General features: G+C 59.8%; 110 protein-coding genes, 2 tRNA genes and 1 pseudogene. 63 read left to right on the top strand and 50 right to left on the bottom strand.

Going from position 1 to position 107,918, the window contains the following annotated elements; translation table 11 throughout:
* Positions 1-121: 121 nt before the first annotated feature.
* The 8 genes from SNL23_RS28785 to SNL23_RS28750 form a co-directional block, all read right to left on the bottom strand.
* Positions 122-451, bottom strand: coding sequence for a GlpM family protein (locus tag SNL23_RS28785; protein ID WP_167663942.1), 330 nt, complete (start codon positions 449-451; stop codon positions 122-124).
* A gap of 18 nt (positions 452-469) precedes the next feature.
* Entirely contained in the window at positions 470-1,810 is a 1,341-nt protein-coding gene (locus tag SNL23_RS28780; protein WP_167663505.1) for a sigma-54-dependent transcriptional regulator, read from the bottom strand.
* The gene (locus tag SNL23_RS28775) at positions 1,807-3,708 is read right to left on the bottom strand and encodes a sensor histidine kinase (RefSeq protein ID WP_076015430.1); all 1,902 of its coding nucleotides are present in this window, start codon (positions 3,706-3,708) and stop codon (positions 1,807-1,809) included. The genes SNL23_RS28780 and SNL23_RS28775 overlap by 4 nt, the downstream gene beginning before the upstream one ends.
* Positions 3,709-3,869: 161 nt before the next feature.
* Positions 3,870-4,604: an amino acid ABC transporter ATP-binding protein gene (locus tag SNL23_RS28770; protein ID WP_003208734.1), complete on the bottom strand. Its 735-nt coding sequence runs from the start codon at positions 4,602-4,604 to the stop codon at positions 3,870-3,872.
* A complete protein-coding gene (locus SNL23_RS28765) occupies positions 4,601-5,272 on the bottom strand; it encodes an amino acid ABC transporter permease (RefSeq protein WP_076015429.1) in 672 nt (223 codons plus the stop codon). The genes SNL23_RS28770 and SNL23_RS28765 overlap by 4 nt, the downstream gene beginning before the upstream one ends.
* Entirely contained in the window at positions 5,272-6,018 is a 747-nt protein-coding gene (locus SNL23_RS28760; protein WP_076015428.1) for an amino acid ABC transporter permease, read from the bottom strand. Before SNL23_RS28760 ends, SNL23_RS28765 begins: the two co-directional genes overlap by 1 nt.
* 195 nt (positions 6,019-6,213) lie before the next feature.
* On the bottom strand, positions 6,214-7,140 hold the full coding sequence (locus tag SNL23_RS28755; protein ID WP_076015427.1) for a glutamate/aspartate ABC transporter substrate-binding protein: 927 nt from the start codon (positions 7,138-7,140) through the stop codon (positions 6,214-6,216).
* Positions 7,141-7,480: 340 nt separating this feature from the next.
* Entirely contained in the window at positions 7,481-9,805 is a 2,325-nt protein-coding gene (locus SNL23_RS28750; RefSeq protein ID WP_318304413.1) for a TonB-dependent receptor, read from the bottom strand.
* Positions 9,806-9,930: 125 nt separating this feature from the next.
* Here SNL23_RS28750 and SNL23_RS28745 point away from each other — a divergent pair, with 125 nt between their 5' ends.
* Positions 9,931-10,653: a tetratricopeptide repeat protein gene (locus tag SNL23_RS28745; RefSeq protein ID WP_318304411.1), complete on the top strand. Its 723-nt coding sequence runs from the start codon at positions 9,931-9,933 to the stop codon at positions 10,651-10,653.
* Between the two features lie 48 nt (positions 10,654-10,701).
* Here the strand turns inward: SNL23_RS28745 and glpD are convergent, their stop codons facing one another.
* From glpD to SNL23_RS28725, 4 genes are all read right to left on the bottom strand, one after another.
* Positions 10,702-12,240, bottom strand: a complete 1,539-nt coding sequence (gene glpD, locus SNL23_RS28740; protein ID WP_318304409.1) for a glycerol-3-phosphate dehydrogenase — start codon at positions 12,238-12,240, stop codon at positions 10,702-10,704.
* Positions 12,241-12,413: 173 nt separating this feature from the next.
* On the bottom strand, positions 12,414-13,169 hold the full coding sequence (locus SNL23_RS28735; protein WP_076015423.1) for a DeoR/GlpR family transcriptional regulator: 756 nt from the start codon (positions 13,167-13,169) through the stop codon (positions 12,414-12,416).
* Between the two features lie 94 nt (positions 13,170-13,263).
* Positions 13,264-14,769, bottom strand: a complete 1,506-nt coding sequence (gene glpK, locus SNL23_RS28730) for a glycerol kinase GlpK (RefSeq protein WP_063027424.1) — start codon at positions 14,767-14,769, stop codon at positions 13,264-13,266.
* 81 nt (positions 14,770-14,850) lie between these two features.
* Positions 14,851-15,705, bottom strand: coding sequence for an MIP/aquaporin family protein (locus SNL23_RS28725; protein ID WP_076015422.1), 855 nt, complete (start codon positions 15,703-15,705; stop codon positions 14,851-14,853).
* 360 nt (positions 15,706-16,065) lie between these two features.
* Between SNL23_RS28725 and ybaK the strand changes: the two genes are divergently transcribed.
* A complete protein-coding gene (gene ybaK / locus SNL23_RS28720) occupies positions 16,066-16,536 on the top strand; it encodes a Cys-tRNA(Pro) deacylase (protein WP_010170166.1) in 471 nt (156 codons plus the stop codon).
* Between the two features lie 10 nt (positions 16,537-16,546).
* On the opposite strand, the gene SNL23_RS28715 is transcribed toward ybaK, so the two are convergent.
* On the bottom strand, positions 16,547-17,656 hold the full coding sequence (locus tag SNL23_RS28715; RefSeq protein ID WP_318304406.1) for an ABC transporter ATP-binding protein: 1,110 nt from the start codon (positions 17,654-17,656) through the stop codon (positions 16,547-16,549).
* Positions 17,653-18,573 carry an ornithine carbamoyltransferase gene (gene argF, locus SNL23_RS28710; RefSeq protein WP_318304404.1) on the bottom strand — a complete coding sequence of 307 codons (921 nt, stop codon included), beginning with the start codon at positions 18,571-18,573 and terminating at the stop codon, positions 17,653-17,655. Before argF ends, SNL23_RS28715 begins: the two co-directional genes overlap by 4 nt.
* Before the next feature lie 444 nt (positions 18,574-19,017).
* On the opposite strand from argF, the gene SNL23_RS28705 reads away from it, so the two are divergent.
* Positions 19,018-21,114, top strand: a complete 2,097-nt coding sequence (locus tag SNL23_RS28705; RefSeq protein ID WP_318304403.1) for a molybdopterin oxidoreductase family protein — start codon at positions 19,018-19,020, stop codon at positions 21,112-21,114.
* A 99-nt stretch (positions 21,115-21,213) separates the two neighbouring features.
* Positions 21,214-21,552, top strand: a complete 339-nt coding sequence (gene grxD / locus SNL23_RS28700) for a Grx4 family monothiol glutaredoxin (protein ID WP_034118308.1) — start codon at positions 21,214-21,216, stop codon at positions 21,550-21,552.
* Between the two features lie 77 nt (positions 21,553-21,629).
* Here the strand turns inward: grxD and bfr are convergent, their stop codons facing one another.
* Entirely contained in the window at positions 21,630-22,100 is a 471-nt protein-coding gene (gene bfr, locus SNL23_RS28695) for a bacterioferritin (RefSeq protein ID WP_076015418.1), read from the bottom strand.
* Positions 22,101-22,300: 200 nt separating this feature from the next.
* Positions 22,301-22,519 carry a bacterioferritin-associated ferredoxin gene (locus SNL23_RS28690; RefSeq protein ID WP_003208706.1) on the bottom strand — a complete coding sequence of 73 codons (219 nt, stop codon included), beginning with the start codon at positions 22,517-22,519 and terminating at the stop codon, positions 22,301-22,303.
* 243 nt (positions 22,520-22,762) lie between these two features.
* Here SNL23_RS28690 and SNL23_RS28685 point away from each other — a divergent pair, with 243 nt between their 5' ends.
* Positions 22,763-23,365 carry a peroxiredoxin gene (locus SNL23_RS28685; RefSeq protein ID WP_003172097.1) on the top strand — a complete coding sequence of 201 codons (603 nt, stop codon included), beginning with the start codon at positions 22,763-22,765 and terminating at the stop codon, positions 23,363-23,365.
* A gap of 65 nt (positions 23,366-23,430) precedes the next feature.
* Here SNL23_RS28685 and rnt read toward each other — a convergent pair whose 3' ends face one another.
* Positions 23,431-24,108, bottom strand: coding sequence for a ribonuclease T (gene rnt, locus SNL23_RS28680; RefSeq protein ID WP_076015417.1), 678 nt, complete (start codon positions 24,106-24,108; stop codon positions 23,431-23,433).
* Positions 24,105-25,151, bottom strand: coding sequence for a dihydroorotase (gene pyrC / locus SNL23_RS28675; RefSeq protein ID WP_076015416.1), 1,047 nt, complete (start codon positions 25,149-25,151; stop codon positions 24,105-24,107). Before pyrC ends, rnt begins: the two co-directional genes overlap by 4 nt.
* Positions 25,152-25,307: 156 nt before the next feature.
* Between pyrC and SNL23_RS28670 the strand changes: the two genes are divergently transcribed.
* The 3 genes from SNL23_RS28670 (at position 25,308) to SNL23_RS28660 (ending at position 28,842) form a co-directional block, all read left to right on the top strand.
* Positions 25,308-26,216, top strand: coding sequence for a flagellar protein MotY (locus SNL23_RS28670; protein ID WP_318304401.1), 909 nt, complete (start codon positions 25,308-25,310; stop codon positions 26,214-26,216).
* Positions 26,217-26,345: 129 nt separating this feature from the next.
* Positions 26,346-27,563, top strand: a complete 1,218-nt coding sequence (locus tag SNL23_RS28665; protein WP_048720141.1) for an argininosuccinate synthase — start codon at positions 26,346-26,348, stop codon at positions 27,561-27,563.
* A gap of 646 nt (positions 27,564-28,209) precedes the next feature.
* Positions 28,210-28,842: a response regulator transcription factor gene (locus SNL23_RS28660; protein WP_003208698.1), complete on the top strand. Its 633-nt coding sequence runs from the start codon at positions 28,210-28,212 to the stop codon at positions 28,840-28,842.
* Positions 28,843-28,913: 71 nt separating this feature from the next.
* Here SNL23_RS28660 and SNL23_RS28655 read toward each other — a convergent pair whose 3' ends face one another.
* The 4 genes and pseudogenes from SNL23_RS28655 to metG form a co-directional block, all read right to left on the bottom strand.
* Positions 28,914-29,099 carry a PA3496 family putative envelope integrity protein gene (locus tag SNL23_RS28655; protein ID WP_003208696.1) on the bottom strand — a complete coding sequence of 62 codons (186 nt, stop codon included), beginning with the start codon at positions 29,097-29,099 and terminating at the stop codon, positions 28,914-28,916.
* Positions 29,100-29,206: 107 nt separating this feature from the next.
* A complete protein-coding gene (gene nth / locus SNL23_RS28650; protein WP_010170146.1) occupies positions 29,207-29,845 on the bottom strand; it encodes an endonuclease III in 639 nt (212 codons plus the stop codon).
* 141 nt (positions 29,846-29,986) lie between these two features.
* Positions 29,987-30,814: pseudogene (gene rsxB / locus SNL23_RS28645) on the bottom strand (electron transport complex subunit RsxB); the annotation flags it as partial.
* Between the two features lie 124 nt (positions 30,815-30,938).
* The gene (gene metG, locus SNL23_RS28640) at positions 30,939-32,990 is read right to left on the bottom strand and encodes a methionine--tRNA ligase (RefSeq protein ID WP_076015413.1); all 2,052 of its coding nucleotides are present in this window, start codon (positions 32,988-32,990) and stop codon (positions 30,939-30,941) included.
* A 171-nt stretch (positions 32,991-33,161) separates the two neighbouring features.
* Here metG and apbC point away from each other — a divergent pair, with 171 nt between their 5' ends.
* Complete coding sequence (apbC, locus tag SNL23_RS28635; RefSeq protein WP_076015412.1) at positions 33,162-34,256, top strand: iron-sulfur cluster carrier protein ApbC; 1,095 nt, start codon at positions 33,162-33,164, stop codon at positions 34,254-34,256.
* Between the two features lie 496 nt (positions 34,257-34,752).
* Here apbC and fdxA read toward each other — a convergent pair whose 3' ends face one another.
* Positions 34,753-35,076: a ferredoxin FdxA gene (gene fdxA / locus SNL23_RS28630; protein ID WP_003208688.1), complete on the bottom strand. Its 324-nt coding sequence runs from the start codon at positions 35,074-35,076 to the stop codon at positions 34,753-34,755.
* A 142-nt stretch (positions 35,077-35,218) separates the two neighbouring features.
* Entirely contained in the window at positions 35,219-37,810 is a 2,592-nt protein-coding gene (mutS, locus tag SNL23_RS28625) for a DNA mismatch repair protein MutS (RefSeq protein ID WP_076015411.1), read from the bottom strand.
* A gap of 198 nt (positions 37,811-38,008) precedes the next feature.
* Between mutS and SNL23_RS28620 the strand changes: the two genes are divergently transcribed.
* From SNL23_RS28620 to recX, 38 genes are all read left to right on the top strand, one after another.
* Complete coding sequence (locus tag SNL23_RS28620; protein WP_076015410.1) at positions 38,009-38,743, top strand: LexA family transcriptional regulator; 735 nt, start codon at positions 38,009-38,011, stop codon at positions 38,741-38,743.
* 594 nt (positions 38,744-39,337) lie between these two features.
* Positions 39,338-39,676: a phage holin family protein gene (locus SNL23_RS28615; protein ID WP_017480135.1), complete on the top strand. Its 339-nt coding sequence runs from the start codon at positions 39,338-39,340 to the stop codon at positions 39,674-39,676.
* 22 nt (positions 39,677-39,698) lie between these two features.
* On the top strand, positions 39,699-40,214 hold the full coding sequence (locus SNL23_RS28610; RefSeq protein ID WP_318304399.1) for a hypothetical protein: 516 nt from the start codon (positions 39,699-39,701) through the stop codon (positions 40,212-40,214).
* Between the two features lie 3 nt (positions 40,215-40,217).
* The gene (locus SNL23_RS28605; RefSeq protein ID WP_318304398.1) at positions 40,218-40,826 is read left to right on the top strand and encodes a phage baseplate assembly protein V; all 609 of its coding nucleotides are present in this window, start codon (positions 40,218-40,220) and stop codon (positions 40,824-40,826) included.
* A 12-nt stretch (positions 40,827-40,838) separates the two neighbouring features.
* A complete protein-coding gene (locus tag SNL23_RS28600) occupies positions 40,839-41,171 on the top strand; it encodes a phage baseplate protein (RefSeq protein ID WP_010170122.1) in 333 nt (110 codons plus the stop codon).
* Positions 41,168-42,163, top strand: coding sequence for a baseplate J/gp47 family protein (locus SNL23_RS28595; RefSeq protein ID WP_017480139.1), 996 nt, complete (start codon positions 41,168-41,170; stop codon positions 42,161-42,163). The genes SNL23_RS28600 and SNL23_RS28595 overlap by 4 nt, the downstream gene beginning before the upstream one ends.
* Positions 42,160-42,888, top strand: a complete 729-nt coding sequence (locus SNL23_RS28590) for a phage tail protein I (RefSeq protein WP_076015406.1) — start codon at positions 42,160-42,162, stop codon at positions 42,886-42,888. The genes SNL23_RS28595 and SNL23_RS28590 overlap by 4 nt, the downstream gene beginning before the upstream one ends.
* A complete protein-coding gene (locus SNL23_RS28585) occupies positions 42,885-43,415 on the top strand; it encodes a phage tail protein (protein WP_076015405.1) in 531 nt (176 codons plus the stop codon). The genes SNL23_RS28590 and SNL23_RS28585 overlap by 4 nt, the downstream gene beginning before the upstream one ends.
* Positions 43,416-43,462: 47 nt before the next feature.
* Positions 43,463-44,248, top strand: a complete 786-nt coding sequence (locus SNL23_RS28580; RefSeq protein ID WP_318304396.1) for a phage tail protein — start codon at positions 43,463-43,465, stop codon at positions 44,246-44,248.
* Complete coding sequence (locus SNL23_RS28575) at positions 44,249-44,551, top strand: hypothetical protein (protein ID WP_318304394.1); 303 nt, start codon at positions 44,249-44,251, stop codon at positions 44,549-44,551.
* 86 nt (positions 44,552-44,637) lie between these two features.
* On the top strand, positions 44,638-44,811 hold the full coding sequence (locus SNL23_RS28570) for a hypothetical protein (RefSeq protein ID WP_318304393.1): 174 nt from the start codon (positions 44,638-44,640) through the stop codon (positions 44,809-44,811).
* A gap of 2 nt (positions 44,812-44,813) precedes the next feature.
* Complete coding sequence (locus tag SNL23_RS28565) at positions 44,814-45,980, top strand: phage tail protein (RefSeq protein ID WP_318304392.1); 1,167 nt, start codon at positions 44,814-44,816, stop codon at positions 45,978-45,980.
* Positions 45,980-46,486, top strand: coding sequence for a phage major tail tube protein (locus SNL23_RS28560; RefSeq protein ID WP_017480145.1), 507 nt, complete (start codon positions 45,980-45,982; stop codon positions 46,484-46,486). Before SNL23_RS28565 ends, SNL23_RS28560 begins: the two co-directional genes overlap by 1 nt.
* A gap of 51 nt (positions 46,487-46,537) precedes the next feature.
* Positions 46,538-47,119: a phage tail assembly protein gene (locus SNL23_RS28555; protein ID WP_076015402.1), complete on the top strand. Its 582-nt coding sequence runs from the start codon at positions 46,538-46,540 to the stop codon at positions 47,117-47,119.
* A 128-nt stretch (positions 47,120-47,247) separates the two neighbouring features.
* Positions 47,248-48,675 (top strand): tail tape measure protein, encoded by a 1,428-nt coding sequence (locus tag SNL23_RS28550; protein ID WP_076015401.1) that lies wholly within the window; start codon positions 47,248-47,250, stop codon positions 48,673-48,675.
* Complete coding sequence (locus SNL23_RS28545; RefSeq protein ID WP_017480149.1) at positions 48,675-49,058, top strand: phage tail protein; 384 nt, start codon at positions 48,675-48,677, stop codon at positions 49,056-49,058. Before SNL23_RS28550 ends, SNL23_RS28545 begins: the two co-directional genes overlap by 1 nt.
* Positions 49,051-49,263 carry a tail protein X gene (locus tag SNL23_RS28540; protein WP_017480150.1) on the top strand — a complete coding sequence of 71 codons (213 nt, stop codon included), beginning with the start codon at positions 49,051-49,053 and terminating at the stop codon, positions 49,261-49,263. The genes SNL23_RS28545 and SNL23_RS28540 overlap by 8 nt, the downstream gene beginning before the upstream one ends.
* Positions 49,264-49,272: 9 nt before the next feature.
* Positions 49,273-50,283 (top strand): contractile injection system protein, VgrG/Pvc8 family, encoded by a 1,011-nt coding sequence (locus SNL23_RS28535; protein ID WP_076015399.1) that lies wholly within the window; start codon positions 49,273-49,275, stop codon positions 50,281-50,283.
* Positions 50,284-50,342: 59 nt separating this feature from the next.
* Complete coding sequence (locus SNL23_RS28530; RefSeq protein ID WP_318304389.1) at positions 50,343-50,927, top strand: phage tail terminator protein; 585 nt, start codon at positions 50,343-50,345, stop codon at positions 50,925-50,927.
* Positions 50,924-51,106, top strand: coding sequence for a DUF2635 domain-containing protein (locus SNL23_RS28525; protein ID WP_010170093.1), 183 nt, complete (start codon positions 50,924-50,926; stop codon positions 51,104-51,106). Before SNL23_RS28530 ends, SNL23_RS28525 begins: the two co-directional genes overlap by 4 nt.
* On the top strand, positions 51,106-52,602 hold the full coding sequence (locus SNL23_RS28520) for a phage tail sheath subtilisin-like domain-containing protein (RefSeq protein ID WP_318304388.1): 1,497 nt from the start codon (positions 51,106-51,108) through the stop codon (positions 52,600-52,602). The genes SNL23_RS28525 and SNL23_RS28520 overlap by 1 nt, the downstream gene beginning before the upstream one ends.
* A 63-nt stretch (positions 52,603-52,665) precedes the next feature.
* A complete protein-coding gene (locus SNL23_RS28515; RefSeq protein WP_010170089.1) occupies positions 52,666-53,013 on the top strand; it encodes a phage tail tube protein in 348 nt (115 codons plus the stop codon).
* Complete coding sequence (locus SNL23_RS28510; protein WP_017480155.1) at positions 53,010-53,306, top strand: phage tail assembly protein; 297 nt, start codon at positions 53,010-53,012, stop codon at positions 53,304-53,306. The genes SNL23_RS28515 and SNL23_RS28510 overlap by 4 nt, the downstream gene beginning before the upstream one ends.
* Positions 53,307-53,311: 5 nt before the next feature.
* The gene (locus SNL23_RS28505; RefSeq protein WP_010170085.1) at positions 53,312-53,437 is read left to right on the top strand and encodes a hypothetical protein; all 126 of its coding nucleotides are present in this window, start codon (positions 53,312-53,314) and stop codon (positions 53,435-53,437) included.
* A complete protein-coding gene (locus SNL23_RS28500) occupies positions 53,437-55,053 on the top strand; it encodes a hypothetical protein (RefSeq protein WP_318304386.1) in 1,617 nt (538 codons plus the stop codon). Before SNL23_RS28505 ends, SNL23_RS28500 begins: the two co-directional genes overlap by 1 nt.
* Positions 55,040-56,278: a DNA circularization protein gene (locus SNL23_RS28495; protein ID WP_076015395.1), complete on the top strand. Its 1,239-nt coding sequence runs from the start codon at positions 55,040-55,042 to the stop codon at positions 56,276-56,278. Before SNL23_RS28500 ends, SNL23_RS28495 begins: the two co-directional genes overlap by 14 nt.
* 3 nt (positions 56,279-56,281) lie before the next feature.
* Positions 56,282-57,319 carry a phage baseplate assembly protein gene (locus SNL23_RS28490; RefSeq protein WP_076015394.1) on the top strand — a complete coding sequence of 346 codons (1,038 nt, stop codon included), beginning with the start codon at positions 56,282-56,284 and terminating at the stop codon, positions 57,317-57,319.
* 16 nt (positions 57,320-57,335) lie between these two features.
* Positions 57,336-57,845, top strand: coding sequence for a phage baseplate assembly protein V (locus tag SNL23_RS28485; RefSeq protein WP_318304385.1), 510 nt, complete (start codon positions 57,336-57,338; stop codon positions 57,843-57,845).
* Entirely contained in the window at positions 57,845-58,243 is a 399-nt protein-coding gene (locus SNL23_RS28480; RefSeq protein WP_093205561.1) for a phage GP46 family protein, read from the top strand. Before SNL23_RS28485 ends, SNL23_RS28480 begins: the two co-directional genes overlap by 1 nt.
* On the top strand, positions 58,233-59,273 hold the full coding sequence (locus SNL23_RS28475; RefSeq protein WP_318304384.1) for a baseplate J/gp47 family protein: 1,041 nt from the start codon (positions 58,233-58,235) through the stop codon (positions 59,271-59,273). Before SNL23_RS28480 ends, SNL23_RS28475 begins: the two co-directional genes overlap by 11 nt.
* Positions 59,261-59,860 (top strand): YmfQ family protein, encoded by a 600-nt coding sequence (locus tag SNL23_RS28470; protein WP_318304382.1) that lies wholly within the window; start codon positions 59,261-59,263, stop codon positions 59,858-59,860. Before SNL23_RS28475 ends, SNL23_RS28470 begins: the two co-directional genes overlap by 13 nt.
* An 11-nt stretch (positions 59,861-59,871) precedes the next feature.
* Complete coding sequence (locus tag SNL23_RS28465; protein WP_318304381.1) at positions 59,872-61,086, top strand: carbohydrate-binding protein CenC; 1,215 nt, start codon at positions 59,872-59,874, stop codon at positions 61,084-61,086.
* Positions 61,087-61,094: 8 nt separating this feature from the next.
* Complete coding sequence (locus SNL23_RS28460; RefSeq protein WP_318304380.1) at positions 61,095-61,472, top strand: phage tail assembly chaperone; 378 nt, start codon at positions 61,095-61,097, stop codon at positions 61,470-61,472.
* Positions 61,473-61,489: 17 nt separating this feature from the next.
* Positions 61,490-62,041, top strand: a complete 552-nt coding sequence (locus SNL23_RS28455; RefSeq protein ID WP_318304378.1) for a glycoside hydrolase family 19 protein — start codon at positions 61,490-61,492, stop codon at positions 62,039-62,041.
* Positions 62,029-62,541, top strand: a complete 513-nt coding sequence (locus SNL23_RS28450; protein ID WP_318304377.1) for a lysis system i-spanin subunit Rz — start codon at positions 62,029-62,031, stop codon at positions 62,539-62,541. Before SNL23_RS28455 ends, SNL23_RS28450 begins: the two co-directional genes overlap by 13 nt.
* A gap of 71 nt (positions 62,542-62,612) precedes the next feature.
* Positions 62,613-63,113: a CinA family protein gene (locus tag SNL23_RS28445; RefSeq protein WP_167663478.1), complete on the top strand. Its 501-nt coding sequence runs from the start codon at positions 62,613-62,615 to the stop codon at positions 63,111-63,113.
* Positions 63,114-63,196: 83 nt separating this feature from the next.
* The gene (gene recA / locus SNL23_RS28440) at positions 63,197-64,249 is read left to right on the top strand and encodes a recombinase RecA (RefSeq protein WP_076015387.1); all 1,053 of its coding nucleotides are present in this window, start codon (positions 63,197-63,199) and stop codon (positions 64,247-64,249) included.
* Between the two features lie 8 nt (positions 64,250-64,257).
* Positions 64,258-64,725, top strand: a complete 468-nt coding sequence (recX, locus tag SNL23_RS28435) for a recombination regulator RecX (protein WP_318304376.1) — start codon at positions 64,258-64,260, stop codon at positions 64,723-64,725.
* 106 nt (positions 64,726-64,831) lie between these two features.
* Here the strand turns inward: recX and SNL23_RS28430 are convergent, their stop codons facing one another.
* Both SNL23_RS28430 and SNL23_RS28425 read right to left on the bottom strand, forming a co-directional pair.
* A complete protein-coding gene (locus SNL23_RS28430; protein WP_076015385.1) occupies positions 64,832-65,941 on the bottom strand; it encodes a TIGR00730 family Rossman fold protein in 1,110 nt (369 codons plus the stop codon).
* Positions 65,942-66,316: 375 nt separating this feature from the next.
* Entirely contained in the window at positions 66,317-66,757 is a 441-nt protein-coding gene (locus tag SNL23_RS28425; RefSeq protein WP_318304374.1) for a PA3611 family quorum-sensing-regulated virulence factor, read from the bottom strand.
* A gap of 209 nt (positions 66,758-66,966) precedes the next feature.
* Here SNL23_RS28425 and SNL23_RS28420 point away from each other — a divergent pair, with 209 nt between their 5' ends.
* From SNL23_RS28420 to SNL23_RS28410, 3 genes are all read left to right on the top strand, one after another.
* Positions 66,967-67,677, top strand: a complete 711-nt coding sequence (locus tag SNL23_RS28420) for a tRNA-uridine aminocarboxypropyltransferase (RefSeq protein WP_076015383.1) — start codon at positions 66,967-66,969, stop codon at positions 67,675-67,677.
* 254 nt (positions 67,678-67,931) lie between these two features.
* The gene (erdR, locus tag SNL23_RS28415; RefSeq protein ID WP_003208636.1) at positions 67,932-68,582 is read left to right on the top strand and encodes a response regulator transcription factor ErdR; all 651 of its coding nucleotides are present in this window, start codon (positions 67,932-67,934) and stop codon (positions 68,580-68,582) included.
* 75 nt (positions 68,583-68,657) lie between these two features.
* Entirely contained in the window at positions 68,658-69,020 is a 363-nt protein-coding gene (locus tag SNL23_RS28410; RefSeq protein ID WP_003208635.1) for a diacylglycerol kinase, read from the top strand.
* On the opposite strand, the gene SNL23_RS28405 is transcribed toward SNL23_RS28410, so the two are convergent.
* A complete protein-coding gene (locus SNL23_RS28405) occupies positions 69,017-69,943 on the bottom strand; it encodes a LysR family transcriptional regulator (protein ID WP_003208633.1) in 927 nt (308 codons plus the stop codon). The two genes, SNL23_RS28410 and SNL23_RS28405, sit on opposite strands and share 4 nt — an antisense overlap.
* Before the next feature lie 124 nt (positions 69,944-70,067).
* Between SNL23_RS28405 and fpr the strand changes: the two genes are divergently transcribed.
* Positions 70,068-70,847, top strand: a complete 780-nt coding sequence (fpr, locus tag SNL23_RS28400; RefSeq protein ID WP_003189055.1) for a ferredoxin-NADP reductase — start codon at positions 70,068-70,070, stop codon at positions 70,845-70,847.
* Between the two features lie 182 nt (positions 70,848-71,029).
* Here fpr and tsaA read toward each other — a convergent pair whose 3' ends face one another.
* The 5 genes from tsaA to rimO form a co-directional block, all read right to left on the bottom strand.
* Positions 71,030-71,725: a tRNA (N6-threonylcarbamoyladenosine(37)-N6)-methyltransferase TrmO gene (gene tsaA / locus SNL23_RS28395; protein ID WP_167663476.1), complete on the bottom strand. Its 696-nt coding sequence runs from the start codon at positions 71,723-71,725 to the stop codon at positions 71,030-71,032.
* Positions 71,722-72,189 carry a DUF1456 family protein gene (locus tag SNL23_RS28390; protein ID WP_076015381.1) on the bottom strand — a complete coding sequence of 156 codons (468 nt, stop codon included), beginning with the start codon at positions 72,187-72,189 and terminating at the stop codon, positions 71,722-71,724. The genes tsaA and SNL23_RS28390 overlap by 4 nt, the downstream gene beginning before the upstream one ends.
* 77 nt (positions 72,190-72,266) lie before the next feature.
* Positions 72,267-72,977 (bottom strand): rRNA pseudouridine synthase, encoded by a 711-nt coding sequence (locus tag SNL23_RS28385; protein WP_076015380.1) that lies wholly within the window; start codon positions 72,975-72,977, stop codon positions 72,267-72,269.
* Positions 72,978-73,048: 71 nt separating this feature from the next.
* The gene (locus tag SNL23_RS28380; RefSeq protein ID WP_318304369.1) at positions 73,049-73,522 is read right to left on the bottom strand and encodes a GNAT family N-acetyltransferase; all 474 of its coding nucleotides are present in this window, start codon (positions 73,520-73,522) and stop codon (positions 73,049-73,051) included.
* A gap of 103 nt (positions 73,523-73,625) precedes the next feature.
* Positions 73,626-74,966, bottom strand: a complete 1,341-nt coding sequence (gene rimO, locus SNL23_RS28375; protein WP_076015378.1) for a 30S ribosomal protein S12 methylthiotransferase RimO — start codon at positions 74,964-74,966, stop codon at positions 73,626-73,628.
* 301 nt (positions 74,967-75,267) lie between these two features.
* Here rimO and SNL23_RS28370 point away from each other — a divergent pair, with 301 nt between their 5' ends.
* Positions 75,268-77,169 (top strand): potassium transporter Kup, encoded by a 1,902-nt coding sequence (locus SNL23_RS28370; RefSeq protein WP_076015377.1) that lies wholly within the window; start codon positions 75,268-75,270, stop codon positions 77,167-77,169.
* Positions 77,170-77,223: 54 nt separating this feature from the next.
* Here the strand turns inward: SNL23_RS28370 and SNL23_RS28365 are convergent, their stop codons facing one another.
* The 4 genes from SNL23_RS28365 to SNL23_RS28350 form a co-directional block, all read right to left on the bottom strand.
* Entirely contained in the window at positions 77,224-78,510 is a 1,287-nt protein-coding gene (locus tag SNL23_RS28365) for a virulence factor family protein (RefSeq protein WP_318304367.1), read from the bottom strand.
* The gene (gene mprF / locus SNL23_RS28360; protein ID WP_318304364.1) at positions 78,510-81,152 is read right to left on the bottom strand and encodes a bifunctional lysylphosphatidylglycerol flippase/synthetase MprF; all 2,643 of its coding nucleotides are present in this window, start codon (positions 81,150-81,152) and stop codon (positions 78,510-78,512) included. The genes SNL23_RS28365 and mprF overlap by 1 nt, the downstream gene beginning before the upstream one ends.
* 280 nt (positions 81,153-81,432) lie before the next feature.
* Positions 81,433-81,509: transfer RNA gene (locus SNL23_RS28355), tRNA-Met, on the bottom strand.
* A 207-nt stretch (positions 81,510-81,716) separates the two neighbouring features.
* Positions 81,717-81,793: transfer RNA gene (locus tag SNL23_RS28350), tRNA-Met, on the bottom strand.
* 291 nt (positions 81,794-82,084) lie between these two features.
* Between SNL23_RS28350 and dinB the strand changes: the two genes are divergently transcribed.
* Positions 82,085-83,143, top strand: a complete 1,059-nt coding sequence (gene dinB / locus SNL23_RS28345; RefSeq protein ID WP_076015374.1) for a DNA polymerase IV — start codon at positions 82,085-82,087, stop codon at positions 83,141-83,143.
* Between the two features lie 115 nt (positions 83,144-83,258).
* On the opposite strand, the gene SNL23_RS28340 is transcribed toward dinB, so the two are convergent.
* From SNL23_RS28340 to SNL23_RS28325, 4 genes are all read right to left on the bottom strand, one after another.
* Positions 83,259-84,212, bottom strand: a complete 954-nt coding sequence (locus tag SNL23_RS28340) for a hypothetical protein (protein ID WP_318304362.1) — start codon at positions 84,210-84,212, stop codon at positions 83,259-83,261.
* 20 nt (positions 84,213-84,232) lie between these two features.
* Entirely contained in the window at positions 84,233-85,948 is a 1,716-nt protein-coding gene (locus SNL23_RS28335) for a proline--tRNA ligase (protein ID WP_076015372.1), read from the bottom strand.
* Between the two features lie 187 nt (positions 85,949-86,135).
* The gene (locus tag SNL23_RS28330) at positions 86,136-87,677 is read right to left on the bottom strand and encodes an AmpG family muropeptide MFS transporter (RefSeq protein WP_076015371.1); all 1,542 of its coding nucleotides are present in this window, start codon (positions 87,675-87,677) and stop codon (positions 86,136-86,138) included.
* Between the two features lie 43 nt (positions 87,678-87,720).
* A complete protein-coding gene (locus SNL23_RS28325) occupies positions 87,721-88,035 on the bottom strand; it encodes an MGMT family protein (RefSeq protein ID WP_256576911.1) in 315 nt (104 codons plus the stop codon).
* A gap of 202 nt (positions 88,036-88,237) precedes the next feature.
* Between SNL23_RS28325 and SNL23_RS28320 the strand changes: the two genes are divergently transcribed.
* On the top strand, positions 88,238-89,245 hold the full coding sequence (locus SNL23_RS28320; RefSeq protein ID WP_076015369.1) for a DUF481 domain-containing protein: 1,008 nt from the start codon (positions 88,238-88,240) through the stop codon (positions 89,243-89,245).
* 30 nt (positions 89,246-89,275) lie between these two features.
* Here SNL23_RS28320 and SNL23_RS28315 read toward each other — a convergent pair whose 3' ends face one another.
* A complete protein-coding gene (locus tag SNL23_RS28315; protein WP_167663473.1) occupies positions 89,276-90,034 on the bottom strand; it encodes an SDR family oxidoreductase in 759 nt (252 codons plus the stop codon).
* Between the two features lie 75 nt (positions 90,035-90,109).
* Between SNL23_RS28315 and SNL23_RS28310 the strand changes: the two genes are divergently transcribed.
* From SNL23_RS28310 to groL, 4 genes are all read left to right on the top strand, one after another.
* On the top strand, positions 90,110-90,841 hold the full coding sequence (locus tag SNL23_RS28310) for a HugZ family pyridoxamine 5'-phosphate oxidase (protein ID WP_318304361.1): 732 nt from the start codon (positions 90,110-90,112) through the stop codon (positions 90,839-90,841).
* A gap of 66 nt (positions 90,842-90,907) precedes the next feature.
* A complete protein-coding gene (locus tag SNL23_RS28305) occupies positions 90,908-91,384 on the top strand; it encodes an FxsA family protein (protein ID WP_008433587.1) in 477 nt (158 codons plus the stop codon).
* Positions 91,385-91,631: 247 nt separating this feature from the next.
* Positions 91,632-91,928, top strand: a complete 297-nt coding sequence (locus tag SNL23_RS28300; RefSeq protein ID WP_003208599.1) for a co-chaperone GroES — start codon at positions 91,632-91,634, stop codon at positions 91,926-91,928.
* 50 nt (positions 91,929-91,978) lie between these two features.
* Positions 91,979-93,622, top strand: coding sequence for a chaperonin GroEL (gene groL, locus SNL23_RS28295; protein WP_076015366.1), 1,644 nt, complete (start codon positions 91,979-91,981; stop codon positions 93,620-93,622).
* A gap of 114 nt (positions 93,623-93,736) precedes the next feature.
* On the opposite strand, the gene SNL23_RS28290 is transcribed toward groL, so the two are convergent.
* The 5 genes from SNL23_RS28290 to SNL23_RS28270 all read right to left on the bottom strand — a co-directional run bounded on the left by SNL23_RS28290 (position 93,737) and on the right by SNL23_RS28270 (position 100,055).
* Positions 93,737-95,164, bottom strand: a complete 1,428-nt coding sequence (locus SNL23_RS28290) for a glycosyl hydrolase family 8 (protein WP_318304360.1) — start codon at positions 95,162-95,164, stop codon at positions 93,737-93,739.
* Positions 95,165-95,249: 85 nt separating this feature from the next.
* Complete coding sequence (locus SNL23_RS28285; RefSeq protein WP_318304359.1) at positions 95,250-96,545, bottom strand: sensor histidine kinase; 1,296 nt, start codon at positions 96,543-96,545, stop codon at positions 95,250-95,252.
* Positions 96,535-97,233, bottom strand: a complete 699-nt coding sequence (locus tag SNL23_RS28280; RefSeq protein ID WP_167663470.1) for a response regulator transcription factor — start codon at positions 97,231-97,233, stop codon at positions 96,535-96,537. The genes SNL23_RS28285 and SNL23_RS28280 overlap by 11 nt, the downstream gene beginning before the upstream one ends.
* A gap of 74 nt (positions 97,234-97,307) precedes the next feature.
* Positions 97,308-98,051, bottom strand: a complete 744-nt coding sequence (locus SNL23_RS28275) for a phosphatase PAP2 family protein (protein ID WP_318304358.1) — start codon at positions 98,049-98,051, stop codon at positions 97,308-97,310.
* A gap of 54 nt (positions 98,052-98,105) precedes the next feature.
* The gene (locus SNL23_RS28270; RefSeq protein ID WP_318304357.1) at positions 98,106-100,055 is read right to left on the bottom strand and encodes an LTA synthase family protein; all 1,950 of its coding nucleotides are present in this window, start codon (positions 100,053-100,055) and stop codon (positions 98,106-98,108) included.
* 201 nt (positions 100,056-100,256) lie between these two features.
* On the opposite strand from SNL23_RS28270, the gene colR reads away from it, so the two are divergent.
* The 5 genes from colR (at position 100,257) to SNL23_RS28245 (ending at position 104,030) form a co-directional block, all read left to right on the top strand.
* Positions 100,257-100,940, top strand: coding sequence for a two-component system response regulator ColR (colR, locus tag SNL23_RS28265; protein ID WP_003208587.1), 684 nt, complete (start codon positions 100,257-100,259; stop codon positions 100,938-100,940).
* Positions 100,930-102,210 carry a sensor histidine kinase gene (locus tag SNL23_RS28260; protein ID WP_076015360.1) on the top strand — a complete coding sequence of 427 codons (1,281 nt, stop codon included), beginning with the start codon at positions 100,930-100,932 and terminating at the stop codon, positions 102,208-102,210. Before colR ends, SNL23_RS28260 begins: the two co-directional genes overlap by 11 nt.
* A 188-nt stretch (positions 102,211-102,398) precedes the next feature.
* A complete protein-coding gene (locus SNL23_RS28255; protein WP_076015359.1) occupies positions 102,399-103,079 on the top strand; it encodes a class I SAM-dependent methyltransferase in 681 nt (226 codons plus the stop codon).
* A 4-nt stretch (positions 103,080-103,083) separates the two neighbouring features.
* Complete coding sequence (locus SNL23_RS28250; protein ID WP_076015358.1) at positions 103,084-103,800, top strand: lipopolysaccharide kinase InaA family protein; 717 nt, start codon at positions 103,084-103,086, stop codon at positions 103,798-103,800.
* The gene (locus SNL23_RS28245) at positions 103,800-104,030 is read left to right on the top strand and encodes a hypothetical protein (protein ID WP_008433604.1); all 231 of its coding nucleotides are present in this window, start codon (positions 103,800-103,802) and stop codon (positions 104,028-104,030) included. The genes SNL23_RS28250 and SNL23_RS28245 overlap by 1 nt, the downstream gene beginning before the upstream one ends.
* 115 nt (positions 104,031-104,145) lie before the next feature.
* On the opposite strand, the gene SNL23_RS28240 is transcribed toward SNL23_RS28245, so the two are convergent.
* From SNL23_RS28240 to SNL23_RS28225, 4 genes are all read right to left on the bottom strand, one after another.
* Positions 104,146-104,634, bottom strand: coding sequence for an RDD family protein (locus tag SNL23_RS28240; RefSeq protein WP_167663467.1), 489 nt, complete (start codon positions 104,632-104,634; stop codon positions 104,146-104,148).
* A gap of 95 nt (positions 104,635-104,729) precedes the next feature.
* Positions 104,730-104,942: a cold-shock protein gene (locus SNL23_RS28235; protein ID WP_003316897.1), complete on the bottom strand. Its 213-nt coding sequence runs from the start codon at positions 104,940-104,942 to the stop codon at positions 104,730-104,732.
* 389 nt (positions 104,943-105,331) lie between these two features.
* The gene (gene gcvT, locus SNL23_RS28230; RefSeq protein ID WP_076015356.1) at positions 105,332-106,456 is read right to left on the bottom strand and encodes a glycine cleavage system aminomethyltransferase GcvT; all 1,125 of its coding nucleotides are present in this window, start codon (positions 106,454-106,456) and stop codon (positions 105,332-105,334) included.
* Between the two features lie 39 nt (positions 106,457-106,495).
* Positions 106,496-107,872 carry an L-serine ammonia-lyase gene (locus SNL23_RS28225; protein WP_076015355.1) on the bottom strand — a complete coding sequence of 459 codons (1,377 nt, stop codon included), beginning with the start codon at positions 107,870-107,872 and terminating at the stop codon, positions 106,496-106,498.
* Positions 107,873-107,918: the final 46 nt, after the last annotated feature.

Raw genomic sequence — 107,918 nt, 5'->3', positions numbered from 1 at the left:
TTTTGGTTACTTTTGGGCTCTTTTCAAAAGTGACCCGCTGTAAGAGCGGAACCAATACAAGCCATCACCTAAATAACGGATATACACACCCACCCAGCTCCACATTTTTGATAGGCGTATGTCAGGCGTGCAGGCGAACCCACACGCTGACCAACACCGTAGCCGCCATCAACCACGCCACCGCCGCCACCGCCAGCGAGGCCTCCAGGCGCATTCGGTCAACCATCACATACAACGTCGCCAGGTACACAAAGTACGGAATAATCGACCACATCCCGAACACGATGGTGGTCTTCAAATCCTCCACCGACCGCCCCTTGCCGACGATGTAATGCGCGATCAACGCAAACGTCGGAAACAGCGGCACCAACCCGGCGATGTAGTAATTCCTGGTCTTGGCCAGCGCCGCCAGAATCAGCACCACCCCCGCGCCCAATGCCGCCTTCAACAATAAATCCACAATGCGCTCCTAGTGGCTCAGCCCGTATTTCTTGACCTTGTCGAACAACGTGGTCTTGGCCATCCCCAGTTCCTGGCTGGCCTGGGTCAGGTTGCCGCCGCTGCGCTGCAACGCGTCATTGAGCAGGTTGCGCTCGAACGCTTCCACCGCTTCGGTAAAGGCCAAACCGTGGTTGCCGCTGCTGGCGCCGCTCTTTTTAAACGCCGGCAAACCCAGGGCAAACCGCTCGGCTACGTTGCGCAATTCCCGCACGTTGCCCGGCCAGTCGTGGCTCATCAGGTTGGACAGGGTCTGGTTGTCGAGGTCCGGCGCGGTACGGTCGAAACGCAACGACGACTGCTGCAGGAAGTGTTCGAACAATTGCAGGATATCTTCCCGGCGTTCCCGCAGCGGCGGCAGTTCCAGGGTTACCACGTTGAGGCGGTAATACAGGTCGCTGCGAAACTGGTTGGCGCGGCTCAGGTCGTCGAGGTCGGACTTGGTGGCGGCGATCACCCGGCAATCCACCGCCACGCTCTGGTTCGAGCCCAGGCGTTCCAGGGTGCGTTCCTGCAATACCCGCAGCAGCTTGATCTGCAGGTTCATCGGCATGCTTTCCACTTCGTCGAGGAACAGCGTGCCTTCGTGGGCATGTTCGATCTTGCCGATGCGGCGCTTGCCGGCGCCGGTAAATGCGTTGGCTTCATGGCCGAAGATTTCGCTTTCGAACAGGTTCTCCGGCAGGCCACCGCAGTTCAAGGCAACGAACTGGTGGGAATGACGCCGGCTGAAATCATGCAGGCAACGGGCGACCAGTTCCTTGCCGGTGCCGGTCTCGCCTTCGATCAACACGTTGGCTGAGGTGTCGGCGACGTTGGCGATCAACTCCCGCAGGTTTTGCATGGCGGGGGAGCGGCCGATGATCCGGCCTTCCAGCGAGTCGCGCTCGGCCAGTTGCCGACGCAGCGACCAGACTTCCCTGGCCAGCCCGCGTTGCTCCAGGGCGCGACGGGCAACGTCCACCAAGCGCTCGGGGGAGAAGGGTTTTTCCATGAAGTCATAGGCGCCATTGCGCATCGCGCCCACGGCCATGGAGATGTCTCCGTGGCCGGTGATCAGCACCACCGGCAGGCTTTTATCCAGGGCCTTGAGGCGGGTCAGCAGTTCCAGGCCGTCGATGCCCGGCAGGCGAATATCGCTGATGACGATGCCGGCGAAGTTTTCGCCAACCCGGGTCAGGGCTTCCTCGGCACTGCCCACGCCCACGCTGGGAATGTCTTCCAGGGCCAGGGCTTGCTGGCAGCCGAGCAATACATGGGGGTCGTCTTCGACGATCAGGACGGTCAGGTCGGTGTTTTTTTCTGCGTTCATTTCGACTCGACTTGTTGAGGGCTCGCCAGCGGCAAACTCAGGACAAAGGCAGTACCACCGCTGGCCGGGTGCTCGACGGCGAGGTTGCCGCCGGTGGCGGCCGCGAGGCTGGCCGACAGCGTCAGGCCCAGGCCCAGGCCTTGTTCGCCGGGTTTGGTAGTAAAGAACGGTTCGAACAAATGCTTGCGGGTCTCGGGATCAATCCCGTGGCCGTTGTCGCGTACCCGCAGGCGGTATTTGCCGTCGACGATGTCGCCTTCCAGCCACAGTTCGGGGGCCGGTTGCGCTTGCATTGCGTCCAGGGCGTTGCCGATCAGGTTGACCAGGATCTGCTCCAGGCGCGTCTGGTCGATCTGCAATTGCGCGCTGGTGAAGTGACGGTGAACCGTTAGCGGCAAGGTTTCCAGGCGGCTGCCGAGGATCTGGAACGTGGCGTCCACCGCCTTGCCCAGATTGGCCTCGCCCTGGTCATCACCGCGCCGGGCGAAGGAGCGCAGGCTGGCGGTGATGCGGCCCATGCGGTCGATCAGTTCGTTGATGGTCTTGAGGTTGGCACTGGCGGTGTCCAGCGCCCCACGCTCCAGGAAGCGTACGGTGTTGCCCGACAGCGTGCGCAAGGCGGCCAGTGGCTGGTTCAATTCGTGGGCGATGCTGGTGGACATCTGGCCGATGGCGGCAAGTTTGCCGGCCTGCACCAGTTCGTCCTGGGCCCGGCGCAAGGTTTCCTCGGCCTGGCGCCGCTCGCGAATCTGGCTCTTGAGCCGTTCGTTGCTGGCCCGCAGGTCGGTGGTGCGTTCGGCAATCCGTCGCTCCAGCTGATTGTTGGCTTCCTGCAGGGCTTCCCGGGCGGCGAGGCGGGTGGCGATCACCTTGCGGCGCTCGTTCCAGGCGATCAACAGGAACGCCACCAACGCGAAGGCCACGGCCACCAGGATGCCCTGGTTGATGGCGGCCTGGCGCAGGTCGTTCAGCGGGGTGAGCAGGGTGAAGTTCCATGGGGTGTCGTTCAACGGGCGGGTCTGGGCCAGGTAGCTGACCTCATGCTCGTCGGCCACCACTTCGCTGTTGGCCGGGAAGGTTAATTTCTCGGTGCCTTCATTGAGACGCTCACGGGCCAGTGGTTCAAGCTCGTTGAGCGTCGCCCAGTAATATTGCAGGCTGTGGGCGAGGCGGTCCTTGGTGTCATCGCTCAGTGGTCGCACGGACTTGAGGCGACGGGCCGGGTCGCTGGAGAGAATGATGATGCCATTCTCGTCACTGACAAAGGCCTCCAGGCGCGCCCGCTGCCAGCGCTCTTCCAGCGCTTCCAGGCGGACCTTGACCACGGCGACGCCGATGATCTTGCCGTGTTCTTCCAGGCCATGGGCCAGGTAATAGCCGGGTTCGCCGTTGGTGCTGCCGATGCCGTAGAAACGGCCGGGCTGGCCGCGCACGGCATTCTGGAAATAGGCACGGAAGGACAGGTCTTCACCCTGGTAACTGTCGGCGTCGCGCCAGTTACTGGTCGCCAGCACACGGCCGGTGGTATCCATCACGTAAATCGCCCGGCTGCGACTGCGCCGGTTCAGGCCTTCGAGGTAGTCGTTGACGGTTTTGCGGGTTTCCTGATTCGGGTCGGCCAATAACCTGGAGACGCTGGATTCCAGCTCCAGGAGACTGGGCAGGTAGGTGTATTTGCTGAGTTCGCTCTCGACGGTGCGGGCGTGCAATTCCAGCTGGCGTTCGCCGGTATCGCTGAGGGTGCGGATCCCATAGAACTCACTGATCCAGAAGCCGACGTAACCCAGTCCGATCATCAGCGCGATGATCAGCGGCGGCAGGAACAATTGGCGAATCAGACGAGGCTTCACGGCAAGTGATGGCGGCGCGGCGCGAAAGAGGTTGGGGTCGCATTTCATCACAGATGCCTTGGGTCAGCTATCGCTCACTTGCCAACTGTAGGAGCGAGCTTGCTCGTGAAAAACTCAAGGGCACCGCGCTCATCCAGGATGATCGCGTTATCGTTGACGTCTTTCGCGAGCAAGCTCGCTCCTCCAGAAGAGCAGCGAGCTGCGGCTTTTTAGTGCTGCAGGATTTTCTCAAGGAAGTGCTGCGCGCGCTCGGAGCGGGCGCTGATGTCGCCGAAGAATTCCTCTTTCGGGCAGTCTTCGATGATCTTGCCGGCGTCCATGAAGATCACCCGGTCGGCGACCTTGCGGGCGAAACCCATTTCGTGGGTCACGCACATCATGGTCATGCCTTCCTGGGCCAACTGCACCATCACGTCGAGTACTTCGTTGACCATTTCCGGGTCGAGGGCCGAGGTTGGTTCGTCGAACAGCATGACGATCGGGTCCATCGCCAGCGCACGGGCAATCGCCACACGCTGTTGCTGGCCGCCGGAAAGCTGGCCCGGGTGCTTGTGGGCGTGAGCCGACAGACCGACGCGCTCCAGCAGTTGCAGGCCCTTCTTGGTGGCTTCTTCCTTGCTGCGACCCAATACCTTGATCTGCGCGATGGTCAGGTTTTCGGTGATGGTCAGGTGTGGAAACAGCTCGAAGTGCTGGAACACCATGCCGACGCGCGAGCGCAGTTTTGGCAGGTTGGTCTTCGGGTCGGCGATGGAGGTGCCGTCCACGACCACGTCGCCTTTCTGGAACGGTTCCAGGGCGTTGACGCACTTGATCAGGGTGGATTTGCCGGAGCCGGACGGCCCGCACACCACGATCACTTCGCCTTTTTTAACCTCGGTGCTGCAATCGGTCAGCACCTGGAAGTCGCCATACCACTTGTTGATATTCTTGATAGAGATCATACGGCAAACCTTTTTTGCAGACGCTTGACCAGCAGCGAGGCGGAAAAGCTGATGATGAAGTAGACGACACCGGCGAAGATCAGGAACTCATTGGAGCGGCCGATGATGTCGCCGTTGGAGCGGGCGGAGTTGAGGAAGTCCACCAGGCCCACGGTGTAGACCAGCGAGGTGTCCTGGAACAGGATGATCGACTGTTGCAGCAGCAACGGGGTCATCTTGCGGAACGCCTGGGGCAGGATGATCAGGCGCATGGTCTGGCCGTAGGTCATGCCCATGGCCTGCGCGGCGGCCATCTGGCCCTTGGGGATCGACTGCACGCCGGCCCGCACGATTTCGCAGAAGTACGCCGCCTCGAACATCATGAAGGCCACGACGCAGGAGGTGAACGCACCGATCGGGGTGTCTTCGCCGGTGATCCAGCGCAGCACGAACGGCACCGCCAGGTAGAACCAGGTGATCACCAACAGCAGCGGGATCGAGCGGAAGTAGTTCACGTAGGCGCCGGCCAGGCGCGACATCAGCTTGTTGGACGACAAGCGCATCAGCGCCAGGATGGTGCCGATGATGATGCCACCGACCACGCCCATGACCATCAACTGCAAGGTCATGACCATGCCGTTCCACAGGCCCGGGATGGCGGGGATGATGCCACTGAAATCGAATTCCATTATTTACCCCCCACGGAGATCAGGCCGGGCACGGCAACTTTCTTCTCGACCACGCGCATCAGCAGCATCAGGCTCATGTTCAGGGTGAAGTAAATCAGCGTGGCCAGGGTGAAGGCCTCAAACAGGTTGGCCGAGAACTCGGCGGTCTGTTTGGTTTGCGCCAGCAGTTCCATCAAGCCGATCAGGGACGCCACGGAGGAGTTCTTGAAGACGTTGAGGAATTCCGAGGTAAGCGGCGGAATGATGATCCGGTAGGCCTGGGGCAGCAGCACGTTCCAGTAGATCTGTGGCAGCTTGAAGCCCATGGCGCGTGCGGCGGATTCCTGGCCGCGTGGCAACGCCTGGATGCCGGTGCGCACTTGTTCGCACACACGTGCGGCAGTGAACAGGCCCAGGCAAACGACAACACTCAGGTAAGCCGAAGTGGTCGGGTTGAGGTCTTGTTTGTACCAGTCCTGCAGGTTCTGCGGCAGCATGTCAGGTATGAGGAAGTACCAGATAAACAGCTGAACCAGCAGCGGCACGTTACGAAACAGTTCCACGTAGCAGGTCGCAATGCCCGATACGATGCGGTTTGGCACGGTGCGCATGACGCCGAGTACGGAGCCCAGCAGCAAGGCGATAATCCAGGCCACGATGGCGATGGCGATGGTCCAGCCCAGTCCGGAGATGTACCAGTCGAGATAAGTCTCGCTGCCAACGCCGGTGGACTTGAAGAATACGCCCCAGTCCCAGTTGTAGTTCATTAGGGTCTCCCCTCGAGATCGATCGATGTACAAGCACCCGCTTGGGGAAGATCCTTTCCCGCCCGACGGTGAACGCCAGGCACACACGATCGGCTCGGAAACCGCCAGGTCGAGTGTTCCAAAATTAAAGCCAGCAGGTAGTAACAGACGCCTGAGGGAGGGTTGGCTCCCTCAGGAGATAAGCTTAGTCAGGTATCAGATTTTTACGTCAGGCGCTGGTTTGTCGCTTGGGTTTGCGATCAGCTCCTTCACCTTTTCGCTCATCGGGAAGTTCAGGTTCAGGCCTTTTGGTGGGATCGGGCTTTCGAACCACTTGCTGTAGATCTTGTTGATTTCGCCGGATTTGAACAGGGCAACGATGGCGTCATCGACAGCCTTCTTGAAGGCCGGGTCGTCTTTACGAACCATGCAGGCGTAGGCTTCGAAGGACTGCGGAGTACCGGTGATGACCCAGTCATCCGGCTTCTTGGCCTTGGCTTCTTCACCTGCCAGCAGGGCGTCGTCCATCATGAAGGCTACGGCGCGGCCGCTTTCCAGCATCTGGAAGGATTCGCCGTGGTCTTTGGCGGAGATGACGTTCATGCCCATCTGCTTGTCGGCGTTCATCGCTTTGATGATGCGCTCGGACGTGGTGCCAGCGGTGGTCACGACGTTCTTGCCTTTCAGGTCAGCGAAATCGCTATAGGACGGCTTGCCATCCTTGTCTTTCTTGACCAGCAAACGGGTGCCGATTTCGAAGATGTTGACGGTGAAGTCGACTTGCTGGGCGCGTTCGGCGTTGTTGGTGGTGGAGCCGCACTCGAGGTCCGCGGTGCCGTTCTGGATCAACGGGATACGGGTTTGCGAGGTGACCAGGTTGTACTTGGCCTTCAGATCGGGTTTGTTCAGGTCTTTTTTCAGTTGCTCGACGACGGCCAACTGAATGTCGTGGGAGTAGCCCACTGGCTTGCCCGAACCATCCGCGATATAGGAAAACGGAATGGAGCTGTCGCGGTGAGCGAGAGTGATCGTGCCGGAGTCGTTGATTTTCTTCAGTGTGCCGGTGAGTTCGGCGGCGAAAACTGGAGTGCTGATCAGAGCAGCAGCGATAGCTGCGCCCAAAATATGGGGAACGATACGCATCAATACTTCCTCGACATTTGTTTTTTTTATGAGACCGGTTGGTACGGCCACGTTTTTATATAAACAGTACTGCGAATGCCCATGACGGCTCCTGAGGCGCCTCAGGCAATCGCCTACGAGTGTAGAGCATGAGTCGTGCCATACCAGTGGTAAAAGGATAAGACCATGATTTATATAGAGATTAACTTTGTGTGACGAACGTTTGTCGCAAGGTTGATCCGGCAAACCGAATAGGCTGGGGTATAGCGTTCGGAAATCCGAATGCCTGGATACGTTTATATCGCCCATGAAAAAGCCCCGGGGCCGTGGCTCTGCGGGGCGTCTTAGTGTGGATTTTTCGTCAGAACGTGTAGTCGGCCGAGACAACCGCTGCGCGACCATCGCCGGGTACCGCCCAACCGTTGTTACGGATGCGGGTGAGGTAGTCCTTGTCGAACAGGTTGTTGACGTTCAGTTGCAGGTTCAGCTGTTTGTTGACCTTGTAGCCGAGCATCGCTCGCTGCACCGCGTAGCCAGGCGAAGTCGGTGCTCCTGCGGCGCTGGCCAGGTACTGCTTGGTTTGCGCCGTGATGCCATAGCCCACCTGGAAGTCGTGGGGCAGGTCGTACACCGTCCAGAGGCTGGCCGCATGTTTGGGGGTGAAGGTCAGCGGCTCACCTTTCTGCACGTCGAGGCCGGTGGTCGCCAGGGTGTAATCGCTGGCGCTGCGCAGCACGCGGGTGTTCAGGTAGGTGTAGTTGGCGAAGACCTTCCAGCGGTCAGTAAGCTGGCCGCTCAAGCCCAGGGCCACACCATCGGCACGCGCCTTGCCGTCGAGGGTTTGCGTGCCGCTGAGGTTGCTCGGGTCGTTATCGGCGACTTTGTAGTTGGTGCGGTCATTGCGGAAGATCGCGCCCGTCAGCGACAGGGCATTGTCGAGCAGGTCCCACTTGGTGCCGATCTCATAGCTGACGGCGGTTTCAGGGTCTACGTTGCAGTTGTTGGTGGCCACGCTGGAGCTTTTGGCCGGGGTGTAGCAACTCCCATTGACGCTGGCTTGGGAAGGCGTCTTGCTGTTGCCGTAGGCGATATAGAAGCTGCCGTTTTCCGCCGGTTTGTAGACCAGGGCCAGGCGATAGGACGTCAGGTCATCCGCTTGGCCGTAGCGCACGCCGGGCGTTTCCACTCCGCTGGTGGAATAGGCGTTGGTCACCGAACTGCCCGCGTTGTGCTCGTAGCGCAGGCCGCCATTGATTTCCCATTGAGGGTTGAGTTTGAGCGTGTCGAAGGCATAGGCGGCGCGGTTGTTCAGCGCGCCATCGACGTGGGCCGCCCGGGTGAAATTGACCGGGCCGGTCCATTCGGAGTTCGGATCGCTGTAGCTGACCGGTGGCGGCACTATCGTGCTGCCGTTGCTGTTAGTCAGCCACTTTCCGGTATCCGCCTCGTATTCCTCGCGGCTGATGGCGATACCGGTCACCAGCGTGTGGTCGATGAAACCGGTACTGAAGTGGCTGGTGACGTCGGTCTGGTTAGTGAACATTTTGTTCTGGGTGTTGCGCTCGTTACCCAGTGAGCCACCGCTTGGCTGGAAATAACCCGGCTTGAGGCCCGCGGCGCAAGGCGCGCCCGTGATCTGGGCGCCGCTGGCGAGGCAGCCGGCCTGCGCACCTTCGGGGCCCGAGGCGCGCAGGTCCTGGCGAACGCGCTCGACGCGGGTGAAGTTACGCACGGACACCGCGTCGTTGAAATCATGCTCAAGCTTCAGGCTGAACGCGTCCGAGGTGGTTTGTTGCTCATTGATGTTGTGGTAACCGTAGAAATCGCTCCAGCCCACGCCTGGCATCGGTTTGCCGTTGTAGATCGGAATCCCGTATTGCGGCGTGTTGTTGTCTTTCTGATGCTCGTAACTGACCGTGACGCGCGTCGGAGTGCCCAGGCCAAACGCGATAGAGGGTGCGATGCCCCAGCGTTCGTAATCTTCATAATCGCGCCCCGGCACATCGTTACCATGGGCCATCAGGTTCAGGCGGAACGCCGTGGTGTCGTTGAGCATCTGATTGGTGTCGAGGGTGGTGCGCTTGTAGTTATCGGTGCCGATGCCTGCACTGATAGTGGTTTTGTCGCGCAACTCTGGCTGTTTACTCACCAGATTGATGGTGCCGCCGACCGCACCTGAACCGGAATACACCGAACTCGCGCCGCTGACGACTTCGACCTGTTCGAGGTTGAAGGGGTCGGTGCGGCTGTATTGCGCGCTGTCGCGCACACCGTCCACGTAGATGTCGCCGCTGGCGGAAAACCCGCGCAGGTTGATGCTGTCGCCATACCCACTGCCGCCCTCACCGGCACCGAAGGTGATGCCTGGCACGGTGCTCAGCACATCGCGCAAGGTCAGCAGGTTTTGGTCATGGATGACTTCCTTGGGCACCACCGTGATGGTCTGCGGCGTGTCGCGCAATGGCTCGGTGTACTTGGGGGAAGAAGGAGCCACAGGGTTGTAGACGCTCTGGCTTGGGGCCTGACCTTCGATGCTGGTCGCGCCGAGTTGGATGACCCCTGTGTTGTCTTCTGGTGCGGGCTCCGCCGCGTAACTGAATCCTCCTTGCGCAGCCACTGCCAGGCCCACTGCCGACGCGAGCAAATGCCGCGATGAGAGGGGGGCAGAACTGATGCCGGTAGCCATTGAGTAATCTCTTGTTAGTGTTAGTGAGATGCGATCGTAATTGATAAGCGATCTCAAATGTAATACTTTGTAACCAAATAAATCATGAAACTTTTTGCGGTCCTTGATCGCTACTCGGGGCAGGAATGCAGAGCGCACAGCCAGGCAGCGAGCCGTCCGACATCGGTGATAACCCGCGCGCCTATGTGCGGTGGGTGATGCATGCCGCTCAACTGGGTGATGCCGACGCACAGGCGACGTTGGCCCAGCTGCTGCTTGACGGCCGGGGCGTGAAAAAAGATCAGGCCCTGGGGTTGAGCTGGTTTCGCATCGCCGCACGGCAGCGCCACCCCATGGCGATCAACATGATCGGGCGCTGCCTGGAGAATGGCTGGGGCTGCGAGATTGACTTGGCTGATGCCGCGCAGCATTACCGCAAGGCTGCCGATCTGGGATTGGATTGGGGTTTGTATAACTACGGCCAATTACTGACCCGCGGCCGTGGTGTGGCGCATGACCTTACTGCCGCGTATGAGCTGTTCCGCCTGGCTGCGGCCAAGGGACACGCCAAATCGATGAACCTGTTGGGGCGGTTCCACCATGAAGGCGTGGTGGTGCCCAAGGATGTTCAACTGGCGCGCCAGTGGTATCAGCGCTCAGCCGAGGCCGGGGATTTCCGCGGGCAATACAACCATGCTGCGGAGCTGGCTCACGACGGCGACGAAGTGCAGGCCTGCCTATGGTTGGAGCGGGCCCTCGCGACGGCCACGCCGGGCTTTTTGCAGGCGGCTTATCCCGTGTTGCTGGGCTCAGCCTTCAGCGGGATTCGTGAAATTGGCCTGCGCTATCAGCGTCATCTGCAGGCATGAAAAAGCCCCTGGACCTTTCGGTGCAGGGGCTTTTTTACGTCGGGTCGATCAGGCTGCTTCGATCTTGCCGCGATTGTGCTCGACCTTGGACAGGTAGCGCTGCACCTTTTCCTGTTCTTCCGGCGTGGTGAACAGGCCCAGCTTGCTGCGGCGCCACAGGATGTCCTGGGGCTGTGTGGCCCATTCTTCAGCGCACAGGTAGTCGACTTCGCGGGTGTAAAGGCCGCCACCGAGGTGGTCGCCCATGTCTGCCAGCGACTGCACGCCTTCCAGCAGGCGCCAGGTGCGGCTGCCATAAGTGGTGGACCAGCGACGGGCAATCTCGCTCGGCACCCAGTCGTACTTGCTGCGAATCGCATCGGCCAGGGCTTCTGGCGTGCTCATGTTTTCGCCGCCGGGCAGGGTGGCCGTGGCCGTCCAGCTTGGGCGCATCTGCGTGAAGTACGGCGCCAGTTGCGCCATCGCCGATTCGGCCAGCTTGCGGTAGGTGGTCAGCTTCCCGCCGAACACCGACAGCAACGGCGCCTCGCCCGAGGTGCCGGACAGCGCCAGGGTGTAGTCGCGGGTCACGGCCGACGGGTTGTCGGATTCGTCATTGCACAGCGGGCGCACGCCGGAATAGGTGTGCACGATGTCATCGCGGCTCAGCTGTTTCTTGAAGTGCGCGTTGACCACGTTGAGCATGTAGTCGGTTTCACCTTCGGTAATCGCCACTTTCGCCGGGTCGCCGGTGTATTCGCGGTCGGTGGTGCCGATGATGGTCAGGTGATTCAAATACGGAATGGTGAAGACGATGCGCTGGTCTTCGTTCTGCAGGATGTGCGCGTGGGCGCCTTCATACAGCTTCGGCACGATCAGGTGGCTGCCCTGGATCAGGCGAATGCCGTACGGCGAATCCAGCTTCAAGTCATCCTTGATGAACTTGGCGACCCACGGGCCGGCTGCGTTCACCAATGCCCGTGCGCGGATCGAGAACAGGCTACCGTCGGCGCGTTCCATGTTCATTTCCCACAGGCCTTTGCTGCGGTGCGCGCTGACGCAACGGGTCTGGGTGTGAATATGCGCACCCTTTTCCCGCGCAGTCATGGCGTTGAGTACTACAAGGCGGGCGTCATCGACCCAGCAATCGGAGTATTCGAAACCTTTGGTGATTTCGCTTTTCAGCGGGCTGTCGGGGCCGAACTTGAGGCTCTTGGAGCCTTCGAGTTTTTCCCGCTTGCCCAGGTGGTCATACAGGAACAGGCCGGCACGAATCATCCACGCCGGGCGCAGGTGCGGGCGGTGTGGCAACACAAAGCGCATCTGCTTGACGATGTGCGGGGCCTTGGCCAACAGCACTTCACGTTCAGCCAGGGCTTCGCGCACCAGGCGGAATTCGTAATGTTCGAGGTAACGCAGGCCGCCGTGGATCAGCTTGCTGCTGGCGGAGGAGGTGTGGCTGGCCAGGTCGTCCTTTTCGCAAAGGAATACCGACAAACCGCGACCGGCTGCGTCTGCTGCAATCCCGACGCCATTGATCCCGCCACCGATAACGGCGACGTCATAGACTTCGGCAAGCGGTGGGGCAGGCAAGGTAGAAGGGTTCATCGGCTGGCCTCGCAATCTTTTTCGTATTGGAATTCGAACATAAATGTTCATTTGCGAAAATGGTAGCTCATAAACGCGGGCACAGCCAGTCCGCTTCGATTGAAAATACTGATCGAAGGGCGAAGAAAGGAAAATTTGTGAACATCAGGGGGCAGGACACCCCCTGTTTTGGGTTACACGACTTCCAGCCGAATCTTGTGCTGATTCAACAGTTGCACCAGCGCCGGGACTGGCTGCTGATCGGTGACCAGGCAATCAATCAAACTGATGGGTCCCAGGCGAATCATGGCGTTACGCCCGAATTTGCTGGAGTCCGCCGCCAGGATCACCTTGCGCGCATTGGCAATGATCGCCTGGGAAACCCGCACTTCCTGGTAATCGAAGTCCAACAGGCTGCCGTCTTCATCGATACCGCTGATGCCCACCAAGGCAAAATCGACCTTGAACTGGTTGATAAAGTCGACGCTGGCCTGGCCCACCACGCCGCCGTCTCGGCGCACGTTGCCGCCGGTCAGGAGTACGTCGAAGTCGTCTTTGGCACTCAGCATCATGGCGACGTTGAGGTTATTGGTGATGATTTTCAGATGGCTGTGGTTAAGCAGCGCGCGGGCAATCGATTCGGTGGTGGTACCGATGTTGATAAACAGCGAGGCGTGATCGGGGATTTGCGCGGCGATGGCTTCGGCGATGCGCTGTTTCTCGTCGCGCATCTGGTCGGCCCGCATGGCGTAGGCGGTGTTTTCAACGCTGGAGTCATAGGCTGCGCCGCCGTGGTAGCGGCGCAACAGATTGGCTTCCGCCAGTTGATTGATATCACGGCGGATGGTTTGCGGGGTGACAACGAAGAGCTGCGCCATTTCCTCGATACTCACATAGCCGCGTTCGCGAACCAGTTCGAGGATTTGTTGCTGGCGGGGAGGCAGATTCATGGTGCGTCCTTTGGGCTGCCGTAAAAAGTGGCCCATGATGACGCAGGAATCTGCTCCCTGCCAGTTACAACCCTAAGTGGGTCCGGCGCTTGGCTTATTCGGCGCCTTCGTGGGGTTCCCAGTCGCGGGTGCGGCTGACCGCTTTCTGCCAGCCGGCGTAGAGTTTCTCCTTCGCCGCTTCTTCCAGTTGCGGTTCGAATTGGCGCTCGATCACGGCCTTGCCACGCAATTCGTCCAGGCTGCCCCAAAAGCCGCACGCCAGGCCAGCCAGGTAGGCGGCGCCCAACGCGGTGGTTTCGCGCATTTGCGGGCGTTCAACCTGGGTGCCGAGGATGTCGGCCTGGAATTGCATCAGGAAGTTGTTGGCGACTGCGCCACCGTCTACCCGCAGGGATTTGAGGCGTTCGCCGGAATCCTGCTGCATCGCGTCGAGTACGTCGCGGGTCTGGTAGGCAATCGACTCCAGGGCGGCACGAATGATGTGGTCCACGCGTACGCCGCGGGTCAGGCCGAACAGCGCGCCACGGGCATACGGGTCCCAGTAGGGAGCGCCCAGGCCGGTGAAGGCCGGTACCAGGTACACGCCGTTGCTGTCCTTGACCTTGCCGGCGAAGTATTCGGTGTCGGTGGCATCGGCGATGATCTTCAGCTCGTCACGCAGCCATTGCACGGTGGAACCGCCGTTGAACACGGCGCCTTCCAGGGCGTAGGCCACTTCGCCACGGGGGCCGCACGCGATGGTGGTGAGCATGCCGTGCTTGGATTTCACCGCTTTGTCGCCGGTGTTCATCAGCAGGAAGCAGCCGGTGCCGTAGGTGTTTTTCGCCTGGCCCGGTTCTACACACATTTGGCCAAACAGCGCCGCCTGCTGGTCACCGGCGATACCGCCGATGGCGATGCCGCTTTTGGTGCGACCGTAGATTTCCGAGGAGGACTTCACTTCCGGCAGCATTTCGCGCGGCACGTCGAGAATCTCCAGCATCTTCGAATCCCACTCCAGCGTGTGGATGTTGAAGAGCATGGTGCGCGAGGCGTTGGTGTAGTCGGTGACGTGGGTCTTGCCGCCGGTAAATTTCCAGATCAGCCAGCTGTCGATGGTGCCGAACAGCAGCTCGCCGTTACGCGCACGTTCGCGGCTGCCTTCGACGTTGTCGAGGATCCACTTGAGCTTGGTGCCGGAGAAGTACGGGTCGGTGACCAGGCCGGTGGTGTCGTTGATGTATTGTTCGTGGCCGTCGCGCTTGAGCTGCTGGCAGATCTCGGTGCTGCGGCGGCATTGCCACACGATGGCGTTATAGATCGGGCGGCCGGTGATTTTGTCCCAGACCACGGTGGTTTCACGCTGGTTGGTGATACCGATGGCGGCGACCTGGTCGTGGTGCAGGCCGGCTTGTGCCAGGGCCTCGACCATCACCGCGCTCTGGGTGGCGAAAATTTCCATCGGGTCATGTTCGACCCAGCCGGCTTGCGGGTAATGCTGTGTGAATTCACGCTGGGCGGTGCAGACCACGTTGGCGTCACGGTCAAAGATGATCGCCCGGGAACTGGTGGTGCCCTGATCGAGGGCAATGATGTAGTTCTTATTCTGAATGTCGGTCATGTCGATTGCCTTGGACGGAGAATAGGGGAGTCAAGTAAACAGACTGGGCCGCAAAAGGGCAGTGCGGCCCAGGCTATCGCATCAGGAAGTACGGGTTTTGCCGCTGGCGGCCGCTTCGGTTGCATCAGTTGTAGCAGGTGCGGCGCTGGGCAGGTGGCGGGCAATCAGCCCGCGATACGCGGCAGCACCGAGGCAGGCACCGACAATCGGTGCAAAAATCGGAATCAGGAAGTAAGGAATGTCGCGCCCGCCGGTGAAGGCCATTTCACCCCAACCGGCGAAAAAGGTCATCAGCTTGGGACCGAAGTCACGGGCCGGGTTCATCGCAAAGCCGGTCAGCGGGCCCATGGCACTGCCGATCACGGCGATCAGCAAACCAATCAGCAGCGGTGCCAACGGGCCACGGGGCAGGCCGTTGTTGTCGTCGGTCAGGGCCATGATCACGCCCATCAGGATCGCGGTAATGACCATTTCCACCAGGAACGCCTGGGCCGTGCCCAGCAGCGGATGCGGGTAGGTGGAGAACACCGAGGCCAATTCCAGGCTGGCCTGGGTGCCGCGAATCATATGGTGGGTTTGTTCGTAATCGAAAAACAGGTTGCTGTAGAGCGTGTAAACCAACGCAGCCGAGCAGAAGGCGCCGGCGACTTGGGCGATGATGTAGAACGGCAGTTTGCGCTTGTCGAAATCGGCAAAAATGCACAGGGCGATACTGACCGCCGGATTGAGGTGAGCCCCGGAAATACCGGCGCTCAGGTAGATCGCCATGCTGACGCCGATCCCCCAGATGATACTGATTTCCCACAAGCCAAAGCTGGCACCCGCGACCTTGAGCGCAGCAACACATCCGGTACCGAAGAAGATCAGCAACGCAGTGCCCAGGAACTCGGCCATGCATTGACTTGAGAGTGAAGGCTGTTGAAGAGCAGTTGTCATGGAAAACCTCTGTTTTTGTTGTTGTCTGGCGTTTTGCCGCAACGGGCAATCGGCGATTTTCACCGTGGCGAGGATCCCCATCCTCTTCGCGGCTTACTGCTGTGAATCCGCAGGTCTATTCCTACAGTATTCGTAAACGAAAAAATATAGACAAGAATGACGGCTGTCAAAGGTCGAAAGTGAACGATTGGTCATTTTGTAATTATTGGTGCGGTGAATGATCGTGGCGTGAGCGCCGGGAGTTGCAGAAAAGGAGTGCGCGAGGTCGTGGCAGAGGGCTTGGGACTAGAGCCTTTTGCCACGTGTTGGCCTAGAATTGGCTGTCTGCTTTTTCACCGTTTTGCCAAGCCTGGAGCCCGCATGACGCCCGCATTGGACCTGTTGAAAAAAGTTCGCGCCGAACATCGAATCCACAGTTACGAACATGACCCCAAGGCGGCGTCCTATGGTCTGGAGGCCGCAGAGAAATTGGGGCTTGATCCGGCGCAGGTGTTCAAGACCCTGCTGGCCAGCAGTGAAAAAGCTGAACTGCTGGTGGCCGTTGTGCCGGTCGTCGGAAGTTTGGATTTAAAAGCCTTGGCGCAGGCTGCGGGGGTGAAAAAAGTCGAGATGGCGGACCCGGCTGCGGCGCAACGGGCCACCGGTTACCTGCTGGGCGGCATCAGCCCGTTGGGACAGAAGAAGCGCCTGCGCACCTTTGTCGATGTGACGGCACAGTCGTTTCCGACAATTTTTATCAGTGCGGGAAGAAGGGGGCTTGAGGTGGAGTTGGCAGCAGCGGTGCTGGCCGAGCACACCCAGGCCAAGTTCGCGGAAATTGGCCGGGCGTGATGCTCTGAGGTCAGGTGGCGGTGCTGTAGCGGCGAACGCCTGACTCGACGTGGGGAATGTGCGCCGCTGTGCTGCCTGATGCCTGGAACAACACCAGGTGTTCTGCTGCCACGCGAATGCCCACATCGGCACCGACCAGATGATCGGCGTGGCTGGGGAAAATCGATTCCAGCTGCGCACCCGTAGGCAACTGCAAGCGATACAGGGTCGAAGCTCCGAGGAATGTCTTGCCAACAATCCGCGCTGTTAGGGCGCTGTCCGGTGCATAAACGATGTCGTCCGGGCGCAGTAATACATCCACCGCACCCCCGGTGGGCCAGGTGTAGGCACGATTACCGCGCAACTCGCCCAGTTCGGTGGTGACCGATTCCGGCGTGTTCAACTGCCCGCGAATGAAGTAACCCTGGCCAATGAAGCTGGCGACAAAGGGTGTCAGCGGTTCGTGATAGAGATTGTAGGGCGTATCCCACTGCTCCAGGCGACCTTCCTTGAACACGCCGACATGGTCACTCACTGCGAAGGCTTCCTCCTGGTCGTGGGTCACCAGAATCGCACTGGTGCCTCGGGCCTTGAGGATGTCGCGGACCTCATGGCTGAGCTTGCGCCGCAGTTCGCCATCGAGGTTGGAGAAGGGTTCGTCCAACAGCAGCAGTTGCGGTTCCGGCGCCAACGCGCGGGCCAGGGCGACGCGCTGTTGCTGGCCGCCGGAAAGCTCATGGGGGAAGCGCTTGCCGAGGTTTTTCAGGTTCACCAGTTCCAGCAATTCAGCGACCACCCGCTCTTTTTGCGGGTGCTTGCGAATGCCGAAGGCGATGTTGTCGGCCACGCTGAGGTGTGGAAACAGCGCGTAGTCCTGGAACACCATGCCGATCCGACGTTTCTCCGGGGCCAGTGTGAAACCGGCGCTGGAGATGACTTCGCCCGCCAGGCTGATCTCGCCTTCGTGCAGCGGCTCAAACCCGGCAATCGCTCGCAGGGTGGTGGTCTTGCCGCAGCCCGAGGAACCCAGCAAGCAACCGATGTCACCGGCGTTGAGGTGCAGGTTGAGGTTCTGCACCACCCGTTGATCCTGATAACCGCATGCCAGATTGCGTAGGTTCAGCAGTAATGGCTGGCTCATGCAGGGCGATACGCCGGCGCAACCAGAAATTCGAGCAGGGCTTTTTGCGCGTGCAAGCGGTTTTCTGCCTGGGCCCAGGCCACTGAACGTTGATCATCCAGCAGGTCGAGGCTGATTTCTTCGCCACGGTGGGCGGGCAGGCAGTGCATGAACAGCACGTCCGGCGCGGCCAGGTCGAGCAGGGCGCGGTTTACCTGGAATGGAGCGAACAGCTTGAGGCGCTTGGCGGTTTCCTCTTCCTGGCCCATGGAGGTCCAGACGTCAGTGCTCACCAGGTGCGCGCCGATGACCGCGTCACGCGGGTCGCGAACGATCGTCACGCGGTCGCCGGCCCGGGCCAGGAACTTAGCGTCCGGCTCATAGCCTTCAGGGCAGGCAACGCGCAATTGGAAGTCGAACTGGATCGCCGCTTCTATATAGCTGTTGCACATGTTGTTGCCGTCGCCGATCCAGGCCACGGTCTTGCCCTGGATCGAACCGCGCTGTTCGAGGAAGGTTTGCATGTCGGCCAGCAGTTGGCACGGGTGCAGGTCATCGGACAGGCCGTTGATCACGGGCACGCGGGAGTTGGCGGCAAATTCGGTCAGGGTGCTGTGGGCGAAGGTACGGATCATCACCGCATCCAGCATGCTCGACATCACGATCGCGCAATCGCTGATTGGTTCGCCACGGCCCAGTTGGGTATCCCGAGGCGAAAGGAAGATGGCCTGGCCGCCGAGCTGGATCATGCCTGCTTCGAAAGATACGCGGGTGCGGGTGGACGACTTCTCGAAAATCATCCCGAGCACGCGGTTTTTCAAAGGCTCGAACAGTACGCCGCGGTTACGCAGGTCTTTAAGCTCAATGCCTCGACGGAGCACGCTGACAAGCTCTTCGGGCGTGCAATCCATCAGGGAGAGAAAGTGCCTTGCGCTCATCATTAACTACCTTTTTGCAACAGACCGCAGATACTCAAAGCCTTGTTTATTTTGAAAACGGGCGAGACCTGCGGCGAAAGCCGCACGGGGCGACGAAATAGGGGAAGGCGCGATCTTATAATTAAATGTCGCGTCTTACCAATAGGGCTACAGTTTTTAGGGGAGTTCAAGGACGCGGGGAGGGCGCTTTTGAAGCCTGTTTCCTGACAGCAGCGGGTCATTTGTACACTGGCGCTGCGCCACATTGCAATGCGCGAAGGCGGGCGCGGGCCGGGCTGCGTCGGTTTCAGCGGGTTGTCGGAGGCTTCTGAAACATTTCCTGATGTTTCCTCATGGCCCGGCCTGATGCCGTTGGATTCACGCGACGAACGTTGCTGGCGCTGCTGCCGGCGGCGGGCCATAGTTTTCGTCCGAAGCGCTCAGCCCACAATAAAGAGACTGGCCATGACCAAGACTCTCCACCACCGTGCCTGCCATCTGTGCGAAGCCATCTGCGGCCTGACACTGGAAACTACCCAGGGTGAAGACGGGAGCCTGGCGATCACCTCAATCAAGGGCGACCCGCTGGACACGTTCAGCCGTGGCCATATCTGCCCCAAGGCCGTGGCCCTGCAGGACATCCAGAACGACCCGGACCGCCTGCACCAGCCCATGTTGCGGGTGGGCAGTGAATGGCAGCCTATCCCGTGGGACGACGCCTTTGCGCTTGTAGCCGAGCGCCTCGCGGGCATCCAGGCGCGTCACGGGCAGAATGCGGTGGCGGTGTATCAGGGCAACCCGAGCGTGCACAATTATGGCCTGATGACCCACAGCAATTACTTCCTGGGCCAGCTCAAGACCCGCAACCGCTTTTCCGCCACGTCGGTGGATCAGTTGCCCCACCACCTCACCAGTCACCTGATGTACGGCCACGGTCTGCTGCTGCCGATCCCGGACATCGACCATACCGACTTCATGCTGATCCTCGGCGGCAACCCGCTGGCATCCAACGGCAGCATCATGACCGTGCCGGATGTGGAAAAGCGCCTGAAGGCCATCCAGGCCCGGGGCGGCAAAGTCGTGGTGGTTGACCCGCGGCGCAGCGAGACGGCAGCCATAGCCGATCAGCACTTGTTTGTACGCCCGGGCGGCGATGCCGCGTTGTTGTTCGGTTTGCTTAATACGCTGTTCGCCGAGAACCTGACCCGTGACAGTCACCTGCCGATCGACGGCCTGGATGAAGTGCGCCACGCCGTGGCCGGATTCACCGCCGAGGCCATGAGCCGTCAATGCGCGGTACCCGCCGAGCAGATCCGCCAGTTGGCGCGGGACTTTGCGGCGGCTGAAACGGCCGTGTGTTATGGCCGCATGGGCGTGTCGACCCAGGCGTTCGGCACGCTGTGTCATTGGCTGGTGCAACTGATCAACCTGGTCACTGGCAATCTGGATCGAGTGGGCGGTGCCTTATGCACCACGCCGGCAGTCGACTTGGTGGCTTCCACCTCCGGTGGGCACTTCAATCGCTGGCAGAGCCGGGTTTCCGGGCGACCGGAGTACGGTGGCGAGCTGCCGGTGTCGGCACTGGCTGAAGAAATGCTCACCGAGGGTGAAGGACAAATCCGCGCGTTGGTGACGGTGGCGGGCAATCCTGTGTTGTCCACGCCTAACGGGCGGCAACTTGAGCAGGCGCTGGATGGCCTTGAGTTCATGGTCAGCGTCGACCTGTATATCAACGAAACCACGCGTTATGCCGACTTGATCCTGCCGTCCACCTCGGCGCTGGAAAACGATCACTACGACACCACGTTCAACATGTTCGCGGTGCGCAATGTCACCCGCTTCAATCGCGCCATCCTGCCAAAGCCCGAAGGCGCGTTGCATGACTGGGAAATCTTCGTCGGCCTGGCCCAGGCGTTTGCCGCGAAGACGGGGAATACACTCAAACCGACCATGCCGCCGGCGCAGATGATCGACTTCGGGCTGCGGGCCGGGCCTTATGGCGATACCTTGTCCATTGCCGCGCTGGCTGATCACCCCCACGGCCTGGACCTCGGGCCACTGAAGCCTAACCTGGCGGGCCGCATGAAAACCGCCAATGGTCATTTGCAGGCCGCACCGCCCGTGATCCTCGCCGACCTGGTGCGCTTTGCCGCGCAGCCAGTGCCTGAGGTGAATGAGTTACTGCTGATCGGCCGCCGCCATGTGCGCAGCAACAACTCCTGGATGCATAACTACCACCGGCTGGTGAAGGGCAAACCCCGTCACCAGTTGTTGATGCACCCGGACGACCTGGCCCATCGCCAGTTGAGTGACGGCCAGCGGGTGCGGGTCAGTTCGCGGATCGGCATGATCGAAGTAGAAGTGATGGCCAGCCTCGACATGATGCCCGGCGTGGTCAGCCTGCCCCACGGTTGGGGCCATGGCCGCCCGGGCGTGCAGATGACCATCGCCAGCGGGCAGCCGGGGGCGAGCGCGAACGACCTGACGGATGAGCGGCAATTGGATGAGCTGTCGGGCAACGCGGCGTTGAACGGCGTGCCCGTGCAGGTGGCGGCGGCGTAAGGATTGTCTGTCGGGGAGTCCGAGCGTCACGCTAGGCTTTGCGTTACAATGCGCCACCGTGCCGACCCATGAGTCGGAAAGTTCCAGCCGAGGTGTTCCATGGATATCATCGAAACGATCAAAGAGCAGATTGCCAACAACACTATTCTGCTTTACATGAAGGGCGCACCTAACGCGCCTCAGTGTGGCTTCTCCGCAAAGGCTTCCCAGGCAATCATGCAATGTGGCGAGAAGTTCGCCTACGTGGATATCCTGCAGAACCCGGAAATCCGCGCCAACCTGCCGAAGTACGCCAACTGGCCAACTTTCCCGCAGCTGTGGGTTGCCGGTGAGCTGGTCGGCGGTAGCGACATCATCACCGAAATGGCGGCTGATGGTTCGTTGCAGGCACTGATCAAAGACGCAGCAGAAAAAGCCGCTGCGAAGACCGAAGCCTGATTTGTTTTAGGCTGCGGCAATAAAAAGCCCCGCTTCTCGAAAGAGAGCGGGGCTTTTTAGTGGCCGGGAATTAAGGGTTATTCACCCATCTGCGATTGCAGATAATTCTCGATAGTCACTTTGTCGATCAGGCCGATCTGGGTTTCCAGCCAGTCGATGTGTTCTTCCTGGTCTTCAAGGATATCTTCCAGCAGTTCACGGCTGCCGAAGTCGCCCTTGGTTTCGCAATGAGCAATGGCGGCCTTGAGGTCGGTGTGGCTCTTGCGCTCGAAGTTCAGGTCGCAGTTGATCATTTCCTGGGAATGCTCGCCGATACTCAGCTTGCCCAGGTCCTGCACGTTCGGCAGGCCTTCCAGGAACAGGATGCGCTTGATCAGCGCATCGGCGTCCTTCATGGCCTTGATGGATTCTTTGTATTCACGCTTGCCGAGCTTTTCCAGGCCCCAATCGTCATACATGCGTGCATGCAGGAAGTACTGATTGATCGCGACCAGTTCATTGGCAAGGATTTTGTTGAGTTGCTGGATGACTGTGATGTCGCCTTTCATGATTGGGGTCCTGCCCTGTATTCGCTGTATATAAGGCGGAGTTTGAGCTGCGCATTTACTACTGTCAAACCTAAGTTATTGAATAATAAATGAAAATTAATCGGAATAAGAATGTTTGTGTTCCGCGTCTTGGCGCTAACTGTTTGAATTTCGGGCATAAAAAAACCGGACACTTAGTCCGGTTCTTTAAAACACATCAATTAAGCGTGTGTAAATTCTGCTGAGTAGGGGATCGCAGCCTGGGCAGTTTGCAGCTGCGTCAGGGTTTCCCGTACCACTTGCTTGGCGAGGCAGGCGCATTTGCCGCATTGGCTGGCAACGCCGGTGGTTTCACGTACTTCCTTGTAGCTGCAGCAACCTTCGTAGATTGCTTCGCGGATTTGTCCGTCGGTGACGCCAGTGCAGAGGCAGACATACATAAGGGAGAACCATCGCGGGTAAGGCTTAAGTGCGATGGATCTTAATGTTAACGAGAATGATTGTCAAAGTAGTTTCATGGGTGTTTGAAACAGATTGGTTACCCACTGACGAACGGTTTTTTCCCGAGCCGTGTATGATGGTCGGTCTTCACGAAGCGTGATCCCGTCACAGGGCTGTCGTTTACCTGCGGCACACTGGAAGGGATCCTTTTACTTCAAGTCACCACCATCAGGAGATACCCAATGAGCGTACTCGTCGGCAAACAAGCCCCGGATTTCGACGTACCAGCCGTCCTCGGCAATGGCGAAATCGTAGACAGCTTCAAACTGTCTGAAGCCATCAAAGGCAAATACGGCCTGGTGTTCTTCTACCCGCTGGACTTCACCTTCGTCTGCCCGTCGGAGCTGATCGCCCTGGATCACCGCATGGACGATTTCAAGGCCCGTAACGTTGAAGTGGTAGCCGTTTCCATCGACTCCCATTTCACCCACAACGCCTGGCGCAACACCGCCATCAATGATGGCGGCATCGGCAAAGTCAAATACACCATGGCTGCCGACATGAAGCACGACATCGCCAAGGCCTACGACGTTGAGTCCGAAGGCGGCGTTGCTTTCCGTGGCGCGTTCCTGATCGACGACAAGGGCGTTGTGCGCTCGCAGATCATCAACGACCTGCCGTTGGGTCGTAACATGGAAGAGCTGATCCGCCTGGTCGACGCTCTGCAATTCCACGAAGAGCACGGCGAAGTTTGCCCTGCCAACTGGAAAAAAGGCGACAAAGGCATGAACGCTTCGCCAGAAGGCGTTGCGGCTTACCTGACCGAGAACGCTGGCAAGCTGTAAGCCAGATTCGCGGGACAAAAAAACCGGCCTGAGAAGGCCGGTTTTTTTATGCGCGGGATTTGGCTTCAGTCGCCGAAGTCTTCCCAGCCGCCCATCTGTTTCCAGCGGTTGACGATGCCGCAGAACAGTTCGGCCGTCTTCTCGGTGTCGTAGCGGGCCGAGTGGGCCTCACGACCGTCGAAGTCGATACCGGCCGCCTGGCAGGCTTTCGCCAGTACGGTCTGGCCATAGGCCAAGCCGGCAAGGGTCGCGGTGTCGAAGCTGGAGAACGGGTGAAACGGGTTACGCTTCATGTCCAGGCGCGTCACGGCGGCGTTGAGGAAGCCCAGGTCGAAGCTGCTGTTGTGACCCACCAGGATCGCGCGCTTGCAGCCATTGGCCTTCAAGGCCTTGCGCACGCCACGGAAGATGTCGGTCAGCGCCGCTTCTTCACTGACTGCCATGCGCAGCGGGTGATCGAGCTTGATCCCGGTGAACTCCAGGGCTGCGGCTTCGATGTTGGCGCCTTCGAACGGCTCGACGCGGAAGAAGTGGGTGTGTTCCGGGAACACAAAACCCTGTTCGTCCATGCCGATAGTCGTAGCGGCGATTTCCAGCAATGCGTCAGTGGCGCAATTGAAACCGCCGGTTTCTACGTCGATGACAACCGGCAGGTAGCCGCGAAAACGCTCGGCCATCGGGTGACGGGAACCGCCACCACCGCCGCCGTGTTCCTGGTCGTCGTCGTAATGGTCTTCACTCACGGGTGTTCCTCCAGCAGGCGCCAGCGCAGTGTTTCACCGGCGCGCAGCGGGATAACGGTCAGCTCGCCAAACGGCAGGCTGGTGGGGGCGGTCCAGTCTTCACGGACCAGGGTAATGCGGTCGGTATTCGCCGGCAGGCCGTAGAAACGCGGGCCGTTGAGGCTGGCGAACCCTTCAAGCTTGTCCAGGGCGTTGCGTTGTTCGAACGCTTCGGCATACAACTCGATCGCCGCGTACGCGGTGTAGCAACCGGCACAACCACACGCGGCTTCCTTGGCGTGTTGGGCGTGGGGCGCAGAGTCGGTACCGAGGAAAAATTTCTCGCTGCCACTGGTGGCGGCATCAAGCAGCGCCACCTGATGCGTGTTGCGCTTGAGAATCGGCAGGCAATAGAAGTGCGGCCGAATCCCGCCCACCAGCATGTGGTTGCGGTTGTACAACAGGTGATGGGCGGTGATGGTCGCGCCGACGTTGGCCGAAGCCTCGGTGACGAACTGCACGGCCTCAGCGGTGGTGATGTGTTCGAACACGACCTTGAGGGTCGGGAACCGCTCGACCACGCGGCGCATGTGCTCGTCGATGAAGATCTTTTCACGATCGAATACATCGACATCGCCGCGGGTGACTTCACCGTGGATCAACAGCGGCATGCCCACTTCGGCCATGGCTTCGATGGCCGGCAGGATCTTGTCGATACTGGTGACGCCGGAATCGGAGTTGGTGGTCGCACCGGCCGGGTACAGCTTGGCGGCGTACACGAAACCGCTGGCTTTGGCCTGGCGAATTTCTTCGGGCTGGGTGCGGTCGGTCAGGTACAGCACCATCAGGGGTTCGAAGCGGCTGCCGGCCGGTCGTGCAGCGAGAATACGCTGGCGATAGGCATCGGCTTCCGCGGCGTTACGCACCGGAGGTACCAGGTTAGGCATGATGATGGCGCGGCCAAACGTGCGCGCTACATCGGCCACGGTTTGGGGCAACGCAGCACCATCGCGAAGATGAATATGCCAGTCGTCGGGACGCAGCAGGGTCAGGCGGTCGGACATTGGGGATTCCAGGCGGGTCAATCTGGTGGGAATGCTACCGGAAAAGACTCTTGCAGGCACTCGCTATCAAGTTTTGCAGGATGCGACCGATATCCCTGGGTATGCCTTAACGATGTATGACGCCTTGATGTGTTGTAGAAACCTGTGGAGCCTCCCGTGCGCCAGCATTATCTAGCCCTGCTCAGTGTGTTCGCCAGCCTGCCCGCGATGGCCCTCACGTTCCAGACACGTCTGGAGAATATTGAGTGGAAGGTGGCGGGCGATAAATTCGAGTGTCGCTTGACCCAGCCGATCACTGATTTCGGCTCGGGGGAGTTCGTGCGCCGGGCCGGCGAGCAGGCGACGTTTCGTCTGAAAGCCTTCAGCGGCTCGTTGGGTGCCGGTTCCGCAACCCTGTTGGCGGCTGCTGCGCCGTGGCAGCCCGGGCGTGGTGATATCAACCTCGGCGCGGTGCGCGTCGGCAGTGGTGATGTGCTGTTTAATAGCTCCCAGGCCCAGGCCGGGCGCTTGTTCACCGGCTTGCTCGAAGGTCGTAGCCCGACTGTGCGGCACTATGGGCGCGATGGCGGGTACTCTGAGATTCGCCTGTTGCCGGTGAAATTCAACAAGGCGTACAACGACTATCAGCTGTGCACCACCAAGCTGCTGCCGATGAATTTCGAGCAGGTCAAACAGACTGAAGTGGGTTTCCCGGGTGGTGGCATCGAACTGGATGCGGCGGCCAAGAAAAAGCTCTCGGTGATCCTCGAGTTCATGAAAGCCGACCCGACGGTCAACCACATCGAGTTGAACGGCCACTCCGACAACAGCGGCAATCGCCTGACCAATCGTGATGTTTCGCGGCGTCGAGCATTGGCGGTGATGGACTACTTCAAGGCCAATGGCATCGATGAATCGCAGATTGCCCTGCGTTTCCATGGTGAAAGCTACCCGTTGGCGCCGAACACCAATCCGGCCAACCGGGCGAAAAACCGTCGGGTGAATATTCAACTCGAACGGGTGGTAGCCCCCGAAAAACCGGCGCCCCAAGCCAAAGCGCCAGGCAACGCCGCCGCCACCTCATAAGGTGCGGCGTTTCGTCGCCCGCTCGACATAATCTGTCGCTTTATCTTCATTTGCTGTCGCGCCCCTGTAATTTCACGGTTTTGGTCGGTAGAATCGACGCCTTTCCGTACAACCCCGTGGAGTGATGGCATGGCCGACGTAAACAAGGTCGTTCTCGCGTATTCCGGCGGCCTGGACACTTCGGTGATCCTCAAGTGGCTGCAGGATACTTATAACTGTGAAGTGGTGACCTTCACCGCTGACCTGGGTCAGGGCGAAGAGGTCGAACCTGCACGTGCCAAGGCGCAAGCCATGGGCGTGAAAGAGATCTACATTGACGACCTGCGCGAAGAGTTCGTCCGCGATTTCGTTTTCCCGATGTTTCGCGCCAACACTGTCTACGAAGGCGAGTACCTGCTGGGTACTTCCATCGCACGTCCGCTGATCGCCAAGCGCTTGATCGAAATCGCCAACGAAACCGGCGCTGACGCCATTTCCCATGGCGCCACCGGCAAGGGCAACGACCAGGTGCGTTTCGAGCTGGGCGCCTATGCCTTGAAGCCAGGCGTAAAAGTCATTGCTCCGTGGCGTGAATGGGACCTCCTGTCCCGTGAAAAGCTGATGGACTACGCTGAAAAGCACGCCATCCCGATCGAGCGTCACGGCAAGAAGAAGTCCCCGTACTCGATGGACGCCAACTTGCTGCACATCTCCTATGAAGGCGGCGTGCTGGAAGACACCTGGACCGAGCACGAAGAAGACATGTGGAAGTGGACCGTCTCCCCGGAGAACGCTCCTGACAAGGCCCAGTACCTGGAACTGACCTACCGCAACGGCGACATCGTCGCGCTGGACGGCGTCGAAATGACCCCGGCCACCGTATTGGCGACCCTGAACCGTATCGGCGGCGAACACGGTATCGGCCGCCTCGACATCGTCGAGAACCGTTATGTGGGCATGAAGTCCCGTGGCTGCTACGAGACCCCGGGCGGCACCATCATGCTGCGCGCTCACCGCGCCATCGAGTCCATCACCCTGGACCGTGAAGTGGCTCACCTCAAAGACGAGTTGATGCCCAAGTACGCCAGCCTGATCTACACCGGCTACTGGTGGAGCCCGGAGCGTCTGATGTTGCAACAGATGATCGACGCTTCCCAGGCCCACGTGAACGGCGTTGTGCGCCTGAAGCTGTACAAGGGCAACGTGATCGTGACCGGTCGCAAGTCCGATGAGTCGCTGTTCGATGCCAATATCGCCACCTTCGAAGAAGATGGCGGCGCGTACAACCAGGCAGACGCGGCAGGCTTCATCAAACTGAACGCTTTGCGCATGCGTATTGCGGCCAACAAAGGTCGCAAGTTGTTCTGAGTGCTTTAAGTTGCAATGAAAAATGGCCCTTCGAGGGCCATTTTTTTTTGGCTGAAAATCCGGCTTAAGTCTTTGCGCAGGATGCTGCGTTTATAGTTCAGCTCAAGACCACCCTGTGCTCAAGGGCGTAATGTTTATATTTTAAGGGTGCAATGTTTATTATTTTCGTCCGATAAGAGATGCATTGTTGAAAGTGGTTTTTTTCTCGTGTGTAGGAACTATGTACTACAGAAATTTCACTCAGAAATGTACGACGAATATGTCAGCTACTGACATGCCTGTAGGATTTCTGGAGCGTAATCAAGAATGTCGCATGGAACTTTTAAAACGTGGGTTTCAGCCCGGAACCACGGGCTTTCTGACAACGTACAAGGGGCGTTTCCTGAAACTTGTGTGCGTTACGTTTACTCCGCACCCCGTAACCTTGGGAATTTTCACTCAAAATATGTTTGCGCTAGGAAAGGTCTGAAAGCCTCAACAAAACTGGACACCTCCACCTGGGCGTTTTTTTGTAGGTTAAATCCTATGTCGTTGTGGGTTGGGTCTCTGCTTGCTGTTGCTTGGGGGGGAGCACTATGCCAAGCGGGAAACGACTAGGCTATTGTGCTTGCTCTTAATAATTCGAACAGCGAAATTGGACTTGCCCATGAATAAAGTGCTGATCGTGGATGATCATCCCGTCATTCGTCTTGCTGTGCGTATGCTAATGGAACGTCATAGTTATGAGGTCGTTGCCGAGACCGATAACGGTGTCGATGCCTTGCAACTTGCACGGGAGCATATGCCGGACATTGTCATACTGGATATTGGAATACCTAAACTCGATGGCCTGGAAGTTATATGCCGGCTGTCCTCTACCAAACAGGCCCATCCCTTCAAGGTGCTGGTGCTGACTTCCCAGGCGCCAGGACACTTTTCCATGCGCTGCATGCAGGCGGGTGCCGCCGGCTATGTGTGCAAGCAGCAGGATCTCACCGAGCTGTTGAGCGCGGTCAAGGCGGTGCTGTGCGGGTACAGCTATTTCCCCAACCAGGCGCTGAACTCGGTGCGCTCCACAATGGGTAACGCCAGCGAAGCGGACATGGTCGAGCGCCTTTCCGGCCGGGAGATGATGGTGTTGCAGCAACTGGCCCGCGGCAAAACCAACAAGGAGATCGCCGATGGCATGTTCCTGAGCAACAAAACCGTGAGTACCTACAAGACCCGCTTGCTGCTCAAGCTCAATGCACGTTCTCTGGTGGACTTGATCGAACTGGCCCAGCGCAACGGGTTGGTATAGGTCGGCCGCGCACTTACATGCCGTCAGAAAAAAGCCTCCGTAGGGGAGGCTTCTGTTTGTCGTTGGGTCGATTAGAGATCGAAGTCGTAATCGGCCAACTGTTTCTGCAAGCGCCGCTCTTCCAGAAGGTTGTCGATGGTGCGGCGTTTGCTCAAATTGGTCTTGGCCACCTCTACCGGCGCTTCCGCTGCATCATCGTCGGATTCAGCGCCAACAACGTCGTCTTCTACATCCAGTTGTTCTTTGCCAGTGCTCATAAGGTTAACTCCAGGCTAAGACTGCCGTTGGCGCTCCTTATAGCGATAATCTTGAGCCTGGTAAAAAAGATTTTTTCAATCGACTCATCAATAAAAGCAATGATGGCTCAATCGTCGGAAGTCTTTTCCTTGTATTCACACAGGTCTTCGATGCGGCAACTGCCACAGCGCGGCTTGCGGGCCTGGCAGACATAGCGTCCGTGAAGGATCAGCCAGTGATGTGAATCCAGCAGATAGGGCTTGGGCACAAATTTCATCAATTGTTTTTCCACCTCCACCACATTCTTTCCGCGGGCAATCCCGGTGCGGTTGCTGACCCGAAAGATGTGTGTGTCCACCGCCATGGTCAGTTGGCGAAATGCCGTATTCAGCACCACGTTGGCGGTTTTGCGGCCTACGCCTGGAAGTGCTTCCAGGGCTTCACGTGTCTGCGGCACTTCGCTGCCGTGCAACTCCACCAGCAGCCGACAGGTCTCGATGACATTCTTCGCCTTGCTGTTGTACAGGCCAATGGTCTTGATGTACTCGGATAACCCTTCAACCCCAAGCGCGTAGATCGCCTCCGGAGTATTGGCTACGGGATACAACTTGGCCGTGGCCTTGTTGACGCCGACGTCTGTGGACTGAGCCGAAAGAATCACGGCGATCAGCAGCTCGAACGGCGAAGAATAGGCCAGTTCGGTTTTCGGTTCCGGGTTGTCTTCGTGAAGCCGACGGAAAATTTCCAGGCGTTTTGCGGCGTTCATGGGGCGAGCGGTTCCTTGCAGACAGTCAGTGTGATTACGAAAAACGGGCCCAATAACCCGAGCAGGATAAACGCGGCGGTCATCCGCAGTACACGCTTCATAACGTGCGGCTGATGATCAAGGGCTTCAAGTGCGAGCATCGGCCGCCACCAGTGCCGCAAGCGCCTGCTCTGCTGTTTCGAAGTGTTGTTGCAGGATGATCAACTGCGACTGCTGTTCAAAGGTCGGCGGGTGACCAAAGGCTTTCAACGATTTGTGCAATTGGGCACGGCTCATGGCCAGGTTGATCTTGGCCTTCTTCAAGGCGGCGTCCATCGCGGCGGCTTTTTGTGCACGAACCCGCTCAATGGCGGCCTGGACCGGGTTCGCCGTCGCCGCAGCCACCGGAGCAGCGCGCTTGGTGCGTGCCAGGCGTTCGGCGAGTTTCTGCTCCTCCTCGCGTTGCAGCCGCGCGTTGCGCTGTTCAAACCGCCGCCTTGCCCGATCGCGCTTGAGGCTGCGTGCCTGGCGCTCATGATCATTGGTGGCCAGCCCGCCGACAATCGGCAACACCGTGGTCAACGGGCGCATTTCGATGCAGTCAACCGGGCAGGGCGCCACACACAGGTCACAGCCGGTGCACTCGTCGATAATCACCGTGTGCATCAATTTGGCAGCACCGACGATGGCGTCCACCGGGCAGGCCTGGATGCATTTGGTACAGCCGATGCACTCTGCTTCACGGATAAACGCGATCTGTGCGGGCGCTTCGCCCCGTGAAGTGTCCAGCTCCAGCACCGGGAGCTTCAGCAGCTGCGCCAGGCCGGCAATGGTTTCCTGGCCGCCCGGTGGGCACTTGTTGATCGCCTCGCCTTGGGCAATGCCTTCTGCATAGGGCTTGCAGCCAGGATGCCCACATTTACCACATTGGGTTTGCGGCAGCAGGGCGTCGATACGTTGAATCAGGCTCATGGTTTGATCATTGCGTTGGAACCCGGAAAAGCCACGGCCAGCAAAGGGCCAACAGCAAACAGAATCCGATTATCCGGCAAGCGAGGAGGGGGTACTAGCTGAAACCGTCCCATGGCCGAGACCATGGGGCGGTTCGCAGTTTTTACTTGATGCGCTGACCCGGCTTGGCGCCGCTGTCCGGGCTCAACAGGTAGATCTCTTCACCGCCAGGGCCCGCCGCCATCACCATGCCTTCGGAGATGCCGAATTTCATTTTCCGTGGCTTGAGGTTGGCAATCATCATGGTCAGGCGACCATCGAGCTTGGACGGATCCGGATAGGCGCTCTTGATCCCGGAGAACACGTTGCGTTGCTCGTCACCGATGTCCAGGGTGAGGCGCAGCAGCTTGTCGGCGCCTTCCACAGCTTCGGCCTTGATGATCAGCGCGACCCGCAGGTCCACTGCGGCAAATGCGTCGAAGTCGATTTCTGGCGACAGCGGATCTTTCGCCAGTTCGCCATTGCCGGCAGGCGCCGTTTCTCCGGTGTCGGTCTTGCTGGCCTCGAGGTCTTCTTTGGACGCGTCGCTCATGGCCTGGACTTTTACCGGGTCGATACGGGTCATCAGCGGCTTGAACTCATTCAACTGATGGTTGCTGAGCAAGGTCGCGTGGTCGTTCCAGGTCAGTGGCGGCACGTTGAGGAACGCCTCGGCGTCGGCCGCCAGCAGTGGCAGTACCGGCTTGAGGAAGATCACCAACTGGCGGAACAGGTTGACGCCCGTGGCGCAGATGGCCTGGACTTCAGCCTGCTTGCCTTCCTGCTTGTTCAGCGACCACGGCGCCTTGTCGGCGATCCAGGCGTTGGCACGGTCGGCCAGGCCCATGATTTCGCGCATGGCGCGGGCAAAGTCGCGGGCTTCATAGGCGTCGGCGATGCTTGGTGCTGCAGCCAGGAACGCGTCGGTCAGTTCTGGCGCGGCGTTTTCAGCCACCAGCACACCGGCGTTGCCCTTGTGGATAAAACCGGCGCAACGGCTGGCGATGTTGACGACTTTGCCCACAAGGTCCGAGTTGACCTTTTGTACGAAGTCTTCCAGGTTCAGGTCCAGGTCGTCGACGCCACGGCCCAATTTGGACGCGTAGTAGTAGCGCAGGTATTCCGGCGACAGGTGGTCCAGGTAGGTGCGCGCCTTGATAAAGGTGCCACGGGACTTGGACATCTTCTGGCCATTCACCGTCAGGTAGCCGTGTACCGCGATGCCGGTCGGCTTGCGGTAGCCCGAACCTTCGAGCATCGCCGGCCAGAACAGCGCGTGGAAGTTGACGATGTCCTTGCCGATGAAGTGATACAGCTCGGCAGTGGAGTCCTTGGCCCAGAACGCGTCGAAGTCCAGCTCCGGCGTACGGTCGCACAGGTTCTTGAAGCTGGCCATGTAGCCAATCGGCGCGTCCAGCCACACATAGAAATACTTGCCTGGCTCGCCCGGGATCTCAAAACCGAAGTACGGCGCATCGCGGGAGATGTCCCACTGCTGCAGGCCGGCGTCCAGCCATTCGGCGATCTTGTTCGCCACGGCGTCTTGCAGGGTGCCGCTGCGGGTCCAGGTTTGCAGCATCTGCTGGAAATCCGGGAGCTTGAAGAAGAAGTGCTGGGAATCCTTGAGCACCGGGGTGGCGCCAGAGATGGCCGACTTCGGATCCTTCAGGTCGGTGGGCGCGTAAGTGGCGCCGCATTTTTCGCAGTTGTCGCCGTACTGGTCCTCAGTGCCGCATTTCGGGCAAGTGCCTTTGATGAAGCGGTCGGCCAGGAACATTTTCTTTTCCGGGTCGAAATACTGGGTGATCGAACGCGTGGCAATGTGCCCGGCGTCCTTCAGACGCAGGTAGATCTGGCTCGACAGCTCGCGGTTTTCTTCGGAGTGGGTCGAGTGGAAGTTGTCGAAATCCACCAGGAACTCGGCAAAGTCGGCGCTGTGTTCAGCCTGGACATTGGCGATCAGTTGTTCCGGGGTGATGCCTTCCTTCTCGGCGCGCAACATGATGGCCGAACCGTGGGCGTCGTCCGCGCAGACATAAATGCATTGATTGCCGCGATGCTTCTGGAAGCGCACCCACATATCGGTCTGGATGTACTCAAGCATATGGCCAAGGTGGATAGAACCATTGGCATAGGGCAGGGCGCTGGTGACGAGGATCTTGCGTGGCTCGGACATGGGGCTCGGCTACTTGATGAAACGGAGGTCGGCCACTATAAAGCGCCGGGAAATTTATTTCACCCCGTGCGGCTGTTTCAGGATTTTCCCGACGGCCGAAAGCGTGCCGCTAAGACGCTGGAACGGTTAGGATAGCCGCCTGTTTTAGTCAGTCTTTTTCGGGAGTAGCCCATGAGCGCCGTCAATCGCGCAGCGGTGGAAGCCGTTCTTCGCCAATACACCGACCCCTACCTGAACCAGGACCCGGTCAGCGCCGGGTGTGTACGCGCCATCGACGTGCAGGGTGACAAGGTTTCGGTCCAGCTTGAGTTGGGTTATGCCGCCGGGCTGTTCAAGAGCGGCTGGGCACAGATGCTGCAAATGGCCATTGAAGGCCTGGACGGTGTCAGCTCGGCCAAGGTCGACATCCAGTGCGTGATCGCCCCGCACAAGGCCCAGGCGCAGATCCCGGGCCTTGCCAACGTCAAGAACGTGGTGGCCGTGGCCTCCGGCAAGGGCGGCGTGGGCAAATCCACCACCGCCGCCAACCTGGCCCTGGCCCTGGCACGTGAAGGCGCGCGCGTCGGCATTCTCGACGCCGACATCTATGGCCCGAGCCAAGGCGTGATGTTCGGCATTGCCGAAGGTACCCGGCCTAAGATCAAAGACCAGAAATGGTTTGTGCCGATCGAGTCCCATGGCGTGGAAGTGATGTCCATGGCCTTCCTGACCGATGACAATACGCCGATGGTCTGGCGCGGCCCGATGGTTTCCGGTGCATTGCTGCAACTGGTCACCCAGACCGATTGGGGCAATCTGGACTATCTGGTGATCGATATGCCACCAGGCACCGGCGATATCCAGTTGACCCTGGCGCAGAAAGTCCCGGTGGCCGGCGCGGTGATCGTCACTACGCCGCAGGACCTGGCGCTGCTGGATGCTCGCAAGGGCGTGGAGATGTTCCGCAAGGTCAACATTCCGGTACTGGGCGTTGTGGAAAACATGGCGGTGCACATCTGCTCCAACTGCGGCCATGCCGAGCATCTGTTCGGTGAAGGCGGCGGCGAGAAGCTGGCGACCCAGTACGGGGTTGAACTGCTGGCGTCGTTGCCGCTGTCCATGGGGATTCGTGAGCAGGCTGATGGTGGCAAGCCGACCGTGGCTGCTGAACCGGATGGCCAGATTGCCATGGTCTACCAGGAACTGGCCCGCCACGTAGGGGCGCGGATCGTACTCCAGGAAGCTGAGGGCCAGGCGATGCCGACGATCACTGTCAGCGACGACTGATCCACCTGATGGGAAAGAAGCCTCGACGGTGTCGGGGCTTTTTCTTGCCTGGCGAACTTTCAGGGCCCGCTCGTTACCCTTTTACGTAATTGCTGGTGTAAGCATTCACTTACTTTCTCGTAAGTGTTTGGGTTTTTTCGCCGGTGCGGACGTCTTGAATTGATTGCCTGTATTTATATCTTGTTGAAATATAACAATTATTTATTATTGATCGAACGCGCAAATATATAGTTCCGCGATTTGGATCCCGTTGAACTTCCCCGGGAACTCTCTAAGATCAGCCCTGTGTCCACGGATTGACACAGTCATCACGGAATGATGACTCAGGGAACCTCGCAGGATGCGATTCATCAGGATGATGAAAAGGAACACAGGGACTAGGGAAAAAATGTGGGCGGGTCATACCGCCCCTTTTTTTTGCCTGTAGAAAAGTGAAACCCGCCCCGCAGAAATGCAAAAAGGCCCGCAAGGGGCCTTTTAGAGGGCTTCGACGCTATCAGCGCTCGAGGTCTGCAATCTTGCCTTTCTTGCCATCCCATTCCGCCGCATCCGGCATCGGGTCTTTGCGTTCAGTGATATTCGGCCAGATTTCCGCCAGCTCAACGTTCAACTGAATAAATTCCTGCATTTCTGCCGGGACTTCGTCCTCGGAGAAAATCGCGACGGCCGGGCATTCTGGCTCACACAGGGCGCAGTCAATGCACTCGTCCGGGTGGATGACCAGGAAGTTCGGGCCTTCGTAGAAGCAGTCCACCGGACACACTTCTACGCAGTCGGTGTACTTGCACTTGATGCAGTTGTCGGTGACGACGAAGGTCATTTCTAATTCTCTCCTCAGGCGGCGGCAGCGAAACCCCTTGTGGCAGGGCTCGCGAGGTTCGGGAGCGATAGTCTGCAGGCCAGGCTAAAAGCCCGCAGCATCCCAAACCGCGCGAGAGTCTACCAGCTTGCACGCGTCTGCGTTATATCCGAGTCTTCAGTGCATATAACATTTCGAGCGCTTTCCGCGGGGTCAAGTCGTCCAAGTCAAGCTTAGCCAACTCATCCAGTACCGGATGAGGCAGGCTGGCGAACATGTCGCTCTGGTGTGGCGCACTGGGTTTGTTGCTGGCTTTGGCCGGGCTGGCCACGGGAACTTCGTGGGGCAGGGCGGTTTCTTCCAGGCGGCTCAGGTGTTCGCGGGCGCGAGTGATCACCTCACTTGGCACGCCCGCCAGTTGCGCCACGGCCAGGCCGTAACTCTGGCTCGCTGGCCCGGGCAGCACATGGTGCAGGAACACGATGCGCTCGTTGTGCTCGGTGGCATTGAGGTGCACGTTGGCCACCAGCGGCTCGTTTTCCGGCAGCACGGTCAGCTCGAAGTAGTGCGTCGCAAACAGCGTATACGCCCGCAGGTGCGCCAATCGCTCGGCCGCCGCCCAGGCCAGGGACAGGCCGTCAAAGGTGCTGGTGCCGCGGCCCACTTCGTCCATCAGCACCAGGCTGCGTTCGGTGGCGTTGTGCAGGATGTTGGCGGTTTCGCTCATTTCCACCATAAAGGTCGAACGGCCACCGGCCAGGTCATCGCTGGAGCCGATCCGGGTGAAGATGCGGTCCACCAGGGACAGCTCGCAACTGGCCGCCGGCACGAAGCTGCCGATATGCGCCAGCAGCACAATCAATGCGGTCTGACGCATGTAGGTGGATTTACCGCCCATGTTCGGACCGGTGATCACCAGCATGCGGGTATCGTCATCCAGCGACAGGTCGTTGGCGACGAACGGCGTGGTCAGAACCTGCTCCACCACCGGGTGGCGACCTTGCACGATGCGCATGCACGGCTCGCTGACAAATCGCGGGCAGTTCAGGTCAAGGTTCAGGGCTCGCTCGGCCAGGTTGCTCAGTACATCCAGCTCGGCCAGGGCGGCGGCGGTGTCCTGCAACGGCGCCAGCTTGCCGATCAAGCTTTCGAGCAAGGCTTCGTAGAGCATCTTCTCCCGAGCCAGGGCGCGGCTTTTGGCCGACAGCGCCTTGTCTTCGAACTCTTTAAGCTCCGGGGTGATAAAGCGCTCGGCACCCTTGAGGGTCTGGCGACGCTGGTAATCGATCGGCGCCTGCTCGGCCTGCTTGCTTGGCAACTCGATAAAGTAGCCATGCACGCGGTTGTAGCCGACTTTCAGGTTGGCCAGGCCCGTACGGGCTTTTTCGCGAGCTTCCAGGTCGATCAGGAACTGCCCGGCGTTCTCGCTCAGGGATTGCAGTTCGTCCAGCTCGGTGTCGTAACCGGTCTTCAACACGCCACCGTCACGGATGATCGCGGGCGGGTTGTCGATGATGGCTTTTTCCAGCAGCGCCGCCAGTTCCGGGTAGGTGCTGGTGGTGACGGCAAGCTGCTGCAGGTGCGGCGCTTCCAGTTCGGTCATCGCCGCTTGCAGTTGCGGCAGGGCGCCGAGGGCATCCCGCAGGCGTGCCAGGTCGCGGGGCCGTGCATTACGCAGACCGATCCGCGCCAGGATCCGCTCGATATCCCCGATTTCCTTGAGCTGCGGTTGCAGCTTTTCAAACCGGTATTGATCCAGCAGGCACGTAATAGAGGTTTGACGGGCTTGCAGCACGGTCAAATCCCGCAGCGGACGGTTCAGCCAGCGGGTCAGCAAGCGGCTGCCCATGGCGGTCTGGCAACGGTCGACCACCGATTGCAAGGTGTTGTCGCGCCCGCCAGCCAGGTTGGTGTCCAGTTCCAGGTTGCGACGGCTGGCGCCATCCAGCACCACGGTGTCGTCGAGGCGCTCATGACGCAGGCTGCGTAAATGCGGCAGGGCCGTGCGCTGGGTTTCCTTGGCATAGCTGAGCAGGCAACCGGCGGCGCCGATAGCGAGGGTCAGGGTTTCGCAGCCAAAACCCTTGAGGTCTTGCACGGAGAATTGCTGGCATAGGCTTTTCAGCGCCGAATCACGCTCGAAATCCCACGGCGCGCGACGCTTGGTCCCACGACGACGTTCCGCCGGCAGATCCTTCGGCCAGTCATCCGGAATCATCAACTCCACCGGGTTGACGCGTTCCAGTTCCGCCAGCAGGTTCTCCCAGCCCTTGATCTCCAGCACCGTAAAGTTGCCGCTGGTGATATCCAGTACCGCCAGGCCGAACAGCCGCTCATCCCCAAGCACCGCCGCGATCAAGTTATCGCGACGCTCATCCAGCAGCGCCTCATCACTCACCGTACCCGGCGTAATAATGCGCACTACCTGACGTTCAACCGGGCCCTTGCTGGTGGCCGGGTCGCCGATCTGCTCACAGATCACCACCGACTCGCCCAGCTTCACCAGCTTGACCAGGTAACCTTCCAACGAATGATAAGGAATCCCGCACATCGGAATCGCCTGCCCGGCCGACTGCCCGCGCGCGGTCAGGGTGATGTCCAGCAACTTGGCGGCCTTCTTCGCGTCTTCATAGAAGATCTCGTAGAAGTCGCCCATGCGATAGAACATCAACTGATCAGGGTGCTGGTTTTTCAGGCGCCAGTACTGCTGCATCATCGGGGTGTGGGAGGACAGATCGGAAGTGTTTTTACTCATTGGATAGTTAGCAAATTCGTTGAAAGTGATGGGGCAAAGGGGGCGCTTGGCCCAGCATTTTTTGCAATGGGCGCAAGGTTAACACGCGAGGTCGGGGCTTCGCAGTGCACAAACGGTCAGGTAAAAATCTGCAATCAATGCATTAAATATGCAAATTAGCATTTGCCAAGCATCAAAACTGCCTGCACTATCCGCGTTATGCAAAAACGCAACGTTTCTATCGTCTTAAGAGAACTGCTGGACCGCGACCGGATCTCCCCCACGGAGCTTCACCGGCGTACCGGCGTGCCTCAATCCACGCTCTCCCGGATCCTCAGCGGCAAGATCGTTGATCCGTCGGACAAGCATATCTCGCGCATCGCCGATTACTTCCAGGTCAGCACTGATCAGCTGCGCGGGCGCGTGGCGCTGGTGTCGGCGCGGTCTGAGGAACGTGACCCGATGCATTCGGAACTCAAGGACATAAGCCTGTGGGACGACGACACGCCCGTTAATGATGACGAGGTGTCGATCCCCTTTCTGCGCGAGGTTGAATTGGCTGCTGGATCAGGAAGATTCGTCATCGAGGAAAGCGAGAAGGCCAGCCTGCGATTCGGCAAGCGCAGCCTGCGGCATAACGGTGTGCAGTTCGACCAGGCCAAGTGCGTCACGGTGCGTGGCAACAGTATGTTGCCGGTGCTGCGTGACGGCGCGACCGTCGGCGTCAACGCCGGCAAGTGCGGGATTGGTGACATCGTCGACGGCGACCTGTATGCCATCAACCACAACGGCCAACTGCGGGTGAAACAGCTCTACCGCCTGCCTTCGGGGATTCGCCTGCGCAGTTTCAACCGCGATGAACACCCGGATGAGGACTACAGCTTCCAGGACATCCAGGAAGAGCAGATCAGCATCCTCGGTCACGTCTTCTGGTGGGGCATGTACGCCCGCTAACCCTTCTGCGTAAGAAAAACCCGCCAATGAGCGGGTTTTTTTTCGCCCGTGCAAAACCACCAAACCCTTTGCCCATAAGGCCGTGAATGCATCTATGCATATGTTGCGCAAAAATAAATGCATTTGTGCATTGACTGTATATGCATACATGCATATTCTTCATCTCAAGCCAGCCAAGAAGGCCTGGTGGAGGCGGCAAGGATGCTGCCAAGGAAGACAAGGATGTTACGCAACACCGGCAAGGACGCCATCGAAGCGATGGCACGGATGCCAGGCAACACCGGCAAGGATGCCGACGCTCTTTAGTTTCAAACCGCTTCAAGAACAGGCAGCGATGAACCGGCCTTAACGGTTCAGAGGGTTGGCAACTGACCCGGGTGTGCAGCGTAAAGCACCAGAAGCAGTTATCCGGCAGACAGGGATCGTGGTCGGAAAAACATTGAGGAAAGAACCGTACCGCGCCAGTAGCGCCGAAAGTTCGAGGACAGCATTACTGAAAAGCCCGGGCAACCGGGCTTTTTGGAATGCCTACCTATAAATGGAATTACCCAACACCCGGCACTGTGCCGGTAATGCTCAGCCAGGAGGCGTGACATGACAAACGAGCAGCAAGCGTTAGCGGAAATGCCTATCTGGCTAGTGATCGCACTGGCCCTGATCGGCGGTGTATCCGGAGAAATGTGGCGTGCCGACAAGGAGGGCGCCCGCGGTTGGTCGCTGGTGCGACGCCTGGCCCTGCGTTCCGGGGCGTGCATGGTGTGCGGGGTGTCAGCCCTGATGCTGTGCTACGCCGCCGGCATGTCGATCTGGACAGCCGGCGCCATTGGTTGCCTGACCGCCATGGCCGGCGCCGACGTGGCCATCGGCCTTTATGAACGCTGGGCGGCCAAGCGCATCGGCGTCAACGAAGGCCCAGGCCGGGACCCGCAGTAACCGTTGCAAGGACGCGACTTAAATGACACTCATCGAAAAACCCTCCCAACTGCCCCAGGCCATCAACGAGGCGCTGCGCGTTGCCTTTCCGGATCTGAAGGTCGGCAATCATCAGGACTTCCAGGGCGCCGCGAATAACACCGGTGTGTTGATCACCGTCGAAGGCAATGGCCCGGGCATTCGCTCCCGCGAAGGGCGCAAAGCCCACGCCCTGGGGATTTCACTCAAGGCCATGGTTGCCCCGGGTGCCTTGCCCTTTGATGCCTGCGACCTGGCCAGCCAACTGATGGACCTGGTGTTGGATAACCGCTGGAACCTGCCGCAGGAGCAGTGCGATCTGCCGACCAACATTGTCGCTGCGCCATCCATACGCACCACCGCGGAAACGGACTACGACACCTGGACCGTCAGCTTCACCCAAACCCTCTATATCGGACCGCCGCTGCTCAACGATCCCACAGGCAAACCGCTGTTCGCCTGCACTTGGGAAGTCTCGAACATCGACGACCCCGACCAATACAAGCCGCTGGCGGAGTAGCCCATGTTCGACGCGCTGTTACGCATGCAACTGGGGCCGATCGTCGAGCGACTGGCGGAAATGGAAAGCCAGCTCGAAGACCTGTATCGACGCGCCGAAAGCTTCTGCCGCATCGGCGTGTGTCAGGAGGTCGACGCCGCCAGCAATACCTGCAAGGTCAGCCACGGCGAACTGCTCACCCCGGCCATTCGCTTTTTCAACCCCAGCGCCGGTGCGCAGACGGAAACCCGCATCCCGTCCGTGGGCGAGCAATGCTTGCTGCTCAACTACGGCGGCGGGGAGGGCGGGGCGCAATCGGTAGCCTTGTTCGGCTTGAACAGCGACCGTTTTCCGCCGGTCTCCAGCGTCCCGACCCTGACCCGACGCCGCCATCAGGACGGCACCCAAAGCGACTACGACGACGCCAGCCACACCTTCAACTGGGTCAACGGCCCGACTACGTTCATCGGTTCCCGCGAGCAGGTCAACGTCAAGGTCGGCGCCGCCAGCCTGACGATGAATGCCCAGAGCATCACGCTGCAAGTTGGTGGTACCAGTCTGTTGCTGGATGCCGGCGGCGCGCACTTCAGCGGCCCGGTGGTGGACCACCAAGGCCGAGTCATCAGCCCCTGATAAGGACATCCCATGATCGGAATCGATCGGAACACCGGGGCGGCCGTCGATGACTGGCTGCAATTCGTCCAGCGCGCCACCCGAGCGCTGACCACTCCCTTGGGCACTCGCCAGAAGCGCCCGCTGTACGGCTCGATGATCCCGCAACTGCTCGGGCAAAACCTCGGCGATGACCTGCTGATTCTCGCCCAGAGCCATGCCGCCCAGGCGTTCTACAACCCACAGAACGGCATCGCCGATTTCGAGCCGCAAGTCATCGTCGCCAACCGTCAGGGCGCCGGCCTGTTGCTGCGCTTCGCCGGCACCTGGAAAAACCGCAAACAAACCTTCGAGGTGGTGACATGAGCATGCTGATACCCGGCCAGAATCAGTTGGCTGAGCCAGCGATCATTGCCGTCGATGAGTTCGAGCCGCTGTTGGCGGAGTTCAAGGCGTTTGTCGTTGATTACGTTGCGACTCGTGCGCCGGAAAACGCCGCCAAGCTCAAGGTGAGCCTGGAGAACGAAAGCGAGCTGCTGACGTTGGCGCTGGAAGCGTTTTGCGTTCGGTTGCAAACCCACGAGCGCAAATACAACGCCCGCATCAAGCAGATGCTGGCGTGGTGGGCCACCGGCAGCAACCTCGATGCACGCCTGGCGGACATGGGCCTGGAGCGCCAGGTGCTTGATCCCGGTGATCCAGCGGCTTTCCCGCCAGTGCCGCCGACGTTGGAGAGCGACGACGACGCCCGGTTGCGTTATTACCTGGCGCCACACGCTCCCGCGGCAGGCTCGCGGATGCAGTATCGCCGGGAGGTTTTCACCCTCGGTGAGCGTCCATCGGTGAAAGTGCAAAGTGCTACGCCGGGTGTGGTGACGGTCACTTATACCTTCGACCCCGACGGCTACGCGGCGCGGGTCAAGGATGGCAACGGCCGTCGCACCGCGCCTGGCGAAGTGATGGTCACCGTCCTGTCCCGAGACGGGGATGGCACACCTTCTGCGGACCTACTCGACGGTGTGCGCCGGCATTTCGCCCGGCCTGATGTGCGACCGGAAACGGATCTCGTCTCGGTGCAGGGCGCACAAATCCTGCGTTACAAAATCCGCGTGGTGGCAAAGATCAACGCCGGCCCGGACTCCGGGCTCACTCAAGTCGCCGCCCAGAAACTGCTGCAAGACTACGCAGAGTCTTGCCATCGCCTGGAAGGGCGGGTGGACCCAAGCTGGATCGACTACGCCATCCACTCGGCTGGCGCTGCGCAACTGCAAATCCTTGAGCCGCTGGAGCCGATCGTCACCACGGCGTTCCAGGCCCCGTATTGCACGGGTGTCGAGGTGGAGGTGCGCACCCTATGAACGAACCAAAAGGCAGCTTGCTGCCCGCCAACAGTTCGCCGTTGGAGAAGGCACTGGACCTGGGTTTTGGGCAGCTACTCGACCGGGTCACGCCGCCATTTCCCGCTTTGATGAACCCGCTGCAAACCCCGGTTGAATTCCTTCCCTACCTGGCCGCTGATCGCGGCGTCAGTGAATGGGATGCCGCTGCCAGCGAGTCGGAGAAGCGGCTCACCGTGGCCTTGTCCTGGCAGATCCAGCGTCAGGCCGGTACGCCCAAGGCGCTGAGCTACGCGGTTGAATCACTGGGTTTCACCCCGAACATCAGCGCCTGGTATCAACAGCGGCCAACAGGTCTGCCCTACACCTTTGATGTGCAGGCAATCATCGGTCGCAGTTGGTCCAGTGGTGATCACAACCGTTTGATCCGCCGCATCAACGCGGCCAAGAGCGAGCGGGATTTAGCCACCATCACCATCGTGCACGAGACCTCCCAGGGTTTGCGTGTTGCCGCAGCTGCTGATCCAGGGTTGAGCATCGGCGATGAGAGCCAGCCTGGGGCGTTGCCCGAGGTGAAGCTGTACGCGGCACTCGCTTGCAGCAGCGTGGCGCACACACCGCTCAGCGATGGCGAGTTAGAGCTGTGCGGCGTACTGCCTGAACTCGGGCTGGCGGCCCGGCTTAACAGTGCCGGGGTAGCCCGGCACTACACCATTAACGACTACGACCTCAGGGCGCAGCCATGACAGATGAAATTACACGCCTGGTGCGCTTCACCTCCAAGGGATTGGATGAAGTGCTGCAGGCAACGAACCAGGGCTTGAAAGGCGAAATTACCCACATCGGCGCCGGTACTGGCCGCTACAACCCCGACGGCACCGAAGTTGCCCTGCGTGACGAGCGCCAGCGGGTCGCCATTGTGGACTACGAGGACCTGGGCGACCGGCAACTCCGGATGGCCGCGCTGTTTGATGGCGAGGCTGAGTATGAAATTGGCGAGTTCGGTTTTTATCTCGCCAGTGGGACCTTATTGGCGGTGTATTCCGTTGCAGGAAAGTTGCTGACGTATAAAGCGGCGGCGGCTCGGGTGCTGCAGAAGTTCACGTTGGACATTTCGCCATTGCCGGCGGACAGCGTGACGATTGTGGTGGGGAGCGAGAATTTGAATGTATTGATGGCTGAAGAAATCGCGATCATGGCGGCGGCTTCGGTTGGCAATATGTCCCGCCACGTTGATCTGATGTTGCGGGTTATGCATCTCGAAGCGAAGTAGTTGCACTGACAAAAGTGCTGGAAAGACTAATTGACAGGGAGTTGATGATGGGAATTGAAACGACTATCACGAAAGTGGTTGATGCGTGTAATAAGCTGACGGAAACGGTGACTAACCAGATTGGAAAAATTAATACTCAAGTAGATGTAGCATCAAGCCAGTTCACTGCTTGGCGCAACAGTGTGCAGGCTAAGGATATCAACGGTCGTGCCCTTTACGCTCAGGATATTGACCTGACAGGGCTTCCGACTGACACGTTCTATCCGGTGTGGTGGACCATGCCCGGCAATGATAGCGGAGAGACCGAAGTTACCTTTTCACGCATTTACAGTCGCGATGCGGGATCTGCCCCGTTTGGCCAGGGCATTGTTCATATCGCTGGTCTGAACCTGCAAATGGAGGGCTGTGGGCACCTCTGGAGTGGGGATGGCAACTATCTAACAGTTAAGCGTATTTCGCAGACCTACCGTGAAACGGTCCGCGGTATTAGTTTTGGCATGACCTGCATTGCTCGGCATGTCTCTGGAGTCAGGCCGCTGTACTTAGGCTTGAAGGATGGGCAGGTTATCCAGTCTTCCATTCACTCCGGTCTATATCTTCGAGGGGGGCTGAGCTACACCGTTAACAAATCCTTTCCTGGAGAAGTTGGTTTCAGTCGTTTGGACGCTGAGGTACCTATGGGAGAAAGTACCCAGGGCGACTGGGAAATTCGGTGGTGCGTCCGGCCTTATCGCCTGACGGACGCCGATGCCGTATTGGGTACGACATTGCCTGAAAAACGGATGGCTTACGCTTACGACAACGATAAAATCTACGCGATGAAAGGGGCGTAAATGATGATTTCCATTAAGTCTGCTGTAACACCCAGCGGTGAGCTATTGATCAATATTCCGGCGGATATAGAGATTCTGAAAAGCCTAGGTTTTTCTGCAGAACAAGCAGCTGAACTGTGTGTTGAGGCCGCGAAAATCCTTCAACTGGAAAATTCCATAGCCGCGCGCCGTACGCTCTACGTGACCGAAGCCGATCCACTTTTCCTTGAATGGCAATACGACGAAACACCTGAGAAAGAAAAAGCATGGCGCGACAAGGTCGCCGAAATCAAGGCTCTTTACCCCCTACCTGACCGAGCTTGACTCCCACCGCGAAAGCGGTTTTTTTTCGCCCGCTCAAAGCCCCTCTCGCAGGGGCTTTGGCATTTTCCACCCGGAGAATTCCACTCATGTTCAACCGCCAAACCTACACCGTCCTCATCCCGTTCCCCACCGGCAATGGCCATTGGTCCACCGCCGGTCAGGAACTCGACCTGCTGGACGTCGAAGCATCCGCCCTGCGCACCGCCGGCCGCCTGGAACTCACCAGCGTCCTCAACTCCACCCCCAAGAAGGCTGACTAACCATGGCTGAGGTTTTGAACTTCGAGCACAACGGCATCACCGTGAATGCCACTGAATCCCCCGAGGCCATGGGTGGCCTTGGCGACAACGTCATCGGCCTGGTCGGCACCGCCCCCAATGCCCATGCGTCGATCCCGAAAAACGCCCCGTTCCGCATCAACAGCTTCACCACCCAGGCGCTGCTGGACCCTACCGGCGCTGAAACCGGCACGCTGTTCCACGCCGTGTACCAGATCCTCAAAGTGGTCAAGGTGCCGGTCTACGTAGTGATCGTCGACGAGGGCACCACCCCGGCCGACACCCTCAACAACGTGATCGGCGGTGAAGAGCCGGTCACCGGCCGCAAACTGGGCCTCGCCGCCCTGGCCAGCGTCCCTGAAGACCTGACCATCATCGGTGCTCCAGGCTTCACCGGCACCAAGGCCGTGGCCGGCGAATTCGCCTCCTTCGGCAAACGCATCAAGGCCCGTGTGGTGCTGGATGGCAAGGACGCAACCGTCGCCGACCAGGTGGCCTACAGCGGCGAGCTGGGCGGTGCCGACCTCGGTTTCGACCGTTGCCTGCTGGTGCACAACATGCCGTCGGTGTACTCCAAGGCTGCGAAGAAAAACGTGTTCCTGGCACCGTCGTCCCTGGCCATCGCTGCACTGGCCAAGGTCAAGCAGTGGGAAAGCCCGGGCAATCAGGTGACCTTCGCCGAAGACGTTTCCCGCGTGGTTGAGTACAACATCCTCGACACCTCCACCGAAGGCGACCTGCTCAACCGCTACGGCGTGAGCTACTACGCCCGCACCATCCTCGGCGGTTTCTCGCTGCTGGGTAACCGCTCCATTACCGGCAAGTTCATCAGCTACGTGGGCCTGGAAGATGCGATCAGCCGCAAGCTGGTCAAGGCCGGCCAGAAAGCCATGGCCAAGAACCTCACCAAGTCGTTCATGGATCAGGAGGTCAAGCGCATCAACGACTGGCTGCAAACCCTGGTAGCCGACGAAACCATCCCCGGCGGCAGCGTGTACCTGCACCCGGAATTGAACAGTGTCGAGAAGTACAAGAACGGCACCTGGTTCATCGTCATCGACTACGGCCGCTACGCGCCGAACGAACACATGATTTATCAACTCAACGCCCGCGATGAAATCATCGAGCAGTTCCTGGAGGACGTTCTCTAATGTTTACCAACCGAATCAGACAGGCCATGGCGGCCACCCTCCAAGGCCTGCCGTTGTCGGCGACGGTCACCTCGTTCGCACCGCCGAAGATTGAGTTCGATATGGAGCTCATGACCGGCGGGCGCTTCATCGCCGAAGAAATGGCCAAGGGCGCCAAAGCGCTCAACGCCACATTGGAGCTGCAAGGCGCAGGTCCGGAAATCATGCTTGCCCTGGGCGTGCGTCTGGGCGACGACATTTTGCTGAACGTGCGTGAAGCCGGCCAGGACCAGGATGGCAAGACTTACTTCACCTACCACACCATCGGCGGCAAGCTGAAAACGCTGACCGAGACAACGCTGAAGATGGGCGAAAAACCCGCCATCACCCTGGAGTTCTCCTGCCGCACCTACAACCGCCTGGAAAACGGCATTCCGGTAATCGACATCGACGTACGCACCCAGAAGTTCGTGCTCAACGGTGTCGACATTCTCGGTGATGCCCGCCGCGCGGTGCTGATGCCGTAAGCCCCCGGGAGCGGGTTTTCCCGCTCCCATACTTCATCAAGGAATTGATTCATGGCCTGGATGCCTCCGCTGCACGTCCTGCTGTCGCCGATCACCGCCGATACCGGCGCGACGATCGAGCAGGTTCAACTCAAGCCGCTGTTCTATGCCGCGCAAAAAGACGCGCTGGCCCGGGCCGGTGACGATGAGGACGACCAGTTTTTCGAACTGGCGAAACTCGCCACCGGCCTGTCGGAAAAAGAGCTCGACCAGCTCAAGCGGCCGGACTACGTGAGCATCGCGCAATACGTGCATGACATGTCGACCCGCCCGGCTTCGTTCTTCCTGGACGAGTCCCGCACGCCTGGTCACTCAACCATCACCGAACAGGTGAAGCTGCTGCTGCCGCTGAACGCAGCGGGCCGAACCCTGACCGATGTGACCCTGGAAATGCCCGCGCTGCGTGCCACCAAAGTGATGAAAAAACTCACCACGGCCAAGGAGCGCGCTGAGTTCATCACTGCCCATTGTTCGGGGCTGATGATCCCCGACTTGGCGGGCCTGACCGTGCCCGACTGGACCGAACTGCAGGGGCGAATCGACGATTTTTTAAATCAACCGGCGGCCTTCTTTCAGAGCGCGACATCGAAGTAATCCTCGATGTTGTGCCGCTGGTTTACTCGGTAAACGAAGCGGAAATCCTGGACTGGGACGCCGGAAAAGCATTGCGCCGCTACGACATCGCGATCACTCGCCTTGGCGTCAAACAGGAGTAGAGCGGGATGCAGATTAACTATGCGCTGGCATTTGCCGGGCAAACGTATGACCGAGGGCTTTCGGGGGACTTGTCACCGGCGGCCGAGGATTTGACCGGGCCTGCCTCCCTGGATGCGGTGCCTGCCGCACTGACGGATCTTAGCCTGGCGCTGGCCAGTGCCAGCCTCGAAATCAACGGCCTGACCCTGGAGCAGGTGCGGCTGCGCGAGGCCCTTGAATCGCTCAACAGCACGTTGTTCATTAACGGCAACTCGCTGGAGACCAAGACGGTCGATGTCGCCGCTGGTGCGCCGAAGAACGAGCAAAAGGACCCAGCAACAGCCTCCGATTCCTGGGTGGACAAGGGCCTCAAGGCCGGGGCCGATATCGGGAAGGATTTGGGTTCGAGCCTGTTGGATACGGTCAAGACCCGAGTGATCGGCAATCTGGTCGATGTGACGTTCGGCAAGATTCCCGGAGTAGGGAAACTGTTCAAGGACGGGGGGCTTGATAAAGACAAGGACAAGGGTGGCGACAAGCAATGTTGCCTTGGCACCACCGGCCCACTTGAAACGGCGGCCGCACAGTTACCCGAAAGCGTTGGAGAGACGGTCCGCAAGAAAGACAAAGCTCACACCCCCGGGAATTTGAAGAAGCGGCGCGTCAAGCTTCCCAAGCCTGGCCAAACGATTCCGCGTGAATCGAAGGCAACCGTCGATGGCAAAGCCGCGGATCTCAAACCTCTTCATCTTCCCGCCTCGGCAAATGCCGCGCCCCAGCTCAATGCGATGGGCCAGCCGCTTGTTCCGTTCTCTGCCAAACAGGCCGCCCAGGCGTCGACCAACCTACCTGGTAATTCGTTTGCCTCCTACGCGGCGCCGTCGGCAAACCGCCGTGTGGCGCGCGGTGCAGGCAAAGGCCTGGCCGCGAGTTTATCGGGAGCGTTTGCCAGACTGGAATCGGTAGGCACCCGCCGCCTCGGCCCGTTGAAGTACGTCGACACCGCCATGGATGTGGTGCAGGGCGTGCGCAATGGCGACGCAAAAGCGGTCGCCTCCGGCCTCAGCACCGCGGGCGGCGCCTGGGCGGGAGCCTCCGCCGGCGCCGCTATCGGCACCCTGATTTTTCCCGGTGTCGGCACTGCTGTCGGCGGCGCCATCGGTGGTTTGTTGGGCAGCGAGGCGGGAACCTGGCTCGGTGACAAGTTGTTCGGCCCAAGTGACCGTCTGCCATCACCCAACACGGTAAGCAAGGAACTCAGTAGCGCCAGCACCGACAACCTGCAGATCACCATCGCGCCAAGCATTCAGATCAGCGGTGTAAGTCTTGCCGATGCCCAACCCATCATCGATGGCGTGATTCAGGCGCTGCAATACCAAACCTTACCGATACTGACCGACGCCTTGAGCGTGCGGCGTAACGCATCGCTGACTGATTTAAGGGGATATGCCTGATGCGACAGCAAATGGTACTGGGGGATTTTATTTTCGGGTTGTCGCGCGGGTTTGCCTATTCCGGTCTCAACCGCCTCACGGACGGTGGCTGGGCAAATCTGGAGATTATTGCCAGCAAGCCGCAGTCGCGGCAGAAGGGGCAAAACCTGGAAAAGCTTACGTTCACAGGTAAAGCCGCGTACGCCGTGGGCATGCAACGACTGGACGAACTGCGTGCCCTGCAGAACGGTCGGGCGCCGCTGCCATTGGTGGACGGTATCGGTCGTAACTGGGGACTGTGGCGCATCACTTCGGTCACGGAAGATCAGTCCTGTGTGATCGATGACGGCACCGCTCTGGTGATCGGCTGGACACTGGTGCTGGAGGAGTTCGTCAATGCGTAGAGTGCGAAGTATTGCCGGTGACTCGGTCAACCTGCTGCTCTACCGCGAGCTTGGCCGCTGCGATGACAAGGCTGAAGAAAACCTCTGGCGCTTGAACCCCGATCTTGCCGAGCAAGGTCCGGTCTTGCCGGCGGGTGTTTGGGTAATCGTGCCCGAAGTGGAGTCGCGACCGGCAGCGGTGCGTCCGGTGTCGGCCTGGGATTAAGGAGGTTTCATGGCAATGGGATTTACCCCGATCGTCGAGTTCTACGGCGCCAACGCGGCCCTGCTCAACGAGCGAATCATGCAGTGGAGCCATACGGATACCACAGGTATTGAATCTGACCAATTGGAACTCACCCTCAACATCGAAGGCCTGGAAGGCTTGCCGAGCCTGAGCGGGAAGATCGGTTTTCGGGCGGGCTACCTGGAGACGGGGCTGGTGGAAAAGGGCGAGTTTGTGGTTACCCATCTAACGCCGTTCCTGTTTCCCATGCGTCTGGTGGTGGGAGCCACCGCAGCTCCGTTCAGTGTGCAGGATCAAACCGGCTATCGGCAGCGTCGTTCCGCCAGTTACGGGCCGACTACCCTGGGGACGCTGTTCCGCCAACTGGTGACCCGCCACGGCTTTTCACCCCGTGTTGCGCCGAGCCTGGAGGGTATTTTCATTCCCCATATCGATCAGTCCAATGAAAGCGACATGGCCTTTATCACCCGGCTTGCCGGGAAGTACGGTGGGGTCAGCAAGCCCTTCAACGAGCTGTATGTACTGGCTGACAGCGGGCAGGTCAAAACGCTTTCTGGCCAGATGCTGCCAGAGGTAAAACTCTCCGTGACCCAGAACAACCGCCCCGGGGAGCAGGCATTTATCAGCGCCAAGTTTGAGGAAAAAGCCCGCGCTAAATACGCAGGTTGCCAAACCAGTTGGTGGGATGCCGCGGCAGGCAAGCTGCGGGTGGTTCAGGTTGGGATTGCCCCGTTTACCGTCCTGCGCCAGCGCTATCAGAGCGAAAATGAAGCCCGGGTGGTGGCGCAGCGCGAGTTGGGCCGGGCCAGCCTTAAAGGACGAACGCTAACCATTGATTGCCCAGGTAACCCGTTGCTGGCGGCCGAAGGTCTTTTGCTGCTAGACGAAACCTGGCCGGCGTACATGCAAGGGCGATGGTCGATCAAAACGGTGACGCATACCGGGGTGCCGAAGGCGGGCTATCGCAGTTCGATTGTCGCTAGTGGCTTGACGGTCTAGCCGCGCCCCCTTTAACCAAGCCCGCTCCCGAGCGGGTTTTTTATTGCCCGGTGACCCCCATGAAGATCACCCCGTTACTGACTCACCTGCGTGATCACTGCCCCGGTTTCAACCAACAGGTGCACGCTGGCCTCGATCTCGATGCCCTGCAAACCCTGCCCGGTGCACCCGCTGCGGTCGTTACGCCGATCACTGACGCAGCCACCGCGAACAGTTCGCAAAACACCACCCGGCAAACTATCCGCGAGCATTTTGGCGTGGTGCTGGTACTCGACCTGGTGGACGGCCAACAAGCGCTAGCCATGGACCAACTCCACGCCCTGCGCGCCGAAATCTGGCGCGCCCTGGTGGGATTCAAGCCCGAGCGCTTCTACGAGCCCATTCAGTACGAAGGCGGCGACTGGCTGCTGCTGACGAAGAACCGCGGGCTCTACCGGCTGCGATTTTTCGCCGAGTTCCAACTGGGACGCAACCTCAGCACACAGCCAGCGGAAACCTGGCTCGAGCTTGAGCTGGACGCTGTGCCGTCCTTCAACGGGGTGACGGTGCGGGTCGATGCCATCGACCCGGCCGACCCCAATCTGCAACGCCCAGGCCCCGACGGGCGCCTGGAAATGACGTTTTCTGCCGAGGTAAAACCATGAGCAAACGCATCACCGTACTGCCGGTTTCCGGCCGTGCCGTACCTGACCCGGAGGCGGGCGATCTGTTGCCGGCCGAAGGCCGCGAAGTCCCGGACAACGCCTGGTGGCGTCGACGTCTGGCCGATGGCGACATCACAACCAAAGCCGTCAAGGCGGCAAAACCACAGGGAGCCAAATAATGGCGATTGGATTCAGTCATATTCCGGCGGACATTCGTGTGCCGCTGTTCTACGCCGAGATGGACAATTCGGCAGCCAATAGTGCGTCGTCGGCCCTGCGTCGGCTGATCGTGGCCCAGGTCAACGACAACGTCACCAGCCCGGAAGTCGGCAGCCTGGTGCTGGTATCGAGCGCGGCCATGGCCAAGCGTATCGGTGGCCAGGGTTCGATGCTGGCATCGATGTACGAGACGTTCCGCAAGAGTGACCCGGTGGGCGAGATCTGGTGCCTGCCGCTGCACAGTACCGAAGGCAGCGCGGCCAAGGCCGATCTCAAGCTGACCGGCGCCGCGACCCAAGGTGGCATTCTCAACCTGTACGTCGGCGGCACCCGCGTTCAAGCGACCGTGATCAATGGCGCGACCGCTGCCGTTGCCGCCACCGCCCTGGCGCTGAAAATCAACGCCAGTGTCGACCTGCCGGTCAGTGCGGTAGCCGCCGATGGCACTGTCACCCTGACCGCCAAATGGACCGGTGACAGTGGCAACGACATCAGCCTGCAACTCAACCGCCTGGGCCAGAGCAACGGTGAACAAATCCCCGACGGCCTGACCGCTGTGCTCGGCAAAATGGCGGCGGGTGCCGGTGTACCGGACCAACTCGCGGCGCTGGCTGCGCTGGGCGATGAGCCGTTCGAGTTCATCTGCATGCCCTGGGCCGACACTACCAGCCTCAACGCCTGGCAAGCGGTGATGGATGACAACAGCGGACGCTGGTCCTGGGCCAAGCAACTGTTCGGTCACGTCTACACCGCCAAGCGCGGCACCATCGGCACCCTGGTGGCTGCCGGGCAAGGGCGTAACGACCAGCACGTGACCATCCAGGCCATGGAGCCGGGCGTACCGCAACCGTTCTGGGTCCAGGCAGCAGCCTTGGCTGCACGCACGGCAGTATTTATCTCCGCCGATGCCAGCCGTCCGACCCAAAGCGGCAGCCTGCCAGGCCTCGACCCGGCCGACGCCAGCGAGCGCTTCACCCTGACCGAGCGCCAATCGCTGCTCAACTACGGCATCGCCACCGCTTACTACGAAGGCGGTTACGTGCGCATTCAGCGGGCGATCACCACCTACCAGAAGAACGCTTTCGGCCAGGCGGATAACTCCTACCTGGACAGCGAAACCCTGCACCAGTCGGCCTTTATCGTGCGCCGTCTGCAAAGCGTGATCACCAGCAAGTACGGGCGCCACAAGCTCGCTGCTGACGGTACGCGTTTTGGCGCCGGCCAGCCGATCGTCACCCCGAGCACTATTCGCGGTGAGCTGATCGCCCAGTACGCCAAGCTGGAACTGGAAGGCCATGTGGAGAACGCCGAGCTGTTCGCCGAGCACCTGATCGTCGAGCGCGATAGCCAGGACCCGAGCCGGGTCAACGTGCTATTCCCGCCGGATTACGTCAACGGGCTGCGGGTGTTTGCGCTGCTCAACCAGTTCCGTTTGCAGTACGACGCGGCGGTGTAACCCCGCGCTTTTCGCAACTGATTCCAGCCCGCCGAGTGCGGGCTTATTTTTGGGAGAAACATCATGGGTCAACTGATTGCGGGCACCTGCTACGTCAAAGTGGACGGCGCTCAACTGACCATCAACGGCGGCTGCGAAGCACCGTTGATGGCCGTCAAGCGGGAAACCGTGGTGCCGGGTTTCTACAAGGAAACCGACATCACTCCATCGTTCAAAGTTACCGCACTGCACACGCCGGACTTTCCATTGAAGCAGCTGATCGCCGGCACCGACATGACCGTCACCTGCGAATTCAACAACGGCAAGGTCTACGTGCTGGCCGGTGCCTACCTGGTGGAAGAGCCAGTGGCCAAGGGCGACGACGCCGTGATCGAGCTGAAATTCGAAGGCATCAAGGGGACCTGGCAATGACCGATACGGTGAAGCTGCAAGTGGCCATCGAGGCCCACGGCGAGCCACTGACCGAACTCACCCTGCGCCGCCCGACGGTGCAGGAGGTGCGGGCGATCAAGGCACTGCCGTACAAGATCGACAAGGGCGAAGACGTGAGTCTCGACCTCGACGTTGCCGCCAAGTACATCGCGGTGTGCGCGGGCATTCCGCCGTCGTCGGTCAACCAGCTCGACCTGGTGGACTTCAACGCGCTGAGCTGGGCCGTCGCCGGTTTTTTCATGAGTGCGGCGCAGGCTCCGTCGCCGAGCTGATTGCGGTGGCCTACGACCTGGCCTGGTTCTGGAAGGTTGACCCCGAACAGATGCTGGCCAGGCCTTTGGATACGCTCCGGGAATCCCTGGAGCATGCGCAACGGATCAATGCGATGCAGCAGGTGCAGTGATGGCAGAAGCTCAGAAAGTAGAAAGTACCGCCGTGCGCCTGACCGGGATCGACCAGCTGTCGCCCAAGCTCGCCGCGCTGCAGGCCACGGTCGGACGCTTCAGGCAGAACCTGGAACACACCGGCCTCGGCAAGTTGGATATTTCCGGTTTGGTGAAGGGTGGTGGGCTGGCAGCACCGTTTGTCAGCGGTGTCAAATCGGCGTTGGCATTCAAGGGGCAGGTTGGCGAGGTCAATGCTGCTGTGGGTCAAGGGGTTGCTGAATCGGCAGCGCAAGGGCTGGAGAATTTCAACGCCTCGTTGGACAAGGTATCAGTGGCTTTCGGTACGGCGCTGTTGCCAGCCGTCACGGCAGTGGTGGTCGGGCTGGAGCCGTTGCTGACCTCGGTGGCCCAAGTGCTTACCGAGAATCCGCAACTGGTGCAGGGCCTCGCAGCGGGTGCGGTGGCGTTTACCGCTATTCAAGCGGCTGTCACCGGCGTGTCCCAAGCGCTGGGGCTGATGCAACTGGTGCTCAGCGCCAACCCGATAGTGTTGGTGGCCGTGGGCATTGCCGTGGCGGCGGGATTGATCGTCGCCAACTGGAAGCCGATTTCGGCGTTTTTTGTCGGGCTGGGCGAGCGGGTGATGGCGGCGATTGGAACCCTGGGCGCTTTTTTTCAGACGGTCTTTGCGTTTCGTCCTCTGGAACAAGTGATGCGCCTGTGGGGGCCGATCACAGGTTTTTTTGCGGGGCTGTGGACGTCGCTTAAGGTGATGGCGCAGCCGCTGATCGGCTTTTTCACCACACTGTTTTCCTGGTCGCCAATCGGTTTGATCGTCAACAACTGGGCGCCTTTGAGCAGTTTTTTTGCGGCCTTCTGGGACTTGCTCAAGGCACTGAGTGTGCCGGTGGTCGAGTTCATGAAAAGCCTGTTCAGTTGGTCACCCCAAGGGCAAATCATTGCCAACTGGGGCGTGATCAGTGAGATGTTTGCGGCGATCTGGAGTGACTTCAAACTCACCGCGCTGGCGGCTTTTACCATCGTCAGCAGTTACTTCGATTGGTCGCCCCTGGACAAAATCTCTGCCGTCTGGGGCTCCGTCACCGGTGCGTTCGTCTCGATCTGGAGCGATATCAAGTTGCAGGCCCAGGACGCCTTTGTGGTGTTGAGTGGCCTGTTCGACGACTGGCATCCGATGGAGCAACTTGAAGCCATGTGGGCACCGGTGCTGAGTTGGTTCACAGCGCTGTCGGAGAAGCTTGCGGTGATCACCGCGCCGATTCGCAAGCTGTTCAACGGTGGGCTGGGTGAAGTGATCAACCAGGCGACCGGCAGTGTGCTGGAGTTGACCACCGAGCAACAGGAACGCAATGCCGAAAGCGCGCGTAACCCATCCTGGTTCCGCAAGGGGCCTGGCTTGGTATCACCGCTGGCGTCCAGCTCCAGTTCGCTGCTGCAACAAACCGCGGCCAACAACCGCACGCAGCTCAACGGCGACTTGCGGGTGAGCTTCGACAATGCACCAGCCGGCCTGCGGGTCGACCAGCCCAGAACCAACCAGCCCGGCCTGAGCGTCACCCCACGTGTCGGCTACCGTTCCCTGTCCCTTGGAGGCTCCAATGAGCTGGCGTGATCGTTTGTTGCCGGCGTCGTTTCGTGGCGTCGGGTTTTGGGTTGACCAGGCGAAAGTCCCGGTCGGCAAGAAGGGCCAGTTGCACGAATACCCTCAGCGCGACCTGCCTTTTTTTGAAGGGCTGGGCCAACAGTCCCGGGTGCATGAGCTGACGGCATTTGTAGTGGGCGAGGATTGCCTGGAGCAACGCGACAAGTTGCTCAAGGCCCTGGAGGAGGGCGCTGGCGAGCTGGTGCACCCTTGGCTTGGACGGTTGCAGGTCAAGGTCGGCGAATGTGAGATGACCCAGACTCGCCAGGACGGCGGGCTGGTGACATTTGCCCTGAAGTTCTATCCCGACGAACCCTTGAAGTTTCCCACTGCGGCGGTCAATACCCGCCAGCTGTTGCTGGTGTCAGCCGACAGTTTGCTGGGGTCGGCGGTGCTGCGTTTTGAGCAGGCCGTCGCACTGGTGAAACAGGCACGGGTGGGTATCCAGGCGCTGCGCAATGGGCTGGCTGAGGTTTACCAGGTGATTGAGCAGCAGTTTGCCCCGCTGATTCAGTTGTATGGCGACCTGAACGCCTTGGTCAAAGCCATCAAGGAAGTTCCCAAGGAATTGAGCGCCGAATTCAAGGGCTTGCTCGGCGATGTGAAGGACCTCAAGGCGTTCGCCCGCAGCGGCTATCGTGGCATGTTGGCCAACCTCTCGCAGCAGGTGGAAGCGGCTCGCACTATCGACGTGCCAAAGCTGACCACCGGCAAGGACAGCGTGGCCGCCGTGCAGGCCACTGCCAACCTGGTACAGGACGCGTTGTGGGTGAAGATCGCCCATTGGCTGGCGGACGTACCGGTGGCGACCAAGGCGGTGACCCTAAGCACCACGCCGTCCCTGGCGCAACAGGCGGCACAGCCGGTGCAGCGCCGTGAAGTACCGGTGGCTGATGATGTGCTGGTGCTGCGTGACCTTCTGAACGAAGCCATGTGGCAAGCCGCATTGAAGGCCGACGCCGGGCACTACGTTGCGCTGAATGACTTGCGCCAACAGATGTTCACGCATCTGACGGCGGTGGCTTCGTCCGGTGTGCGACTGGTCAACCTGACGCCAATGCGCAGCATGCCCGCCTTGCTGCTGGCGTATCAGCGCTTCGGCGACGCGACGCGAGTGGGCGAGGTGGTGCAGCGCAATCGGGTGGCCCATCCGGGCTTCCTGCCACCGGCGGATCTGCAAGTGGTCAGGGAGTAACCCATGAACGAGTTGGACAATGCCGTCACTCTGACCGTGGACGGCCTGGATTATGGCGGCTGGAAAAGCGTGGAAATCAGCGCCGACCTGGAGCGTCAATTTCGCACCTTCACCCTTGACATCACCTGGCAATGGCCCGGGCAAACCCTGGCAGTGCCGATCAAGCCTGGAGTCCGTTGCCAGGTGCGCATTGGTTGCGATCTGGTGCTCACCGGCTTTGTGTTCAAGGCGCCCATCAGTTACGACGGCCAGCAGATCAGCCTGAGTATTCAAGGCGGTTCAGTGACGCAGGACCTGGTGGACTGCGCAGCGATAAACCAGCCCGGCCAGTGGCGCGGGCAAAGTGTGCTGAGCATCGTCCGTGCGCTGACGGCCACCTATGGCGTCGAGGTGCACAGCGAGATTGCCGAGACCACACGTTTGCAGACCCACAGCATCGTGCCCGGGGAGACGGTATTCCAATCCATCGACCGCTTGCTGACGCTGTATCGGGTGTTCTCTACCGACGATGCGGACGGACGCCTGGTGCTGGCATTGCCCGGTAGTGCAGGGCGTGCGAATGACCGCCTGGAACTGGGTAAGAACATCCTTTCGGCTAACGCACCGATGGACTTCGGCACGGTGTTTTCCGAGTACCGCGTCATCGGCCAGCACAAGGGCGATGATCAAAAAAACGCAGCGGCGGTCAGTGAGGTTTCAGGGAATTCCCGGGATGAAAAAGCCGCGCGAAAACGCGTCACGGTGATCAGCGAGCCGACCCAGTTGACGCCCGAACTGGCCCAGCAACGTGCCGACTGGGAACGCGCTACCCGTACTGGGAAAGCCCTGACCACCACTTACACCGTGCAAGGCTGGCGGCAGTCCAACGGCGATTTGTGGCGCCACAACCTGTTGGTGCGGGTGATCGATCCGGTGCTGGAATTTGACCAGGACATGCTGATCTCCAAGATTACTTATTCGCTCTCCGACCAAGGTTCGATCACTACGCTACAGGTGGCGCCGCCGTCCACCTTTGATGCCAATCCGTTGCCATCCGCTTAACCATCAAGGAATTTCCATGAGCCTACTGACTCGCCTGCTGGCGCGCGGCACTGTCGTGCTCGCCAACTCGGCCACCAAGCTGCAATCGCTGCAAATGCGCCTGACCGCAGGCGAAGTGAACGACGACATGGAGCACTTCGAACCCTACGGTTTCACCAGCAACCCGCTGGCCGGTGCGGAAGGCATCGCCACGTTTCTGGGCGGCGACCGCTCCCACGCCATCGTGCTGGTGGTGGCTGACCGTCGCTATCGCTTGCAGTCTCTGGCACCGGGCGAAGTGGCGATCTACACCGACGAAGGCGACAAGGTTCACTTCAAGCGCGGGCGGGTGATCGATATCGAAACCGGCACCCTGAATATCCGCGCCAGCCAGGCGGTGAACATCGATACGCCGACCCTTACCCAGAGCGGCAAGATCATCTCCCAGGGCGATCAGATTGCCGGTGGCATCAGCCAGATCCGGCACGTGCATGTGGGCGTACAGCCCGGCAACGGCCAGTCCGGTGTGCCGGCGGGAGGCCAGTGATGTTTGTCTCCGACAACCTGAAAAATGCCCTGACCCGATCGGTGCTGATCAGCCTGTTCACCTGGCGCCGTGCCGCGCCCGACGATGCCGTGGACGATGGCGAGCGCTTCGGCTGGTGGGGCGACAGTTTCCCCAGCGTGGCCGACGACCGTATCGGCTCAAGGCTGTGGCTGCTGCGCCGGGTCAAGCTGACCCGCCAGACGCAACTGGACGCCGAATTCTATGCCCGCGAAGCCTTGCAATGGCTGATCGACGACGGGCATTGCAGCGCCATCGAAGTCCTCAGTGAACGCCTCGACGCCCAGCGGCTCAACCTGCGCACGCAGCTGACCCTGGCCGATGGCGAGCGCCTGGACATCAACCCTGATAACAGTTGGCAGGTGATCTATGCCGTTTGAAACCCCTTCGCTGCCGGTGCTGATCAAACGCACCCAAAGCGACCTGGCCAGCGATTCGCTGCGCCAGTCCGATGCCCAGGTCCTGGCGCGCACACTGAGTGGTGCGGCGTTCGGCCTGTACGGTTATCTCGATTGGATCGCTGAGCAGATCCTGCCGGATACCGCGGATGAATCCACCTTGGAGCGCATCGCCGCGTTGCGGTTGAACCAGGCGCGCAAGGCCGCAGTGGCCGCCAGTGGCAGCGTGAGTTTCACCGCGGCGGCGGGCGCGGTACTGGATGTGGATACGGTGCTGCAAAGCAGTGATGGGCGCAGCTTCAAAGTCACTGCTGCCGGCACGACCCATGCAGGCCTCAACACTGCCACCGTGCAGGCGATTGATGCCGGCACGCTGGGCAACGCTGATGCCGGGCTGAGCCTGATCGCGGTCCAGCCGCTGCAAGGTATTGGTTCGACCTTTACCGTGCTGGCGCCGGGGCTGACCGGCGGCGTGGCGCGAGAAACCCAGGAGTCGCTGCGGGCACGGGTGATTCGTTCCTACCGCGTTATTCCCCAGGGCGGTTCGGCACAGGATTACGAGACCTGGTCCCTCGAAGTGCCCGGCATTACCCGCGCATGGTGTCGCGGCAATTACCTGGGGCCGGGGACGGTGGGGGTGTTCGTGATGCGTGACGACGACCCGCAGCCGATCCCCAATGCCGCGCAACTGGCGCAGGTTCAAGCCCATATCGAGCCGCTGAGGCCAGTCACCGCTGATGTGTATGTGTTGGCGCCAGAGATGAAACCGGTGGCTTATCAACTGCGCCTGACACCCGACACCAGCGCCGTGCGCGCGGCTGTCGAGGCCCAACTGCGGGACCTGCACAACCGCGAGGCGGGGCTGGGCGACACCTTGTTGCTGACCCATATCGCCGAAGCCATCAGTACCGCGACCGGCGAGACCGATCACACGCTCACAAACCCGTTGGCGGACGTTGCAGCGGCGACCAATCAGTTGCTGGTGTTCGGAGGTATCACATGGCTGGAGTGAGAACCGCAGGCCAGTATCAAGAACAACTGATCGCCTTGTTGCCCAGCGGGCCGGCCTGGGATCTGGAAACCGTGCCGCAGTTGGAGACGGTCCTCAAAGGCATCGCCGAAGAACTCACGCGCATCGACGCCCGGGCCTGCGACCTGCAAAACGAAATGGACCCGGTGACCGTCAGCGAACTGGTGCCAGAGTGGGAAAGGGTGATGCAACTGCCCGATCCCTGCCTGGGCTTAAGCCCGCTGTACGACGACCGCCGCCTGGCGGTGCGTCGACGGCTGTTGGCGGTGGGCAGCCAGCGCGCCGCGTACTACATCGAAATCGCCCGCAGCCAGGGTTATCCCGACGCCAGTGTCACTGAACATCGCGCCCCGCGCATGGGCCGCTCACGGTTTGGCGCTGCGCATTTTGGCACCTGGCAGGCGCACTTCATGTGGTCCCTTAACACCGGCGGCCGCCAGCACCTGGGGCGGCGGTTTGGGGCGAGTTATTGGGGAGAGCGGTTTGGCGTCAATCCGGGCAATGCCCTGGAGTGCCTGATTCATCGCACCGCACCTGCTCATACGCAGGTGCACATCAATTATGACTAGAGGGTAGAAGCGTGGATTATCCAAAGAGTGTGCCCAGTGTTGGGCTGGTGAATGGCAAGTTTGTGGATGAAAACCCGGTGACCGGGACGCCAGGGAGTTTGATTCCGGCGGCTTGGGGGAATGGGGTTACGCAGGAGATTGTTAATGCAATTACCGCGGCCGGTTTAGTGCCGAACGAGTCTCAAAATAATCAGCTAATGTTGGCGATTAAAGAGTTGGCAAAGCTGGATCCGCAGCAAAATTTTCCGATTCAGGTTTATCGCAAGAATTTGGTCATCAATGGCGGGTTTGATATTTGGCAGAGAGGTGTGGTCAATGTTGGGCCCAGTGTAGGCGGGTTTCTTGCCGATCGATTTCGCTGTGATTGGGACGGTGCTGCCGGGGTAAACATCTCTCGGCAGAGCTTTGCACCTGGTCAGACTGATGTATCCAACGAACCGCGATTTTTCTTGCGCTGGCAGCAGGTGGTAGCCGGTTCGGGCGCAACCACTCATAAGATTTCGCAAAAAATTGAGTCGGTAAGAACGCTGGCTGGAAAAGTGGCGACGGTTTCGTTTTGGGTCCGTGGTGATGCGCCGCGTCGTGTGACTTTTTCGATTACGCAGTACTTTGGCAATGGTGGATCTGTCCCGGCCACTATGCTGGTTAACTCGTTTCAGGTGACGAATGGTTGGACGAGGTGCCAGGCGACGTTTCAGGTTCCGTCCATTGCAGGCAAGGCGTTGGGCGCTGGAGAGAGCGACTGCCTGCGGATTGAGTTGGATCTTGCGCTGAATTCACTGCAAACGATCGACTTGGCTCAAGTGCAGTTGGAAGAAGGACCTGTAGCAACTCTCTTTGAGCGAAGAACCAACGGTGAAGAGTTGAGCCTTTGTCAGCGCTACTACGAGAAGACCTTTAGTCAAGATGTTGTACCTGGTGACGCGGCCGCATCTACGGCGGGTTCGCTGATTTCAATTGTTATGCAAGGGCAGGTGGCTTCTTCGGGCCAACCGGCAACTCAGTGGTCTTTCAAGGTTGAGAAACGTGCGATTCCCAGCACAACGCTCTACCGCGCGCTTGGCACTGGAGCTCCCGGCCAATGGCGATCTGGCAGTGACCTGGTCTCATCCGGCAATGCGCGAACCTACACCGCATCAACCCGGTCCGTCTGGGTGGATAACTCGGATGTCGGTTTGGCCACGCAGTCCTATTACATCCACGCAGCGGCTGATGCCGAACTTTAGGAGGGTTTATGAGCTATCAGTTGACACATGATCCAGACACCGTTTTACGCTTGTTCGATAGAGCAACGGTTCCGCGTTCTCACCGTTTCTGGACCGAATATGAGCAATGGCTGGAGGAGGGCGGAATTCCCGTCCCACAGGACGGGCCAGACTCACAGAGTCTGGAGCGTGATTGGCGTAACTCTCAGATCGAGAGCATCAAGTGGCTACGTGAACGCCATCGAGATGAAGCCGATATGGCCGTAAGCACAACGCTGAGTGGCGCGCAGTTTTCTGAGTTGCTTGCCTATTTGCAGCAACTTCGAGATTGGCCTCAGGCTGTGGAGTTCCCGGAAATGGGCGAGCGTCCAAAGGCTCCAAGCTGGATTTCACAGCAGGTGGAGTAGTACCTGACGGAGTTTTTATGCAAATTTCGCAGCTTCAGGCAATCTTGCCTGGCGCCGGCCTTAGAGCCGGCGTTTTTATATCTGCTTTAAACGCTGCCATGGCCCACTACCAGATCACCACCCCCAAACGCATAGCCGCCTTCCTCGCCCAAATAGGCCACGAATCCGGCGAACTACGCTACGTGCGTGAACTGGGCAGCGATCAATACCTGAGCAAATACGACACCGGTACCCTGGCCGCCCGCCTGGGCAACACCCCCGAAGCCGATGGCGATGGCCAGAAATACCGTGGACGCGGCCTGATCCAGATCACCGGCCGACGCAACTACCTGGCATGCAGCCAGGCGTTGTTCGGCGATGAGCGTCTGTTGCAGCAACCGGAGTTGCTGGAGCAGCCGCAATGGGCGTGCGAGTCCGCCGCGTGGTTCTGGCAGAGCAATGGCTTGAACGAACTGGCCGACAAAGACCAGTTCACCACCATCACCCGACGTATCAATGGCGGCCTTAACGGTCTGGAGAACCGTCTGCAGTTGTGGGCCCGGGCGAAGGCGGTGTTATGGGTTTCCTGACGTCGTATCGCCTGCTTGGCTTTTTGCTGTTGTTGGCGGTTTCGGCTGGGGTTGCCTGGCAGGTACAGGCCTGGCGGTATGGCACACAACTTGAGCGCCAAGAGGCTCTGCATGCAGAAGCGCTCAGCCAGCAAAGCCAGTCTGCACAGCGTCAACAACAGTTGGAACAGGACAAACGGCTGGCACTGGAGCAACAACTCAGTGCCAGCGACCAACAACACACCCGGGAGCTTTCCGATGCACAGCGTGATCAGGCTCACTTGCGGGATCGCCTGGCCACTGCTGATGTGCGGTTGTCAGTCCTTCTCGACACCAGCGACCCAACCAACGGCTGCCCAATGCCAGCCACCGCCACCTCCGGCAGCGTGGTTCATGCAGCCCCGCGAGCCCGACTTGACCCGGCGCATGCTCAACGAATTATCGGCATCACCGACGACGGCGATAACGCGTTGATCGCCTTGCGTGCTTGCCAGGCGTATGTCCAGGCCGTCACGCGTTAGTCTCTTGTAACTTGCATGGCCCATGGGCTCCTGTAGGGTAGACAAACGCCCGCCCACCCCAGGAGACGACCGTGAAGGAAATTACTCAACTCGCCGCTGAACTTGGCAGACGCTTGCAGGTGCTCAATGCCCACGTCACCACTGCCGAGTCGTGCACGGGCGGCGGTATCGCCGAGGCCATCACGCGGATTCCCGGGAGTTCGGCCTGGTTTGAGGCAGGCTACGTCACGTATTCCAATCGCCAGAAGACTCGGCAACTGCATGTGCCGGAAGAATTGTTCCCCAAAGTGGGTGCCGTCAGTCGCGAAGTGGTGGAGGCGATGGTGCGGGGCGCCCAGGAGAAAAGCCTGTCCCGATTTGCCGTAGCGGTCAGCGGCGTCGCCGGGCCCGATGGCGGTTCTCCGGACAAGCCGGTGGGCACCGTATGGCTGGCCTGGGGGGTGGGCGATGAGATCACCGCCGAGCTCGAACACTTCCCCGGCAACCGCGACGAGGTCCGCCGACAAACGGTAAAGGCCGCGCTAGAGGGCTTGTTGCGACGAGCTGCAGCAGAAATAGAAAATCAGGGGTAGGCGATCACGGATCTTTGTGGAACAATACTGTCTACTTATACAGGTGTTGGCCGCCAGGCCTTATTGATTACGTGAGGACTTTAATGGACGACAACAAGAAGAAAGCCTTGGCTGCGGCCCTGGGTCAGATCGAACGTCAATTCGGCAAGGGTGCCGTAATGCGTATGGGCGATCACGACCGTCAGGCGATCCCGGCTATCTCCACTGGCTCTCTGGGTCTGGATATCGCGCTCGGCATTGGCGGCCTGCCAAAAGGCCGTATCGTTGAAATCTACGGTCCTGAATCTTCCGGTAAAACTACTCTGACCCTGTCGGTGATTGCCCAGGCACAAAAAATGGGCGCCACCTGTGCGTTCGTCGATGCCGAGCACGCCCTGGATCCAGAATACGCCGGCAAGCTGGGCGTCAACGTTGACGACCTGCTGGTTTCGCAACCGGACACCGGTGAGCAAGCGCTGGAAATCACCGACATGCTGGTGCGCTCCAATGCCATCGACGTGATCGTCATCGACTCCGTGGCAGCCTTGGTACCCAAAGCTGAAATCGAAGGTGAAATGGGCGACATGCACGTAGGCCTGCAAGCCCGTCTGATGTCTCAGGCCCTGCGTAAAATCACCGGTAACATCAAGAACGCCAACTGCCTGGTAATCTTCATCAACCAGATCCGTATGAAGATCGGTGTGATGTTCGGCAGCCCGGAAACCACCACCGGTGGTAACGCGCTGAAGTTCTACGCTTCGGTCCGTCTGGACATCCGTCGTACCGGCGCGGTGAAGGAAGGTGACGAGGTTGTTGGTAGCGAAACCCGCGTTAAAGTCGTGAAGAACAAGGTGGCTCCGCCGTTCCGTCAGGCTGAGTTCCAGATTCTCTACGGCAAGGGTATTTACCTGAACGGCGAGATGATCGACCTGGGCGTGCTGCACGGCTTCGTCGAGAAGTCCGGTGCCTGGTATGCCTACAACGGCAGCAAGATCGGTCAGGGCAAGGCCAACTCCGCCAAGTTCCTGCAGGACAACCCTGAGATTGCCACGGCGCTTGAAAAGCAGATCCGCGACAAGCTGCTGACCCCGACTGCCGACGTCAAATCGACGTCCACCCGGGAAACGGCTGACGACATGGCCGACGCTGACATCTGAGCCAAACGATGAGCGTTGTACTGGATACACCCGTCGCCGTAAGGCGCACTGCAATGGACCTGCTCGCACGACGCGAGCATGGTCGAGTCGAGCTGACGCGTAAACTGCGTCAGCGCGGCGCAGATCCTGAGATGATCGACGCAGCCCTTGACCGCCTGACGGAAGAAGGGCTGTTGTCGGAATCCCGTTACCTCGAAAGCTTTGTTTCCTACCGAGCTCGATCCGGCTACGGCCCTTCGCGAATTCGTGAAGAGCTAAGCCAGCGTGGCCTGCAACGTGCTGACATCGAACTCGCGTTGCGTGAGTCCGGCATCAGTTGGCAGGCGCAATTGGAAGATACCTGGCGTCGCAAGTTTGCCGGTCATCTGCCTATTGATGCGCGGGAGCGGGCGAAGCAAGGTCGCTTTTTGAGCTATCGCGGATTCTCGATGGAGATGATCAGCCGCCTGTTGAGTGGTAAGGATCTGGATGACTAAGCCAACTGAGCGCTTGGTCCAGGCCATATAGAGGCCTGTTCATGCACAGTTAAAGCAAAAAGGCCCGCTATGAAAATAGCGGGCCTTTTTTCGTTTCAGGGGCAGGTCACGCCGTCTCTGTCACCCGCTGCTGCGTTTTCCCCTGAGCCTCGGCCCAGTTTTCCGGCAAGTTGATGTAATCCACCAATTCCCGCAACCGGCCCTGATCGCGCCCATTAAAGTTGAATACCAGCCGCGTCAAATGGCTGAAGCTTGGCTCGTCATGCTCCTCGCCGGTGTACGCAATTTGTTGGAAGTCGCCACTGAGGCGAAGACTGGCAAATGCCTCCTGCAGGTGGGCCAGTGCGTGGTCACTCAACGGATGATGCATGCGAATCACAAATTGGCGCTTCAGCCAGCGAGTGGAGTGGAAGTTCGCATAGAACTGATTGATCTCTTCCACTGCCTCTTCAGCGTTGTATACCAGGCGGACCAGCTTGAGGTCGGTGGGCAGGATATAGCGATTGGCTTCAAGCTGGCTGCGGATAAAGTCCAGGGCGCCTTGCCAGAAGCTGCCGCCCGGTGCATCCAGCAGTACCACTGGAACCAGCGGGCTTTTGCCGGTCTGGATCAGGGTGAGTACTTCCAGCGCTTCATCCAGGGTGCCGAAACCGCCCGGACACAGGATCAAGGCGTCGGCTTCCTTGACGAAGAACAGCTTGCGGGTAAAGAAGAAGTGGAAAGACAGCAGGTTCTCGGTGCCATCGATGGTCGGGTTGGCGTGCTGTTCAAAGGGCAGGGTGATGTTGAACCCCAGGCTGTGCTCCAGGCCAGCCCCTTCGTGGGCCGCCGCCATGATGCCGCCCCCGCCGCCAGTAATCACCATCAGGTCCGAGCGCGCCAGAACTGCGCCCACTTCCCGTGCCAATGCGTACAGCGGGCTTTCCACCGGTGTGCGCGCCGAGCCGAACACGGTGACTTTGCGTCGGCCCTTGAATTGTTCAAGCACACGGAAAGCGTGGTCGAGTTCGCGGATGGCCTGCAAGGTGATCTTGGCATTCCAGCGGCTGCGGTCGTCCTGGGCCATGCGCAACACGGTGAAAATCATGTCGCGATAAAGGGGGATATTCGGGCTGTTGGGCGCAATCAGGTGGAGTTGCGCTTCGACCTGCTGCGTGAGGTCGGTGCCGTTTTCTTCAAATTGACGGATCAGGAGTTCATTCGGTTCGTAAGGCATTCAACTTCTCCTTCTTCACAGAACCCTGGGTGCCGGCGAGAAATTCGTCGGGACCACGACACTGCATGTGTCGTTGCCTCTGATTAACGAGGTGGGCGAAACCGGTTCTGTATGTTCCTTATGTTTAAAAACCTTTGCACTGCACGCGCAGGAGGGCAACCCTCTTTTGCCCTGAAAATGTTACAGGACGGTGTGAAAACCCGATGTTCCAGGCTTTCAGGATTAATTGATCATGAGCCTATAAAGTCTTGGCTGGCAACCGCTTATTGATCACTTCTGAGGGAGTTTAGACGTTGCCGCGAACGGGCACTTACGGATAGTTCGGTGGGGCATATTGCGCGCCGCTGATCAGCGGCGCGCGACAGGGGGCATTGCTTATTTTTTCTTCTTCGCAGCAGCCGGTGCGGGGCAGTCTGCTTCCTGGAACTTGACCGACGCCACCGGGCGGTTGGTTTTATTCTCGGTAATGTCGTAGCGCATGATCGCACCCTTGGCCATCAGCTCGCGATAACCCTTGTTCAGGCACACGCTTTGGCCCAGTTGGAAGTACACCGCCTTGGGGTTAGCGCGCATTTGCTCGGCGCGGTCGGGCAGTACGCTGAGATGGTCAATCAGCTGCAAGCCTTCAACGGTGTAAGCCACTTCCAAGGTCTTTTCGTCGATTTCCCGTGGCAGGTCTTTGTTGGTTTCCTCTGCGACGCTTTGCAGCTTCCTGTTCATTTGGGCCTCCAGCAACGAGGCCGCTTGGGCACTCAAAGGCAAGGCCAACGCCAGGGCGACGGACGGAACAACAGTGCGCAGCATAAGACGCAGCATAAAACTCTCCTGATTCGGTTACTGGTGCATAGACCAGCCACTGCGCTGTGCGTTCAGTGGCGCGGGATTATAGGTGACCGCCTGCCATTACGGCCAGCCTATTGCCGGGAAGTGCAGGTAGGCGAGGGTGCCTCTGGTAAACTCCGGTAACTTTTACCTTCCTGAGTTCTATCCGTGTCGATTTCCACTTTCCTGCAGCGGCGCACCCGATGAGCCATGCCGTCTCCCGTTTGCGCACCCAGCGCCTGGCGCGCGCCCTCAAGCCGTTCGTGGCGCGAGGCTCGCGTGCCGAGCGCTGCCCCGGCTGCCGGGTAATTCCCGAGTATTGCCTGTGCGCGTGGCGGCCCAAGGTCCAGGCCAAATCCGGCATGTGCCTGCTGATGCATGACGTAGAGCCGATGAAACCCAGCAACACCGGCTGGCTGATTGCCGATGTGATCAACGACACGACGGCGTTCCCCTGGTCGCGGACTGAGGTAGAGCCCGAATTGCTGACCTTGCTGGCTGACCCGCAATGGCAGCCTTATATCGTCTTCCCCGGCGAATTCGTGGCCCCGGAGCGGGTGGTCAATCAGGTCAAGCTGGAAGAGGGCAAGCGCCCGCTGTTCATTCTGCTGGACGGTACCTGGAGCGAGGCGCGCAAGATGTTTCGCAAGAGCCCGTACCTGGAGCACTTGCCGGTGCTGAGCCTGGCGCCCGAGCAACTGTCGCGCTACAAGCTGCGCCGCTCCAAGCGTGATGACCACTTCTGTACCGCTGAAGTCGCCGCGCTGTGCCTGGAACTGGCTGAAGACCAGGCGGCCAGCGAAGTGCTGGATGCTTATCTGGATGTATTCAGCACCCACTACCTGGCCGCCAAATTTCAGCTGGCGCTGGACCCGGCCGATGTCGTCCATACTCGCCTTGCACCTTATCTATAGGTGTCATGGCCAGCCGACCTTTGCATGATGGCCGCGCAAATGCGCAGCCCGCTAGAATGGCCACGGGCGTAGCGCTTGACCACCCAGGCTACGCTGGGCATGCTTGGCGCCGATTGGGGCGCTGTCACCGATTGGATACGTCGTCTTTTGACGTTGAGCGCGCCCTTTGGTGACTGCTGGCCTGGCAGCCACCTTGCGTGTTGGCGAGCACTGAACCCATCAGTGCCCCCATAAAAAACAGGATCATTTAATAAATGGCCACATACGAAATCCTGATTGCCGATGACCACCCGCTGTTTCGCAGCGCGCTGCACCAGGCGGTCACGCTGGGCCTGGGGCCAGATGTACGCCTCGTCGAAGTGGCCAGCATTGCCGAGCTGGAAACCCGCCTCACTGAAAAATCCGACTGGGACCTGGTTCTGCTGGACCTGAACATGCCCGGTGCCTATGGTTTTTCCGGGTTGGTGCTGTTGCGCGGGCAATACCCGCAGATTCCGGTGGTGATGGTCTCGGCCCAGGAAGAGGCTTCGGTGGTGGTGCGCTCCAAGGAGTTCGGTGCCAGCGGTTTCATTCCCAAGTCCAGTTCCATGGAAGACATCCAGAAAGCCGTGCGCACGGTGTTGGATGGCGATGTCTCCTGGCCGCCGCAGGCCTTTGAAGAGATCAATGTCTCCGACGAAGCCAAGGCCGCCCGTGATGGCCTGGCCAGCCTGACGCCCCAGCAGTTCCGCGTGCTGACCATGGTCTGCGAAGGCCTGCTGAACAAGCAGATTGCCTACGAGTTGAGCGTGTCGGAAGCGACTATCAAAGCCCACGTTACGGCGATTTTCCGCAAGCTGGGCGTGCGTACCCGGACCCAGGCGGCGCTGCTCTTGCAACAACTTGAGTCAATTTCGCAGCATTAAGACGCTGTTCATTCACGTTTTTTTGACTTTGCGTGCTCTAGTTTCCCCACACCTTTTTGCTCAGTTGCCTACTCTATGTCGCCTTTCAAAGGTCAAACCGGTATCAAACGTATCTTCAACGCGGGGGGATATTCCCTGGATGGCCTGCGTGCGGCATTCACTGGCGAGGCGGCTTTTCGTCAGTTGGTGTTGCTCAATGTCATCCTGATCCCGCTGAGTTTCTTCCTGAATGTCAGCCGGGTAGAGCGGGCGCTGCTGATTGCGGTGTGCTTGCTGGCGTTGATCGTCGAGTTGCTCAACTCCGCAGTTGAAGCGGCGATCGACCGGATTTCCCTGGACCTGCACCCCTTGTCGAAAAACGCCAAGGACATGGGCAGCGCCGCGCAGTTCGTCGCGCTGACCATGATTACCCTGGTGTGGGCCGTGATCCTGATCTAGGCAATGGTCGGCAGTACAATCTCGTCGCTGCGCTGCACGCCGGCGGTAAAGGAACGGCACAGCTCGAGAAATTCGCGCATGGCCGAGGTCTGGTACTTCTGCTTGTGCCAGATGAAGTAGAACTGCCGGGCCAGGTCCAGGTCCGGGGTTTCCACCGGTACCAGGCTGCCGCGCCGGAAGGCGTCGCGCAGCGCCAGCCGGGAGATGCAGCCAATCCCCAATCCTGATTCCACCGCCCGTTTGATCGCCTCGGTGTGTTCCAGCTCCAGGCGGATATTCAGCGCGCTGCGGTGATGCCGCATGGCCTGGTCAAAGGTCAGGCGCGTACCGGAGCCTTGTTCCCGCAGGATCCACGCCTCATGGGTCAACTCTTCCATGGTTGCCTGGCCGCGCTTGGCCAGATGATGCTGGGGCGCACAGAACACCACCAACTCGTCTTCCACCCAGGTTTGCACCTCGATGTCCGGGTGGCTGCAGTCACCTTCGATTAGACCCAGATCAATTTCGTAGTGCGCCACCTGATGCACGATATGCGCAGTGTTCTGCACATGCAGCTTCACCTGGCTCTCGGGATGCTGCTGCATGAAGCTGCCGATCAGCAGCGTGGCCAGGTAATTGCCGATGGTCAGGGTCGCGCCGACCGCCAGGGAGCCGAAGCCCGACTTGCCGTTGAGCAGGTCCTCGATCTCCTTGGCCTGGTCCAGCAGCGCCACTGCCTGGGGCAATAGCTGATGCCCGAGGGCGTTGAGGCTCAGGCGTTTACCGGCGCGGTCGAATAATTGGCAGCTGGATTGACGCTCCAGCTCGGTAATCGAGGTGCTGGCGGCGGATTGAGATAAGGCCAGAAGGCCAGCAGCGCGCGAGACGCTTTCCTGCTGGGCGACGGCGACGAAGACTTGCAGTTGACGTAGAGTAAATCGCATATCGATATAACCGATAACCCTTATCTTAATAATCCAGTTAACAGATATTGTCGCCGCCATTAGAATGCTGTGCAATTGCGCATCCATCATTTGGCGCAGACCCATTTCCAGGAGTCCCCCGTACATGAGCAACATGAACCACGAGCGTGTCCTCAGTGTTCATCACTGGAACGACACTCTGTTCAGCTTCAAGTGCACCCGCGATCCGGGCCTGCGCTTCGAGAACGGTCAGTTCGTGATGATCGGCCTGCAACAGCCTAATGGCCGCCCGCTCATGCGCGCTTACTCCATTGCCAGCCCGAACTGGGAAGAGCATCTGGAGTTCTTCAGCATCAAGGTGCCCGATGGCCCGCTGACTTCCCAATTGCAGCACTTGAAGGAAGGCGACGAGATCATCATCAGCAAAAAACCGACGGGCACCCTGGTGCTTGACGATTTGAAGCCGGGCAAGCACCTGTACCTGCTCAGCACCGGTACTGGGCTGGCGCCATTCATGAGCGTGATCCAGGACCCGGAAACCTACGAGCGTTTCGAAAAAGTGATCCTGTGCCACGGCGTGCGTTACGTCAACGAAGTCGCCTACCGTGAATTCATCACCGAGCACCTGCCGCAGAACGAGTTCTTCGGCGAGGCCCTGCGTGACAAGTTGATCTACTACCCGACCGTGACCCGCGAGCCGTTCGAAAACGAAGGCCGCCTGACCGACCTGATGCGCAGCGGCAAGCTGTTCAGTGACATCGGCCTGCCGCCGATCAATCCTGAAGACGACCGCGCCATGCTGTGCGGCAGCCCGAGCATGCTGGATGAAACCAGCGAAGTGCTGAACAGCTTCGGTCTGAAGGTTTCCCCGCGTATGCGTGAGCCGGGTGACTACTTGATCGAGCGTGCGTTCGTCGAGAAGTGACCGTGGGTCACTTGTAGGAGCGAGCTTGCTCGCGAAAAACGTTAACGATAATGCGGGTATCCTGGATTAGCGCGGTGTACTTGCGTTCTTCGCGAGCAAGCTCGCTCCTACAGGTGACTGAGTCGCCAAAGAAAAGCCCGCGTTGCCTGTAAAGGCAGCGCGGGCTTTTTTGTTTTCGGGATTTACTTGGCCGCAATCACTTCCAGCACACAAATCATCCCGGCCTCGGGATAGTGCCACCGCACGTCCACATCCCAGAACTGCGCCCCGTATTCCCGCTCTGGCCCCGGCGTTTGGTACGCCGGCCGTGGATCCTGCGCCAGACACTGCTCGATCAACGCCACCAATGGCTCGTCAAGGCGCTGAGCGTGGCCTTGTGCCTGTTGCAGCGCAGTCTTCAGCCACTGCACGGGAATCAGCTGTGGCGCAGCGCTGGCGATGCTGTTGGTCGCGGTGTCAACGATGTCTGCGTACGGCACGTACGGCTTGATATCGAGAATCGGTGTGCCATCCAGCAGGTCGATGCCGGATATCCACAGGCGGCCGTCCTCCACCTTGTCCAGCTTGACCACCGATTGGCCAATGCCATTCGGCCGGTGGGTCGCGCGAGTAGCGAATACGCCCATGGACTTGTTGCCCCCCAGGCGCGGCGGGCGCACTTTCAGGCGGGGCTTGTCCTCCAGTGCCTGGTGGAACAGGAACAGCAGCCACACATGGCTGACCTGTTCCAAACCCTGCACCGCCTCACCCTGGTCGAACGGCGCCACCAGTTCCAGCACGCCTCGGGCGGCGGGCGCCAGTTGTGGCTGGCGCGGGATGGCGAACTTCTCCTTGAAACAGGAGCGGACAAAGCCGATGGGCGAGACGGTGTAGGTCACGGGCTTACGCGAACGCGCAGGGTCAGGCCCTTGAGGAAGTTGCGCAGCAACTGGTCACCGCAGGTGCGGTAGTTGGTGTGGCCGAACTTGCGGAACAGCGCGCTCAGCTCAGGCTTGGACACCGGAAACTCCGAAGCCTTGAGGATCGCGTGCATGTCGTCTTCCTTCAGTTCGAAGGCCACGCGCAGTTTCTTCAGGATGATGTTGTTGGTCACCGGCAGTTCGATTGGCTGCGGTGGACGGGTTTCGTCCTTGCCGCGCTTGAAGATCACCAGGCCATCGAGGAAATGCGCCATGACTTCGTCAGGGCAGAACACGAAGCCTTCTTCCTCGTCTTTCTTGAGGTAGGTCAGCAGGTCGTCCTTGGTGACTTCCATGCCGCCGAGCTTGATGATCTCGACCATCTTGTTGTCGCTGATGTCGAGCATGTAGCGCACGCTGCGTAGTACGTCGTTGTGAATCATGGTGGGCAATCCTGGTCATTCAACTGTGGACACCGCCCAGGCAGGCGGTATCGAGAGATTCGGCGGCGAAAAAAGTCTTAGAACTTTTCTTTGCCGGACAGATAACGCCATTGGCCTACCGGCACTTTGCCGATGGAGACTCCGCCAATGCGGATGCGTCGAATGGCGACGACTTTCAGGCCAACGGCTTCGCAGAACAAGGCAATCACACCCGGTTGCGGGTTTTTCAACGCAAAGCGCAGGCGGTTCTCGTTCTGCCAGCTGGCTTTCACCGCTGGCAATTCCTTACCTTTGTAGGTCAGGCCGTGGTTGAGGCGGTTCAGGCCGTGGGCGACCATGTCGCCGGACACTTCCACCACGTATTCCTGTTCGATCTTGTTCGCGTCAGCGGTCAGCTTGCGCAGGATCTTCCAGTCCTGGGTGAACACCAACAGGCCGCTGGCCTTGGCTTGCAGGTCGCTGCTGGCGGTCAGACGCAGGAAGTGGCCTTTGAGCGGGCGCTTGCTGAAGCGGTGTTCTTCCGACAGGGTCTCGGCGTTGATCGACGCCATGGCCGTCTCGGCATCCACACCGGCAGGCGTGTGGAACAGGATGGTCACCGGCTCCGGCGCAGTGGCCTTGGCCTCTGGGTCAAGCTCGACCGTCTGGGTGGTGACCTTGAACTGCGGCTCGTCGATCACTTCGCCGTCCACCGTGACCCAGCCGCCTTCGATGAACAGCTCAGCCTCCCGACGGGAGCAACCGACCAGTTCGATGAGGCGTTTGGAGAGGCGTAGGGGTTCAGTCATGACAAGGGCCGAAACAAAAGGGGGCGGCTATTGTACCTGTGTGGCGCCGGTTAATCCCGGCTCCATTTCATTTAGCCGCGACGTGCCTGTTGCTGGGCCTGGCGCAAACGCATGTGCAGCAACGGATAAGGCTGGCCCATGCCGTCGTGGTCCGTGCGTCCGATCACCTCAAAGCCTTGCTTGAAGTAAAAACCCAGGGCCTGCGGGTTCTGTTCGTTGACGTCGAGTTGGTCGGCGTTCATGGACTCGATGGCATAGCGCAGCAATTGCCGGCCCAGGCCCTGGCCACGGTGCTCGGGATCGATAAACAGCATCTCGACCTTGCCCGCCGCCACTCCGGCAAACCCGGTGATGCGTTGGCGCGAGTCCTTGGTGCAGATCAGCATTACCGCGTCGAGGTAGCGGGTCAGCACCAGGTTTTTCAGCAACTCGATGTAACTGTCCGGCAGGAAATTATGGGTGGCCCGCACCGACGCCTCCCAGATTCGGGTCAGTTCCTGATAGTCGCTGGATTTGGGTGTATGGATAACCGAATGCTGACGCATGCCCGCTGCCCCTTGCTGATGTTTGGCGCTGATGGGCCAAACGATAGACCTAAAAAAGCCCCGCATCTTGTCCAGAAGCAGGGCTTTTTCAATTCTTTACATCTTATGCGCGCTTTTCAGCCCACAGGTCGTACTCGTCGGCGTCGGTCACGGTGCACCAGACCTTGTCACCCGGCTTCAAGTCGCTGGCATCGTCGATGAACACGTTGCCGTCGATTTCCGGCGCATCGAAGAAGCAACGGCCAACCGCGCCTTGCTCGTCGACTTCGTCGATCAGTACTTCGATCTCACGGCCGATGCGCAGTTGCAGGCGCGCCGAGCTGATGGCCTGCTGGTGCGCCATGAAGCGCTCCCAGCGGTCTTGCTTGACGTCGTCCGGCACGATGGCAGCGTCCAGCAGGTTGGCCGGAGCACCTTCCACCGGCGAGTACTGGAAGCAGCCGACGCGGTCCAGCTGGGCCTCGGTCAGCCAGTCCAGCAGGTACTGGAAGTCTTCTTCGGTTTCGCCGGGGAAGCCGACGATAAAGGTGGAGCGGATGATCAGTTCCGGGCAGATCTCGCGCCAGTTCTTGATGCGCGCCAGGGTCTTGTCTTCGAAAGCCGGGCGTTTCATGGCCTTGAGGATCTTCGGGCTGGCATGCTGGAACGGGATGTCCAGGTACGGCAGGATCTTGCCGGCGGCCATCAGCGGGATCAGCTCGTCAACGTGCGGGTACGGGTAAACGTAGTGCAGGCGCACCCATACACCGAGGCTGCTCAGGGCTTCGCAGAGTTCGGTCATGCGGGTTTTCACCGGCGCGCCGTTCCAGAAACCGGTGCGGTATTTGACGTCGACGCCGTAGGCGCTGGTGTCCTGGGAGATCACCAGCAGCTCTTTCACGCCGGATTTGACCAGGCGCTGGGCCTCGTCCAGCACGTCGCCCACCGGACGGCTTACCAGCTTGCCGCGCATCGACGGGATGATGCAGAAGCTGCAGCTGTGGTTGCAGCCTTCGGAAATCTTCAGGTAGGCATAGTGGCGCGGGGTCAGCTTGATGCCTTGCGGCGGCACCAGGTCGATCAGCGGGTTGTGGTCCTGGCGCGGCGGCACTACCTGGTGCACGGCGTTGACCACTTGCTCGTACTGCTGCGGGCCGGTCACGGCCAGCACGCTCGGGTGCACGTTGCGGATGGCGCCTTCTTCCACGCCCATGCAGCCGGTGACGATCACCTTGCCGTTTTCCTTGATGGCTTCGCCGATCACTTCCAGGGACTCTGCCTTGGCCGAGTCGATGAAGCCGCAGGTGTTGACCACCACCACGTCCGCGTCCTGGTAGGTGGACACGACGTCATAACCTTCCATGCGCAGTTGGGTAAGGATGCGTTCGGAGTCGACCAGAGCCTTTGGGCAACCCAGGGATACAAAGCCGACCTTGGGGTTGGCTTTTGCGATGGTGGTGGACATGTCTAACCTCGGTATTGAATGACGCCGCCCGTCGTGCACGAAAGGTGGCGGATGGGCGTTTGGCACGCCTCTGATCAAAAAGTGCGCAATTCTATCGACGGGCAACGCACTTGACCAGCTTTATGCAGGGAAATACGACGAGTGCTGCGCTATGCTTCGCGCCGTTGCACCTGAGTGAATTTCCTCGGTCAATAAATCGTCTGTAACGAGAAGTAAAACAGCGCATGCTGTGGACAGCATAGGCGCCCGCAGCAGGCGCGCTGTTTATAAAAGACCGCAGGTCAAAGGGCAGGAGTGGTTGATGGGTCAGGCAAGTAGTCAGGCAGCAGGTGCCGAGCAGTCCAACGCAAAGCCGATCGGCATGCTGGTGGCGGCAGTGGGGGTGGTTTACGGCGATATCGGTACCAGCCCGCTCTACACCCTTAAAGAGGTGTTTACCGGCGGCTATGGGGTTCAGGTCAACCATGACGGTGTGCTGGGGATCCTGGCGCTGATCTTCTGGTCGCTGATCTGGGTGGTATCGATCAAATACATGCTGTTCGTGCTGCGTGCCGATAACCAGGGCGAAGGCGGCATCATGGCCTTGACCGCGTTGGCGCGACGGGCGGCAGGTGAGCGCAAGCGATTGCGCAGTTTCCTGGTGGTATGTGGCCTGTGCGGCGCGGCGCTGTTCTACGGCGACAGCATGATCACTCCGGCGATTTCCGTGTTATCGGCGGTGGAAGGTCTGGAGCTGGCGTTCGATGGCCTGGAAAAGTGGGTCGTGCCGATCGCCCTGGTGGTGCTGGTGGCCCTTTTCCTGATCCAGAAGCATGGCACCGATCGCATCGGCAAGTTGTTCGGGCCGGTGATGGTGACCTGGTTCCTGGTGCTGGGCGGCCTCGGCGCCTATGGCATCACCCAGCATCCGGAAGTACTCAACGCCATGAACCCGATGTGGGGCGTGCGTTTCTTTGAGGCTCACCCGGGTATTGGCGTGGCCATCCTTGGCGCGGTGGTACTGGCGTTGACCGGTGCCGAGGCGCTGTACGCCGACATGGGCCACTTCGGCCGTAAGCCCATCGCCCGTGCCTGGTTCATTCTGGTGTTGCCGGCACTGGTGCTCAATTATTTCGGCCAGGGTGCCCTGCTGCTCGGCGATCCTGAAGCCGCGCGCAACCCGTTCTACCTGCTGGCGCCGAGTTGGGCGCTGATCCCGCTGGTGGTGTTGTCCACCCTGGCCACGGTGATCGCGTCCCAGGCGGTGATCTCCGGCGCGTTCTCCCTGACCCGCCAGGCGATCCAGCTGGGTTACATCCCGCGCATGCATATCCAGCACACCTCCAGTGCCGAACAGGGCCAGATCTACATCGGCGCGGTGAACTGGTCGCTGATGGTCGGCGTGATCCTGCTGGTGCTGGGTTTCGAGTCCTCCAACGCACTGGCATCGGCTTACGGTGTGGCGGTGACCGGCACCATGCTGATGACCACCATTCTGGTGTCGGCAGTCATGCTGCTGCTGTGGAAATGGCCACCAATATTTGCAGTGCCGGTCCTGGTTTGCTGCCTGTTGGTGGACGGGCTGTACTTCGCGGCCAACGTGCCGAAGATCGTCCAGGGCGGCGCCTTCCCGGTACTCGCGGGGATTGTGCTGTTCGTGCTGATGACCACATGGAAGCGCGGCAAGCAGCTGCTGGTAGACCGCCTCGACGAAGGTGGTCTGCCGTTGCCGATCTTTATCAGCAGTATCCGCGTGCAGCCGCCTCACCGCGTGCAGGGCACTGCGGTATTCCTCACCGCGCGGCCCGACGCCGTGCCCCATGCGCTGTTGCACAACCTGCTGCATAACCAGGTATTGCACGAGCAAGTGGTGCTGTTGACGGTGGTCTACGAAGACATTCCGCGTGTGCCCGTCTCGCGCCGTTTTGAGGTGGATTCCTACGGCGAAGGCTTCTTCCGCGTGATCCTGCATTTCGGCTTTACCGATGAGCCGGACGTGCCCGAGGCGCTGAAGCTGTGCCATCTGGATGACTTGGACTTCAGCCCGATGCGCACCACCTACTTCCTCAGCCGCGAAACGGTGATCGCCTCCCGCATCAAGGGCATGGCGCGCTGGCGCGAAGGGTTGTTCGCCTTCATGCTCAAGAACGCCAACGGCAACCTGCGCTTCTTCAAGCTGCCGGTTAACCGGGTGATCGAGCTCGGTACCCAGGTAGAAATGTAAGCCCAACAAAAAGCCCCCGGTGCCTTGCGGCAGCGGGGGCTTTTTTGTGGGCGCTTATTCGGCCGGGGTCTTGCCCTGGCGCTTCTCGATGATATCTACCAAACGCTTGGCCAGCGCCGGGTAGTTCTCGTCGAAGTGATGGCCGCCAGGCAGCTTCATAGCCTCACCGACTGCCGTCTTGTCGGTGCAGCCACTCTCGTCGACTTCTTCGGCACCGTAGATGCACACCACCTTGTCGGCTGGCAGCTTGGCCATTTCCGGGCCGGTAGCGGCTTCTTTGCCAGCGTTGCCCAGCCAGCCTTCCACTTCGATCTCGAAGCTGCCGGTGCGGGCGAAGGCCAGCAGGATGATTGCGTCTACACGCTGCTGCTCGCTTTCCGGCAGGCGGTTGTAGATGGCCGGCAACACGTCGGCGCCGAACGAGTAGCCGGTCAGCACGAAGCGCTTGGTGCCCCATTTCTGCCGGTAGTGCTGCATCAGCTCGGCGAGGTCCTTGGCGCTTTGTTCCGGAGACTTGTGCTGCCAGTAGTAGCGTAGGGTATCGATGCCGACCACCGGGTAGCCGATCTTGGCCATTTCACCGGCCACGTCGCGGTCCAGGTCACGCCAGCCGCCGTCACCGGAGAGGAACAGGGTGACGGTGTCCTTGGCCTGGCCAGCCGGCACTTCGACCACCGGAATCGCCAGGCCGCCGTTGTCCGAGCCCACCAGTTGCTTGCGCAGCTCGTTGTTCAGCACTTGCGGATAGTGAACGTCATAGTCGCTGATGCTGGTGGTGGCGCGCGGCGTGTCGCGTACGAAACTGGCGGCATCATCGTCAGGGTTATCGTTCCAGGCCACCAGCCAATTGCCGTGGGCCGAGGTTTTCGGCAGCGGGTCGTTGCATCCAGGTTGTGCCAGCGCGAAGCCGACGGAAATGGCATTCGCCTTGTCGTCGTTCTGCGCGGCCAGCCAGCGCCAGGCCAGGGCTGCGCCAGGGCCGATGCCGCTGACCAGGGTTGCCGGGCCGGCAAGCTGGCCCAGGGCGGTTTGCAGGGCTTGTTCCTGCAACTTGCAGTCGTCCTTGGGCAGGATCACCTGGACGATCTGCGCTGCGCCGCCCTGGCTGAGGGCGATCAGTTGGCTGTCGGTCAGGGTTTCATCGGCCAGCACGGCCACGGCTACACGTGCCTTGGGCGCGGTGCCCGGGGTTACGCGGGTCAGGACCGTGCCGTCCGCCTGTGGCAGTTGTTCCAGAGTCGGTTGCGGTGCAGGGCGGTTCCAGTACCAGTAGCCGCCACCAACGATCAGTGCCAGTACCACCAAAAATGCCAATACATACCGCCAGGAGCGTCGAATCATCAGCGTTTCACCAATCCAGTCAAGCCGCCCGCAATCAGGGCGGCGGTGTCGGCCAGTGCCACCAGCGGATCAAGTCCTGCGGGCACGGCCATATAACGGGGTTCCCAGTCAGGCTGGAACTTGTCTTTGAAGCGGCGCAAGCCTTGGAAGTTATACAGTTGCTCGCCACGGCGGAACACCATCGAGCCCAGGCGTTGGGTCAGCGGGGCGCCACGTCGTGGTTGCAGGCCCGACAACGGCACCATGCCGAGGCTGAAGCGGGCGTAGCCATGGTTCTTATAATGTTGAATCAGGCCGACCATCATGAATTCCATGGTCAGCTTCGGCGCGTCCGGGTGCGCACGCATCAGGTCGAGACTGGCCAGGTCATGGCTGTAGGTCTCAAGCAGGTTCGCAAACGCTACCGGGCGCCCTTCGAAGCGAATGATCGCAATCCGAAAGTGCTTGAGGTAGTCGTCGCTGAATCGTCCGAGGGAAAAGCCTTTTTCCCGCACGTTCTTGCCGGTCAGCCACGCGTCGGAGATGACTTTCAGCTCCTCCATCGGTGCCTGGCCGGGTTCGTGGATCTCCAGGGACAGGCCATCTCGGGTCCCGCGGTTCCAGGTGTAGCGCAGGTCCTTCATCTCTTTGCCCTTGGCTTCCAGGTCAAAGCGTTTCAGGTCGACCCGGGCTTCTTCACCCAGCTTGATCGCGGTCAGGCCGATGTCCATGTAGTACGGCAGGTTCTCTGCCCGCACCTGGTAGAACACCGGGCGCGCATGGTGAATGTCGCACAGGTCACGGAACTGCCAGATCATCTCGGCCCGTTGCAGGGTCGGGCCGATCGGGTCATACAGGGCCACCAGGCTGCGGCCGCGACGCGCGTACATCAGGAACGCTTCGTCGTTGGGGTGAAACAGCAGGGCCTTGTCGCCGGTCAGCGCCAGGCCGCCGTCGGGTTGCGCCGAGTTCATCAGGATCTTGGTAGCGCGCTCCAGCTCTTCGGGTGTCGGCAGGTGGATGATCGGGCGCGCGGTACGCAGCAGCCAGGTCAGCGAGACCACCACCAGCACCACGGCAGCGCCCAGCAGCGAGCGCAAGCCACGCGGGGCGTTGGCGTCGAGGGTGAACTGCCACCACAGTTGATGGCTGTAGGGCACGTCCTGGTAGGCGAACAACAGCAGCCAGATCGACGCACCGAGCACGCACACGCTGGCAACAAGATACAGCGGCGAGAAGGGCAGTTCGGTCAGGCGGCTGGCGCGATAGAACGAACGCCGAAAGATCGCCAGCAGCACCGCCGTCATGGTCATCAGGCTGGCTTCTTCCCAGTCGAAACCCTTGAGCAAGGAGAGCAGGGCGCCCGTCAGCAGCAGCACCATGGTCAGCATCCACGCGGCCGACAACCGGCGACGCAGGCCCTGGGCCAAGAGCAGGCAAAGCACGCCGATCAGGCTGGCACCAAAGTGCGAAGCGTCAATCAGGCGATGAGGAATCAGGAAGCCGATGTTTTCCAGGCGTGAGTCGATTTCCGGGGTTGCGCCGGAAAACAGCAGGACCACGCCTGACAAAAAAACCAGTACGGCCAGGATCGGTGCAGCGAGGCCCGAGGCCGCCCGCAGGCTTTGCTGTGTATGGAACAGGCGCTGGGCTTCATTGACCAGCAGGAATACACAGGCGATCAACAGTGGCAGCACCACATAGATCATCCGGTACAGCAGCAATGCGGCGGCCAGTGGCGCGGCGCCGAGCTTGTCGGCAAAGGCGGCCAGCAGGATCGCTTCGAACACCCCGACGCCGCCCGGTACATGGCTGAGCACGCCGGCGGCCAGGGCCAGCAGGTACACGAGCAGGAACGGGCCAAAGGGTGGTGCTTCCGGCAGCAGCATATACAGCACGGTGGCGGCAGCGGCGACGTCGAGGGCGGTGATGATCAGTTGCAGAAAGGTCAGGCGACGGCCCGGCAGGCGCAAGGTGCGGCGCCCGGCCTTGACCAGCAGGTTGTCCGGGTAAGGTTGTTCCGGCAGCCGGCGACGATAGATGCCGATGCACAGTGCTGCCGTCAACAACAATACGGCGCCAGCGACACCACCCAGCAGGCTCGCGGGTAAATGCAGCGCGCTGGACGCGGCGGGCAGGTTGCTCAGGGTGGCCAGGGCAGCCAGTGGCGGCAGGGCGCAACCCAGGGCCAGGCTGGCAAACACGGTCATGCGGGCCACTTCGGAGGCACCGATGCCATACCGTGCATATAAACGGTAGCGTACCGAACCGCCCGAGAGCATCGACAGACCAATCGCATTGCCAATGGCGAAAGCGGTAAAGCCGCCGTAGGCCAAGGTCTTGGCAGGCAGCTTCACGCCGCCATAGCGGGCGCCGGAAAATTCATAGCCCAACAGAATGATAAAGCCGGCGACAGCGGCACCGAATGCGCCCAGCAGGGCGGGCTTCGGCACTTCCAGGATCGAATCGTGGAGCGCGTACAGGTCCAGCTCAAGCAGCAGGTGGCGACAGGCGATAAGGGCGATTGCGAACAGCAACAAAGTGACGGCCAGTCCGATGGGCTGGCGGTATTTGCTCAACAGATCCAGCCAGCGCAAACGGGTGGGAGTGATCGGTTGTGTCGCTGTGACAGTGTCTTGTGGTTCAGACGAGTTGGCGCGCATCAATCACCTCGTGGATTGTGCGCGACAGGATGGAGGTATCCAGCCAAGTTACCAATCCCTATGGACAAAATAATTACAAATATTAACGCGTATCGCGAAGTGCAGCGACAGCGCCCATTGGTCGTAGAAGGACAGTGCTTGAAGACTTAGCATAGCTTGCAATGAGATGGACTCTACAAACCGTGTACGGTTTCATGAAAGATGCCATGCCATTGTTTCAAAAGGACTTTTTCGTCAGATACAAAAAAGGCCACTCTTTCGAGCAGCCTTTTTTGATGTTTGGTTGCGGGAGCCGGATTTGAACCGACGACCTTCGGGTTATGAGCCCGACGAGCTACCAGACTGCTCCATCCCGCGTCTGTGTGGCGGCATTCTACAGAGCAACGGCAGGGTGTCAACCGTTAATCGAACGATGGGTCAAATAAGTGCAAATTAGCGTCGGATTGTCACGCGCGTGCGGTAAGTGCGCGATTGGGAAAGGATTTTTGTCAGACAATCGAAAAGAGGGGCTAAAACAGACAGGCACAAAAAAGGCCACTCTTTCGAGTAGCCTTTTTTGATGTTTGGTTGCGGGAGCCGGATTTGAACCGACGACCTTCGGGTTATGAGCCCGACGAGCTACCAGACTGCTCCATCCCGCGTCTGTGTGTCGGCATTCTACAGAGGAACGCGAGTGTGTCAACCGCTGATTCAAAGAAAAGCGCTTGTGGTTCAATCGGTTAGCTCTCCAAGGTGGCCCCTTGATAGGCCGCGGGGCCAGTCTGGCCGAGGCTTTCAGCTCTATTGGGGGGTGTGTTTCGATTGAGAAAATGAATTCATCTACGAATTTTCCTACCGCTTAGGCGGAAGATTCAAACTACTGGTGCTATATACAGGTGTGAATGAGATACTGCCCGCCTGTTCGTTTTCTGCCCAGAATCACTGCCTTATATATGACGCAGCGCAAAATCATCCACGTCGACTGTGATTGCTTCTACGCCGCCATCGAGATGCGCGACGACCCGACTCTGGCGCAAAAGCCCCTGGCGGTTGGCGGCTCGGCAGACCGTCGCGGTGTGATCGCCACCTGCAACTATGAGGCGCGGGCTTATGGTGTGCGTTCGGCCATGTCGTCCCGGCACGCGTTGAAGCTGTGTCCGGACCTGACCATCGTCAAGCCGCGCATGGACGCTTATAAAGAAGCGTCCAAGGAAATCCAGACGATCTTTCGCGACTACACCGACCTGATCGAACCGTTATCCCTGGACGAAGCCTACCTCGACGTCTCCGACAGCCCGCATTTCGGCGGCAGCGCCACGCGCATCGCCCAGGACATTCGCCGGCGGGTCTCCAATCAATTGCACATCACCGTTTCTGCAGGCGTGGCGCCGAACAAGTTTCTCGCCAAGATCGCCAGCGACTGGAAAAAACCCAACGGACTGTTTGTGATCACCCCCGATCAGGTCGAAGACTTTGTCTCGGCGCTGCCGGTGAAAAAGCTCCACGGCGTGGGCAAGGTAACGGCCGACAAGCTGACGCGGCTGGGGATCGAAGACTGCCTGCAACTGCGAGAGTGGAACAAGCTGGCGCTGGTGCGTGAATTTGGCAGCTTCGGCGAGCGGCTTTGGAGCCTGGCCCGTGGGATCGATGACCGTGTGGTGCAGAACGATAGTCGCCGGCAATCCATCAGCGTGGAAAACACCTACGACGTCGACCTGCCGGACTTGCCCAGTTGCCTGGAAAAACTGCCGGAGCTGATGGACACCCTGGCCGGACGCATGGCGCGCATCGACAGCAGCTATCGGGCGGGCAAGCCGTTCGTCAAAGTGAAGTTTCACGACTTTACCCAAACCACCCTGGAGCAGGCCGGGGCAGGGCGGGATCTGGAGAGTTACCGGCAGTTGCTGACCCAGGCTTTCAATCGTGGCGGCAAGCCGGTGCGATTGTTGGGAATAGGTGTGCGTTTGCTGGACTTGAGCAGCGGCAACGAGCAGCTCCAGTTTCCCTGGTAGAAACCGGAAACCAAATGTGGGAGCGGGCTTGCTCGCGAATACGGCGTGTCAGCCAGCATATGCATCAACTGACACACCGTATTCGCGAGCAAGCCCGCTCCCACATTTAATGGCTTCAGCGTGCGCCGGGATCCGCCACCAGCCGACCCGCATCCTTGGTCAATGCCTGCAAGAATTCCTGCTGCAACTCCGGATCGTTGCGGGTCAGTTCAATCAGGCTTTGTTCCAGTTCGCTGGCCTCTTCTTCCAGGCCCAACTCCGACAGGCGCTTGACCCGGTGCACCCACTCGTTGACTTCATCGTCTTCGAGGTCGTCGTAGATCAACCCGTGAGCTTCGAGCAATTTGCTGCGCAGGGTGCTGCTGACGGCCAGGGATGAGTCCGAGTGCACGTCATCCTGGGCATCTTCAACGCTGATCTTCAGGATGCTGATGCGGTTCAGGTCCTGCTCGGCAAACGGGCTGTCCAGCAGGTTCAGGCGCAGCACGCCGTTACGGTCGGTGGTCAGTTCATGGGTTTGCTTGCCAGCCGTCACCTGTACCGGGCGCTCGCTCCAGGGCAGGCTCGAATACTCCACACGCTTGTCGCGCTGGACTTCATCGATGCCCGCCAGGTTCTGTTGCGCCCGACCATGGGATTGCACGTTCATGAACGGGTTGATCCCGTCCACGCCGTAGCTGAGCCAGTCACGGGTCACGCTGGCAGGCAAGTTGCCCAGGGCAAAGATATTCGCCACGTTGGCGCCGACGCCCGCCACGAGCGCGACCGCGCCGAGGGGCATCTCATAGAGTTTGCGCCAAGGCTGGTAGGGCGTGTAGCGGTCGTAACGACGGGTGACTTCGAATTCGGTGACCTCAAAGGTCTTTTGCTCGTGAATGCGCACCCGGCGTTGCGGCAGCTCCAGCACCTTGGGTTCGCCCACGTCGATCTGCAGGCTGTGATCGAGCAATTTGCGCTCGATACGTTCCTCGTGCTCGCTGCGTTGCGACATTTGGTTGGCGCAGCCGCTGACCAGCAGGGCGCCACATAACGTGGCGCCCCCCAGGGCTATGGTGTTTCGCTTGAACATGACGACTCTTGATCTGGTTTTCAGCGACGAATACGCGCCTGAAGGAAAGACAGCACGTCAGCCACCGGCAACGGTTGGGCTTCGGCTTCGGTCCGGCTCTTGTATTCCAGATTGCCATCGGCCAGGCCGCGGTCACTGACCACGATCCGGTGCGGGATGCCAATCAGTTCCATGTCGGCGAACTTGATGCCCGGGCTGGTTTTCTTGTCCCGATCATCCAGCAGCACTTCAAAACCGGCCGCCGTCAGTTCGGCGTACAGCTTGTCGGTGGCTTCGCGTACTTGCTCGGTTTCGTAGCGCAGCGGTACCAGGGCAACCTGGAATGGCGCCAGGGCGTCGCTCCAGATGATGCCTTTCTCGTCGTTGTTCTGCTCGATGGCAGCCGCAACCACGCGGGAAACACCAATGCCGTAGCAGCCCATTTCCAGGGTGATCGGCTTGCCGTTCTCGCCCAGCACTTCGCACTTCATCGCCTTGCTGTACTTGTTGCCCAGCTGGAAGATGTGCCCGACTTCGATGCCGCGCTTGATTTCCAGGGTGCCCTTGCCGTCCGGGCTCGGGTCGCCGGCAACCACGTTGCGCAGGTCGGCCACGGTCGGAACCGGCAGGTCACGTTCCCAGTTCACGCCGAAGTAGTGCTTGTCATCGATGTTCGCACCGATGCCGAAGTCGCTCATCAGCTCAACCGAACGGTCGATGATGATCGGCAGTGGCAGGTTCAGCGGGCCCAGGGAGCCAGCGCCGGCGCCAATCGCGTCACGCAGTTCTGAGTCGGTGGCCATGACCAGCGGGTTGGCAACGCCTGGCTGCTGGGCGGCCTTGATTTCGTTGAGCTCGTGGTCGCCGCGGATCACCAGGGCGATCAGCTTGCCTTCTTCCTCGGCGCGCACGATCAGGGTCTTGATGGTCTTTTCAATCGGCAGATTGAATTTCTCCACCAGGGCTGCGATGGTCTTGGTCTCAGGCGTGTCCACCAGGCGCAGCTCTTCGCTTGGCGCAGGGCGGGAGGTTTCCCGTGGCACGGCTTCGGCTTTCTCGATGTTCGCCGCGTAGTCGGAACCGTTGCTGAACACGATGTCGTCTTCACCGGACTCGGCCAGCACGTGGAATTCGTGGGAACCGGCACCGCCGATGGAGCCGTTGTCCGCTTCAACCGGGCGGAATTTCAGGCCCAGGCGGGTGAACACGTTGCAGTAAGCGGTGTGCATGCGGTCGTAGGTGACCTGCAGGGACGCTTGGTCCGGGTGGAACGAATAGGCGTCCTTCATGATGAATTCGCGGCCACGCATCAAACCGAAGCGTGGGCGGATTTCGTCACGGAATTTGGTCTGGATCTGATACAGGTTGAGGGGCAGCTGTTTATAGCTGCTCAACTCGTTGCGCATCAGGTCGGTGATCACTTCTTCGTGGGTCGGGCCGGCGCAGAAGTCGCGGCCATGACGGTCCTTGAAGCGCAGCAATTCAGGGCCGTACTCTTCCCAGCGCCCGGATTCCTGCCACAGCTCAGCCGGTTGGGTGCTCGGCATCAACACTTCCAGAGAGCCGGCAGCGTTCATTTCTTCACGAACGATGGCTTCGACCTTGCGCATCACCTTCAAGCCCATGGGCAGCCAGGTGTACAGGCCCGAGGCCAGTTTGCGGATCATGCCGGCGCGCAGCATCAGCTGGTGGCTGATCACGACCGCGTCGGAAGGCGTTTCTTTCTGTGTGGCGAGCAAATATTGACTGGTGCGCATGGTAGGCCGTTGTCGGTTGCTTGGACTTGAAATGACGTTGGATTGTACGGGCGCTTGCCGCCGACGTACAGGCATCAGGATGCAGAGCTGTCTGTAGGAGCGAGCTTGCTCGCGAAGATCGTCAACGATTACACGGGAAACCGGGATAAACGCGGTGCCTGTGAGTTCTTCGCGAGCAAGCTCGCTCCTACAAGGGGGAGGTGTCCTCGGGAGGATTCAACCGAATCCGCCGGCTTTCCTGGAACCAGTGCAAGGCAATCAGGAGCAGCGTCGGCACACCCAGCAGGCAGGTGATCAGGAAGAAGTTGTGGTAACCGAACTTCTCGACCATCACCCCCGAATACCCGCCGATCAAACGTGGCAGCAGCAACATGATCGAGCTGAGCAACGCGTATTGGGTGGCGGAGAACTTCAGGTTGGTCAGGCTCGACAGGTACGCAACAAACGCCGAGGTCGCCATGCCGGAACTGAAGTTATCCAGGGAGATGGTGAAAATCAGCATCTGCAGGTCCGGGCCCATGTCGGCGAGCATCACGAACAGCAGGTTAGTGCCGGCCGATGCAATGCCACCGATAAACAGGATCGGCAGGATCCCGAAACGCACGATCAGCAGGCCGCCCATGCCGGCACCCAGAAGGGTCATGATCAGGCCGAAGACCTTACTGACGCCGGCGATCTGGTCCTTGGTGAAACCCTGGTCGATATAGAACACGTTGGCCATGACACCCATTACCGTGTCCGACATGCGATAGGTGGCAATCAGCCCCAATAGCAGCAGGGCCTGCCAGCGGTAGCGCAGGATAAAGTCGTTGACCGGTGTGAGCACCGGCGCCAGGCCCCGGCGGCCCATGGTCGACAGGCACAGGGTGGTGAGGATGATATAGAGGATGGCCCGCAGGAACGCGCGGTCTTCCAGCAGCAGATCCAGCAGGCTCACGCCCTGGAACAGCACGCTGGCGAAGTCAGTGTTGTACAGCTGAGTAAACATCGCCGGCACCGAGACCAGCAGCACAATCAACACGAACACCGAGACTAACTGGTGAGCAAAGCTGTAGCGCCCGGCCTGCAGTTGGGTGCGCAGTGGCACATTGGGCTCGCGCATCAGCAGCGTGGTCAGCAGCGCGGGCACCATCAGCACACCAAACAGCACGTAGGTGCCGGTCCATGCCGAGTGCTTGTAATTGAAGCCGGTGGAGCCAAAGCCTTCAGCGAAAAACAGTGCGCCGGCCGTCGCCAGCAGGGCCGCAATTCGATAGCCGGACATATAGCTGGCGGCCAGCGCAGCCTGGCGGCTGTCGTCGGCGATTTCCAGGCGGTAGGCGTCTACGGCGATGTCTTGAGTGGCGGAAGCGAAGGCGACGATTACCGCGATAGCGATCAGCCAAGACAGGTGCTTTTGCGGATCGCAAAAGCCCATGCCGATCAATCCAAGGATAACCAGCGTCTGGGACAAGACTAACCAGGATCGACGACGTCCGAGCTTGCCGAGCAGCGGCAGGCGCCATTGGTCAAGCAAGGGCGACCAGACCCACTTGAAGGCATAGGCCAGGCCGATCAAGCTCGCGTAACCGATGGTTTCGCGGGCCACACCGGCCTCACGCAACCACACCGAGAGCGTCGAGAACACCAACATGTAAGGCATGCCGGCAGCAAAGCCGAGCAACAGCAGCACTAACGTCGAGGGGCTGGCATAGGCGGCGAGCGCGGCGCGCCAGGTTTTACGGGGCATGGGCTGGAGTCTGCCTCAGAATTACGCAAATAAAGCGCGCACTCTAACCGCTGTGCTCTACCGGGCGCCAGCCATGACGCTGAATATCAACACGATTGTTCACGATGCTGACGCCTTCGCCGCGCAAACGCGCACGTTGCTCGTCACCTGAGGCACTGCCCACCGGCAGACTTATCCGACCACCGGCACCCAACACCCGGTGCCAGGGCAATTTGGTGTCCTCGGGCAGTTGGCTCAGGGTGCGACCCACCCAACGTGCGGCGCGACCCAAACCGGCGAGCTGCGCCAGCTCCCCGTAGCTGATTACGCAGCCTTCAGGCACCTGGGCGAGGGTCAGGTACAGCCCGGTGCGACGCATTTCAGCGGGGCTTTGCGGAGCGTCGGTCGTTTCGTTCACGGTGGCATATCCGATGAAAATATCCGTCTATTTGTAAGAAATGTCTGCAAAATGGGCGGCTGAGAACGGAACTCGATACAAATACCCGAGTCAGTCCTTGCTAAGAAGTTATCCACCCCGATAATGCCCGTTTTTTCGTCAAACTCGAGCCCCATATCCGCTTATGTTGTCCAGAACCCTGCTGTGCCTCGCTGTATTCAGCGCCTCCACGCCTCTGCTCGCCGATACCGTCTGGTTAAAGAACGGTGACCGTCTGACCGGCAAGATCAAGGTTTTCGACGGCGGCAAGCTGCTGATCCAGACTGACTATGCCGGTGCCATCCCGGTGGACTGGAAGCAGGTCAAAACCCTTGAAAGTGATCAGGAACTGCTGGTCAAGCAGGATGCCTACACCGGCGAGAAGGCTAAATCACTGCAGGCGGCCGATGACGGCAAAGTCATCCTGGCCAACGGTGAGGCGCCCAAGACCGTCGAACTGGCCAGCATCCAGCAGATCATCAAGCCCAAGCCCGTGATCGAAGACCTGGTGTGGAAGGGCAATGTCGACATGGCGCTGGACTACAAGCGCGCGGAAAAAGACACCAACGACTACGACATCGACTTCAAGACCACAGCTCGTCATGGCCAGTGGCGTCATACCGGCCAGGGCGAATACAACCGCGAATTCCAGGACGACGTGACCACCACCGACAACTGGGCGCTGGAATACGACCTGGACCGGTTTATCACCGAACACTGGTTCTGGCAGGGCCGTTTGACCTACAAGCGCGACAAGGTTGAAGACCTGTCACGCCAGCGCACCGTGGGTACGGGTCCGGGCTACCAATTCTGGGACGACGAACTGGGCGCGTTCTCCCTCGGTTCGCTGGTCAACCGCACCGACTATGAATACCAGGACGGCGGCAAAGACAACTTCTACTCGCTGGCAATGAAGTGGAACTACAACCGCTACCTGGTGGGCAAAACCGTCGAATTCTTCACCAATGGCGAGCTGGGCAAGCCGCTGGCCGGGCCGTCCGACTACTCCCTGGATGCGGAAATGGGCTTGCGCTACAAAGTCACCGAGTGGGCTTCCCTCAACCTCAAGGCCGAGCGCGACGTGATCAGTGGCGACTCGGAAAGCGCGTTGAGCAAGACCCGCTATACCGCAGGGTTCGGCGTCGCCTGGTAAGGAGCCGCCTGGTAACGAGTCGCCTGGTAATTAAAGGCGTAACCCGCCGTCCATTTCCAGGATTCGCCCGGTGTAGTAGTCGTTTTCGAAGATGTACGCCGCTGAATGGGCAATCTCCTCAGGCCGCCCCATGCGCTTGAGGGGAATGCCCGACGTCATCCTCTCCAGTGCCTCGGGCTTCATGCCCAGGGACATCTGCGTCTCGATAAACCCCGGCGCAATGCCCGCGACGCGGATGCCATAGCGCGCCAGCTCCTTGGCCCAGGTCACGGTGGCGGCCGCGACACCGGCCTTGGCGGCCGAGTAGTTGGTCTGGCCGACGTTGCCGGCGCGGGAGATCGACGAGATATTGATGATGGTGCCCTGGTTCTTCAACTCCACCATTTTTGCCGCCACTTCGCGGGTGCACAGGAACACGCCGGTGAGGTTCACGTCGATCACCGCCTGCCACTGGGCCAGGCTCATCTTGGTCATCTCGCCATCCTTGACCTTGAGCAGCAAGCCGTCGCGCAAAATCCCCGCGTTGTTGATCAAACCGTTGATCGCGCCGAAGTCTTCGGCGATCTGTGCCACCGTCTGGCACACCTGCTCTTCATTCGCCACGTTGCATAGATAGGCCCGGGCCGTTACGCCGTGTGCCTGGCAGGCTTCCACCGCCTGGTCGAGTTTTTCCTGATTGAGGTCCACCAGCGCCAGGTGCGCGCCCTTGGCTGCGAAATACTCCGCCATGGAACGGCCCAAACCCTGGCAACCGCCGGTGATAATGATTACTTTGTCGTTGAGATGCATTCGCAAGTCCTGTGGGCAGAATTAATCGGCTATCCAAGTTTGTTTTTTGACGGAATTTATCAAAGGAGTCATAAGTTGAGCGCGCACGTTGCCAAGAATGCCCGAGAACTACTGCTCAAGGAATACCGTGGGGCACTTGCCACCTTGTCCAAGGCCATGCCCGGCTTTCCGTTCGGCTCAGTGGTGCCGTACTGCCTGGATGCCGAGGGCCGGCCGCTGATCCTGATCAGCCGTATCGCCCAGCACACCCATAACCTGCAGAAAGACCCCAAGTGCTCGCTGCTGGTGGGTGAGCGTGAGGCGGACGACGTGCAAGCGGTAGGGCGCCTGACCTACCTGGCCGAGGCCGAAAAGCTCGAAGACAGCGCCGCGATTGAAGCCGCAGCCGAGCGTTATTACCGCTACTTCCCGGATTCTGCCAACTACCACAAGGCCCATGATTTTGACTTCTGGGTACTTAAGCCGGTGCGCCACCGTTATATCGGCGGGTTCGGCGCGATTCACTGGGTCGACCAACTGACCCTGGCCAACCCGTTCGTTGGCAAGGCCGAGTTGAGCATGATCGAGCACATGAACAGCGACCACACCAAGGCCATTGCCCACTACGTCGAACTGGCCGGCTTGCCGACCACCGAGCCTGCACAATTGGCCGGTATCGACAGCGAAGGCATGCACCTGCGCATTGGCCAGGCACTCTACTGGCTGCCCTTTGCCGAGCCTTGCAATACGCCGACACAAGTACGCGAAGCCTTGGTTTTCTTGGCTCACGCTGAGGTCTGGCCGAAAAAAGCAGCCGCCGAAGCTTGAATTCACGAAACGGCGACGTCATCTAAGGTGAAGTAGCAAGGCATTCTTGCGTTGAGGAACCATTTGATGCGCCCTTTTTTGTTGCTCTTTTTGTTGTTCCCCGTGTTGGAGCTGTTCGTATTCGTACAAGTCAGTGGGGCAATCGGGTTTTTCCCGGCGCTGCTGCTGATCATTCTCGGCTCGATGCTCGGCGTTCTGGTGCTGCGCGTCGCCGGCCTGGCCACGGCGCTGCGTGCCCGTGAAAGCCTGAATCGCGGCGAACTGCCGGCCCAGACCATGCTCGAAGGCTTGATGATGGCATTGGCCGGTGGCCTGTTGATCCTGCCGGGCTTCATCAGCGATGTGGTTGGCCTGGTGATGTTACTGCCATTCACTCGCAAGCTGCTGGCGGGCAAGATGCGCCAGCGTGCCGAAGAGGCTGCGATCCGCCAGCGCGCCTTCGCCGACGACCTGCAACCCCGTGGTGGCCCGGCCCCGCGCCAGCCCCTGGGGCGTGAAGGTGACGTGATCGAAGGTGAGTTCGAACACCGCGACCCCAAGTAATCCCGTCACTGGCACGGCACCCGCGGGTGCCGCGCGGCTTTTGAACACGCCCCCGACACAAAAATTTTCATCTCTGCACCTTGTAATAAGCTTATGCGCCCTTATGTAACGGTCACCGCAAGGTTTCTGGTGGCGACACCAGACAGACTTCCGCGTTTCGCACCGCGAACCGCGACCGGCGCCGCCGGAATTTAACTAGCCGGAATTGACACCGGCCGATGAAAAACACAATTAGGAGAGATCGACAATGAGCAAGCTTCGTCCTCTGCATGACCGCGTCGTCATCCGTCGCAGTGAAGAAGAAAAGAAAACCGCTGGCGGTATCGTGCTGCCAGGTTCGGCTGCTGAAAAAGCCAACCACGGTGTGATTCTCGCTGCTGGCCCAGGCAAGACCCTGGAAAACGGTGAAGTACGTGCGCTGGCTGTGAAAGTGGGTGACAAGGTTGTTTTCGGCCCTTACTCCGGCAGCAACACTGTGAAAATCGACGGCGAAGACCTGCTGGTAATGGCTGAGAACGAGATTCTCGCTGTTCTGGAAGGCTGATTTCCCCGTTCATCTTCCCGTTACTACAAAGTATTTAAGGAATATCGATCATGGCTGCTAAAGAAGTTAAATTCGGCGATTCCGCCCGTAAGAAAATGCTCGCCGGTGTGAACGTCCTGGCTGACGCAGTAAAAGCGACCCTGGGCCCTAAAGGCCGTAACGTGATCATCGAGAAGAGCTTCGGCGCTCCGACCATCACCAAGGACGGCGTTTCCGTCGCCAAAGAAATCGAGCTGAAAGATCGCTTCGAAAACATGGGCGCGCAGCTGGTCAAAGACGTTGCCTCCCGTGCCAACGATGACGCAGGCGACGGCACCACCACCGCTACCGTTCTGGCTCAGTCGATCGTCAACGAAGGCCTGAAAGCCGTCGCTGCCGGCATGAACCCGATGGACCTGAAACGCGGCATCGACAAGGCGACCATCGCCATTGTCAAAGAGCTGAAGTCCCTGTCCAAGCCATGCGCTGACACCAAGGCAATCGCTCAGGTCGGCACCATCTCGGCCAACTCCGACAGCTCCATCGGCGACATCATTGCCGAAGCCATGGAAAAAGTCGGTAAAGAAGGCGTGATCACCGTTGAAGAAGGCTCGGGCCTGGAGAACGAACTGTCGGTTGTTGAAGGCATGCAGTTCGACCGTGGCTACCTGTCCCCGTACTTCGTCAACAAGCCAGACACCATGACCGCCGAGCTCGACGGCCCGCTGATCCTGCTGGTTGACAAAAAGATCTCCAACATCCGTGAACTGCTGCCAGTTCTGGAAGCTGTTGCCAAGGCCGGCCGCCCACTGCTGATCGTTTCCGAAGACGTTGAAGGCGAAGCCCTGGCGACTCTGGTTGTGAACAACATGCGCGGTATCGTGAAAGTGGTTGCTGTAAAAGCACCTGGTTTCGGCGATCGTCGCAAGGCCATGCTGCAGGACATCGCTGTTCTGACTGGCGGTACCGTTATCTCCGAAGAGATCGGCCTGAGCCTGGAAAGCGCTACCCTGGAACACCTGGGTAATGCCAAGCGCGTCACCGTGACCAAGGAAAACACCACCGTGATCGACGGTGCTGGTGTTGAAGCTGACATCCAGGCACGTGTTACCCAGATCCGCGCTCAAGTGGCTGATACCACTTCCGACTACGACCGTGAAAAACTGCAAGAGCGTCTGGCCAAGCTGTCCGGCGGCGTTGCAGTGATCAAGGTTGGCGCTGGTTCCGAAGTTGAAATGAAAGAGAAGAAAGCCCGCGTTGAAGACGCCCTGCACGCTACCCGTGCAGCCGTTGAAGAAGGCGTGGTACCTGGCGGTGGCGTGGCACTGGTTCGCGCTCTGCAGGCTATCTCGGAGCTGAAAGGCGACAACGCTGACCAAGACGTCGGTATCGCTCTGCTGCGTCGTGCTGTTGAAGCACCTCTGCGCCAGATCGTTGCCAACTCCGGCGACGAGCCAAGCGTAGTTGTCGACAAGGTCAAGCAGGGTTCGGGTAACTTCGGTTACAACGCTGCTACCGGCGAATACGGCGACATGATCGAAATGGGCATCCTGGACCCAGCTAAAGTGACTCGTTCGGCTCTGCAAGCGGCTTCGTCGATTGCCAGCCTGATGATCACCACTGAAGCAATGATCGCCGAGATCAAAGATGACGCTCCAGCTGGCGGCGGTATGCCAGACATGGGCGGTATGGGCGGCATGGGCGGCATGATGTAAGCCAGCCTTACCCCGATACTGAAAAACCCCGCCTGCAGCGATGCAGGCGGGGTTTTTTTTGATCGTTCCCACGCTCCGCGTGGGAATGCCTCCAGGGCCGCTCCGCGTCTCGCGTTAGCTGACGCCACGACGCCCGAGGAGTTTCTTGAACATGAAGCCGCGAGCCAGCATCAACTGCGAGGCAGGCGACAAAGATGCCACGGGTCCCGGTGCCGCAGCGCCGGATGACGGATGGACAGGCACGTGCGCGGTTTTGTTGACGGGCGCAGGTCGGGGCCGCTCCCAATGGCCGGACATGACGACCATGCCCAACAGTTTTAGGGTGTTGCCGTAGTAGTCATGATCCCGGATGGACTGGCGTTGCAGGTTGTCCCAAATGTTATTGAGCCACAGCTGATTGTCGGGGCTGATCATTGCGCTGACTCCGAGCGCCGCCACAAAGGCCGGCTCATTCTGCGCTTCCTCGATTGAACTGCCGTCGATCCGGTAACCACTGTTGAAGTTGCCTGGCTCATCGCGGGTGGTGGCGCGTGCCCAGCGGTTGAAGGTAGTCAAGGTGTACAGCGCGCGAGGGTCACCGTACATCAGGTAATCCAGGCCGATGCGCCACGGGTAACGGGCGGCATTCCACGAGTAGCCGCCGTCGTATTGACCTTCCACCAATTCGGATCGCGCAGGGGTGATCGAGGTATCCAGGTGGCTGATGAAGTCTGGTACCAGGCCGCTGTTGGCGCTGTAGCGTTGGGTAAAGTCGCTGATGATCGAATAGGTTTTGTCGCGAACCGCCTGCCAGCGTTTATCCCCGGTCATGGCGAAAAAACTGTAGAGGTGCGACTGCATGAAATCCGAGGTGCGGGTGGTGTACTCAAGCTCCGGGTCGCCGTCGGTGCCGGCCCAGTCGCCGAGCATCAGATGCTGAGTCCTGGGGTGCACCTCGTGTTTCATGATCGCCGCCATCACCGTGTTGGCCTCGCTGCGATAGTCAATGGTGCCTTGGCTGCCCCATTTCTGGTCGGCCAACAGCAGGGCGTAGGCGATGTCCAGGTCGCCGTCGGTGGCACTGACGTCGCCACGGAAAGGGTCGGTGGAGTCGCCGCAACCCTCGATCTGGTTCCAGGCCATCAAGCCGGGATCGGACGCTGCCGGGTGATCCTGGAAGTAGCGCACCATGCCGTCGAAGATTTTTTGGGCGTCTTCATCGTAGTCCGCCATCATCACTGTGAGCAGCATGCCGTAGCCATGAGCCTCTGACACCGTGATGGTGTTGGGCGCGGCGCCACCGCCCACCGGTTTGTGGTCGGCGTTGACCTTGACGAAATACCGGCCGCTGCCGCATTCCCCCGACAGGTACACCGCCTTCCAGTCCTTGTAGAACGTGACCAACTGCCGATCCATGACCGCCTGGGGCTGGCGATTGGGCAGGATGGTGCCGGGGTAGTAGGGCGCGTGAGTACTCTGGGCTGCGCTGCTGACTGACCATGAACCGGCGGCCATGCACAGTGATAACAGCAGCGTAGGCAGATGCCGTCTAGGGTGACGCATGAACTGACTCTCCAACCTGATCCAAAGGACAAGGTCGCGAGGTTAGCGGCAGCGCGGATGTTTCACTGTCACAGGCTGTAACAGCCTAACCCGGGCGCAGCGCCAGGGTCAGGGTCAGGCGTGCGCCGCCCAACGGGCTGCGGGTGATCGACAGTTCCCCACGGTGCCAATGGGTCGCGCGCTTGGCCAGCGCCAGGCCCAGGCCAAACCCGCTGGGCTCGTCTCCGCCCATGGCCAGCCGCACGAAGGGTTCGAAGATTTTTTCGCGGTTTTCCGGCAATACGCCGGGGCCGTCATCGTCCACATGCAGCACCAGGTGCTGGTCCTGGCACGCAGCGCTGACGTTCACCCGTTCGCGGGCATAAGTGATGGCGTTGCTTAACAGGTTACGCACGATCAAGTGCAGCAGGGCCCGGTCGCCGATCAGCTCCAGTTCGGCCGGCTGGGTGTCCAGGGTCAGCAAGCGATGGTGCCCGTCGAGCAGGGCAAACTCCTGCTGTAGCCAGTCATGAATATTGATCGGCTCATGCTGCAGGTCGTTGGGTGCATCGGCGAGCCGGGCAAAGGCGAGGCTGGCGCGAACCAGCGACTCCAGCTCTTCGATGTCGGTTTGCAGGCGCTCTTGCAGGCGGGTGCGGGTGTCGGGGTCGGCACTTTTACTCAGCAGTGCCAGAGCAAACCGCATCCGGGCCAACGGCGTGCGCAGTTCGTGGGACACCGCCTGGGAAACCTCGCGATGGCGTTCGCCCATCGAGGTGATGTCCTGGGCATGCTTGCGCAAGGTCTGCAGCAGCGGCGTCCATTCCTGGCTCATCGCCGGCAGCAGCGTGTTGGGCGTGCGGGCGAGGGCAGTGATACTCGCGTTGAGGGTGTTGAGGTCGTGGGTGTATTTGCGTCGGGCACGCAGGGCGATCCAGAGAAACAGCAATACCGGTAGGCCGGCGACACAGGCGGTCACCCAATACACCGGATATTGCAGCAGGTCCTTCACTTCGGCAGTTCCCCACATGGGGCCGAATTGAATCACCGTGTCATCGTCCAGCGGGAAGTAGGTGACGTCCTCATCACTGTTCTGCGCCGGTTGATGATGGTCGAGCATCACAATGGCTTCGGGTGGCAGCTCGATATCGTCCTTTTTCACCACGCTCACCGGGTACTGAAAGCGTGCTTGCAGCGACTCGACACGCGCCTCCCATTGTTCGGCGGGCAAGGCCTTGAGTTGCTCGGCAACCAGATAACCCGGCCCGGCCATCAGGCGCAGAAAGCTGTAGTCGCCGATAAACACCGCAGCGTTGGTGCACAGCCACAACAGGTAAAGGGTGAGGGCGGCCCAACTGGTGCCGGCCGCGATTGCCATCCAGGGGCGCACTTTAGACAGCATGTTGACTCCCGCTCGGGATTTCGACGAACAGGTATCCCTGCGCCGTGATGGTCTGGATGGTCACGGGGCACTCGAGGCTCATCAGTTTTTTTCGCAAGCGAGACACCCGCATATCAATCGAACGGTTCAGGCCGTCGTACTCCAGGCCGCGCAGGCGCTGGAGCAGTTTTTCCCGGGTGAGCAATACGCCGCAGTGACGGGCGAAGATGGCAAGCAGCTCGAACTCGGCCACCGAAAACTGCAAGGGCGCCTCGCCAAGCCAGGCGAAGTGGTTGTTCAGGTCCAGTCGAAAAGCGCCCCACTGATAGTAGCTGCGAGGTGCCTGAGGATGGCGGCGCAGCAGCGAGCGGATCCTCGCCAATAACAATTGCGGGTCGATCGGCTTGACCACGTAGTCGTCGGCCCCGGCGGCAAACCCCACTAATTGTTCGGCGTTCTCGTCCAGCGCCGTCATCATCAGGATAAACCCCGTGTAGTGGTCGCGAATCTGTCGGCACAGGGTGAAACCGTCGATGCCCGGCAGCATCACATCGAGGATCAACAGCGCGGGCTGCTCATCGCGGATACGTTGGGCGGCGCGGTCGCCACGGTGTTCCACGGCCACGGTGAACCCTTCGGCACGCAGGAACTCGGCGGTGAGTGCCGCCAGGGGCAGGTCGTCTTCGATCAGCAGCAGGGTATCGGACATGGCTCAGCGGGATCGTTGCCAAAAAAGTGCGCAGAGTGTTGCGCCCTTGGCCCCGGCGAGGCAAGGGCTGTTCATTAAGGCGTTACGGGCTGCTTATGGAGGGCGGGTTGTGGTGCTTTCACCGGTCGATACAGCAAGAAGTAATAGGCGCCCAAACAAATTAACCAGCTGAAAATCGCCGTCCACACGTTATGGGAAAGAAAGTGCGCGCCCTGCATCGTGCGGCTCACCGAAAGCACCGTGCCGAGGCCCAGTGCAAACATAAACGCCGGGCGTGCCATCCGGGGCCGGCGATCCCTCAGGGCAAAAAACAACGCAAACAGGGCAAACCCGGTCGCTGCATGCCCGCCCGGCCAGCAGCGTCCGGGCTTGTCGGTCGCTGGTCTCGGGCTCAGCAACTCGCTGTAAGTCTCCTGCCCACCAAATTCCTTGACGCTCCACGGGCATTGCACCGCGGTCGCCGTCTTCAACGGCGAAACAAACGAGGTGGCCAGCGCCAGCGACAGCACCAGGCAGCCCAGCTCCCGGCGATAGGGTTTAAGCCGCTCAAAAATAAAGGCACCGGCAAACCCGGCGATCGCCAGCACCGAAAACACGATCACCATCTGCTTGGCGCGGTCGTGAAGAATGTCTTCCAGAAAAAAACTGTGCCGGCCCACAAAGCCGCCTTCGGAAGCGTTGTAAAACAGCTTGGCGATGTCCATGTCCAGCGACGTCAGCTCCAGCAGCAGCATGGCCACCGCCAGCACGGCAGGCACACCGAGACACAGCCAGAAGTTGAGGGGTTGGGATACCGGACGAACAGCGATTGCTTGCATGGCGAACTCAGACTCTAAAAAAAGCCCCGGTCAGACCTGGCCGGGGCATTTTGGTTAGCGTGTACTCACCTGGGGAACCTCGTCCTTGGGCACCCTCCAGCTCAGCAACTGTTGTTTGTAGTCATAACTGGCGCCCTGGTAGTAGGTGATGGCCCGCTGGATCAACGGATCATCGCTACCCACGCGGGTTTCATGGCTGTCCCCCAGTGCCTGGTCATGGCGACGCAGGCCTTGGCGTGGGCTGAGAATCGCCAGGTCATTGCCGTCGAACAACCCCAGGTACTGGTAATTGCCCACCACTACCCGTGGCGGCAGTGGGTTGTCTTGCAGCAGGTTGCGGCCAAAAAACGTCGACTCGTAGCTCAGGTTCAGCAAGCCCAGCAGGGTGGGCGCCAGGTCGATCTGGCTGGCCAGCTTCGCGTTCTCGCCGGCGTCCACCAGCTTGGGGGCGTAGATGAACAACGGAATCTGGTAATTCACCATCGGCAGGTCTTCCTTGCCCGCGCTGCCCGCCGTGTGGTCGGCGACGAAGATAAAGATCGTGTTGTCGAACCATGGCTTCTGGCGCGCTGCCTCCAGGAACTGGCCGATGGCATGGTCGGTGTACTTCACCGCGCCGTCGCGGCCGTCACCGGATTTGATATCAATGCGGCCTGCCGGGTAGGTGTACGGGCGGTGGTTGGAGGTGGTCATCAGTTGCAGCAGGAACGGTTGCTGCTTGGCGTAGTCGGCATCCGCCAGTTTCAGCGTCTGTTTATAGAGGTCTTCGTCCGCCATGCCCCAGGCGTTTTTGAAGCTGATTTCTGCTTCGGGCACGCTGCTTTGGTCGACTACGCGGTAGCCGTTGCCGCTGAAGAACGCGTTCATGTTGTCGAAGTAGCCGCGTCCGCCGTAGACAAACACGCTGTCATAGCCGATGGCATTGAGCTGTTGGCCCAGGCTACCGAACCCGCTTTCGCGGCCGATGCGCTTGACGATCGAACGCCCCGGCGTCGGTGGAATGGCCAGGGTGATGGCTTCCAGACCGCGGTCGGTGCGGGTGCCGGTGGCGTAGAAGTTATTGAAGTACAGGCTCTGTTTGCGCAGCGCGTCGAGGTTGGGCGTCAGGTTATTCGGGTCGCCGTTGCTGCCCATGTACTTGGCACTGAAGCTCTCGATGGTCACCAGTACGATATTGGGTTTGCGCAGCGTGCCCGGGTTGGTAATGGCGCGACGGATATCCAGCGGGTCCGTGCCGATAAACCGTGCATTGGGCTCGCTGAGTTCGGCGCGCAACTGCTTGGCGACCACATCGGCCGGCAGGCTCTTGTAGAACTGGTTGTAGTCCAGCTCGTTATTACGGAAGGCGGCGAAGAACTGATACGGGCCGTTGCTCGCCAGTTCATTGTTGTAGGCGTTACCGCCCTGGCTGCGCGGGCTGTCCTGGTTGATCAGTTGCAGGCTCAGGCCGGCCACCACCAACAAACCGAGGGCGTTGAGCAGGCGTTTGCGCATCGCAGGCAACGGCGAGTTCATCGCCGCGTTGAACGGTTTACGCAAGGCCAGGCTCAAGACAATTGCCAGCACCGCCAGCAGGCTCAGCAACTTGCCGATCGGATAAGACTCCAGCAGGTTGTTCAGCACCTCTTTGGAGTACACCAGGTAGTCCACGGCAATAAAGTTGAAGCGCACGCCGAACTCGTCCCAGAACAACCACTCGGCCACGCTGGTGAAGAGCATGGCGAACAGGCTGACGGTCAGTACCGCTTGCAGGAACCAACGATGACCCCGACGCCGCCACAAGCCTGGTGGGCACAGCAGCAAGTACAGGCCCAAGGGCAGGGCGGCATAGGCGAGGAAGCCGAGGTCATACAGCAGGCCCACGCCGAATACCGGCAGCAGGTTACCGCTGACTTCATCCAGGTGAGTCACCAGCAGCAGGACGCGCGTTAGTAGAAAAACAACCAGCCAGGCACCGGTCACCAGCAGCAAATAGCGCATTGGTGCCGTTTTTGGAAAATCCATGTCAATGTTCCTTATTTACGATGGGCGCGATCTTCGCGCTGACACTGTAGTCAGCTTGTGAACCTATAGTGAAAAACTCGTTAAGTTCCCCAATCGGTTGAAAACAGTAATCGGTGCGGCCTTCAGGCCTAGCCGTGAGCCATACTTGGCCTTAAGCTGCGCGAGCCAACACGGCCGTTACCGCGTACGGAGACACTGCCCATGCGAATTTTATTGGTTGAAGACAACCGCGATATTCTGGCCAACCTGGCGGATTACCTGGGGCTGAAGGGCTACACCGTAGACTGTGCGCAGGACGGTTTGTCGGGCCTGCACCTGGCTGCCACCGAACATTACGACCTGATTGTGCTCGACATCATGCTGCCCGGCATTGACGGCTACACCCTGTGCAAACGCCTACGGGAAGACGCGCGCCGCGACACGCCGGTGATCATGCTCACTGCGCGCGACCAACTGGATGACCGGCTGCAGGGCTTCAAGTCCGGCGCCGATGACTACCTGCTCAAGCCATTCGCCCTGTCGGAATTGGCCGCGCGCATCGAAGCGGTGCTGCGTCGTGCCCAGGGCGGCGGTCGCCGTGCGCTGCAAGTCGGTGACCTGAATTACGACCTCGACACCCTGGAAGTCACCCGCGAAGGGCGCCTGCTCAAGCTCAACCCGGTCGGCCTGAAGCTGCTGGCGGTGCTGATGCAAAAAAGCCCCCACGTGCTGCGCCGCGAGATTCTCGAAGAAGCCCTGTGGGGCGATGACTGCCCGGACAGCGACAGCTTGCGCAGCCACGTCCATCAACTGCGTCAGGTGATCGATAAACCCTTCGCCAAACCGTTGCTGCAAACGGTGCACGGTGTGGGTTATCGCCTGGCCGAGGGTCGTGATGGAGTTTAAGCAAAGCCTTGCCCAGCGGATCATCATCGCCTTCGCCTTGATGAGTGCGTTGGTGGCGGGGGCCTTCGCCATGGGCATCGTCGCCACGGTGCACCTGGTGGAAGAAAAACTCATTTCGGCAGGCCTGGGCGGTGACTTGCAACGCCTGCTGCTGATGGACAGCGTCGAGGACTGGAGCCACCGTCCCGAGCCCGACCAATTGTTCTACTTCAGCGGCGGCCCCGGCGATTTCGAGCTGCCCAAGGATCTGCGCCATCTGGAGCCTGGTTTTCACGAGGTGTTTCGGGAGGCGCTGTCCTACCATGCCATGGTCGAGGTGGTCGACGGTCGCCGTTATGTCCTGTTGCAAGACCAGAGCGATTTCGAAGAGCGCGAGCGGGTGCTGTTTGCCGTGGTGCTGGTGGGGTTTGTGCTCAGCCTGGCGTTGGCGGTATTCCTCGGCTGGGTGCTGGCGCGCAAGGTAATGGCACCGGTGGTACGCCTGGCCCGCCAGGTGCGGCACCGCGACCAATTACTCGGCCTGGCGCCACCGCTGGCGCCGGATTACGCCGCGGATGAAGTCGGCGAGCTGGCCGTGGCCTTTGACGCCACCCTGGGCCGTTTACGCCAGGCGTTGTCCCGGGAGCAGCTGTTTACCAGTGACGTCAGCCACGAGTTGCGCACCCCGCTGATGGTTCTCGCCAGTTCCTGCGAGCTGTTGCTGGAGAACCCGGCGATTGACCAGCGCGGCCGCAAGCAGGTCGAGCGCATTGCGCGGGCCTGTGAAGAAATGCGCGAACTGGTACAGACCTTCCTGATGCTGGCCCGTGCCCAGCGCGAGGAGGCAGGCATGTCGCCCCAGGCCAGCCTGGCGCAGGTGGCCGAGGACTTGCTGGGGATCTGGCGTGAGCCGATCGAGCGCAAAGGCCTTGAGCTGATCTATCAACCGGGCAATCCACTGGATACCCGCTACAACGCGACCTTCCTGCACGCGGTCATGGGCAACCTTTTGCGTAATGCCCTGCACTACACCGAGCACGGCTTGATCCGCCTTACCCTGGAACCGAGCGGTTTTGTGGTGGAAGACACTGGCGTGGGCATTCCCGAGGACAAGCGCGAAGCGATGTTCGAACCGTTTGTGCGCGGCAGTGAAAAGCGCGGAGAAGGCCTGGGCCTGGGTTTGTCCCTGGTTCAGCGCATCTGTGAGAACCAGGGTTGGAGCGTCAGCCTCAGCACCATGGAGCCCAATGGCTGCCGCTTTCACGTCGAGTTGAGTCAGGTCAAAGACTGATGGCTGCCCTGCCGCTAAGCTGCCGCAGACTCCCTCATTTTCGCCGAAGATGGCATCATGCCACGACTTGTGTCTGCAAAGTTTTGTAATGTATACGATTCGACAGGACAAGTTTTTCACAACGTGTTGACCTGTTGATCACAGGATTCTCCTTAAGGTTGTAGGCATTAGTAACTGGAGACCCGGTGATGCCTACCCCAATCAAGCTCGAATTTTCCGATAAGTACGACGATCAGCACGCGCAGAATTATTTGCTCAAACATCAGGACAATCTGGCTCGCCGGTTGTCCCACAAACGCGACGAGCAATTGGCGCGTGGTGCGTTGGCCATGGCCGGTGAGCCTGGCCTGGTGCTGGACCTGCCATGTGGTGCCGGGCGTTTCTGGCCGCTGCTGGCAGAAAAGCCCAACCGTGTGATCATCGGCGCCGACAACTCAGCGTCGATGTTGAAGATCGCCACGGTCGCCCAACCGGCGGATGTGGTGAAACGGGTACGCCCCTTGCAGACGTCTGCCTTTGATATCGATTTGCCAGATAACGCGGTCGACAGTATTTTCTGCATGCGCTTGATGCACCACATTGGTGACCCCGAGCACAGGCTGGCAATACTGCGCGAATTTCAGCGTGTTACCCGCGACAGCGTGATTATCTCGTTGTGGGTAGACGGCAATTTCAAGGCCTGGAAACGCAAGCGTGCCGAAGTGCGCCGTCGCAAAAAAGGTGAGCAGGAAGGTTACCAAAATCGGTTCGTGTTACCGGCTGCTACTGTTGAGGCAGAGTTTGAGCAAGCCGGTTTCCGTGTTCAGGAATCCCTGGACTTCATACCGCTCTACGCCATGTGGCGAGTGTATGTATTGCGCAAGAGGTAACAGGATGGCTGTCGAGTGTTTACCAGGTAGTGAAGTAGCTCCCGAGGAGCGATTTGATTATTTCTGGCGCCAGCAGGGCGAGTGGGTCGAAGAGCCCAATCGTCGTCGTGGCGGTGAAAGTGGTGTGCAACGGGTGACGGGCACCAATGGTCGTTTGCTCTATAGCAAGCGCCAGACGGGCCATATCTACCGCAGTTGGCTCCATCCGTTTGGGCGCCCCACGGTGTTGCGTGAGCGTGACGCCCTGAAGGGCCTGCGTTTGCTGGATGTACGCGTGCCGGAGTTGGTGTTCTGCGAGGCCCGTCGCGACCCTGAGCACCAATGGAAGGCGTTGCTGGTGACGGCGTCGCTGGACGGTTTCGACGAGATCGAAAACTGGTACGCCGCGGGTGGTCGTGAGCAGTATGGCGAGTTGGTGCATGAGCGTTTGCTCAAGGAACTCGCGGGTACGTTGGCGCGGATGCACAAAGGTCGTTGGCAGCATGGTTGCCTGTATATCAAGCATATCTTTGTGCGGGTGACGGGTGAGGGTGACGCGGCCAAGGTTGAAGTGGCGCTGCTGGACTTCGAGAAGTGCCGCCAGCGGTTGACGGCTTTGCGGGCGGCCCGGCATGACATGTTGCAGTTACGCCGCCATTCGTCGTGGAACTCTACGGACTGGCAGAAACTCAGCTACTTTTACGAGACGGCGTTTGGCAGCGCTATCAAAGGTTTAACGTAATGAAGCTAGAAATTGCACGAGGTTTGTTTCTGTTGGGGGCTTTGGGCATAGCTGCCCTGGCCCTGGCTGCCTGGGAGCAGCCCCGGACACAAGTTCTCAGTGCGGTGCAGGGTGTCGGGCAGCAATGCCCGATGCCGCGGATCGCCAAGGTCGGTGTCGCGGCCAAGCCTGATCATGAGTTGTTGTTGTTCATGTTTGGGATGTCCCAAGGGATGAGGCCACAGAGTTGAAGAGATTGAAGCCCAAATAAAAGGCCTCGTGTTTACGAGGCCTTTTATTTGGGCTTGATCCTTCCCACGCAGAGCGTGGAAACGCTCCAGGCAGCGGATATGTCCCACTCCAAACCTACTTCTTTTTCTTCGGAATCCGCACCAACCGCGTATCCGAATAAATGTCGTGCCAGCCGCGTTTCTGCTTGTCGAACAACGACCAGATAAACCCAAGCCCCAGGCACAACCACGAAGCAATCGACACCACAAACCGCAACAACGCCTGCCACAGACTGATCCGCGACCCATCAGCGTTCTGCACCCGCACCCCCCAAACCTGCATCCCCAGGGTCTGCCCCGAATGCGTCCAGAACTTGGCAAAAAACCCAAACAACACAAAAAACAAAATCGTCGACAACAACGGGTCACCATCCAGCGCGCCAGACTCGGAAAGCGCCCGCAACTTGGCCTCCCCGACAAACCCCATCCACACCAGCTTGTAGATAAAGGCCGTGACGATCAGCAAGGCAGTGCACAACAAGAAGTCATAGAACATCGCTGCCAGACGACGGCCCAGGCCTACGGCGGGAAACTCGCCTTGGGGGCTCAGCAGGTGTTTCGACATGACATGGCTCTCAGCAGGAAAAAAGCCATTTTACGGAAGAACGCCAATAAAAAAGCCCCTGATGTCATATCAGAGGCTTTTTGTCGCAGAAAGGATCAGCCTTCTGCTTGTACTTCGTCGGCTTGCATGCCTTTTTGGCCTTGCACCGCGATGAAGGTCACTTTCTGGCCTTCCTTCAGGCTTTTGAAGCCGTTGCCCTGAATAGCGCGGAAGTGGACGAACAGATCCGGACCGCTTTCTGGAGTGATAAAACCAAACCCTTTCTCGTCGTTAAACCACTTGACGGTACCGCTCTGACGTTCAGCCATTTTCTTATTTCCTTGACGCTAAAAATTAATGACAGCCCCTTTCACATGAAAGAGTACTGGGCTGAGTTGCAGGAAAGTAAGAGACGTCGAACGGGTTGTAGCAAACTTTGGCTACTGCCCAGGTCCAGGTTCAAAGCGACCCATGCAAACACAGTGGGCAAACTCTACGCCAACTAAGACAGAAAAAACAAGCCCCGGAAAAAGCCCAGGTTTTGCTCGGCTTCATTACAGTTCTGTTCACAATGTGGAACGTCTTTATTCGATAGAATTCGTCACTTGTTATAGGTGGCGGAACATAACATTGACTATCGACAGTGCACTTTAATGTGGCGGTTGCGTTACAGATTAGTGCACGTCAACGCAACCGCGTTACTTATAGGAACAGTCAATCAACCACGGTAGTAACGTTGTGGCACGAATGGCATTTTACTTACACGTAGTGGCACCTTTTTCCCGCGCACCAATGCAGATACTTCGGTATCCAGTGCGATGAATGCGCTGTCCAGGTAACCCATGGCCAGCGGGCCACCCAGGCTCGGGCCAAAACCGCCGCTGCAGACGCTGCCGATCACGGTGCCGTGTTCGTCGACGATCTCTGCACCTTCACGCACCGGTGTCCGCTCCTGTGGCAACAGGCCCACGCGTTTGCGGCTTACACCGGCTTGTTGCTGGGTGAAGATTGCGTCGGCACCCGGGAAGCCGCCGGCACGCGCGCCATCAGCACGACGGGCCTTGGAGATCGCCCACAACAGGCTGGCTTCAATCGGTGTGGTCTCGGTGTTCATGTCATGGCCATAGAGGCACAGGCCCGCTTCCAGGCGCAGGGAGTCGCGGGCGCCGAGGCCGATGGCCTGCACTTCGGTTTCGGCCAGCAGGCTGCGGGCCAGGGCTTCGGCGCTGGCGGCCGGCACCGAGATTTCGAAGCCGTCTTCGCCGGTGTAGCCCGAGCGGCTGACGTAGCAGTCCACGCCCAGCAGGCGGGTCGGTGCGAATTGCATGAAGGTCATGTGCTTGACCTCCGGCGCCAGGCGCGCGAGTACGCTGACAGCGGCCGGGCCTTGCAGGGCCAGCAGGGCGCGTTCCTCGAACAGTGGTTCGATGGTGCACTGGTCACCGATGTGCTGGCGCAGGTGGGCCAGGTCCTGGTCCTTGCAGGCAGCATTCACCACCAGAAACAGTTCGTCGTTACCGAGGTTGGCGACCATCAGGTCATCCAGGATGCCGCCTTGCTCGTTGGTGAACATCGCGTAGCGCTGCATGCCCACCGGCAGGTCGATGATGTCCACCGGTACCAGGGTTTCCAGGGCCTTGGCGGCACCGGCGCCGGTCAGGCGGATCTGGCCCATGTGCGACACGTCGAACAACCCGGCCTGTTCACGGGTGTGCAGGTGTTCTTTCATCACGCCCAGCGGGTATTGCACCGGCATGTCGTAGCCGGCGAAGGGCACCATGCGTGCGCCCAGTTCGAGGTGCAGGGCGTGCAACGGGGTTTTCAACAGGGTTTCGGTGGACATATTCAGCTCCTGAAAAACGTGCGGACGCGCTGGTGGGCGTCAGCACTCGATAATGTTGACCGCCAAACCGCCACGGGCGGTTTCCTTGTATTTGCTTTTCATGTCGGCGCCGGTCTGGCGCATGGTGCGGATGACCTTGTCGAGGGAGACGAAGTGTTGCCCGTCGCCGCGCAGGGCCATGCGCACCGCATTGATGGCCTTGACCGAACCCATGGCGTTGCGCTCGATGCAGGGCACCTGTACCAAGCCGCCGATGGGGTCGCAGGTCAGGCCGAGGTTGTGTTCCATGCCGATCTCGGCGGCGTTTTCTACCTGGGAAACCGTACCGCCCAACACTTCGCACAGGGCGCCGGCGGCCATGGAACAGGCCACGCCGACTTCCCCCTGGCAGCCGACTTCGGCGCCGGAGATCGAGGCGTTTTCCTTGTACAGAATGCCGATGGCCGCGGCGGTGAGCAGGAAACGCACCACGCCGTCTTCACTGGCCCCCGGGATAAAGCGCATGTAGTAGTGCAACACCGCCGGCACAATCCCGGCCGCACCATTGGTGGGCGCAGTCACCACGCGCCCGCCGTTGGCGTTTTCTTCGTTGACCGCCAAGGCGTACAGGTTGACCCAGTCCAGCACCGACAACGGGTCACGCAGCGCCGATTCCGGGTGCTTGCACAGTTGGCGATGCAATGCGGCGGCGCGTCGCTTGACCTTCAGGCCGCCCGGCAAAATCCCTTCGTTGCGACAGCCCGCGTCCACGCAGTCCTGCATTACCTGCCAGATTTTCAGCAGGCCGGCGCGGGTTTCCGCTTCCGGGCGCCAGGCGCTTTCATTGGTCAGCATCACCTGGCTGATGGACAGCCCATAGGTGGCGCAATGGCCGAGCAAATCCTTGGCACTTTTGAACGGGAAGGTCAGGGGCGTGGCGTCTTCGACGATGCGGTCGTGGCCGGCGGCGTCTTCATCCACCACAAACCCGCCGCCCACCGAGTAGTACTCGCGGCTGCGAATCTGCAGGCCGGCGGCGTCGAAAGCGCGGAAGATCATGCCGTTGGGATGATAGGGCAGGGGTTTGCGAATCATCGCCAGGTGTTCTTTCTCGTTGAACGCAATGCTGTGTTCGCCGAGCAGGTTCAAGCGTGCGTTGCCGCGAATTTCCGACAAGCGTGCGGCGACGGTTTCAGTGTTCACGGTGTCCGGGTGTTCGCCTTCCAGGCCCAGCAATACGGCCTTGTCACTGCCGTGGCCTTTGCCAGTGGCACCGAGGGAACCGTAGAGTTCCACCTTGACGCAGGTGGTGGTGGCTAACAGGTTATCGCGCTTCAGGCCTTCGACGAATCGAGCGGCAGCGCGCATCGGGCCGACGGTGTGGGAGCTGGAGGGGCCGATGCCAATCTTGAACAGGTCGAACACGCTTAAAGACATGGTTGTTCTCCGGTTTCTTATTATTTATCGGATGTACTCGGTCCAA

This window comes from Pseudomonas sp. SED1 (assembly GCF_034044025.1).
Taxonomy (GTDB): Bacteria; Pseudomonadota; Gammaproteobacteria; order Pseudomonadales; family Pseudomonadaceae; genus Aquipseudomonas.
Note: the sequence above shows the minus strand (reverse complement) of the source record. Positions and strands in the feature narration are given on the sequence as shown.

What these genes read in the sequence shown, in the direction of transcription:
- SNL23_RS28780 (WP_167663505.1), bottom strand. Translation starts at nt 1,810, where the DNA reads ATGAACGCAGAAAAAAACACCGACCTGACCGTCCTGATCGTCGAAGAC.
- SNL23_RS28775 (WP_076015430.1), bottom strand. Translation starts at nt 3,708, where the DNA reads ATGAAATGCGACCCCAACCTCTTTCGCGCCGCGCCGCCATCACTTGCC.
- SNL23_RS28770 (WP_003208734.1), bottom strand. Translation starts at nt 4,604, where the DNA reads ATGATCTCTATCAAGAATATCAACAAGTGGTATGGCGACTTCCAGGTG.
- SNL23_RS28765 (WP_076015429.1), bottom strand. Translation starts at nt 5,272, where the DNA reads ATGGAATTCGATTTCAGTGGCATCATCCCCGCCATCCCGGGCCTGTGG.
- SNL23_RS28760 (WP_076015428.1), bottom strand. Translation starts at nt 6,018, where the DNA reads ATGAACTACAACTGGGACTGGGGCGTATTCTTCAAGTCCACCGGCGTT.
- SNL23_RS28755 (WP_076015427.1), bottom strand. Translation starts at nt 7,140, where the DNA reads ATGCGTATCGTTCCCCATATTTTGGGCGCAGCTATCGCTGCTGCTCTG.
- SNL23_RS28750 (WP_318304413.1), bottom strand. Translation starts at nt 9,805, where the DNA reads ATGGCTACCGGCATCAGTTCTGCCCCCCTCTCATCGCGGCATTTGCTC.
- SNL23_RS28745 (WP_318304411.1), top strand. Translation starts at nt 9,931, where the DNA reads ATGCAGAGCGCACAGCCAGGCAGCGAGCCGTCCGACATCGGTGATAAC.
- glpD (WP_318304409.1), bottom strand. Translation starts at nt 12,240, where the DNA reads ATGAACCCTTCTACCTTGCCTGCCCCACCGCTTGCCGAAGTCTATGAC.
- SNL23_RS28735 (WP_076015423.1), bottom strand. Translation starts at nt 13,169, where the DNA reads ATGAATCTGCCTCCCCGCCAGCAACAAATCCTCGAACTGGTTCGCGAA.
- glpK (WP_063027424.1), bottom strand. Translation starts at nt 14,769, where the DNA reads ATGACCGACATTCAGAATAAGAACTACATCATTGCCCTCGATCAGGGC.
- SNL23_RS28725 (WP_076015422.1), bottom strand. Translation starts at nt 15,705, where the DNA reads ATGACAACTGCTCTTCAACAGCCTTCACTCTCAAGTCAATGCATGGCC.
- ybaK (WP_010170166.1), top strand. Translation starts at nt 16,066, where the DNA reads ATGACGCCCGCATTGGACCTGTTGAAAAAAGTTCGCGCCGAACATCGA.
- SNL23_RS28715 (WP_318304406.1), bottom strand. Translation starts at nt 17,656, where the DNA reads ATGAGCCAGCCATTACTGCTGAACCTACGCAATCTGGCATGCGGTTAT.
- argF (WP_318304404.1), bottom strand. Translation starts at nt 18,573, where the DNA reads ATGAGCGCAAGGCACTTTCTCTCCCTGATGGATTGCACGCCCGAAGAG.
- SNL23_RS28705 (WP_318304403.1), top strand. Translation starts at nt 19,018, where the DNA reads ATGACCAAGACTCTCCACCACCGTGCCTGCCATCTGTGCGAAGCCATC.
- grxD (WP_034118308.1), top strand. Translation starts at nt 21,214, where the DNA reads ATGGATATCATCGAAACGATCAAAGAGCAGATTGCCAACAACACTATT.
- bfr (WP_076015418.1), bottom strand. Translation starts at nt 22,100, where the DNA reads ATGAAAGGCGACATCACAGTCATCCAGCAACTCAACAAAATCCTTGCC.
- SNL23_RS28690 (WP_003208706.1), bottom strand. Translation starts at nt 22,519, where the DNA reads ATGTATGTCTGCCTCTGCACTGGCGTCACCGACGGACAAATCCGCGAA.
- SNL23_RS28685 (WP_003172097.1), top strand. Translation starts at nt 22,763, where the DNA reads ATGAGCGTACTCGTCGGCAAACAAGCCCCGGATTTCGACGTACCAGCC.
- pyrC (WP_076015416.1), bottom strand. Translation starts at nt 25,151, where the DNA reads ATGTCCGACCGCCTGACCCTGCTGCGTCCCGACGACTGGCATATTCAT.
- SNL23_RS28665 (WP_048720141.1), top strand. Translation starts at nt 26,346, where the DNA reads ATGGCCGACGTAAACAAGGTCGTTCTCGCGTATTCCGGCGGCCTGGAC.
- SNL23_RS28660 (WP_003208698.1), top strand. Translation starts at nt 28,210, where the DNA reads ATGAATAAAGTGCTGATCGTGGATGATCATCCCGTCATTCGTCTTGCT.
- SNL23_RS28655 (WP_003208696.1), bottom strand. Translation starts at nt 29,099, where the DNA reads ATGAGCACTGGCAAAGAACAACTGGATGTAGAAGACGACGTTGTTGGC.
- nth (WP_010170146.1), bottom strand. Translation starts at nt 29,845, where the DNA reads ATGAACGCCGCAAAACGCCTGGAAATTTTCCGTCGGCTTCACGAAGAC.
- metG (WP_076015413.1), bottom strand. Translation starts at nt 32,990, where the DNA reads ATGTCCGAGCCACGCAAGATCCTCGTCACCAGCGCCCTGCCCTATGCC.
- apbC (WP_076015412.1), top strand. Translation starts at nt 33,162, where the DNA reads ATGAGCGCCGTCAATCGCGCAGCGGTGGAAGCCGTTCTTCGCCAATAC.
- fdxA (WP_003208688.1), bottom strand. Translation starts at nt 35,076, where the DNA reads ATGACCTTCGTCGTCACCGACAACTGCATCAAGTGCAAGTACACCGAC.
- mutS (WP_076015411.1), bottom strand. Translation starts at nt 37,810, where the DNA reads ATGAGTAAAAACACTTCCGATCTGTCCTCCCACACCCCGATGATGCAG.
- SNL23_RS28620 (WP_076015410.1), top strand. Translation starts at nt 38,009, where the DNA reads ATGCAAAAACGCAACGTTTCTATCGTCTTAAGAGAACTGCTGGACCGC.
- SNL23_RS28615 (WP_017480135.1), top strand. Translation starts at nt 39,338, where the DNA reads ATGACAAACGAGCAGCAAGCGTTAGCGGAAATGCCTATCTGGCTAGTG.
- SNL23_RS28610 (WP_318304399.1), top strand. Translation starts at nt 39,699, where the DNA reads ATGACACTCATCGAAAAACCCTCCCAACTGCCCCAGGCCATCAACGAG.
- SNL23_RS28605 (WP_318304398.1), top strand. Translation starts at nt 40,218, where the DNA reads ATGTTCGACGCGCTGTTACGCATGCAACTGGGGCCGATCGTCGAGCGA.
- SNL23_RS28600 (WP_010170122.1), top strand. Translation starts at nt 40,839, where the DNA reads ATGATCGGAATCGATCGGAACACCGGGGCGGCCGTCGATGACTGGCTG.
- SNL23_RS28595 (WP_017480139.1), top strand. Translation starts at nt 41,168, where the DNA reads ATGAGCATGCTGATACCCGGCCAGAATCAGTTGGCTGAGCCAGCGATC.
- SNL23_RS28590 (WP_076015406.1), top strand. Translation starts at nt 42,160, where the DNA reads ATGAACGAACCAAAAGGCAGCTTGCTGCCCGCCAACAGTTCGCCGTTG.
- SNL23_RS28585 (WP_076015405.1), top strand. Translation starts at nt 42,885, where the DNA reads ATGACAGATGAAATTACACGCCTGGTGCGCTTCACCTCCAAGGGATTG.
- SNL23_RS28580 (WP_318304396.1), top strand. Translation starts at nt 43,463, where the DNA reads ATGGGAATTGAAACGACTATCACGAAAGTGGTTGATGCGTGTAATAAG.
- SNL23_RS28575 (WP_318304394.1), top strand. Translation starts at nt 44,249, where the DNA reads ATGATGATTTCCATTAAGTCTGCTGTAACACCCAGCGGTGAGCTATTG.
- SNL23_RS28570 (WP_318304393.1), top strand. Translation starts at nt 44,638, where the DNA reads ATGTTCAACCGCCAAACCTACACCGTCCTCATCCCGTTCCCCACCGGC.
- SNL23_RS28565 (WP_318304392.1), top strand. Translation starts at nt 44,814, where the DNA reads ATGGCTGAGGTTTTGAACTTCGAGCACAACGGCATCACCGTGAATGCC.
- SNL23_RS28560 (WP_017480145.1), top strand. Translation starts at nt 45,980, where the DNA reads ATGTTTACCAACCGAATCAGACAGGCCATGGCGGCCACCCTCCAAGGC.
- SNL23_RS28555 (WP_076015402.1), top strand. Translation starts at nt 46,538, where the DNA reads ATGGCCTGGATGCCTCCGCTGCACGTCCTGCTGTCGCCGATCACCGCC.
- SNL23_RS28550 (WP_076015401.1), top strand. Translation starts at nt 47,248, where the DNA reads ATGCAGATTAACTATGCGCTGGCATTTGCCGGGCAAACGTATGACCGA.
- SNL23_RS28545 (WP_017480149.1), top strand. Translation starts at nt 48,675, where the DNA reads ATGCGACAGCAAATGGTACTGGGGGATTTTATTTTCGGGTTGTCGCGC.
- SNL23_RS28540 (WP_017480150.1), top strand. Translation starts at nt 49,051, where the DNA reads ATGCGTAGAGTGCGAAGTATTGCCGGTGACTCGGTCAACCTGCTGCTC.
- SNL23_RS28535 (WP_076015399.1), top strand. Translation starts at nt 49,273, where the DNA reads ATGGCAATGGGATTTACCCCGATCGTCGAGTTCTACGGCGCCAACGCG.
- SNL23_RS28530 (WP_318304389.1), top strand. Translation starts at nt 50,343, where the DNA reads ATGAAGATCACCCCGTTACTGACTCACCTGCGTGATCACTGCCCCGGT.
- SNL23_RS28525 (WP_010170093.1), top strand. Translation starts at nt 50,924, where the DNA reads ATGAGCAAACGCATCACCGTACTGCCGGTTTCCGGCCGTGCCGTACCT.
- SNL23_RS28520 (WP_318304388.1), top strand. Translation starts at nt 51,106, where the DNA reads ATGGCGATTGGATTCAGTCATATTCCGGCGGACATTCGTGTGCCGCTG.
- SNL23_RS28515 (WP_010170089.1), top strand. Translation starts at nt 52,666, where the DNA reads ATGGGTCAACTGATTGCGGGCACCTGCTACGTCAAAGTGGACGGCGCT.
- SNL23_RS28510 (WP_017480155.1), top strand. Translation starts at nt 53,010, where the DNA reads ATGACCGATACGGTGAAGCTGCAAGTGGCCATCGAGGCCCACGGCGAG.
- SNL23_RS28500 (WP_318304386.1), top strand. Translation starts at nt 53,437, where the DNA reads ATGGCAGAAGCTCAGAAAGTAGAAAGTACCGCCGTGCGCCTGACCGGG.
- SNL23_RS28495 (WP_076015395.1), top strand. Translation starts at nt 55,040, where the DNA reads ATGAGCTGGCGTGATCGTTTGTTGCCGGCGTCGTTTCGTGGCGTCGGG.
- SNL23_RS28490 (WP_076015394.1), top strand. Translation starts at nt 56,282, where the DNA reads ATGAACGAGTTGGACAATGCCGTCACTCTGACCGTGGACGGCCTGGAT.
- SNL23_RS28485 (WP_318304385.1), top strand. Translation starts at nt 57,336, where the DNA reads ATGAGCCTACTGACTCGCCTGCTGGCGCGCGGCACTGTCGTGCTCGCC.
- SNL23_RS28480 (WP_093205561.1), top strand. Translation starts at nt 57,845, where the DNA reads ATGTTTGTCTCCGACAACCTGAAAAATGCCCTGACCCGATCGGTGCTG.
- SNL23_RS28475 (WP_318304384.1), top strand. Translation starts at nt 58,233, where the DNA reads ATGCCGTTTGAAACCCCTTCGCTGCCGGTGCTGATCAAACGCACCCAA.
- SNL23_RS28470 (WP_318304382.1), top strand. Translation starts at nt 59,261, where the DNA reads ATGGCTGGAGTGAGAACCGCAGGCCAGTATCAAGAACAACTGATCGCC.
- SNL23_RS28460 (WP_318304380.1), top strand. Translation starts at nt 61,095, where the DNA reads ATGAGCTATCAGTTGACACATGATCCAGACACCGTTTTACGCTTGTTC.
- SNL23_RS28455 (WP_318304378.1), top strand. Translation starts at nt 61,490, where the DNA reads ATGCAAATTTCGCAGCTTCAGGCAATCTTGCCTGGCGCCGGCCTTAGA.
- SNL23_RS28450 (WP_318304377.1), top strand. Translation starts at nt 62,029, where the DNA reads ATGGGTTTCCTGACGTCGTATCGCCTGCTTGGCTTTTTGCTGTTGTTG.
- recA (WP_076015387.1), top strand. Translation starts at nt 63,197, where the DNA reads ATGGACGACAACAAGAAGAAAGCCTTGGCTGCGGCCCTGGGTCAGATC.
- recX (WP_318304376.1), top strand. Translation starts at nt 64,258, where the DNA reads ATGAGCGTTGTACTGGATACACCCGTCGCCGTAAGGCGCACTGCAATG.
- SNL23_RS28430 (WP_076015385.1), bottom strand. Translation starts at nt 65,941, where the DNA reads ATGCCTTACGAACCGAATGAACTCCTGATCCGTCAATTTGAAGAAAAC.
- SNL23_RS28425 (WP_318304374.1), bottom strand. Translation starts at nt 66,757, where the DNA reads ATGCTGCGTCTTATGCTGCGCACTGTTGTTCCGTCCGTCGCCCTGGCG.
- SNL23_RS28420 (WP_076015383.1), top strand. Translation starts at nt 66,967, where the DNA reads ATGAGCCATGCCGTCTCCCGTTTGCGCACCCAGCGCCTGGCGCGCGCC.
- erdR (WP_003208636.1), top strand. Translation starts at nt 67,932, where the DNA reads ATGGCCACATACGAAATCCTGATTGCCGATGACCACCCGCTGTTTCGC.
- SNL23_RS28410 (WP_003208635.1), top strand. Translation starts at nt 68,658, where the DNA reads ATGTCGCCTTTCAAAGGTCAAACCGGTATCAAACGTATCTTCAACGCG.
- SNL23_RS28405 (WP_003208633.1), bottom strand. Translation starts at nt 69,943, where the DNA reads ATGCGATTTACTCTACGTCAACTGCAAGTCTTCGTCGCCGTCGCCCAG.
- fpr (WP_003189055.1), top strand. Translation starts at nt 70,068, where the DNA reads ATGAGCAACATGAACCACGAGCGTGTCCTCAGTGTTCATCACTGGAAC.
- SNL23_RS28390 (WP_076015381.1), bottom strand. Translation starts at nt 72,189, where the DNA reads ATGATTCACAACGACGTACTACGCAGCGTGCGCTACATGCTCGACATC.
- SNL23_RS28385 (WP_076015380.1), bottom strand. Translation starts at nt 72,977, where the DNA reads ATGACTGAACCCCTACGCCTCTCCAAACGCCTCATCGAACTGGTCGGT.
- SNL23_RS28380 (WP_318304369.1), bottom strand. Translation starts at nt 73,522, where the DNA reads ATGCGTCAGCATTCGGTTATCCATACACCCAAATCCAGCGACTATCAG.
- rimO (WP_076015378.1), bottom strand. Translation starts at nt 74,966, where the DNA reads ATGTCCACCACCATCGCAAAAGCCAACCCCAAGGTCGGCTTTGTATCC.
- SNL23_RS28370 (WP_076015377.1), top strand. Translation starts at nt 75,268, where the DNA reads ATGGGTCAGGCAAGTAGTCAGGCAGCAGGTGCCGAGCAGTCCAACGCA.
- SNL23_RS28365 (WP_318304367.1), bottom strand. Translation starts at nt 78,510, where the DNA reads ATGATTCGACGCTCCTGGCGGTATGTATTGGCATTTTTGGTGGTACTG.
- mprF (WP_318304364.1), bottom strand. Translation starts at nt 81,152, where the DNA reads ATGCGCGCCAACTCGTCTGAACCACAAGACACTGTCACAGCGACACAA.
- dinB (WP_076015374.1), top strand. Translation starts at nt 82,085, where the DNA reads ATGACGCAGCGCAAAATCATCCACGTCGACTGTGATTGCTTCTACGCC.
- SNL23_RS28340 (WP_318304362.1), bottom strand. Translation starts at nt 84,212, where the DNA reads ATGTTCAAGCGAAACACCATAGCCCTGGGGGGCGCCACGTTATGTGGC.
- SNL23_RS28335 (WP_076015372.1), bottom strand. Translation starts at nt 85,948, where the DNA reads ATGCGCACCAGTCAATATTTGCTCGCCACACAGAAAGAAACGCCTTCC.
- SNL23_RS28330 (WP_076015371.1), bottom strand. Translation starts at nt 87,677, where the DNA reads ATGCCCCGTAAAACCTGGCGCGCCGCGCTCGCCGCCTATGCCAGCCCC.
- SNL23_RS28325 (WP_256576911.1), bottom strand. Translation starts at nt 88,035, where the DNA reads ATGCGTCGCACCGGGCTGTACCTGACCCTCGCCCAGGTGCCTGAAGGC.
- SNL23_RS28320 (WP_076015369.1), top strand. Translation starts at nt 88,238, where the DNA reads ATGTTGTCCAGAACCCTGCTGTGCCTCGCTGTATTCAGCGCCTCCACG.
- SNL23_RS28315 (WP_167663473.1), bottom strand. Translation starts at nt 90,034, where the DNA reads ATGCATCTCAACGACAAAGTAATCATTATCACCGGCGGTTGCCAGGGT.
- SNL23_RS28305 (WP_008433587.1), top strand. Translation starts at nt 90,908, where the DNA reads ATGCGCCCTTTTTTGTTGCTCTTTTTGTTGTTCCCCGTGTTGGAGCTG.
- SNL23_RS28300 (WP_003208599.1), top strand. Translation starts at nt 91,632, where the DNA reads ATGAGCAAGCTTCGTCCTCTGCATGACCGCGTCGTCATCCGTCGCAGT.
- groL (WP_076015366.1), top strand. Translation starts at nt 91,979, where the DNA reads ATGGCTGCTAAAGAAGTTAAATTCGGCGATTCCGCCCGTAAGAAAATG.
- SNL23_RS28290 (WP_318304360.1), bottom strand. Translation starts at nt 95,164, where the DNA reads ATGCGTCACCCTAGACGGCATCTGCCTACGCTGCTGTTATCACTGTGC.
- SNL23_RS28285 (WP_318304359.1), bottom strand. Translation starts at nt 96,545, where the DNA reads ATGCTGTCTAAAGTGCGCCCCTGGATGGCAATCGCGGCCGGCACCAGT.
- SNL23_RS28280 (WP_167663470.1), bottom strand. Translation starts at nt 97,233, where the DNA reads ATGTCCGATACCCTGCTGCTGATCGAAGACGACCTGCCCCTGGCGGCA.
- SNL23_RS28275 (WP_318304358.1), bottom strand. Translation starts at nt 98,051, where the DNA reads ATGCAAGCAATCGCTGTTCGTCCGGTATCCCAACCCCTCAACTTCTGG.
- SNL23_RS28270 (WP_318304357.1), bottom strand. Translation starts at nt 100,055, where the DNA reads ATGGATTTTCCAAAAACGGCACCAATGCGCTATTTGCTGCTGGTGACC.
- colR (WP_003208587.1), top strand. Translation starts at nt 100,257, where the DNA reads ATGCGAATTTTATTGGTTGAAGACAACCGCGATATTCTGGCCAACCTG.
- SNL23_RS28260 (WP_076015360.1), top strand. Translation starts at nt 100,930, where the DNA reads ATGGAGTTTAAGCAAAGCCTTGCCCAGCGGATCATCATCGCCTTCGCC.
- SNL23_RS28255 (WP_076015359.1), top strand. Translation starts at nt 102,399, where the DNA reads ATGCCTACCCCAATCAAGCTCGAATTTTCCGATAAGTACGACGATCAG.
- SNL23_RS28250 (WP_076015358.1), top strand. Translation starts at nt 103,084, where the DNA reads ATGGCTGTCGAGTGTTTACCAGGTAGTGAAGTAGCTCCCGAGGAGCGA.
- SNL23_RS28245 (WP_008433604.1), top strand. Translation starts at nt 103,800, where the DNA reads ATGAAGCTAGAAATTGCACGAGGTTTGTTTCTGTTGGGGGCTTTGGGC.
- SNL23_RS28240 (WP_167663467.1), bottom strand. Translation starts at nt 104,634, where the DNA reads ATGTCGAAACACCTGCTGAGCCCCCAAGGCGAGTTTCCCGCCGTAGGC.
- SNL23_RS28235 (WP_003316897.1), bottom strand. Translation starts at nt 104,942, where the DNA reads ATGGCTGAACGTCAGAGCGGTACCGTCAAGTGGTTTAACGACGAGAAA.
- gcvT (WP_076015356.1), bottom strand. Translation starts at nt 106,456, where the DNA reads ATGTCCACCGAAACCCTGTTGAAAACCCCGTTGCACGCCCTGCACCTC.
- SNL23_RS28225 (WP_076015355.1), bottom strand. Translation starts at nt 107,872, where the DNA reads ATGTCTTTAAGCGTGTTCGACCTGTTCAAGATTGGCATCGGCCCCTCC.